The 112,431-nt window shown below is 71.4% G+C and carries 107 protein-coding genes, 2 pseudogenes and 1 riboswitch (1 of these 110 running past the window's edge); of the genes and pseudogenes, 81 read left to right on the top strand and 28 right to left on the bottom strand.

Annotated features, from left to right (window positions below; translation table 11 throughout):
- Window positions 1-2,151: the 3' portion of a peptidoglycan recognition protein gene (locus ACFYOP_RS24105; RefSeq protein WP_356898602.1), read on the top strand. Its footprint begins 477 nt before the window's first position; 2,151 of the gene's 2,628 nt are visible here — the last part of the coding sequence; its start codon lies beyond the left edge, outside the window; the stop codon is at window positions 2,149-2,151.
- A gap of 124 nt (window positions 2,152-2,275) precedes the next feature.
- Here the strand turns inward: ACFYOP_RS24105 and ACFYOP_RS24100 are convergent, their stop codons facing one another.
- The 6 genes and pseudogenes from ACFYOP_RS24100 to ACFYOP_RS24075 form a co-directional block, all read right to left on the bottom strand.
- Window positions 2,276-4,480, bottom strand: coding sequence for a PIG-L family deacetylase (locus ACFYOP_RS24100; RefSeq protein WP_388452707.1), 2,205 nt, complete (start codon window positions 4,478-4,480; stop codon window positions 2,276-2,278).
- A gap of 400 nt (window positions 4,481-4,880) precedes the next feature.
- On the bottom strand, window positions 4,881-5,597 hold the full coding sequence (locus ACFYOP_RS24095) for a trypsin-like serine protease (protein WP_356898601.1): 717 nt from the start codon (window positions 5,595-5,597) through the stop codon (window positions 4,881-4,883).
- 339 nt (window positions 5,598-5,936) lie between these two features.
- Window positions 5,937-6,500 (bottom strand): annotated as a pseudogene (locus ACFYOP_RS24090) (RNA ligase family protein); the annotation flags it as partial.
- 151 nt (window positions 6,501-6,651) lie between these two features.
- Window positions 6,652-6,984, bottom strand: a complete 333-nt coding sequence (locus tag ACFYOP_RS24085; protein ID WP_356898600.1) for a hypothetical protein — start codon at window positions 6,982-6,984, stop codon at window positions 6,652-6,654.
- A gap of 9 nt (window positions 6,985-6,993) precedes the next feature.
- Window positions 6,994-7,191 carry a hypothetical protein gene (locus tag ACFYOP_RS24080; RefSeq protein WP_356898599.1) on the bottom strand — a complete coding sequence of 66 codons (198 nt, stop codon included), beginning with the start codon at window positions 7,189-7,191 and terminating at the stop codon, window positions 6,994-6,996.
- Window positions 7,188-7,685, bottom strand: a complete 498-nt coding sequence (locus tag ACFYOP_RS24075) for an ATP-binding protein (protein ID WP_356898598.1) — start codon at window positions 7,683-7,685, stop codon at window positions 7,188-7,190. Before ACFYOP_RS24075 ends, ACFYOP_RS24080 begins: the two co-directional genes overlap by 4 nt.
- Before the next feature lie 163 nt (window positions 7,686-7,848).
- Between ACFYOP_RS24075 and ACFYOP_RS24070 the strand changes: the two genes are divergently transcribed.
- The 34 genes from ACFYOP_RS24070 to truA all read left to right on the top strand — a co-directional run bounded on the left by ACFYOP_RS24070 (window position 7,849) and on the right by truA (window position 28,723).
- Entirely contained in the window at window positions 7,849-8,712 is an 864-nt protein-coding gene (locus ACFYOP_RS24070) for a helix-turn-helix transcriptional regulator (RefSeq protein WP_356898640.1), read from the top strand.
- Window positions 8,709-8,918, top strand: coding sequence for a DUF397 domain-containing protein (locus tag ACFYOP_RS24065; protein ID WP_356898597.1), 210 nt, complete (start codon window positions 8,709-8,711; stop codon window positions 8,916-8,918). Before ACFYOP_RS24070 ends, ACFYOP_RS24065 begins: the two co-directional genes overlap by 4 nt.
- A gap of 148 nt (window positions 8,919-9,066) precedes the next feature.
- Window positions 9,067-10,254: a hypothetical protein gene (locus tag ACFYOP_RS24060; RefSeq protein WP_356898596.1), complete on the top strand. Its 1,188-nt coding sequence runs from the start codon at window positions 9,067-9,069 to the stop codon at window positions 10,252-10,254.
- A 441-nt stretch (window positions 10,255-10,695) separates the two neighbouring features.
- Window positions 10,696-11,004, top strand: coding sequence for a 30S ribosomal protein S10 (gene rpsJ, locus ACFYOP_RS24055; protein WP_003948644.1), 309 nt, complete (start codon window positions 10,696-10,698; stop codon window positions 11,002-11,004).
- A gap of 14 nt (window positions 11,005-11,018) precedes the next feature.
- Window positions 11,019-11,663 carry a 50S ribosomal protein L3 gene (gene rplC, locus ACFYOP_RS24050; protein WP_356898595.1) on the top strand — a complete coding sequence of 215 codons (645 nt, stop codon included), beginning with the start codon at window positions 11,019-11,021 and terminating at the stop codon, window positions 11,661-11,663.
- 5 nt (window positions 11,664-11,668) lie between these two features.
- Window positions 11,669-12,322: a 50S ribosomal protein L4 gene (rplD, locus tag ACFYOP_RS24045; protein WP_356898594.1), complete on the top strand. Its 654-nt coding sequence runs from the start codon at window positions 11,669-11,671 to the stop codon at window positions 12,320-12,322.
- A complete protein-coding gene (gene rplW, locus ACFYOP_RS24040) occupies window positions 12,322-12,645 on the top strand; it encodes a 50S ribosomal protein L23 (protein ID WP_356898593.1) in 324 nt (107 codons plus the stop codon). The genes rplD and rplW overlap by 1 nt, the downstream gene beginning before the upstream one ends.
- Window positions 12,646-12,697: 52 nt before the next feature.
- Window positions 12,698-13,534 (top strand): 50S ribosomal protein L2, encoded by an 837-nt coding sequence (gene rplB / locus ACFYOP_RS24035; RefSeq protein WP_356898592.1) that lies wholly within the window; start codon window positions 12,698-12,700, stop codon window positions 13,532-13,534.
- A 12-nt stretch (window positions 13,535-13,546) separates the two neighbouring features.
- Complete coding sequence (gene rpsS / locus ACFYOP_RS24030) at window positions 13,547-13,828, top strand: 30S ribosomal protein S19 (RefSeq protein WP_356898591.1); 282 nt, start codon at window positions 13,547-13,549, stop codon at window positions 13,826-13,828.
- A gap of 42 nt (window positions 13,829-13,870) precedes the next feature.
- Window positions 13,871-14,218 (top strand): 50S ribosomal protein L22, encoded by a 348-nt coding sequence (gene rplV, locus ACFYOP_RS24025; protein ID WP_004571827.1) that lies wholly within the window; start codon window positions 13,871-13,873, stop codon window positions 14,216-14,218.
- The gene (gene rpsC, locus ACFYOP_RS24020; RefSeq protein WP_356898590.1) at window positions 14,218-15,060 is read left to right on the top strand and encodes a 30S ribosomal protein S3; all 843 of its coding nucleotides are present in this window, start codon (window positions 14,218-14,220) and stop codon (window positions 15,058-15,060) included. The genes rplV and rpsC overlap by 1 nt, the downstream gene beginning before the upstream one ends.
- A 5-nt stretch (window positions 15,061-15,065) precedes the next feature.
- Entirely contained in the window at window positions 15,066-15,485 is a 420-nt protein-coding gene (gene rplP / locus ACFYOP_RS24015) for a 50S ribosomal protein L16 (protein WP_005313579.1), read from the top strand.
- A complete protein-coding gene (gene rpmC, locus ACFYOP_RS24010) occupies window positions 15,485-15,709 on the top strand; it encodes a 50S ribosomal protein L29 (protein WP_142214203.1) in 225 nt (74 codons plus the stop codon). Before rplP ends, rpmC begins: the two co-directional genes overlap by 1 nt.
- A complete protein-coding gene (rpsQ, locus tag ACFYOP_RS24005; protein ID WP_005313575.1) occupies window positions 15,709-15,993 on the top strand; it encodes a 30S ribosomal protein S17 in 285 nt (94 codons plus the stop codon). The genes rpmC and rpsQ overlap by 1 nt, the downstream gene beginning before the upstream one ends.
- 109 nt (window positions 15,994-16,102) lie before the next feature.
- Window positions 16,103-16,471: a 50S ribosomal protein L14 gene (rplN, locus tag ACFYOP_RS24000; protein WP_003956455.1), complete on the top strand. Its 369-nt coding sequence runs from the start codon at window positions 16,103-16,105 to the stop codon at window positions 16,469-16,471.
- 2 nt (window positions 16,472-16,473) lie between these two features.
- Window positions 16,474-16,797 carry a 50S ribosomal protein L24 gene (rplX, locus tag ACFYOP_RS23995; RefSeq protein WP_159688581.1) on the top strand — a complete coding sequence of 108 codons (324 nt, stop codon included), beginning with the start codon at window positions 16,474-16,476 and terminating at the stop codon, window positions 16,795-16,797.
- Window positions 16,797-17,354 (top strand): 50S ribosomal protein L5, encoded by a 558-nt coding sequence (gene rplE, locus ACFYOP_RS23990; protein WP_356898589.1) that lies wholly within the window; start codon window positions 16,797-16,799, stop codon window positions 17,352-17,354. The genes rplX and rplE overlap by 1 nt, the downstream gene beginning before the upstream one ends.
- A gap of 5 nt (window positions 17,355-17,359) precedes the next feature.
- Entirely contained in the window at window positions 17,360-17,545 is a 186-nt protein-coding gene (locus tag ACFYOP_RS23985; protein WP_003956452.1) for a type Z 30S ribosomal protein S14, read from the top strand.
- A 220-nt stretch (window positions 17,546-17,765) separates the two neighbouring features.
- Window positions 17,766-18,164 (top strand): 30S ribosomal protein S8, encoded by a 399-nt coding sequence (rpsH, locus tag ACFYOP_RS23980; protein WP_005313538.1) that lies wholly within the window; start codon window positions 17,766-17,768, stop codon window positions 18,162-18,164.
- A gap of 21 nt (window positions 18,165-18,185) precedes the next feature.
- Complete coding sequence (gene rplF / locus ACFYOP_RS23975) at window positions 18,186-18,725, top strand: 50S ribosomal protein L6 (protein ID WP_356898588.1); 540 nt, start codon at window positions 18,186-18,188, stop codon at window positions 18,723-18,725.
- Between the two features lie 3 nt (window positions 18,726-18,728).
- A complete protein-coding gene (rplR, locus tag ACFYOP_RS23970; RefSeq protein ID WP_100108608.1) occupies window positions 18,729-19,112 on the top strand; it encodes a 50S ribosomal protein L18 in 384 nt (127 codons plus the stop codon).
- Window positions 19,113-19,158: 46 nt separating this feature from the next.
- On the top strand, window positions 19,159-19,764 hold the full coding sequence (gene rpsE, locus ACFYOP_RS23965; protein WP_030914151.1) for a 30S ribosomal protein S5: 606 nt from the start codon (window positions 19,159-19,161) through the stop codon (window positions 19,762-19,764).
- A complete protein-coding gene (gene rpmD, locus ACFYOP_RS23960; RefSeq protein ID WP_005313525.1) occupies window positions 19,764-19,946 on the top strand; it encodes a 50S ribosomal protein L30 in 183 nt (60 codons plus the stop codon). The genes rpsE and rpmD overlap by 1 nt, the downstream gene beginning before the upstream one ends.
- A 1-nt stretch (window position 19,947) precedes the next feature.
- Entirely contained in the window at window positions 19,948-20,403 is a 456-nt protein-coding gene (rplO, locus tag ACFYOP_RS23955) for a 50S ribosomal protein L15 (RefSeq protein ID WP_356898587.1), read from the top strand.
- 1,057 nt (window positions 20,404-21,460) lie between these two features.
- On the top strand, window positions 21,461-22,777 hold the full coding sequence (gene secY / locus ACFYOP_RS23950; protein WP_356898586.1) for a preprotein translocase subunit SecY: 1,317 nt from the start codon (window positions 21,461-21,463) through the stop codon (window positions 22,775-22,777).
- Complete coding sequence (locus ACFYOP_RS23945) at window positions 22,777-23,427, top strand: adenylate kinase (protein ID WP_356898585.1); 651 nt, start codon at window positions 22,777-22,779, stop codon at window positions 23,425-23,427. Before secY ends, ACFYOP_RS23945 begins: the two co-directional genes overlap by 1 nt.
- 109 nt (window positions 23,428-23,536) lie before the next feature.
- Complete coding sequence (gene map, locus ACFYOP_RS23940; RefSeq protein WP_356898584.1) at window positions 23,537-24,373, top strand: type I methionyl aminopeptidase; 837 nt, start codon at window positions 23,537-23,539, stop codon at window positions 24,371-24,373.
- A 150-nt stretch (window positions 24,374-24,523) separates the two neighbouring features.
- Window positions 24,524-24,745: a translation initiation factor IF-1 gene (gene infA, locus ACFYOP_RS23935; RefSeq protein WP_003956442.1), complete on the top strand. Its 222-nt coding sequence runs from the start codon at window positions 24,524-24,526 to the stop codon at window positions 24,743-24,745.
- Window positions 24,746-24,800: 55 nt separating this feature from the next.
- Window positions 24,801-24,914: a 50S ribosomal protein L36 gene (gene rpmJ, locus ACFYOP_RS23930; RefSeq protein WP_003956441.1), complete on the top strand. Its 114-nt coding sequence runs from the start codon at window positions 24,801-24,803 to the stop codon at window positions 24,912-24,914.
- A 193-nt stretch (window positions 24,915-25,107) separates the two neighbouring features.
- Window positions 25,108-25,488: a 30S ribosomal protein S13 gene (gene rpsM, locus ACFYOP_RS23925; RefSeq protein WP_356898583.1), complete on the top strand. Its 381-nt coding sequence runs from the start codon at window positions 25,108-25,110 to the stop codon at window positions 25,486-25,488.
- Window positions 25,489-25,588: 100 nt separating this feature from the next.
- Window positions 25,589-25,993 (top strand): 30S ribosomal protein S11, encoded by a 405-nt coding sequence (gene rpsK, locus ACFYOP_RS23920; protein WP_003948617.1) that lies wholly within the window; start codon window positions 25,589-25,591, stop codon window positions 25,991-25,993.
- Between the two features lie 123 nt (window positions 25,994-26,116).
- The gene (locus ACFYOP_RS23915; RefSeq protein ID WP_003956430.1) at window positions 26,117-27,139 is read left to right on the top strand and encodes a DNA-directed RNA polymerase subunit alpha; all 1,023 of its coding nucleotides are present in this window, start codon (window positions 26,117-26,119) and stop codon (window positions 27,137-27,139) included.
- 107 nt (window positions 27,140-27,246) lie between these two features.
- Window positions 27,247-27,759 carry a 50S ribosomal protein L17 gene (gene rplQ / locus ACFYOP_RS23910; protein ID WP_356898582.1) on the top strand — a complete coding sequence of 171 codons (513 nt, stop codon included), beginning with the start codon at window positions 27,247-27,249 and terminating at the stop codon, window positions 27,757-27,759.
- Window positions 27,760-27,838: 79 nt separating this feature from the next.
- Complete coding sequence (truA, locus tag ACFYOP_RS23905) at window positions 27,839-28,723, top strand: tRNA pseudouridine(38-40) synthase TruA (RefSeq protein ID WP_356898581.1); 885 nt, start codon at window positions 27,839-27,841, stop codon at window positions 28,721-28,723.
- On the opposite strand, the gene ACFYOP_RS23900 is transcribed toward truA, so the two are convergent.
- Entirely contained in the window at window positions 28,694-29,677 is a 984-nt protein-coding gene (locus tag ACFYOP_RS23900) for a hypothetical protein (protein WP_356898580.1), read from the bottom strand. The two genes, truA and ACFYOP_RS23900, sit on opposite strands and share 30 nt — an antisense overlap.
- Window positions 29,678-29,733: 56 nt before the next feature.
- Here ACFYOP_RS23900 and ACFYOP_RS23895 point away from each other — a divergent pair, with 56 nt between their 5' ends.
- The 4 genes from ACFYOP_RS23895 (at window position 29,734) to glmM (ending at window position 34,386) form a co-directional block, all read left to right on the top strand.
- Window positions 29,734-31,353, top strand: a complete 1,620-nt coding sequence (locus ACFYOP_RS23895) for an ATP-binding cassette domain-containing protein (protein WP_356898579.1) — start codon at window positions 29,734-29,736, stop codon at window positions 31,351-31,353.
- A 542-nt stretch (window positions 31,354-31,895) separates the two neighbouring features.
- Complete coding sequence (gene rplM, locus ACFYOP_RS23890) at window positions 31,896-32,339, top strand: 50S ribosomal protein L13 (RefSeq protein WP_356898578.1); 444 nt, start codon at window positions 31,896-31,898, stop codon at window positions 32,337-32,339.
- A 41-nt stretch (window positions 32,340-32,380) separates the two neighbouring features.
- A complete protein-coding gene (gene rpsI, locus ACFYOP_RS23885; RefSeq protein ID WP_356898577.1) occupies window positions 32,381-32,893 on the top strand; it encodes a 30S ribosomal protein S9 in 513 nt (170 codons plus the stop codon).
- A gap of 134 nt (window positions 32,894-33,027) precedes the next feature.
- Window positions 33,028-34,386, top strand: a complete 1,359-nt coding sequence (glmM, locus tag ACFYOP_RS23880) for a phosphoglucosamine mutase (RefSeq protein WP_356898576.1) — start codon at window positions 33,028-33,030, stop codon at window positions 34,384-34,386.
- A gap of 90 nt (window positions 34,387-34,476) precedes the next feature.
- Here glmM and coaA read toward each other — a convergent pair whose 3' ends face one another.
- Entirely contained in the window at window positions 34,477-35,472 is a 996-nt protein-coding gene (gene coaA / locus ACFYOP_RS23875; protein WP_356898575.1) for a type I pantothenate kinase, read from the bottom strand.
- Window positions 35,473-35,632: 160 nt separating this feature from the next.
- On the opposite strand from coaA, the gene ACFYOP_RS23870 reads away from it, so the two are divergent.
- From ACFYOP_RS23870 to ACFYOP_RS23830, 9 genes are all read left to right on the top strand, one after another.
- Window positions 35,633-36,685 carry an ATP-binding cassette domain-containing protein gene (locus ACFYOP_RS23870; RefSeq protein WP_356898574.1) on the top strand — a complete coding sequence of 351 codons (1,053 nt, stop codon included), beginning with the start codon at window positions 35,633-35,635 and terminating at the stop codon, window positions 36,683-36,685.
- Entirely contained in the window at window positions 36,682-37,491 is an 810-nt protein-coding gene (locus ACFYOP_RS23865) for an ABC transporter permease (RefSeq protein ID WP_356898573.1), read from the top strand. The genes ACFYOP_RS23870 and ACFYOP_RS23865 overlap by 4 nt, the downstream gene beginning before the upstream one ends.
- 391 nt (window positions 37,492-37,882) lie before the next feature.
- Window positions 37,883-39,730, top strand: coding sequence for a glutamine--fructose-6-phosphate transaminase (isomerizing) (gene glmS, locus ACFYOP_RS23860; protein ID WP_356898572.1), 1,848 nt, complete (start codon window positions 37,883-37,885; stop codon window positions 39,728-39,730).
- Between the two features lie 6 nt (window positions 39,731-39,736).
- Window positions 39,737-40,105, top strand: a complete 369-nt coding sequence (locus ACFYOP_RS23855) for a holo-ACP synthase (RefSeq protein ID WP_356898571.1) — start codon at window positions 39,737-39,739, stop codon at window positions 40,103-40,105.
- Window positions 40,106-40,536: 431 nt separating this feature from the next.
- The gene (locus tag ACFYOP_RS23850; protein WP_356895239.1) at window positions 40,537-41,979 is read left to right on the top strand and encodes an NAD(P)H-hydrate dehydratase; all 1,443 of its coding nucleotides are present in this window, start codon (window positions 40,537-40,539) and stop codon (window positions 41,977-41,979) included.
- A 93-nt stretch (window positions 41,980-42,072) separates the two neighbouring features.
- A complete protein-coding gene (gene alr / locus ACFYOP_RS23845) occupies window positions 42,073-43,284 on the top strand; it encodes an alanine racemase (RefSeq protein WP_356895241.1) in 1,212 nt (403 codons plus the stop codon).
- Between the two features lie 12 nt (window positions 43,285-43,296).
- Window positions 43,297-44,541, top strand: coding sequence for an alpha/beta hydrolase (locus ACFYOP_RS23840; protein WP_356895243.1), 1,245 nt, complete (start codon window positions 43,297-43,299; stop codon window positions 44,539-44,541).
- Entirely contained in the window at window positions 44,513-45,067 is a 555-nt protein-coding gene (tsaE, locus tag ACFYOP_RS23835) for a tRNA (adenosine(37)-N6)-threonylcarbamoyltransferase complex ATPase subunit type 1 TsaE (RefSeq protein ID WP_356895246.1), read from the top strand. The genes ACFYOP_RS23840 and tsaE overlap by 29 nt, the downstream gene beginning before the upstream one ends.
- A gap of 629 nt (window positions 45,068-45,696) precedes the next feature.
- A complete protein-coding gene (locus ACFYOP_RS23830) occupies window positions 45,697-45,888 on the top strand; it encodes a hypothetical protein (RefSeq protein ID WP_356895248.1) in 192 nt (63 codons plus the stop codon).
- A 46-nt stretch (window positions 45,889-45,934) separates the two neighbouring features.
- On the opposite strand, the gene ACFYOP_RS23825 is transcribed toward ACFYOP_RS23830, so the two are convergent.
- Window positions 45,935-46,474 carry a hypothetical protein gene (locus ACFYOP_RS23825; RefSeq protein WP_356895509.1) on the bottom strand — a complete coding sequence of 180 codons (540 nt, stop codon included), beginning with the start codon at window positions 46,472-46,474 and terminating at the stop codon, window positions 45,935-45,937.
- Between the two features lie 134 nt (window positions 46,475-46,608).
- Here ACFYOP_RS23825 and tsaB point away from each other — a divergent pair, with 134 nt between their 5' ends.
- The 7 genes from tsaB (at window position 46,609) to ACFYOP_RS23790 (ending at window position 51,495) form a co-directional block, all read left to right on the top strand.
- Window positions 46,609-47,262, top strand: coding sequence for a tRNA (adenosine(37)-N6)-threonylcarbamoyltransferase complex dimerization subunit type 1 TsaB (gene tsaB, locus ACFYOP_RS23820; protein WP_356895250.1), 654 nt, complete (start codon window positions 46,609-46,611; stop codon window positions 47,260-47,262).
- 26 nt (window positions 47,263-47,288) lie between these two features.
- Window positions 47,289-47,747, top strand: a complete 459-nt coding sequence (rimI, locus tag ACFYOP_RS23815) for a ribosomal protein S18-alanine N-acetyltransferase (RefSeq protein WP_356895511.1) — start codon at window positions 47,289-47,291, stop codon at window positions 47,745-47,747.
- Window positions 47,747-48,841: a tRNA (adenosine(37)-N6)-threonylcarbamoyltransferase complex transferase subunit TsaD gene (gene tsaD, locus ACFYOP_RS23810; protein ID WP_356895252.1), complete on the top strand. Its 1,095-nt coding sequence runs from the start codon at window positions 47,747-47,749 to the stop codon at window positions 48,839-48,841. Before rimI ends, tsaD begins: the two co-directional genes overlap by 1 nt.
- Window positions 48,838-49,095, top strand: coding sequence for a hypothetical protein (locus ACFYOP_RS23805; RefSeq protein ID WP_356895254.1), 258 nt, complete (start codon window positions 48,838-48,840; stop codon window positions 49,093-49,095). Before tsaD ends, ACFYOP_RS23805 begins: the two co-directional genes overlap by 4 nt.
- A 106-nt stretch (window positions 49,096-49,201) precedes the next feature.
- On the top strand, window positions 49,202-49,558 hold the full coding sequence (locus ACFYOP_RS23800) for a YciI family protein (protein WP_356895256.1): 357 nt from the start codon (window positions 49,202-49,204) through the stop codon (window positions 49,556-49,558).
- A 40-nt stretch (window positions 49,559-49,598) separates the two neighbouring features.
- Window positions 49,599-50,834, top strand: a complete 1,236-nt coding sequence (locus ACFYOP_RS23795; protein ID WP_356895258.1) for an RNA polymerase sigma factor — start codon at window positions 49,599-49,601, stop codon at window positions 50,832-50,834.
- Between the two features lie 10 nt (window positions 50,835-50,844).
- Window positions 50,845-51,495, top strand: coding sequence for a hypothetical protein (locus tag ACFYOP_RS23790; RefSeq protein WP_356895260.1), 651 nt, complete (start codon window positions 50,845-50,847; stop codon window positions 51,493-51,495).
- 7 nt (window positions 51,496-51,502) lie between these two features.
- On the opposite strand, the gene ACFYOP_RS23785 is transcribed toward ACFYOP_RS23790, so the two are convergent.
- Window positions 51,503-52,792, bottom strand: a complete 1,290-nt coding sequence (locus ACFYOP_RS23785) for a methyltransferase domain-containing protein (RefSeq protein WP_388452741.1) — start codon at window positions 52,790-52,792, stop codon at window positions 51,503-51,505.
- On the opposite strand from ACFYOP_RS23785, the gene ACFYOP_RS23780 reads away from it, so the two are divergent.
- The 3 genes from ACFYOP_RS23780 (at window position 52,787) to groL (ending at window position 56,098) form a co-directional block, all read left to right on the top strand.
- The gene (locus ACFYOP_RS23780) at window positions 52,787-53,779 is read left to right on the top strand and encodes a polysaccharide deacetylase family protein (RefSeq protein ID WP_356895262.1); all 993 of its coding nucleotides are present in this window, start codon (window positions 52,787-52,789) and stop codon (window positions 53,777-53,779) included. The two genes, ACFYOP_RS23785 and ACFYOP_RS23780, sit on opposite strands and share 6 nt — an antisense overlap.
- A gap of 266 nt (window positions 53,780-54,045) precedes the next feature.
- Window positions 54,046-54,354 carry a co-chaperone GroES gene (gene groES / locus ACFYOP_RS23775; protein WP_005313390.1) on the top strand — a complete coding sequence of 103 codons (309 nt, stop codon included), beginning with the start codon at window positions 54,046-54,048 and terminating at the stop codon, window positions 54,352-54,354.
- Between the two features lie 115 nt (window positions 54,355-54,469).
- Window positions 54,470-56,098 (top strand): chaperonin GroEL, encoded by a 1,629-nt coding sequence (groL, locus tag ACFYOP_RS23770; RefSeq protein WP_356895264.1) that lies wholly within the window; start codon window positions 54,470-54,472, stop codon window positions 56,096-56,098.
- Window positions 56,099-56,238: 140 nt separating this feature from the next.
- Here the strand turns inward: groL and ACFYOP_RS23765 are convergent, their stop codons facing one another.
- The 4 genes from ACFYOP_RS23765 to ACFYOP_RS23750 all read right to left on the bottom strand — a co-directional run bounded on the left by ACFYOP_RS23765 (window position 56,239) and on the right by ACFYOP_RS23750 (window position 60,144).
- Window positions 56,239-56,931, bottom strand: a complete 693-nt coding sequence (locus ACFYOP_RS23765; protein ID WP_356895266.1) for an ester cyclase — start codon at window positions 56,929-56,931, stop codon at window positions 56,239-56,241.
- Between the two features lie 91 nt (window positions 56,932-57,022).
- Window positions 57,023-57,796: an SDR family oxidoreductase gene (locus tag ACFYOP_RS23760; protein WP_356895268.1), complete on the bottom strand. Its 774-nt coding sequence runs from the start codon at window positions 57,794-57,796 to the stop codon at window positions 57,023-57,025.
- Window positions 57,797-57,805: 9 nt separating this feature from the next.
- Window positions 57,806-59,317, bottom strand: coding sequence for a multicopper oxidase domain-containing protein (locus ACFYOP_RS23755; RefSeq protein WP_356895270.1), 1,512 nt, complete (start codon window positions 59,315-59,317; stop codon window positions 57,806-57,808).
- A 122-nt stretch (window positions 59,318-59,439) separates the two neighbouring features.
- Window positions 59,440-60,144 (bottom strand): MOSC domain-containing protein, encoded by a 705-nt coding sequence (locus ACFYOP_RS23750; protein ID WP_356895272.1) that lies wholly within the window; start codon window positions 60,142-60,144, stop codon window positions 59,440-59,442.
- Window positions 60,145-60,225: 81 nt separating this feature from the next.
- Here ACFYOP_RS23750 and ACFYOP_RS23745 point away from each other — a divergent pair, with 81 nt between their 5' ends.
- Entirely contained in the window at window positions 60,226-61,143 is a 918-nt protein-coding gene (locus ACFYOP_RS23745; RefSeq protein ID WP_356895274.1) for a LysR family transcriptional regulator, read from the top strand.
- Window positions 61,144-61,799: 656 nt separating this feature from the next.
- On the opposite strand, the gene ACFYOP_RS23740 is transcribed toward ACFYOP_RS23745, so the two are convergent.
- Window positions 61,800-62,114, bottom strand: a complete 315-nt coding sequence (locus ACFYOP_RS23740) for a WhiB family transcriptional regulator (protein ID WP_356895276.1) — start codon at window positions 62,112-62,114, stop codon at window positions 61,800-61,802.
- A 504-nt stretch (window positions 62,115-62,618) separates the two neighbouring features.
- Between ACFYOP_RS23740 and ACFYOP_RS23735 the strand changes: the two genes are divergently transcribed.
- From ACFYOP_RS23735 to ACFYOP_RS23720, 4 genes are all read left to right on the top strand, one after another.
- Window positions 62,619-63,230 (top strand): response regulator transcription factor, encoded by a 612-nt coding sequence (locus ACFYOP_RS23735; protein ID WP_003948568.1) that lies wholly within the window; start codon window positions 62,619-62,621, stop codon window positions 63,228-63,230.
- 221 nt (window positions 63,231-63,451) lie between these two features.
- Window positions 63,452-64,039 (top strand): sigma-70 family RNA polymerase sigma factor, encoded by a 588-nt coding sequence (locus ACFYOP_RS23730; RefSeq protein ID WP_100108644.1) that lies wholly within the window; start codon window positions 63,452-63,454, stop codon window positions 64,037-64,039.
- Window positions 64,040-64,189: 150 nt separating this feature from the next.
- Window positions 64,190-65,689, top strand: a complete 1,500-nt coding sequence (gene guaB / locus ACFYOP_RS23725) for an IMP dehydrogenase (protein WP_356895279.1) — start codon at window positions 64,190-64,192, stop codon at window positions 65,687-65,689.
- Between the two features lie 109 nt (window positions 65,690-65,798).
- A complete protein-coding gene (locus ACFYOP_RS23720; RefSeq protein WP_356895281.1) occupies window positions 65,799-66,923 on the top strand; it encodes a GuaB3 family IMP dehydrogenase-related protein in 1,125 nt (374 codons plus the stop codon).
- Between the two features lie 328 nt (window positions 66,924-67,251).
- Here ACFYOP_RS23720 and ACFYOP_RS23715 read toward each other — a convergent pair whose 3' ends face one another.
- Window positions 67,252-67,770 carry a hypothetical protein gene (locus ACFYOP_RS23715; protein WP_356895283.1) on the bottom strand — a complete coding sequence of 173 codons (519 nt, stop codon included), beginning with the start codon at window positions 67,768-67,770 and terminating at the stop codon, window positions 67,252-67,254.
- 134 nt (window positions 67,771-67,904) lie between these two features.
- Window positions 67,905-69,128, bottom strand: a complete 1,224-nt coding sequence (locus tag ACFYOP_RS23710) for a nucleotide sugar dehydrogenase (protein WP_356895285.1) — start codon at window positions 69,126-69,128, stop codon at window positions 67,905-67,907.
- Between the two features lie 242 nt (window positions 69,129-69,370).
- Between ACFYOP_RS23710 and ACFYOP_RS23705 the strand changes: the two genes are divergently transcribed.
- The 6 genes from ACFYOP_RS23705 (at window position 69,371) to ACFYOP_RS23680 (ending at window position 82,634) form a co-directional block, all read left to right on the top strand.
- Window positions 69,371-71,077, top strand: a complete 1,707-nt coding sequence (locus tag ACFYOP_RS23705) for a glycerol-3-phosphate dehydrogenase/oxidase (RefSeq protein ID WP_356895287.1) — start codon at window positions 69,371-69,373, stop codon at window positions 71,075-71,077.
- A gap of 1,261 nt (window positions 71,078-72,338) precedes the next feature.
- Complete coding sequence (locus ACFYOP_RS23700) at window positions 72,339-74,117, top strand: serine/threonine-protein kinase (RefSeq protein ID WP_388452738.1); 1,779 nt, start codon at window positions 72,339-72,341, stop codon at window positions 74,115-74,117.
- Between the two features lie 128 nt (window positions 74,118-74,245).
- Window positions 74,246-77,233, top strand: coding sequence for a protein kinase (locus tag ACFYOP_RS23695; protein WP_356895291.1), 2,988 nt, complete (start codon window positions 74,246-74,248; stop codon window positions 77,231-77,233).
- A gap of 113 nt (window positions 77,234-77,346) precedes the next feature.
- Complete coding sequence (locus ACFYOP_RS23690; protein ID WP_356895293.1) at window positions 77,347-79,026, top strand: protein kinase; 1,680 nt, start codon at window positions 77,347-77,349, stop codon at window positions 79,024-79,026.
- 114 nt (window positions 79,027-79,140) lie between these two features.
- Window positions 79,141-80,757: a succinic semialdehyde dehydrogenase gene (locus tag ACFYOP_RS23685; RefSeq protein ID WP_356895295.1), complete on the top strand. Its 1,617-nt coding sequence runs from the start codon at window positions 79,141-79,143 to the stop codon at window positions 80,755-80,757.
- A 65-nt stretch (window positions 80,758-80,822) separates the two neighbouring features.
- Window positions 80,823-82,634, top strand: coding sequence for a GMC family oxidoreductase (locus ACFYOP_RS23680; RefSeq protein ID WP_356895297.1), 1,812 nt, complete (start codon window positions 80,823-80,825; stop codon window positions 82,632-82,634).
- Between the two features lie 130 nt (window positions 82,635-82,764).
- Here the strand turns inward: ACFYOP_RS23680 and ACFYOP_RS23675 are convergent, their stop codons facing one another.
- Window positions 82,765-83,874, bottom strand: a complete 1,110-nt coding sequence (locus ACFYOP_RS23675; RefSeq protein WP_356895299.1) for an LAETG motif-containing sortase-dependent surface protein — start codon at window positions 83,872-83,874, stop codon at window positions 82,765-82,767.
- A gap of 363 nt (window positions 83,875-84,237) precedes the next feature.
- Here ACFYOP_RS23675 and ACFYOP_RS23670 point away from each other — a divergent pair, with 363 nt between their 5' ends.
- Window positions 84,238-85,887 (top strand): hypothetical protein, encoded by a 1,650-nt coding sequence (locus ACFYOP_RS23670; RefSeq protein WP_356895301.1) that lies wholly within the window; start codon window positions 84,238-84,240, stop codon window positions 85,885-85,887.
- Between the two features lie 562 nt (window positions 85,888-86,449).
- Here ACFYOP_RS23670 and ACFYOP_RS23665 read toward each other — a convergent pair.
- The gene (locus ACFYOP_RS23665; protein ID WP_356895515.1) at window positions 86,450-86,788 is read right to left on the bottom strand and encodes a chorismate mutase; all 339 of its coding nucleotides are present in this window, start codon (window positions 86,786-86,788) and stop codon (window positions 86,450-86,452) included.
- A gap of 257 nt (window positions 86,789-87,045) precedes the next feature.
- Between ACFYOP_RS23665 and guaA the strand changes: the two genes are divergently transcribed.
- The 3 genes and pseudogenes from guaA to ACFYOP_RS23650 all read left to right on the top strand — a co-directional run bounded on the left by guaA (window position 87,046) and on the right by ACFYOP_RS23650 (window position 89,943).
- Window positions 87,046-88,626: a glutamine-hydrolyzing GMP synthase gene (guaA, locus tag ACFYOP_RS23660; RefSeq protein ID WP_356895303.1), complete on the top strand. Its 1,581-nt coding sequence runs from the start codon at window positions 87,046-87,048 to the stop codon at window positions 88,624-88,626.
- 99 nt (window positions 88,627-88,725) lie between these two features.
- A pseudogene (locus ACFYOP_RS23655) lies at window positions 88,726-89,314 on the top strand (Uma2 family endonuclease).
- 104 nt (window positions 89,315-89,418) lie between these two features.
- Window positions 89,419-89,943 carry a DoxX family membrane protein gene (locus ACFYOP_RS23650; RefSeq protein ID WP_356895305.1) on the top strand — a complete coding sequence of 175 codons (525 nt, stop codon included), beginning with the start codon at window positions 89,419-89,421 and terminating at the stop codon, window positions 89,941-89,943.
- Here ACFYOP_RS23650 and ACFYOP_RS23645 read toward each other — a convergent pair.
- Both ACFYOP_RS23645 and ACFYOP_RS23640 read right to left on the bottom strand, forming a co-directional pair.
- On the bottom strand, window positions 89,850-90,149 hold the full coding sequence (locus tag ACFYOP_RS23645; protein ID WP_356895307.1) for a hypothetical protein: 300 nt from the start codon (window positions 90,147-90,149) through the stop codon (window positions 89,850-89,852). The genes ACFYOP_RS23650 and ACFYOP_RS23645 overlap by 94 nt on opposite strands.
- A complete protein-coding gene (locus ACFYOP_RS23640) occupies window positions 90,136-91,413 on the bottom strand; it encodes a PspC domain-containing protein (RefSeq protein WP_356895309.1) in 1,278 nt (425 codons plus the stop codon). Before ACFYOP_RS23640 ends, ACFYOP_RS23645 begins: the two co-directional genes overlap by 14 nt.
- 162 nt (window positions 91,414-91,575) lie before the next feature.
- Between ACFYOP_RS23640 and ACFYOP_RS23635 the strand changes: the two genes are divergently transcribed.
- Window positions 91,576-92,865, top strand: a complete 1,290-nt coding sequence (locus tag ACFYOP_RS23635; RefSeq protein ID WP_356895311.1) for a PspC domain-containing protein — start codon at window positions 91,576-91,578, stop codon at window positions 92,863-92,865.
- Window positions 92,862-93,551 (top strand): response regulator transcription factor, encoded by a 690-nt coding sequence (locus tag ACFYOP_RS23630; RefSeq protein ID WP_356895313.1) that lies wholly within the window; start codon window positions 92,862-92,864, stop codon window positions 93,549-93,551. The genes ACFYOP_RS23635 and ACFYOP_RS23630 overlap by 4 nt, the downstream gene beginning before the upstream one ends.
- A gap of 16 nt (window positions 93,552-93,567) precedes the next feature.
- On the opposite strand, the gene ACFYOP_RS23625 is transcribed toward ACFYOP_RS23630, so the two are convergent.
- Both ACFYOP_RS23625 and ACFYOP_RS23620 read right to left on the bottom strand, forming a co-directional pair.
- Window positions 93,568-94,323, bottom strand: coding sequence for a GNAT family N-acetyltransferase (locus tag ACFYOP_RS23625; protein ID WP_356895314.1), 756 nt, complete (start codon window positions 94,321-94,323; stop codon window positions 93,568-93,570).
- A gap of 108 nt (window positions 94,324-94,431) precedes the next feature.
- Complete coding sequence (locus tag ACFYOP_RS23620) at window positions 94,432-95,481, bottom strand: NlpC/P60 family protein (RefSeq protein ID WP_356895316.1); 1,050 nt, start codon at window positions 95,479-95,481, stop codon at window positions 94,432-94,434.
- 344 nt (window positions 95,482-95,825) lie between these two features.
- On the opposite strand from ACFYOP_RS23620, the gene ACFYOP_RS23615 reads away from it, so the two are divergent.
- A complete protein-coding gene (locus ACFYOP_RS23615; protein WP_356895318.1) occupies window positions 95,826-96,179 on the top strand; it encodes a hypothetical protein in 354 nt (117 codons plus the stop codon).
- A gap of 61 nt (window positions 96,180-96,240) precedes the next feature.
- Here ACFYOP_RS23615 and ACFYOP_RS23610 read toward each other — a convergent pair whose 3' ends face one another.
- A complete protein-coding gene (locus ACFYOP_RS23610) occupies window positions 96,241-97,419 on the bottom strand; it encodes an NlpC/P60 family protein (protein WP_356895320.1) in 1,179 nt (392 codons plus the stop codon).
- A 1-nt stretch (window position 97,420) separates the two neighbouring features.
- Window positions 97,421-97,613: riboswitch (cyclic di-AMP (ydaO/yuaA leader) on the bottom strand.
- Window positions 97,614-97,866: 253 nt separating this feature from the next.
- Between ACFYOP_RS23610 and pcrA the strand changes: the two genes are divergently transcribed.
- Complete coding sequence (pcrA, locus tag ACFYOP_RS23605; protein ID WP_356895322.1) at window positions 97,867-100,329, top strand: DNA helicase PcrA; 2,463 nt, start codon at window positions 97,867-97,869, stop codon at window positions 100,327-100,329.
- A gap of 82 nt (window positions 100,330-100,411) precedes the next feature.
- Here the strand turns inward: pcrA and ACFYOP_RS23600 are convergent, their stop codons facing one another.
- Entirely contained in the window at window positions 100,412-102,025 is a 1,614-nt protein-coding gene (locus tag ACFYOP_RS23600; RefSeq protein ID WP_356895324.1) for a M23 family metallopeptidase, read from the bottom strand.
- Between the two features lie 234 nt (window positions 102,026-102,259).
- Window positions 102,260-103,072 carry an alpha/beta fold hydrolase gene (locus ACFYOP_RS23595; RefSeq protein WP_356895326.1) on the bottom strand — a complete coding sequence of 271 codons (813 nt, stop codon included), beginning with the start codon at window positions 103,070-103,072 and terminating at the stop codon, window positions 102,260-102,262.
- A 373-nt stretch (window positions 103,073-103,445) separates the two neighbouring features.
- Between ACFYOP_RS23595 and ACFYOP_RS23590 the strand changes: the two genes are divergently transcribed.
- Entirely contained in the window at window positions 103,446-103,853 is a 408-nt protein-coding gene (locus tag ACFYOP_RS23590) for a cobalamin B12-binding domain-containing protein (protein WP_356895328.1), read from the top strand.
- Window positions 103,854-104,265: 412 nt separating this feature from the next.
- On the opposite strand, the gene ACFYOP_RS23585 is transcribed toward ACFYOP_RS23590, so the two are convergent.
- Window positions 104,266-105,879 (bottom strand): DUF5691 domain-containing protein, encoded by a 1,614-nt coding sequence (locus ACFYOP_RS23585; protein ID WP_356895330.1) that lies wholly within the window; start codon window positions 105,877-105,879, stop codon window positions 104,266-104,268.
- Window positions 105,880-105,904: 25 nt separating this feature from the next.
- The gene (locus ACFYOP_RS23580; protein ID WP_356895332.1) at window positions 105,905-107,287 is read right to left on the bottom strand and encodes an SWIM zinc finger family protein; all 1,383 of its coding nucleotides are present in this window, start codon (window positions 107,285-107,287) and stop codon (window positions 105,905-105,907) included.
- 256 nt (window positions 107,288-107,543) lie between these two features.
- Here ACFYOP_RS23580 and ACFYOP_RS23575 point away from each other — a divergent pair, with 256 nt between their 5' ends.
- From ACFYOP_RS23575 to ACFYOP_RS23565, 3 genes are read left to right on the top strand one after another with little or no spacing between them, the layout of a single operon-like run.
- Window positions 107,544-108,656, top strand: coding sequence for an AAA family ATPase (locus tag ACFYOP_RS23575; RefSeq protein ID WP_356895334.1), 1,113 nt, complete (start codon window positions 107,544-107,546; stop codon window positions 108,654-108,656).
- Window positions 108,653-111,052 carry a DUF5682 family protein gene (locus tag ACFYOP_RS23570; protein ID WP_356895336.1) on the top strand — a complete coding sequence of 800 codons (2,400 nt, stop codon included), beginning with the start codon at window positions 108,653-108,655 and terminating at the stop codon, window positions 111,050-111,052. Before ACFYOP_RS23575 ends, ACFYOP_RS23570 begins: the two co-directional genes overlap by 4 nt.
- Entirely contained in the window at window positions 111,049-112,284 is a 1,236-nt protein-coding gene (locus ACFYOP_RS23565; protein ID WP_388452654.1) for a VWA domain-containing protein, read from the top strand. Before ACFYOP_RS23570 ends, ACFYOP_RS23565 begins: the two co-directional genes overlap by 4 nt.
- The last annotated feature ends 147 nt before the right edge of the window (window positions 112,285-112,431 follow it).

The following is a 112,431-nucleotide window of genomic DNA, read 5'->3' as shown; positions in this document are numbered from 1 at the left end:
GGCCTCCGTCTCGACATGGTCGACCCGATCGCCGAGGACGGCGCGGAGCAGTCCGGCGGCGATCTGAACGCCGAGCCGGCCGCCTTCGCGGCTTCCGCGGTCGAGCCGGGCCCGCCGTCCACGGTTCCGCAGCCGCCGGTGGTCACTCGCGCCGAATGGGGCGCGGACGAGACCATGAACGACGAGGGCCCCATCTATCTGGCGGACGGCCGGATCAAGGCCGTCTTCGTGCACCACACCGCGAGCGGTGCGTACGACTGCACCGAGTCGGCGGCCGTCGTCCGGTCGCTGCACGTCTACCACGTGCAGACCAACGGCTGGCGCGACCTCGGCTACAACTTCCTCGTCGACAAGTGCGGCACCATCTTCGAGGGCCGGCAGGGCGGCATCGACCAGCCCGTCCAGGGCGCGCACACCTACGGCTTCAACGCGGAGTCGACAAGCGTCTCGGTCATCGGCGACTACACGGACGTCGGCGCGAGCAGCGCCGCGCAGACCGCGGTGGCGCGGATGTCCGCCTACAAGCTGGGCCAGTACGGGGGCGACCCCGCGGGCAAGACCACGCTGGTCGCCGGCGCCACGCAGACGAACTACCACGGCACCCGGTTCACCGCAGGGCAGTCGTACACGTTCGACCAGATCTCCGGTCACCGGGACGGCTTCAACACCCAGTGCCCGGGCATGAAGCTCTACCCGCAGCTGCCCGGCATCCGCACGCTGGCCGCCGGCCCCGTGCAGAACCTGAAGGTCACCGACGTCGGTGGCGGAGCGGTTCCCGGCGGCAGCGGCTACGAGAGCCCCGGGCCGGTCACCGTGAAGTGGTCCACCACCACGCCCAGTTCGCTCATCTCCCGGTTCGAGCTGCTCGCCGACGGCACGCCCGTGGCGACCGTCGAGGGGAACCGGCGTTCGGCCACGGCGACACTGCCGCCCGGCACGCACCGGCTTCTCGTCAAGGGCGTGCACCAGTCCGGCAAGGCGGTCTCCGCCACCGCCGCGACGGTGACGGTGCCCGAGGCGAAGAGCTACTTCCCGGTGACGCCGAAGCGGCTCATGGACACCCGTACCGGTCTGGGCGTGCCGCAGGCTCCGGTCGGTGACGGCGGTGTCGTCACTCTCCAGGTGACGGGCGTCCAGGGCATCCCGGCCACCGGGGTCGGTGCCGTCGTGCTGAACGTGACGGCGACCAAGCCCACCGCTCCGCACAGCTATGTGTCGGTCTACCCGGACGGCACGACGCGCACCAGCGCGTCCAGCCTCAACTTCGTCCAGGGCCAGACCAAGCCGAACCTGGTCATCGTGCCGGTGGTCAACGGCAAGGTGAACTTCTACAACTGGGACGGCACGGTCCATCTGATCGCGGACGTCACCGGCTACTACATGAGCGGCGACGCCGCCGCCCAGGGGTCGACGCACTACCCGGTGACCCCGAAGCGGCTCATGGACACCCGTACCGGTCTGGGCGTGCCCCAGGCTCCGGTCGGTGACGGCGGTGTCGTCACCCTCCAGGTCGCGGGCGTCGAGGACGTGCCGGCCGGGGTCAGCGCGGTCGTGCTGAACGTGACGGCGACCAAGCCGACGGCTCCGCACAGCTATGTGTCGGTCTACCCGGACGGTACGACGCGCACCAGTGCGTCGAGTCTCAACTTCGTCCAGGGCCAGACGACGCCGAACCTGGTGATCGTGCCGGTGGTCAACGGCAAGGTGAACTTCTACAACTGGGACGGCACGGTCCATCTGATCGCCGACGTCACCGGGTACTTCATGGCGGGCGGTGAGGGCGCGTCGCACTACAACGTCACGCCGAAGCGCCTGATGGACACCCGTACCGGTCTCGGTGTGCCGCAGGCTCCGGTCGGTGACGGCGGTGTCGTCACCCTCCAGGTCTCCGGCGTCCAGGGCGTTCCGGCGACCGGTGTGACCGCGGTCGTGCTGAACGTGACGGCGACCAAGCCGACGGCTCCGCACAGTTACGCGGCGGTCTACCCGGACGGCACGACGCGCACCAGCGCGTCGAGCCTGAACTATGTGCAGGGGGAGACCGTCCCCAACCTGGTCATCGTGCCGGTGGTCAACGGCAAGGTGAACTTCTACAACTGGGACGGCACGGTCCACCTGATCGCGGACATCACGGGCTACTTCAGCGAGTGATGTGACGCGGGGGCTGTGCACGGCACAGCCGGATGAACACAGCGGGATGGTCCGGGGTCCGCCCCGGGCCATCCCGCTCGTCGTTTCCGCCCCGCGTGCGGCGGCCTCGCCGGGCCAGCCGGGTCTAGCCCGTCGTGGCCGCCGCCCCCTCGCGGGGCGACCAGATCCACGGGTGGGCGTCCGGTCCCATGCCCACCAGCGTCGGCCCGGCGGGTGTGACGGCCGGCGCGGGCGTGTCCAGCGGCACGGGGCCGGTGGTGCGGGTCAGCAGCCGGCCGTCGTGGTGCATCTGGACCCGGCCGTGCAGATCCCGGCCCACGAGCACCTGGCCGTACGACCCGCCGCGCCCGTCCGGCGTACCGGCCTCCCGTTCCGTGCCGGGCCGGCCGGGTGCCGCGGTGAGCGGTCCGTACCCGTCGAAGCGGAAGCCTGCGGACAGCCGTTGGCCTTCCGCCGTGAACAGGGCCGCCCGTGGGGACGCGCTGCCGCGCGAGTCCGCCGGCGACGTGCGCCGCCACGGCGCCTCGGTCCGGTAGAGCAGCCGTACGGAGCCGTCCGGCCCGGGGCCCGTCAGCACGGCCGGCTGGTCCACGGCGGCCGGGAGCCGGCCGGCGGGCCGGTGGCGCAGCGGCTCGCCGGGTGCGTCCTGGGCCCAGTGGTGGACCGTGTCGCGGCCCGTGCCGAAGAGGTGGACCCGGCCGGCGCCGTCCACCGCGGCGGTCAGACCGTCCTGGACCTCGGCGTCCCCGTCCAGCGCCCGCCAGTCGCTCCAGCCGCCGTCGGCGTCACGGACCCGGGTGCTCACGCCCTTGTCGGCGTCGCGTACGAACAGATGGACCCGCCCGTCGGGCGCGGCGACCGCCACCGGCACACCGATGCGCCGCCCGCGGCTGTCGGAGCGCTCCGGGTTCCCCAGCCCCCGCCAGGCGTGGAACTCCCCGCCCGGGGCGCGCTGCTCCAGCAGCACGATCTCGCGGGAGTTGCCCCCTCGGTGCCCGCTGATCTCCGCGAACCGCAGCGCGAAGACCAGCCGGCGGCCGTCCGCGAGGGCCGCCGTCCCCAGTACGGGAGCGAGCGGGCCGCCGCCGAGGTCGTCCGGCTCGTCCCAGTTCCCGCTGCCCGGCAGGGTCTCCCGCCAGCGCACGGCCCGCAACCCGAGCACACCGTAGGCGACGAGCCGGCCGTCCGGGTCGGTGGCGACGGCCGCTCGTGCGCCGGGATAGCGGCGATGGGTCGAGCGCACCCAGCCCTTGGTGTTGGTCAGCGGGCGCCGGCCGCCGACGCCGTAGTCGCCGCAGCCCCCGCTGTTGCCGCACTCCCAGTCGGGGTCACCGCCGTACGGGACCAGGTGCGACGCCTTCCGTTCGAGGACCGGCAGCGGCAGGTTCTTCGGCCAGTGGCGGTTGTAGTAGCCGCGGAACGAGGTGGCGACGAAGGCCGGTATCCCGCCGCCGTCCCTGGTGCTCTCGGCGACCCAGCGCACCATGGCCGCCCAGCTGAAGGACGCGACGGCGGTGTGGTCGGCGTGGTCCGAGTAGCCGGGCTGCTCGCTGTCCCGCTTACGGGTCGCCTCGTCGCTGAACTGGATGTCCGGATCCGGGTCGAGGGTGTGGATCACGGTCGGCCGGTACCGCTCCATCAGGCCCACGAGGACGTCGATGAGCTCGTCGTAGTCGTAGCTGTCGGCGCGGCGGACGGGGGAGTCGTCGGCGATCGCCGTCCGTACGCTCAGCGCGCGGTCGTGCCAGAGGCTGGGCAGCGCCGTCCAGCGGCGCGGGCTGTGCATGGAGAGATTGAGGAAGATCAGCTCCACGCGGCGGTTGCCGTCGGCGAGCGTGTTGATCTCCGCCCGCCGGTCGCCGCGGAGCGTCGCGACGCCCTTGTGCCAGTCCGTGAACTTGTCCAGGCCGAGCAGGGTCGCGTAGGCCTGGCGCAGGCCCTGGTGCCGGGCGGACGAGTAGGCGCCCTTGTCGGCGGGAGCGGCGGCCCGCCCGGGTATCCGGTTGATGCCGTTGTGCTCGCCGGCCGTGACGTAGACGCAGACCAGCGGGACCCCCGAGTCCAGCATGAGCCGGGCGTCCGGGTTCATGAAGTACAGGTCGTCGTCCGGGTGCGCCAGTATCTGCATCAGCTGTGCCCGCCGCGAGGTGGTGATGGGCATACCGGGCGCGGGATCGGCGACGGGCCCGGTGCGCCGCGGCGCCGGCACGGAACACGAGACGAGCGCGGCGGAGGCGGCCGCCGCGAGGGCGGAGGCGGCCGCGACGACACTGCGCCGCCGGGGCCGGTTCGGGGCAGGGGCCGGCCCTGACACAGCTCTGTCGTCCACGCGTCGTGCTCCGTCCGCTTCCCCCGCAGCGGCCGGGCGTCGCCCCCGTCTGCGTACCGTGCTCTCCCCAGGTCGGCGGGCCGGCTGGTCGAGACCGGCGCACCGCGATCAACTAGACGGGGGACGGACGCCGGAGGTTGCCTGCCAGTTCGGTTCCTGTTCGAGCGGAGCGGGGTCCCGCCGGGCCCGCCCCCGCCCCCGCCCCGGGTGAGTAGCGGCGGCGGTCAGGCGTCGTAGCGACCGGGCTTGCGCCCGGAGCGAGCCGGGGACTCCGGCGCCGGGGCCCCGCGGGAGGACACCGACCGCACCGGTCCACAGATCACAGTGCCCCGCCCGGGCGGGCGGGGCACTGTGACGTCGGAGTGACCTCAGCGGCCGTGGGTCGGACCCGGCAGTGGGGTCAGACGCCCGCGACGGACTGGATCCAGGAGCGGTACGCCGTCACGTTCGTGTACGCCGTCGTGGTCTGGCGGTCGCTGGTGGAGGCGACGCCGACCTGGACGCCGCCGGCCATCATCGGGCCGCCGGAGTCGCCGCCGGCGGTGATGCCGTCGCCGCGGCGGGCGCAGATCGCCGAGCCGCCGTAGGCGTCACGGCAGCCACCGGTGACGGTCACGTTGGCGACCTTCAGGTACTGGGACTGGCAGTTGGCCTCCGAGCCGCACCGGGAAGTCGCGCCCCAGCCGTAGACCTGTACGTTCTGGCCGACGTACACCGAGCCCGGCTGCCCGAGCCGGGCGTAGCTCGCGGACACGGAGCGGTCGAGGCGGACCAGCGCGAGGTCGGAGCCGTGGGTGATCGTCTGCGTCCCGTACGCGACGGTGCCGCCGCTGTGCTGGTCGAGGCTGCCGATACGGAAGGCGAGCCCGCCGCCGCTGACGCAGTGCTTGGCGGTCAGGATCCAGGTCGGCGCGATGATCGACGCCGAACAGGTCTCTCTGCCGTTCGAGAAGAGGCGTGCCGCCCACGGGGCGTTCTGTGCGTAGCCGCCGCCGATGATCGGCTGCGGGCCGCTGGGCACGGGCGCCGGGGACGTGGCGGCCGTGGCGGTGGGCGCGATGGTCAGGGCGGCCAGCAGGGCAGCCGCAAGTGCCGTGAACAACCTGGCTATTCGCAAGGCTCCTCATTTCCGAAGACACGCGCGGGGACGCGTGTGGGGGTGTCCAGGAGCCATCAGGATCGCCAGGGGACGGCGGAGTTGGGTAATAGCGTTCTGCCATAACACGGTGTTATGCCGAGGGCGGCAGCGCTTGTCCGCCCGCTCAGCGCAGGGTCGGGACCTCGCCGCCGGGTGCGTACGTCACCGTCGTCCGCGCCAGTCCCCGCAGCCACGGGGCCGCGCGTTCCGCGAGCCGGGCCGCGTCCGGCGGGGTCGGGCCGAGGCGGATGGCGTAGCGGGTGGGGGAGTGCGCGAAGGGGCGGGCCAGGAGTGGACGCCCGGTTCGGGGAGTGCCGACACATGCCCGGCCCGTACCCACTTGGCGACCCGCCGCCCGAACTCCTCGGCCGCGAAGCCGTCGGTGGTGCGGACGACGTACCCCTCTTGGCGCACGGGGTCCGACTCCAGCGCTCGCAGCGCCCTTTCGTCGAGCGTGCCGCGCCACAGCACACGCGGCACGGGAATCCCGAGCCGCCGCAGAAACGGAACGGTGCGGCACCAGTCCAGGCACCGGCCGCGCTCGTCCCACACGGAGAAGCCGTAGAAGTAGCTGTCCAGGTCGTCGTACGCGATCGAGCGCCGGGCAAACATGTTCTCCCCGCACCCGCGCCAGCCCTCGGGGACGTGGTGCCCGATCCGGCCCTGCAGCGCCTTCACCCACGCCCGGGACGGATGATGCGGCGAGTCGAGCGACCGCGCGTGCAGCCCGTTCCGGTAGAGGGTGGTGTTCTCCCCGTCCAGCTTCTCCGTGACGACGACCTCCCGGCCGCGCAGCCCGTCCAGACCGCCGACCCGGACATCATCCGCCGTCGCCCTGGGCGACCACGGCAGATGCCGGGTCCGCGGGTGGTGCGTACGCATGGTGACCGAGCCCCCGTGTCGATGACGTGCCCGTCGCTGTGGGAGACGCGGGTCATGGCCATCGCCCGAATTTCCGGTGGTGGTGACCGCACGTGTCGTAGGGGGGTGGCTCAATGCGGAGGCGTACGGCGCCCGGATCGGGAGCGGGTGATCAGGTGAGCCCCATGTCCCGATTCATTGCCGTCGACTCATCGGCGGGATCACGACGCGGCTGTTCGTCGCGGTGTCCCTCATCGGTGAAGATCTCCTGAATCGTGGTGGCGGTCACAGCGCGCCCGAGCCATTCGAGCAGGAGGTCGGGGTCGGTACAGCCGGTGATCCGTTCGCGGGCGTTGTCCGGTACGGGGATGCCACGCCGCTCCAGCACGAGGAAGAGGCTCCGCGCTTCGCCTTCGGCCCGGCCCTCCGCCCGGCCCTCCGCCCGGCCTTCCTCCCGGATCTCCTGCGAGATGGGTGACTTGTAGAAAGAAAGGTCCACGGCCACCAGTTTCCTTCATAGTTCTGCGGCCGGCAGTGTGCCCAGGCCCTGTGAGACAAATTCGATCAACGGGTACCGGATGTCGTCCCGAGCATCCCGCAACGCGCCGGTCAACGCCTTCAGTATGGTCCCGGCTTCCGAACCCGCGCCGTGTGTGATCGCGGCCAGGGTGGCGAGCGCCAGATCCTTGCGGGCCTCGGCTGTGGTCGTCATCCGGGGCATGTTGCGCAGGAGTGGGTCAGTCCTGCGCGGGTCCGCGGAGTGGCTGCCGGGGGCGCGAGCTGCAGCTCGGCCCACACCGTCTTGCGCGGGACCGGTCCCCTCACCACGCCCCACCGGTCGGCCAGCGCCTCGACCAGCAGCAGACCTCGGCCGGACTCCTCGTCGGCGGCCGGAGGGCGGGGCGCCGGAGCGGGAAGCCGGTCGCCGCGGGTGTCGGTCACCTCGATGCGGAGTGCTTGGTCGCCCGCGGTGGTGAACAGCGCGAGGAGGAAGTCCCGGCCGCGCAGCCGGCCGTGGGTCGAGGCGTTCGCGGCAAGCTCGGCGACGACGTGCTGGGCGGCCTCCGTGACCACGGACGGCATACCCCAGCTGCGCAGTTGAGCGACGGTGAGCAACCGGGCGAGACGCGCCCCTCGAGGCGTGGGGGACAGGATCACCGTGAAGTGATGAGTGGGGGCGATGAGTCGGGTGGTCTTCTCGTTCACGTCACTCAGCGTGGCGGGCCGCGCCTACGCTGAACAGTGACGAACCGCGTACGTACGGTCACTGTCCGGGGCTTGTCCGACGCTGTCGGGCCTGTCCGGCGGGGCGGTACGGGTAAGGGGGCGTCCAGGTACGGCAGTACGTCGGAGGTGGGTGCGGGTGTCGATGGAAACGGGCGGGGCCAACGCGGATGCGGACGAGCCGGGTTGGGAGGTCGACCCGGACGACGAGTCGGGTGCGGCCGTCGTCGCGGCGGTGGGCCGCCAGCTGCGGCTGCGCCGCGAGGCGGCGGGCATGCGGGCGGGCGAGTTCGGGACGGCGATCGGCTACGGCGAGGATCTGGTCTACAAGGTCGAGGCCGGCAAGCGGATCCCGCGCCCGGAGTACCTGGACAAGGCGGACGAGGTGTTGGGGGCGGGCGGTCTGATCGCCGCGATGAAGAAGGACGTCGCGGAGGTCCGCTACCCGAAGAAGGTCCGGGATCTGGCGCGCATGGAGGCGAAGACGATCGAGTTGCTGGCTTACGGGAGCCACGATCTGCACGGGCTGCTGCAGACCGAGGAGTACGCCCGCGCGCTCTTCGGGATGCGCCAGCCCCCGTACCAGGACGACGAGATCGAGCGCGCGGTGGCCGGGCGCATGGCCCGGCGGTCCGTCTTCGACCGGCGCCCTGCCCCGGTGCTGAGCTTCGTCCTGGAGGAGGCGAGGCTGCGGCGCCCGCTCGGAGGCAGGGCTGTGCTGCGGCGACAACTCGAACGGCTCCTGGAAGTAGGCCGATTGCGCAACGTCACCCTTCAGGTGATGCTGAACGAGTGCGAGACGCACGCCGGAGTGGACGGCGGAATCGAGGTCCTGAAGTTCGGCGATGGCACGGCGGTCGGTCGCTCCGAAGGAGCCTTCAACGGTCGTCCGGTTTCCGACCCGAAACAGCTCCAGATCCTCGAACTGAGGTATGGCATCATCCGGTCGCAGGCTCTCAATCCACGGGAGTCACTGGCCTTCGTCGAGCAAGTGCTGGGAGAGACATGATCCGCAAGACGTCTGCCGGGGGCGGCTTCGATCTGGCGTGGCACAAGAGCAGTTACAGCGGCAATGGCAGTGAAGCCGACTGCGTCGAGGTCGGGACGACCCCCGACGCCGTCCACGTCCGTGACTCCAAGAACGTCCCCGGCCCCCGCCTCGCCGTCACGTCCGCCGCGTGGGCGGCATTCGTGGCGTACGCGTCGGAGCGCTGACGCCGGGGCCCGCCACCTCCGCTCGCCCGCCCCACCCGCGGCATCGGGGGCGTTACGCGATCATCACGGTACGGAACCGGCCCTTGCCGCCCAGCTGATCGCCTCCGTGGAATGTGCACGACAGCACCACATCGGCGAGGCGGGCACAGTGAGCAAGAGTGAGCCGGAGAACCAGTCCGGCGACGGACCGGGCGTCTCCGAAGACGAGTGGGCGGCGTTTCTCCGTGACGCGGAAGCCGGGGCCGGCGCTCCGAAGGAGCCCTCCGCCCGGGCCCGGATGGTGACGGAGCGGCTGCGGGCCCAGGATGCAGAGGCCGCCCGGCAGGGCGGGCGCCGCTGGGGCCGGAAGCCGAGGCCGGCCGTCGCGCAGCCGCCGGGCTGGCGGACCGGGCCGGCCTGGCAGGAGATGAACGGGACGACGGCGCCGCGCAAGCGCGTGACGTCCGCGGTCGCCGTGCTCGCGCTGCTCGGGCTCGCCGTCGTCGCGACCAAGCCCGAGCTGGTCACCGACCATCTCCCGGACGGTGGCGAGAGCGACGTCGCCGCCGCGCCGCTCGCCCCCGAGATGGCCCGGCCGACGACCGCGCCGCCCGAGGACGCGTTCCCCGACAGCCCGACCCTGAGGGAACCGTTCCGCGGGTCGCCCGCCGCGCGCTGGGCGGACGGCGCCGACGGCATCGTGATGCCGGAGGCGAAGGCGGTGGGCGGCATGAGCAGGAAGCAGGTCGCGCACGCGCTCGAGAGCGTCAAGAGCTTCCTCGTCGCGGCCAACCTGGACCCGGCCACGCTCAGCGGCGAGCATCCGAAGGCCGCGCTCGGGATGCTCGACCCGCTCCAGAAGGACGGGCGGGGACATCTGGAGCAGGCGCTGGCCGAGCCGGACGAGCAGGACGACCCCACTCTCGTCTTCAGTCGCTTCGACCCCGACCACGTGCGTCTGGTCGGCGACGTGGTGAAGACCCGGGGCCGGATGACGTTCAGGGCGGATGGCGACAAGGGGGTGCTGGTCAGCATCGACCACTCCTTCGTCTACCCGGTGGCGAAGGCGGAGCCCGGTGCGACCGAGGTGACGCGGACCATCGTGCGGCGCGCCATGACCTTTGCCCTCTACGACCCCGCCAAGGTGATCACGACGCGCGGAAAGCTCGTCGTCACCCAGTGGGCGGCGGACGTGGGGAATGACGCGTGCGGCGAGCGGGAGGGGTTCTTCCGGCCGCAGTTCCCGTCAGATCTCATCGGGGAGCCGACCCCCTCGGGGCCCGCGGTGGACCCGTACGACCGGAGCAGGGAGGCCGTCGGCGTCGAGGACGAGTGCGGCACGGTGACCCGTACCTGATGATCGTCCGGAGAGTGGGCGCGCGTGCCGCAGTTTGACGATCAACCCTTGCGGGGTACTCTTCTGGGCTCGATTGGCCAGGGCGAGGAACCGTGTGGCAGACTGTCCGGGTTGCTCGGTTGCGTGCCGATGCTGCGCGCCTCCCGCCGGGAGGACCGGAAGCGAGTCCCACAGTACTCGTCGCTCCACGCCTCTCCAGATGGAGAGACCGGGGCGGACGTACGGGAATCTTCCGGGAAGTGTCAGCGGGGTACCGGCCAGGCACTCGGCGGGAGCTCTTCCCCCGATACGCGGCCGATGGCCGCACCCCCTTGGTTGGGAAATCCTTCGGGAGATCTGCGTAGAGGGAGTGCGACACGCCCGACCGCGTGGGTCGGATGAAGAGAGCAAGACCCTCCGGGTTCCAGAGCGTTTCACTAGACAAAGGACTACTGAGTAGCCATGGCGGGACAGAAGATCCGCATCCGGCTCAAGGCCTACGACCACGAGGTCATCGATTCCTCGGCGAAGAAGATCGTCGAGACGGTGACCCGCACTGGTGCGTCGGTCGCAGGCCCGGTGCCGCTGCCCACTGAGAAGAACGTGTACTGCGTCATCAAGTCGCCGCACAAGTACAAGGACTCGCGCGAGCACTTCGAGATGCGCACGCACAAGCGCCTGATCGACATCCTCGACCCGACGCCCAAGACCGTTGACTCGTTGATGCGCCTGGACCTTCCGGCCGGCGTCGACATCGAGATCAAGCTCTGAGAGGCGCGGAAGAGATGGCTAAGCAGATCAAGGGCGTCCTGGGCGAGAAGCTCGGCATGACCCAGGTCTGGGACGACAACAACCGTGTCGTCCCGGTGACCGTAGTCAAGGCCGGGCCCTGCGTCGTCACCCAGGTCCGTACGAACGACATCGACGGCTACGAGTCGGTCCAGATCGCCTTCGGCGAGATCGACCCTCGCAAGGTGAACAAGCCCCTCAAGGGCCACTTCGCCAAGGCCGACGTGACCCCCCGCCGTCACCTGGTGGAGCTCCGCACCCCTGACGCCAGCGAGTACACGCTGGGCCAGGAGATCACTGCCGAGGTGTTCGAGTCCGGCGTCAAGGTCGACGTCACGGGCAAGAGCAAGGGCAAGGGCTTCGCCGGTGTCATGAAGCGTCACAACTTCAAGGGCCTCGGCGCCGGTCACGGCACCCAGCGCAAGCACCGCTCTCCCGGCTCCATCGGTGGCTGTGCCACCCCGGGCCGTGTGTTCAAGGGCCTCCGCATGGCGGGGCGTATGGGCAACGAGCGGGTCACCACCCAGAACCTGACCGTTCACGCCGTTGACGCGGAGAAGGGTCTGCTCCTCATCAAGGGCGCAGTTCCCGGTCCGAACGGCGGCCTGGTCCTGGTCCGCACTGCGGCCAAGGGGGCCTGAGGACTATGAGCACCATTGACATTCTGTCGCCCGCAGGCGACAAGTCCGGGACCGTTGAGCTCCCGGCCGAGATCTTCGACGCCAAGATCAGCATCCCGCTGATCCACCAGGTCGTCGTCGCGCAGCTGGCCGCTGCCCGTCAGGGCACGCACAAGGTCAAGCGCCGTGGCGAGGTCCGTGGTGGTGGCAAGAAGCCGTACCGCCAGAAGGGCACCGGCCGCGCCCGCCAGGGTTCGACCCGTGCGCCGCAGTTCGCCGGCGGTGGCGTCGTCCACGGCCCCGTGCCGCGTGACTACTCGCAGCGGACCCCGAAGAAGATGAAGGCCGCCGCCCTGCGCGGTGCCCTCACCGACCGGGCCCGCAACTCCCGCATCCACGTCGTCACCGGCGTGGTCGAGGGCGAGGTCTCCACCAAGGCCGCGAAGACCCTGCTCGGCAGGATCAGCGAGCGCAAGCACGTGCTCCTGGTCGTCGAGCGGGCCGACGAGGCCGCGTGGCTGTCCGCCCGCAACCTGCCCCAGGTGCACCTCCTGGAGCCGGGCCAGCTGAACACGTACGACGTGCTCGTCTCCGACGACGTGGTCTTCACCCAGGCCGCCTTCGAGACCTTCGTGTCCGGCCCCAAGGCCGCCAACGACACCGAAGGGAGCGAGGCCTGATGTCCGAGGCCACGATCACCAGCAAGACCTTCACGGACCCGCGTGACATTCTCGTCAAGCCCGTGGTCTCCGAGAAGAGCTACGCCCTGCTCGACGAGAACAAGTACACGTTCATCGTCGCGCCCGGCTCCAACAAGACCCAGATCAAGCAGGCCGTCGAGGCGGTCTTCTCGGTCAAGGTCACCGGGGTCAACACGATCAACCGTCAGGGCAAGCGCAAGCGCACCCGCACCGGTTTCGGCAAGCGCGCTGACACCAAGCGCGCCATCGTGACCCTTGCCGAGGGCGACCGTATCGACATCTTCGGCGGTCCGACCGCCTGACGGCGGTCGTGATCGTCCAGATTTCGGAATAGTTTCCGAGGACTGAGAGACAATGGGTATCCGCAAGTACAAGCCGACGACTCCGGGCCGTCGTGGTTCCAGCGTCGCCGACTTCGTCGAGATCACGCGGTCCACGCCGGAGAAGTCGCTGGTCCGCCCGCTGCACAGCAAGGGCGGCCGTAACAACACCGGTCGTGTGACCGTCCGTCACCAGGGCGGTGGCCACAAGCGCGCCTACCGGGTGATCGACTTCCGTCGTCACGACAAGGACGGCGTCCCGGCGAAGGTCGCGCACATCGAGTACGACCCCAACCGCACCGCGCGCATCGCGCTCCTGCACTACGCGGACGGCGAGAAGCGCTACATCATCGCCCCGCGTGGCCTGAGCCAGGGCGACCGGATTGAGAACGGCCCCGGCGCCGACATCAAGCCCGGCAACAACCTGGCGCTGCGCAACATCCCGGTCGGTACGACCATCCACGCCATCGAGCTGCGGCCCGGCGGCGGTGCGAAGTTCGCCCGCTCCGCGGGTGCCTCCGTGCAGCTGTTGGCGAAGGAGGGCCAGATGGCCCACCTGCGTATGCCGTCCGGCGAGATTCGCCTGGTCGACATCCGCTGCCGCGCCACGGTCGGCGAGGTCGGCAACGCCGAGCAGTCGAACATCAACTGGGGCAAGGCCGGCCGTCTGCGCTGGAAGGGCGTCCGCCCGACCGTCCGCGGTGTCGCGATGAACCCGGTCGACCACCCGCACGGTGGTGGTGAGGGCAAGACCTCCGGTGGTCGCCACCCGGTCTCCCCGTGGGGTCAGAAGGAAGGGCGTACTCGCTCTCCCAAGAAGGCGAGCAGCAAGTACATCGTCCGCCGCCGCAAGACGAACAAGAAGCGCTAGGAGCGGGTTTAGATGCCGCGCAGTCTCAAGAAGGGGCCCTTCGTCGACGACCACCTGATCAAGAAGGTGGACACGCAGAACGAAGCAGGCACCAAGAACGTCATCAAGACCTGGTCCCGTCGCTCGATGATCGTCCCGGCCATGCTGGGCCACACGATCGCGGTGCACAACGGCAAGATCCACGTCCCGGTGTTCGTCACCGAGTCGATGGTCGGCCACAAGCTCGGCGAGTTCTCGCCGACTCGCACCTTCCGCGGCCACGTCAAGGACGACCGGAAGTCGAAGCGCCGCTAGCGCGGGGTGGAACGACTCATGACTTACACCGAAGGGACAACCATGGAAGCCAGGGCCCAGGCGCGGTACATCCGCGTCACGCCCATGAAGGCCCGCCGAGTGGTGGACCTCATCCGTGGCATGGATGCCACGGAGGCTCAGGCGGTCCTGCGTTTCGCCCCGCAGGCCGCGAGCGTGCCGGTCGGCAAGGTGCTTGACAGCGCCATTGCCAACGCCGCGCACAACTACGACCACACCGACGCCTCTTCGCTGGTCATCAGCGAGGCGTACGTGGACGAGGGTCCGACCCTGAAGCGGTTCCGTCCGCGTGCTCAGGGCCGGGCCTACCGGATCCGTAAGCGGACCAGCCACATCACCGTGGTCGTCAGCAGCAAGGAAGGAACCCGGTAATGGGCCAGAAGGTAAACCCGCACGGGTTCCGGCTCGGTATCACCACGGACTTCAAGTCCCGCTGGTACGCCGACAAGCTGTACAAGGACTACGTCAAGGAAGACGTCGCCATCCGTCGGATGATGACGTCCGGCATGGAGCGCGCCGGCATCTCGAAGGTTGAGATCGAGCGCACCCGTGACCGCGTGCGGGTGGACATCCACACCGCGCGTCCCGGCATCGTCATCGGCCGCCGTGGCGCCGAGGCCGACCGCATCCGCGGCGACCTCGAGAAGCTCACGGGCAAGCAGGTCCAGCTGAACATCCTCGAGGTCAAGAACCCCGAGGTAGACGCTCAGCTGGTCGCGCAGGCCGTCGCGGAGCAGCTGTCCTCCCGCGTCTCCTTCCGTCGCGCCATGCGTAAGAGCATGCAGTCGACGATGAAGGCCGGCGCCAAGGGCATCAAGATCCAGTGTGGCGGTCGTCTCGGCGGCGCCGAGATGTCCCGGTCGGAGTTCTACCGCGAGGGTCGTGTGCCGCTGCACACGCTGCGCGCGAACGTCGACTACGGCTTCTTCGAGGCCAAGACGACCTTCGGCCGTATCGGCGTGAAGGTCTGGATCTACAAGGGCGACGTCAAGAACATCGCCGAGGTCCGCGCCGAGAACGCCGCTGCCCGTGCCGGCAACCGCCCGGCCCGTGGTGGCGCTGACCGCCCGGCCGGCCGTGGTGGCCGCGGTGGCGGCGAGCGTGGCGGTCGCGGTCGCAAGCCGCAGCAGCAGTCCGCGCCGGCAGCCGAGGCCCCCAAGGCCGACGCTCCCGCCGCCGCTCCGGCTGCTGAGAGCACCGGAACGGAGGCCTGACCGAAATGCTGATCCCCCGTAGGGTCAAGCACCGCAAGCAGCACCACCCGAAGCGCCGCGGTATGGCCAAGGGTGGTACGACGGTTGCGTTCGGCGAGTACGGCATCCAGGCCATGACTCCGGCGTACGTGACCAACCGCCAGATCGAGGCGGCTCGTATCGCGATGACCCGCCACATCAAGCGTGGCGGCAAGGTCTGGATCAACATCTACCCGGACCGCCCGCTGACCAAGAAGCCCGCCGAGACTCGCATGGGTTCCGGTAAGGGTTCCCCCGAGTGGTGGGTCGCGAACGTGCACCCGGGCAGGGTCATGTTCGAGCTGTCCTACCCGAACGAAAAAATTGCACGTGAGGCTCTGACTCGCGCGGCCCACAAGCTGCCGATGAAGTGCCGGATCGTCAAGCGCGAGGCAGGTGAAGCGTGATGTCGACCGGTACCAAGGCATCCGAGCTGCGTGAGCTGGGCAACGAGGAGCTTGTTGCCAAGCTCCGCGAGGCCAAGGAAGAGCTGTTCAACCTCCGCTTCCAGGCGGCGACCGGTCAGCTCGAGAACCACGGCCGGCTGAAGGCCGTCCGCAAGGACATCGCCCGGATCTACACCCTGATGCGTGAGCGCGAGCTGGGCATCGAGACGGTGGAGAGCGCCTGATGAGCGAGAGCAACGTGACTGAAGACAAGACCGCCCGCGGTTTCCGCAAGACCCGTGAGGGTCTGGTCGTCAGCGACAAGATGGACAAGACCGTCGTCGTCGCCGTCGAGGACCGCGTGAAGCACGCGCTGTACGGCAAGGTCATCCGCCGTACCAACAAGCTCAAGGCGCACGACGAGCAGAACGCTGCCGGCGTCGGCGACCGCGTCCTCATCATGGAGACGCGTCCGCTGTCGGCGACCAAGCGCTGGCGCATCGTCGAGATCCTCGAGAAGGCCAAGTAATTGCTTGAAGGGGTAACCCTTCGAGTTCGTTCCGCCAGGCTCGGTGGGGGCCCGTCCTCATAAAGAGGACGGCCCCCGCCGGGAACCGGCAGACAATCAGGAGATAGACGTGATCCAGCAGGAGTCGCGACTGCGCGTCGCCGACAACACTGGTGCCAAGGAGATCCTTTGCATCCGTGTTCTCGGTGGCTCCGGTCGCCGCTACGCGGGCATCGGTGACGTCATCGTCGCCACCGTCAAGGACGCGATCCCCGGTGGCAACGTGAAGAAGGGTGACGTCGTCAAGGCGGTCATCGTTCGCACCGTCAAGGAGCGTCGTCGTCAGGACGGCTCGTACATCCGCTTCGACGAGAACGCCGCCGTCATTCTGAAGAACGACGGCGACCCTCGCGGCACCCGTATCTTCGGCCCCGTGGGTCGTGAGCTGCGCGAGAAGAAGTTCATGAAGATCATCTCGCTCGCGCCGGAGGTGCTGTAAGCATGAAGATCAAGAAGGGCGACCTGGTACAGGTCATCACCGGTAAGGACAAGGGCAAGCAGGGCAAGGTCATTCAGGCCTTCCCCCGCGAGGACCGCGTCCTGGTCGAGGGTGTCAACCGGGTCAAGAAGCACACCAAGGCCGGCCAGACCGCTCGTGGTTCGCAGACCGGTGGCATTGTCACGACCGAGGCCCCCATCCACGTGAGCAATGTTCAGCTCGTCGTGGAGAAGGACGGCAAGAAGGTCGTGACCCGCGTCGGGTTCCGCTTCGACGACGAGGGCAACAAGATCCGCGTTGCCAAGCGGACGGGTGAGGACATCTGATGGCTACCACCACCACTCCGCGTCTGAAGACGAAGTACCGCGAGGAGATCGCGGGCAAGCTGCGTGAGGAGTTCTCCTACGAGAACGTCATGCAGGTTCCCGGCCTCGTCAAGATCGTGGTCAACATGGGTGTGGGCGACGCCGCCCGCGACTCCAAGCTGATCGACGGCGCGATTCGCGACCTCACCACGATCACCGGTCAGAAGCCGGCCGTCACCAAGGCCCGCAAGTCCATCGCGCAGTTCAAGCTGCGCGAGGGTCAGCCGATCGGCTGCCACGTCACCCTCCGCGGTGACCGCATGTGGGAGTTCCTGGACCGCACTCTGTCGCTCGCGCTGCCGCGCATCCGCGACTTCCGCGGTCTGTCGCCGAAGCAGTTCGACGGCCGTGGCAACTACACCTTCGGTCTCACGGAGCAGGTCATGTTCCACGAGATCGACCAGGACAAGATCGACCGCGTCCGGGGTATGGACATCACCGTGGTCACCACGGCGACCAACGACGCTGAGGGCCGCGCGCTCCTTCGTCACCTCGGCTTCCCGTTCAAGGAGGCGTAAGCGAGATGGCGAAGAAGGCTCTCATTGCCAAGGCTGCTCGTAAGCCCAAGTTCGGTGTGCGTGCGTACACCCGCTGCCAGCGCTGCGGCCGTCCGCACTCCGTCTACCGCAAGTTCGGCCTGTGCCGCGTGTGCCTTCGTGAGATGGCTCACCGTGGCGAGCTGCCGGGCGTGACCAAGAGCTCCTGGTAGTCCCTCCGTCCTTTGGACGTAAGGGATGACCGGAGTCTCTCGGTAAGCAGAGGGTTGGCAGGGGCCCTTCTCTCCATGGCTTAGGCTAGGAGGGTTGGGCGTCTGCCGCCCGTACGACTTACTACGCCGTAGGTCCCCGTGCCGCACCCGTCCCGCCTCTGTGCGGGGAGAGGGATGGCGCATACAGGAAACCCCGGCGAGAGAGGCCGAAGGCCAATTCATGACCATGACTGATCCCATCGCAGACATGCTGACGCGTCTGCGTAACGCGAACTCGGCGTACCACGACTCCGTGGTGATGCCGCACAGCAAGATCAAGTCGCACATCGCAGAGATCCTCCAGCAGGAGGGTTTCATCACCGGCTGGAAGGTCGAGGACGCCGAAGTCGGCAAGAACCTCGTCCTGGAGCTGAAGTTCGGCCCGAACCGTGAGCGTTCGATCGCCGGCATCAAGCGCATCTCCAAGCCGGGTCTGCGTGTTTACGCGAAGTCCACCAATCTGCCGAAGGTTCTCGGCGGCCTGGGCGTGGCGATCATCTCCACGTCCCACGGTCTCCTGACCGGCCAGCAGGCACAGAAGAAGGGCGTGGGTGGGGAAGTCCTCGCCTACGTCTGGTAGTCGGGAACGGAGGAAAAGCTAATGTCGCGAATCGGCAAGCTCCCCATCCAGGTTCCCGCCGGTGTGGACGTCACCATCGATGGCCGCACGGTCGCGGTGAAGGGTCCGAAGGGCTCCCTCACGCACACCGTCGCAGCGCCCATCGAGATTGTTACGGGCGAGGAGGGCGTGCTCAACGTCACCCGTCCCAACGACGAGCGTCAGAACAAGGCCCTGCACGGCCTGTCCCGCACGCTGGTGGCGAACATGATCACCGGTGTGACCCAGGGATACACCAAGGCGCTCGAGATCAGCGGTGTCGGTTACCGCGTGGCCGCGAAGGGCTCCAACCTGGAGTTCCAGCTCGGTTACAGCCACCCGATCCTGGTGGAGGCGCCCGAGGGCATCTCCTTCAAGGTCGAGTCGCCGACCAAGTTCTCGGTCGAGGGCATCGACAAGCAGAAGGTCGGCGAGGTCGCCGCGAACATCCGCAAGCTGCGCAAGCCCGACCCGTACAAGGCCAAGGGCGTGAAGTATGCGGGCGAGGTCATCCGCCGCAAGGTCGGAAAGGCGGGTAAGTAAGCCATGGCATACGGTGTGAAGATTGCCAAGGGCGACGCGTACAAGCGCGCCGCCATCAAGCGCCGCCACATCCGCGTCCGCAAGCACGTCTCCGGTACGCCGGAGCGTCCGCGCCTGGTCGTGACGCGTTCCAACCGCCACATCGTGGCTCAGGTCATCGACGACATCGCGGGCCACACGCTCGCGTCGGCGTCGACCCTGGACACCTCGATCCGTGGTGGCGAGGGCGACAAGAGCGCCCAGGCCAAGCAGGTCGGTTCCCTGGTCGCCGAGCGTGCCAAGGCCGCCGGCGTCGAGGCCGTCGTGTTCGACCGTGGTGGCAACAGGTACGCCGGGCGCATTGCCGCTCTGGCTGACGCCGCCCGCGAGGCCGGGCTGAAGTTCTGAGCCCCGGTTCCGGGACTAACGGACGTAACAGAGAGAGGTAATTCCAATGGCTGGACCCCAGCGCCGCGGAAGCGGTGCCGGTGGCGGCGAGCGGCGGGACCGGAAGGGTCGCGACGGTGGCGCAGCTGCCGCCGAGAAGACCGCGTACGTTGAGCGCGTTGTCGCGATCAACCGCGTCGCCAAGGTTGTCAAGGGTGGTCGTCGCTTCAGCTTCACCGCGCTCGTCGTGGTGGGTGACGGTGACGGCACCGTAGGCGTCGGTTACGGCAAGGCCAAGGAGGTGCCGGCCGCCATCGCCAAGGGTGTTGAGGAGGCGAAGAAGAACTTCTTCAAGGTCCCCCGCATCCAGGGCACCATCCCTCACCCGATCCAGGGTGAGAAGGCTGCCGGCGTCGTCCTGCTCAAGCCGGCTTCCCCCGGTACCGGTGTTATCGCCGGTGGCCCGGTGCGCGCCGTGCTCGAGTGCGCGGGCGTGCACGACATCCTGTCGAAGTCGCTCGGCTCGGACAACGCGATCAACATCGTGCACGCGACCGTGGCGGCCCTCAAGGGCCTGCAGCGTCCCGAGGAGATCGCGGCTCGCCGTGGTCTGCCCCTCGAGGACGTCGCCCCCGCGGCTCTGCTGCGTGCGCGTGCGGGAGCGGGTGCGTAATGGCTCGCCTCAAGATCACGCAGACGAAGTCGTACATCGGCAGCAAGCAGAACCACCGCGACACCCTGCGTTCGCTCGGGCTCAAGCGCCTGAACGACGTGGTCGTCAAGGAGGACCGCCCCGAGTTCCGCGGAATGGTGCACACCGTCCGCCACCTCGTGACGGTCGAGGAGGTCGACTGACATGGCGGAGAACAAGCCGCTGAAGGTCCACAACCTCCGTCCCGCCCCGGGCGCCAAGACCGCCAAGACCCGTGTCGGTCGTGGTGAGGCGTCGAAGGGTAAGACGGCCGGTCGTGGCACCAAGGGCACGAAGGCCCGCTACCAGGTTCCGGAGCGCTTCGAGGGTGGGCAGATGCCCCTCCACATGCGTCTCCCGAAGCTCAAGGGCTTCAAGAACCCGTTCCGCACCGAGTACCAGGTCGTGAACCTGGACAAGCTCGCGGCCCTCTACCCCGAGGGTGGCGAGGTGACCGTTGCCGACCTGGTCGACAAGGGCGCCGTGCGCAAGAACAGCCTCGTCAAGGTCCTCGGCCAGGGCGAGATCTCCGTGGCGCTGCAGGTGACGGTCGACGCCGTCTCCGGCTCCGCCAAGGAGAAGATCGCCGCCGCGGGCGGCACCGTCACCGAGCTCGTCTGAGCCCCGGTCCGACGGATCAAACCTGGCCGGCTCCCCTCACGGGGCGCCGGCCAGGTTTTTGTGCGTCCGGGCCGCTGAGCCCTTCCGTCATTTCCCACGGGACACAGGTGAATTCCGCGAGGACGACGGAAAGGGCGGGGTCGCGGTCCTCTGGGCCGGCTTCTGAAGGAAGCCGGCGCAGCACGATGACGTCCGGTGCGGTGCAGGTCGCGGCGGCGCAGAGCCTTGATTCGGTGCTCGTCCCGACCGACGCCGAGGCCCACGGGACAGCAGTGCCGGAGCTGAGTGGTATTTCAGGTTCCGCTTCCCGTGCCGGTGCCGACAAAGGCCGTCCCTTTTCCGCTCTCCGGCGGGTGCGGTGATAAGGATCGGCCTTCTTTTCCCGATGCTGGGGCGTATTCAGGGCGGCCCCGGTGTCCTGGCTCGTGGAGCCGGCAGATCCGTCCTGTCCGTGACTCCGACGATCCTTATTCCGTGGCTGATTCCCACCGGGTCACGCCCCCCGGCCGACCTGACGCCGGGGCGGGGAGCGGGCCTCTCCGTTCCGTACGGTGAGGGAGCGTCGTTCCCCCGAGGCCCTCGGCCCCGCTTCCCGCCCCGGCCCCGCTTCCCGCCCCTGCGCCGGTGTCCGCACGGCTGCCGGTCAACGCCGGCGGTGACGACCGCGGCCGTCAGCGGCGTGGTTGACCCCGGCGCGGCGGCCGCCGATCCCACCGCGGCGCAGTCCGTCGTCGCGACGGTCAGGGACTCAGGGACCTTCCTCCACGGGGCGTCCGGGAACCGCTCGACGCGGCCCCTGGGAGGCGCCCGTCGGGCCGTCGCGTTCCTCGGTCGGCGGCGCGGCCGACCAAAGTCGGCCAGTGCGAGCGGCCGTCGCCCGCGGCGACCCTGCCCCCGGGGTCACGGCGACGTTTCACGCTCGCCGTGGGGCCGGGTATGGTAGCCGCTGTTAGAGTCCCGGCAGTCTGCGCTCGTGGCGCGGGCTGCCGTGTTCGGTATCTACTCACTTACCAAACCGTTACCTCTCGCGCGCAACGCGGGGGTCGCAGGAGGCACCGTGCTCACCGCGTTCGCCCGGGCGTTCAAGACGCCCGACCTGCGCAAGAAACTGCTCTTCACCCTCGCCATGATCGCGGTGTACCGGCTCGGCGCTGCCGTGCCGATTCCAGGTGTCGACTACCAGAACGTACAGATCTGTGTCGATCAGACCGCGAAGGGCAACAACCTTCTCGGCCTGGCCAATCTGTTCAGTGGTGGCGCCCTGCTGCAGATCACGGTGTTCGCGCTCGGCATCATGCCGTACATCACCGCGAGCATCATTCTGCAGCTGCTGACGGTGGTCATCCCCCGGCTGGAAGCCCTGAAGAAGGAAGGGCAGTCGGGTACGGCGAAGATCACGCAGTACACGCGCTATCTCACGGTCGCCCTCGCGGTGCTCCAGGGCACCGGTCTTGTCGCCACGGCCCGGAGCGGTGCGCTGTTCACAGGCTGTCCGGTCGCCGGTGAGATCGTCCCGGACAAGTCGATCTTCGTGATCGCCACCATGGTGATCACGATGACGGCGGGCACGGCGGCCGTCATGTGGCTCGGTGAGCTCATCACGGACCGCGGCATCGGCAACGGCATGTCCATCCTGATGTTCGTCTCGATCGCGGCCGGATTCCCCGGCGCCATCTGGGCCATCAAGCAGCAGGGCAAGCTCGCCGGCGGCTGGATCGAGTTCGCCGTGGTCATGGCGGTCGGCTTCGTGATGGTCGGCCTGGTCGTCTTCGTGGAGCAGGCACAGCGCAGGATTCCGGTCCAGTACGCGAAGCGGATGATCGGCCGCAGGTCCTACGGCGGCACGTCGACCTACATTCCGCTGAAGGTCAACCAGGCGGGCGTCATCCCTGTGATCTTCGCCTCGTCGCTGCTCTACATCCCGATGCTCGTGGTCCAATTCAGTGCGGGTGGAAGTACTTCCGCCTGGGGGACGTGGATCCAGCAGCACTTCATCGACGGCAAGCCCCTCTATGTCGCCACGTACTTCCTGTTGATCGTGTTCTTCGCCTTCTTCTATGTGGCGATCTCGTTCAACTCCGATGAAGTCGCTGACAATATGAAGAAGTATGGTGGCTTCATCCCGGGTATCCGGGCGGGCCGTCCTACTGCCGAGTACCTCAGTTACGTGCTCAACCGGATCACGTGGCCGGGCTCGCTGTATCTGGGCCTGATCGCTCTTGTCCCGACGATGGCGTTGGCGGGCTTCGGCGCGAACCAGAACTTCCCGTTCGGCGGGACGAGCATCCTCATCATCGTGGGTGTGGGTCTGGAGACCGTGAAGCAGATCGAGAGCCAGCTCCAGCAGCGCAATTACGAAGGGTTCCTCCGCTGATGCGAATCGTCCTCGTCGGACCGCCCGGTGCCGGCAAGGGAACGCAGGCCGCGTTCCTTGCCAGGAACCTGTCGATCCCGCACATCTCCACGGGCGACCTCTTCCGCGCCAACATTTCCCAGGGCACCGAGCTGGGGAAGCAGGCGAAGGCCTACATGGACGCCGGCAACCTGGTCCCGGACGAGGTCACCATCGGGATGGCCAAGGACCGCATGTCCCAGCCGGACGCGGTGGGCGGCTTCCTGCTGGACGGTTTCCCGCGGAACGTGGGGCAGGCGCAGGCGCTGGACGGAATGCTCTCCGACGAGGGCGTCAAGCTGGACGCGGTCCTCGACCTCGAGGTCCCCGAGGACGAGGTCGTCAAGCGGATCGCCGGCCGGCGTGTGTGCCGCAACAACAGCGCGCACGTCTTCCACGTGACGTACACCCCGCCCAAGACCGAGGGCGTCTGCGACGAGTGCGGCGGCGAGCTGTACCAGCGCGACGACGACTCGGAGGAGACCGTGCGCAAGCGGCTCGAGGTCTACCACACGCAGACCGAGCCGATCATCGACTACTACCGGGCCCAGAACCTGGTGGTCACGATCTCCGCGCTCGGCAAGGTCAACGATGTGACCGACCGCGCCATGGAGGCGCTGAAGCGGGCCTGAGCCCCGCCCGCACACAGTCTGTGAGAATACGGCCGCGGTGTCCTTCGGACGCCGCGGCCGTATCGTTGACTGACCCAGAACCCGTAGTTGAGAAAGGCGCGAGCCGCACATGGTGCAGATCAAGACCCCCGAGCAGATCGCGAAGATGCGCGAGGCGGGACTGGTCGTCGCCGCCATCCACGAGGCGACCCGCAAGGCCGCGGTGCCCGGCGCCACGACCAAGGACCTCGACGAGGTCGCCCGCAAGGTGCTCGCCGACCACGGGGCCAAGTCGAACTTCCTCGGTTACGGCGGCTTCCCCGCGACCATCTGCACCTCTGTCAACGAGGTCGTCGTCCACGGCATCCCGGACGACAAGACCGTCCTCAAGGACGGCGACATCATCTCCATCGACTGCGGCGCGATCATCGACGGCTGGCACGGCGACGCCGCGTACACCGCCTTCGTGGGCACCGGTCACGCTCCCGAGCTCCTCGAGCTGTCCAGGGTGACCGAGGAATCGATGTGGGCCGGCATCGCCGCCATGAGATCCGGCAACCGGCTCATCGACATCTCCCGCGCCATCGAGAGCTACATCCGCCGGCAGCCGCGCCCCGCGAGCGGCAAGTACGGAATCATCGAGGACTACGGCGGCCACGGCATCGGCACCGAGATGCACATGGACCCGCACCTGCTGAACTACGTCTCCCGCAAGCGCGGCCGCGGCCCGAAGCTGGTGCCCGGTTTCTGCCTCGCCATCGAGCCGATGGTCTCCCTCGGCACGGCGCACACCGAGGTGCTCGCCGACGACTGGACCGTCATCACCACCGACGGCACCTGGTCCTCCCACTGGGAGCACTCGATCGCGCTGACGGAGGAGGGGCCGCTGGTCCTGACGGCCCGCGACGGGGGCAGGGCGAAGCTGGCGGAGCTGGGCATCACCGCGGCGCCCGACCCCCTGGCCTGACCACCGCTTAACGATCTCCTGCGTGGGGCAGACTTGACGGATTCGTCTTTTCGATACGCCTGACGTAGACTGATGCGTCGGCTCTCGTGCATCCGTGTGTCCGCACCCGGAACGAGAGTCGATCAAGGTAGCCGATTCGAAAGGCGAAGCGTGGCCAAGAAGCAAGGTGCCATCGAAATCGAGGGCACCGTGATCGAGTCTCTCCCGAACGCCATGTTCAAGGTGGAGCTCCAGAACGGTCACAAGGTCCTCGCGCACATCTCCGGCAAGATGCGGATGCACTACATCCGTATCCTCCCGGACGACCGGGTCGTCGTGGAGCTCTCTCCGTACGACCTGACGCGTGGCCGGATCGTCTACCGGTACAAGTAGATCTTGTCGACCCCTTCGCGGGGTGTCGGCACTGACCCGGAGAACCTCACATCCCATGAAGGTCAAGCCGAGCGTCAAGAAGATCTGCGACAAGTGCAAGGTGATCCGCCGTCACGGCCGGGTCATGGTCATCTGCGACAACCTGCGCCACAAGCAGCGCCAGGGCTGACGCACGACCACCTGCACTCGCAGTTCATCGCGCGACGCAAGTAAGCACGTACATACGCAGAGCCCGCCTGACCACGGTCGGCGACACCTCCGGTGGAGGCCGGGGACCTGGTCCGTACCTCCCTCTCCTGTTCAAGGGGCGGCGGCCACGGAACGGCTCTGCGGAAGACCTCCGACTACATCAGGAGCCATGAATGGCACGCCTTGAAGGCGTTGACCTCCCGCGCGACAAGCGTATTGAGGTCGCCCTTACCTACGTTTTCGGCATCGGGCGCACCCGGTCCCAGGAGACCCTCGCCGCCACCGGTGTCGACCCGAACGTCCGCGTTCGTGACCTGGCCGAAGAGGATCTGGTCAAGATCCGCGAGTACGTGGACGCCAACTTCCAGACGGAGGGTGACCTCCGCCGCGACGTCCAGGCCAACATCCGCCGCAAGGTCGAGATCGGCTGCTACCAGGGTCTGCGTCACCGCCGCGGCCTGCCGGTCCACGGTCAGCGCACCAGCACGAACGCCCGTACCCGCAAGGGCCCGCGTCGCGCCATCGCCGGCAAGAAGAAGCCGGGCAAGAAGTAGTCCACAGCGGACACGGCGGCCTTCGGGGGGCGACCCCCAAAGCCCCCGCATTTCCCACGGTCTTCGCTGTAGGACCGACCACCTCCCGTAGGAGTTATAGATGCCCCCCAAGGGTCGTCAGGGCGCTGCCAAGAAGGTGCGCCGCAAGGAAAAGAAGAACGTCGCTCACGGCCACGCGCACATCAAGAGCACGTTCAACAACACGATCGTGTCCATCACGGACCCGACCGGCAACGTGATCTCCTGGGCCTCCGCCGGCCACGTCGGCTTCAAGGGCTCGCGCAAGTCCACCCCCTTCGCCGCGCAGATGGCCGCCGAGTCGGCCGCCCGCCGCGCGCAGGAGCACGGCATGCGCAAGGTCGACGTCTTCGTCAAGGGTCCCGGCTCCGGCCGTGAGACCGCGATCCGCTCCCTCCAGGCCACCGGCCTCGAGGTCGGCTCGATCCAGGACGTCACCCCCACGCCGCACAACGGCTGCCGTCCCCCCAAGCGCCGCCGCGTCTGACGCACGGCTGCTTGACTGCTTGACCAGGTGTTCCGGGCGGTACGACCCGAAAGGGACGTACCGCCCGTACCCTGTATCAGAGGACGTCAAATAGCGGGCGTCCACGACTGAAGGAAAAACACCATGCTTATCGCTCAGCGCCCCTCGCTGACCGAAGAGGTTGTCGACGAATACCGCTCGCGGTTCGTCATCGAGCCGCTGGAGCCCGGCTTCGGCTACACGCTCGGCAACTCCCTTCGCCGTACGCTCCTCTCCTCGATCCCGGGTGCGGCCGTCACGTCCATCCGCATCGACGGTGTCCTGCACGAGTTCACCACCGTGCCGGGCGTCAAGGAGGACGTCACCGACCTCATCCTCAACATCAAGCAGCTGGTCGTCTCCTCGGAGCACGACGAGCCCGTCGTGATGTACCTGCGCAAGCAGGGCCCCGGCCTGGTCACCGCCGCGGACATCGCCCCGCCGGCCGGTGTCGAGGTGCACAACCCCGACCTGGTGCTCGCCACGCTGAACGGCAAGGGCAAGCTCGAGATGGAGCTGACCGTCGAGCGCGGTCGCGGCTACGTCTCCGCCGTGCAGAACAAGCAGGTGGGCCAGGAGATCGGCCGGATCCCGGTCGACTCCATCTACTCCCCGGTCCTCAAGGTCACCTACAAGGTCGAGGCGACCCGAGTCGAGCAGCGCACCGACTTCGACAAGCTGATCGTCGACGTCGAGACCAAGCAGGCCATGCGCCCGCGTGACGCCATGGCGTCCGCCGGCAAGACCCTGGTCGAGCTGTTCGGTCTGGCCCGCGAGCTCAACATCGACGCCGAGGGCATCGACATGGGCCCGTCCCCCACGGACGCCGCCCTCGCCGCCGATCTGGCGCTGCCGATCGAGGAGCTCGAGCTCACCGTCCGCTCGTACAACTGCCTCAAGCGTGAGGGCATCCACTCCGTGGGTGAGCTCGTGGCGCGCTCCGAGGCCGACCTGCTCGACATCCGCAACTTCGGTGCGAAGTCGATCGACGAGGTCAAGGCGAAGCTGGCCGGCATGGGCCTGGCGCTCAAGGACAGCCCGCCCGGATTCGACCCGACCGCCGCCGCCGACGCCTTCGGCGCCGACGACGACGCGGACGCGGGCTTCGTCGAGACCGAGCAGTACTGAGAAGGCTTGCGGGGGGCCTCGGCCCCCCGCACACCCTCCGGCGACCGCCAGGAGGGCACTGACACCGGTACCTGACACGGCCGGTGCAGATCACAAGGAGAAACCCCATGCCGCGTCCCACCAAGGGAGCCCGTTTCGGTGGCAGCGCCGCTCACGAGAAGCTTCTTCTCGCGAACCTGGCGAAGTCGCTGTTCGAGCACGGCCGCATCACCACGACCGAGGCCAAGGCCCGCCGCCTGCGTCCGGTCGCCGAGCGCCTGATCACCAAGGCGAAGAAGGGCGACATCCACAACCGTCGCCTGGTGCTGCAGACGATCACGGACAAGGGCATCGTGCACACGCTCTTCACCGAGATCGCTCCGCGTTACGCCGAGCGTCCGGGTGGCTACACCCGTATCACCAAGATCGGCAACCGTCGTGGCGACAACGCCCCGATGGCCGTGATCGAGCTCGTCGAGGGCGAGATCGCGAAGAAGGCGACCGTGGACGAGGCCGAGGCCGCCACGAAGCGCGCGGTCAAGGAAGACGCCCTCAAGAAGGACGCGGCCGCCGAGGCCAAGTCCGACGAGGCCGCCGAGCCCGCCGCGGAAGCGGCTGGTGACAGCGCGAAGGACGCCTGAGCCTGATCCCAGGTTCGTCGAGCGGGCCCGTCCCTTCCGGGGGCGGGCCCGTTCCGCGTGAGTTGAGAGGATGGGTCGCGTGAGCGACGAGGTGGAGCCCGGGCACGTCCGGCTGCGGCTGGATCTTTCGTACGACGGCAAGGACTTCTCCGGCTGGGCCAAGCAGGCCGGCGGCCGGCGGACCGTCCAGGGCGAGATCGAGGACGCGCTGCGCACCGTGACGCGCTCCCGCACGACGTACGAGCTGACCGTCGCCGGGCGCACGGACGCCGGGGTGCACGCACGCGGGCAGGTGGCGCACGTGGACCTGCCGGAGGAGGTCTGGGCCGAGCACCGGGACAAGCTGCTGAAACGGCTCGCCGGGCGGCTCTCGCGCGATGTGCGGATCTGGAAGGTGGCCGAGGCGCCCGCCGGGTTCAACGCGCGCTTCTCCGCGATCTGGCGGCGGTACGCGTACCGCGTGACCGACGCACCCGGCGGCGTCGACCCGCTGCTGCGCGGCCATGTGCTGTGGCACGACTGGCCGTTGGACGTCGAGGCCATGAACGAGGCCGCGGCAGGTCTGGTCGGGGAGCACGACTTCGCCGCGTACTGCAAGAAGCGCGACGGGGCGACGACCATCCGCACCCTGCAGCAGCTGTCGTGGGAGCGGGACGCGTCCGGGGTCATCACCGCGACCGTGAAGGCCGACGCCTTCTGCCACAACATGGTGCGTTCGCTCGTCGGCGCCCTGCTGTTCGTGGGCGACGGGCACCGGCCGGCCGCGTGGCCCGTACAGGTCCTGGCCGCCGGCGTACGGGATTCGGCCGTCCACGTCGTACGGCCGCACGGGCTGACGCTGGAGGAAGTCGGCTACCCGGCCGATGCGTTGCTGGCCGCGCGCAACAAGGAGGCCCGCAACCGGCGTTCGCTGCCCGTGGCGCCGCCGGTGCCGCTACTGGGCGGCTGCGGAGGCTGCGGCTGAGGCCTGCGCCTCGCCCCGGCGCACGATCTGACGGAACGTGAACTCGCCTAGGTCGTCGCCGGTCTGGAAGGCCTTGGTGTCGCCCTTGGTGACGGACTTGGTCCCGGTGTAGCCGGTGGTCGTGAAGTAGGCGTAGCGGCCGTAGGCGTTGAAGGTGGAGCGGCAGACCGGCCCGCCCGTGCAGAAGGTGGACACGCCCGCGCCCGGCAGCGGCACGACGCTGCCCGACGCCTGCTGCAGCGCCTTCTTCGCCTTGGCCGCGTTCTCGAAGGTGGCCACGGCGACCGTGACGGCGATGCCGTCCTTGCTGTAGGTGGCGCGGAAGACCTGCTCGCAGCCGTTGTTCTCCAGCGCGCCGGTGAGGCCGCCCTTGACCGCGGAGGCGCAGTTGCCGGTGCGGGACAGGGCGCCCTTGTCGTAGACCCGGTCGCCCATCGTCAGCTTCTTGCCCGGGAAGAGGGTCTCGGCGCTCAGCGGCAGCGTGTCCTTCTTCCGGTCCGATATGAACTCCTTCGGGTCCGGCGGCGGCAGCGGGGCCACGGAGGAGAACGAGGGCTCCGGCGCGGTGGTGTTCTGCGGCAGGTCGGGCGGCGCGGGAAGCTGACTGCTGCTCTTGTCGGAGGCGTTGGTGTCGCTGTCCTTGTTGGACGAGACGATCGCGGTCGCCACGGCGCCGGCGATCAGCGCGGTCGCCAGCGCGCCGCCGCCGACCATGAGCCAGCGCCTGCGGCGGGTCCGGGCGGCGGAGGCTTCGGCGAGCGCGGCCCAGTCGGGCGTGCCGGCGTCACTGTCCGACCGGCTGCCGAACGGGTCGGCGGAGTCCCGGCCGTACGGCTGCTGCCCGTACGGCGACTGGCCGTGGCCGTGCTGATCCTGTCCGTACTGGCCCTGGTTGTACGGGTTCTGGTGCTGTCCGCCGGAACCCCACTGAGGCCCCCCCTGCCCAAAGCTCATGCCGCGCATCCTAAACCTGTTGGGCGGGGGCGGGCTCTGCCCTCACAATCGGGCCCATGGGACATGTAGAGGCCGGGCATCTCGAGTACTACCTGCCGGACGGCCGTCCGCTCCTCGCGGACGTCTCGTTCCGGGTGGGCGAGGGCGCGGTCGCGGCGCTGGTGGGGGCCAACGGCGCGGGCAAGACCACACTGCTGCGGCTGATCGCGGGCGAGATCCAGCCGCACGGCGGATCCGTGCAGGTCAGCGGCGGGCTGGGGGTGATGCGGCAGTTCGTCGGGGCGGTGCGTGACGAGCGGACCGTGCGGGACCTGCTGGTCTCGGTCGCCCAGCCCCGGATCAGGGAGGCGGCGGCCGCCGTCGACGCCGCCGAACACGCGATCATGACCGTGGACGACGAGGCCGCGCAGATGCGGTACGCGCAGGCGCTGAGCGACTGGGCGGAGGCCCGCGGGTACGAGGCGGAGACCCTGTGGGACATGTGCACCATGGCGGCGCTCGGAGTGCCGTACGAGAAGGCGCAGTGGCGGCAGGTGCGGACGCTGTCCGGCGGTGAGCAGAAGCGGCTGGTGCTGGAGGCGCTGCTGCGCGGCCCCGACGAGGTGTTGCTGCTCGACGAGCCGGACAACTATCTCGACGTGCCGGGCAAGCGGTGGCTCGAGGACCGGCTGAAGGAGACCCGCAAGACGGTCCTGTTCGTCTCCCACGACCGGGAGCTGCTGGCCCGGGCCGCGGAGCGGATCGTGGCGGTGGAGCCGGGGCCCGCCGGGTCGGACGTGTGGGTGCACGGCGGGGGCTTCGCCACGTTCCACGAGGCGCGGCGGGAGCGGTTCGCCCGCTTCGAGGAGCTCAAGCGCCGCTGGGACGAGGAGCACGCCAGGCTGAGGGCGCTGGTGCTGCGGCTGCGGCAGCAGGCGGCGAACAGCCCCGACATGGCGTCGCGGTACCGGGCGATGCAGACCCGCTTCAAGAAGTTCGAGGAGGCCGGCCCGCCGCCGGAGCCGCCGCGGGAGCAGGACATCAGGATGCGGCTGCGCGGCGGGCGGACCGGTGTGCGTGCGCTCACCTGCACCGGGCTGGAGCTCACCGGGCTGATGAAGCCCTTCTCCCTGGAGGTCTACTACGGGGAGCGGGTGGCGGTCCTGGGCTCCAACGGCTCGGGCAAGTCCCACTTCCTGCGGCTGCTGGCGGGGGACGAGGTCTCCCACACGGGGCAGTGGAAGCTGGGCGCGCGGGTCGTCCCCGGCCACTTCGCCCAGACCCACGCCCACCCGGAGCTGCTGGGCCGCACGCTCGTCGACATCCTGTGGACGGAACACGCCAAGGACCGGGGCGGGGCGATGTCGGTCCTGCGGCGGTACGAGCTGGAGCGCCAGGGGGACCAGCCGTTCGAGAAGCTCTCGGGCGGGCAGCAGGCCCGTTTCCAGATCCTGCTCCTGGAGCTGGCCGGCACCACGGCGCTGCTCCTGGACGAGCCGACGGACAACCTGGACCTGGAGTCGGCGGAGGCGCTGCAGGAGGGGCTGGAGGCGTACGACGGCACGGTCCTCGCGGTCACGCACGACCGATGGTTCGCGCGCTCCTTCGACCGGTACCTGGTCTTCGGCTCGGACGGGGTGGTCCGGGAGACGCCGGAGCCGGTGTGGGACGAGCGCCGCGTGGTCCGCGCGCGGTAGCGCGTGCGGTGCGGCGCCTGCGGCGGGCCTGTCCCACCCCGCCCCCTTCATGACCGGGGGCGCTGCCCCCTGACTCCCGCGCCTCAAACGCCGGCGAGGCTGATGTCGCGGAGCGGAATCCAGCCCGGCCCGGGGGTGCCCCCCTGCGCCTGGCGGCGTGGGAGGTGCCCCCGCCCACGGCCGCCAGGCCGCAGGGGGCCGCAGGGGGAGAGTGAGGCCACCGCGCGAAGCGCGGTACCGGGGGCCGGGGCCTGTCCCGGCCATGGGAAGGGGGCGGAGAGGGGAAACGCTCCGCGCAGCGGTCGCGCCGGCGGCCGCCCGGCGGACCCGTTTTGACCCGCCAGGGGGACCACGGGTATTCTGCTGGTTCGTTATGCGTATTGGCTTGCTCTATCTCACGTGAGGGGCCCTTACGCCGGTCCACCGGGCCGATGACCAGCGGCAGGTATACGGGTTGCGTCCCCGTGTGCCTCCAGGGCTGTCGTGATCGTCCGGGTGGCCTTGTCAGGACCACACTCACTGAAGAAGCGAAGGCTACGACCGTGCGTACGTACAGCCCCAAGCCCGGCGATGTGACGCGTCAGTGGCACATCATCGACGCGCAGGACATCGTCCTGGGCCGTCTGGCGACCACCGCCGCTACCCTTCTCCGGGGCAAGCACAAGCCGATCTACGCGCCGCACGTTGACGCTGGTGACTTCGTCATCATCATCAACGCCGAGAAGGTGCACCTGTCCGGCAACAAGCGGACCCAGAAGATGGCGTACCGCCACTCCGGATACCCGGGTGGTCTGCGTTCCGTCCGCTACGACGAGCTGCTCGCGAAGAGCCCCGAGAAGGCCGTGGAAAAGGCCATCAAGGGCATGCTCCCGAAGAACACCCTGGGCCGTCAGATGCTCTCGAAGCTGAAGGTCTACGCGGGCGAGAACCACCCGCACGCTGCGCAGCAGCCGGTCCCGTTCGAGATCACCCAGGTCGCGCAGTAAGTCCGGCCACCCCCTAAGACGAAAAGAATCTGAGGAGAATCGTGGCTGAGACCACCGCCGAGACCCCGCTCGAAGAGGTTGACGTCGAGCAGTACACCACCGAGACCGAGGTTCCGGTCGAGGGTGAGTACACCTCCGAGTCCGTGGCGTCCCGCTTCGGCGAGCCGCAGCCGGCCGCCGGCCTGGGCCGCCGCAAGAACGCCATCGCCCGTGTCCGGATCGTTCCGGGCACCGGCAAGTGGAAGATCAACGGTCGCACCCTCGAGGACTACTTCCCGAACAAGGTGCACCAGCAGGAAGTCAACGAGCCCTTCAAGGTGCTCGAGCTCGACAACCGCTACGACGTCATCGCCCGCATCTCGGGTGGCGGCGTCTCCGGCCAGGCCGGCGCCCTGCGCCTCGGTGTGGCCCGCGCGCTGAACGAGGCGGACGCGGACAACAACCGCGGCGCGCTCAAGAAGGCCGGCTTCCTCTCCCGCGACGACCGTGCGGTCGAGCGCAAGAAGGCCGGTCTCAAGAAGGCCCGTAAGGCCCCGCAGTACAGCAAGCGCTAAGCGCAAGCCGGCCTGCAGACACCTGTACGGCTTCTCGTTCGCCCCGGCGGCACTCCGTGCTGCCGGGGCGTTCGTCTATCGCCCGACCCGGGCGTACTACGGTTTCGAGCAATCAGCACTCTCGGAGGACAACAGTGGGACGACTCTTCGGTACGGACGGTGTACGCGGCGTCGCCAACGCGGATCTGACGGCGGAGCTCGCGCTCGGCCTGTCCGTCGCAGCGGCGCATGTGCTCGCGGAAGCGGGCACGTTCGCGGGCCATCGCCCGACCGCGGTGGTCGGCCGCGACCCCCGCGCATCCGGAGAGTTCCTGGAGTCGGCCGTCGTGGCGGGCCTGGCGAGCGCGGGCGTCGACGTACTGCGCGTCGGCGTGCTGCCGACCCCGGCGGTGGCCTACCTGACCGGCGCGCTCGGCGCCGATCTCGGCGTGATGCTCTCCGCCAGTCACAACGCCATGCCGGACAACGGCATCAAGTTCTTCGCCCGCGGCGGCCACAAGCTGGCCGACGAGCTCGAGGACCGTATCGAGCACATCTACGAGCAGCACCGGACCGGCGAGCCGTGGGACCGGCCGACGGGCGCCGGCGTGGGCCGCGTGACGGACTACGACGAGGGCTTCGACAAGTACGTCGCCCACCTCATCGCCGTACTCCCGCACCGCCTCGACGGTCTCAAGGTCGTCCTCGACGAGGCGCACGGCGCCGCTTCCCGCGTCTCGCCGGAGGCGTTCGCACGCGCCGGGGCCGAGGTCGTGACGATCGGCGCGGACCCGGACGGCCTCAACATCAACGACGGCTGCGGCTCGACCCACCTGGACCTGCTGAAGGCCGCCGTCGTCGAGCACGGCGCCGACCTCGGCATCGCGCACGACGGCGACGCGGACCGCTGCCTCGCGGTCGACGCGAGGGGCGCCGAGGTCGATGGCGACCAGATCCTCGCCGTGCTGGCGCTCGCCATGCGCGAGGCGGGCACGCTGCGCGGCAACACCGTCGTCGCCACGGTCATGTCCAACCTGGGCTTCAAGCTGGCCATGGAGCGCGAGGGCGTCGAGCTGGTGCAGACGGCGGTCGGCGACCGTTACGTGCTGGAGGCCATGAAGGAGCACGGCCTCGGCCTCGGCGGCGAGCAGTCCGGCCATGTGATCGTGCTCGACCACGCCACGACCGGCGACGGCACGCTGACCGGCCTGATGCTGGCGTCCCGGCTCGCGTCGACCGGCCGCTCGCTGGCCGACCTGGCCGCGGTGATGCAGCGGCTGCCGCAGGTGCTCATCAATGTGCCGGACGTCGACAAGTCCCGGGTGCGGACCTCGGCGGAGCTGTCGCAGGCGGTCGGCGAGGCGGAGCGCGAGCTCGGCTCCACCGGCCGGGTGCTGCTGCGTCCCTCGGGGACGGAACCCCTGGTGCGGGTCATGGTCGAGGCCGCGGACATCGAGCAGGCGCGCACGGTCGCCGGGCGGCTGGCCGACGTGGTGAAGTCCACACTGGGCTGAGAACCCTGCACGGCAACACCCGCGCCCGGACCGCGATTTCACGTCGCGGGCCGGGCGCGGTGCTGTGCGGGACGGCGGTCCCGAGGAGACCTAGAGCTTGCGCAACGACAGCCGCTGCACCTTGTGGTCGGGCCCTTTGCGCAGCACCAGCGCCGCCCGGCCGCGCGTGGGCGCCACATTCTCCAGCAGGTTGGGCTTGTTGATGGTCCGCCACATCGTGCGGGCGTAGTCGAGCGCCTCCTCCTCGGACACCTGCGTGTACTTCCGGAAGTAGGAGGAAGGATTCTGGAACGCCGTCTCCCGCAGCTTGCGGAACCGGTTCAGATACCAGGTCTCGATGTCTTCGGGCCGGGCGTCCACGTACACGCTGAAGTCGAAGTAGTCGGCGAGACCGACCCTGGTCCGGCCGTCCTTGCCGGGCAGCGCCGGCTGGAGGACGTTGAGCCCTTCGACGATCAGGATGTCCGGGCGGCGCACGGTCAGGCGCTCGTCCGGGACGATGTCGTAGATCAGGTGCGAGTAGACGGGGGCGGTGACCTCGTCCTTGCCGGCCTTGATGTCGGCGACGAAACGGGTCAGCGCCCGGCGGTCGTACGACTCGGGGAAGCCCTTGCGTGACGTCAGCCCCCGGGCCTGCAATTCCTTCATGGGCAGCAGGAATCCGTCGGTGGTCACCAGCTCGACCCGCGGGTGCTCGGGCCAGCGGGCGAGCAGTGCCTGGAGGAGCCGGGCGACGGTCGACTTGCCGACCGCGACGGAGCCGGCGACCCCTATGACGAAGGGCGTGCCGCGCTGCTCGCCGTGGCCGTTGCCCGCGTCGCCGAGGAACGTGTTGAGGGCGCCGCGCAGCCCGGCGGTGGCCTGGACGTAGAGGTTCAGCAGCCGGGAGAGCGGCAGATAGACGTCGCGGACCTCGTCGAGGTCGATGACGTCGCCGAGCCCGCGGAGCCGCTCGACCTCCTCGGCGCTGAGGGGCAGCGGTGTTTTCTCGCGCAGGGCGCTCCACTCCGCGCGGGTGAGGTCGACGTAGGGGGTCGACGCGTGCTCGGCCCGGCGGTGGGTGCTCCGTGGCGGCGAAGTGATCACACGGCCATTGTCGTGCGTACGGCACCGTTGTGGGTCGTGTGCTCGGTCACGCGGGGAGGGCCGGCCGACCGGTTCCGGCCGGAATGTCAGTGGCGTACGTCACAGTTGTGGATGAGGTGGGCGACGACCCGCGACGTCCGAAATCCCCGAGGGGTGTCTTATGACGTACGCGATCCAGGCAGAAGGTCTGGCCAAACGTTTCAAGGAGACCGAAGCGCTGGCAGGTGTCGACCTGGCGGCCCGCACCGGCTCGGTGCTCGGCCTGCTCGGGCCGAACGGGGCGGGCAAGACGACGGCCGTTCGGATCTTCGCCACGCTGCTCACCCCCGACGCGGGCCGGGCCACCGTGGCGGGCCATGACGTCGTCCGCGAGGCCGGTGCGGTGCGCTCCCTCATCGGCCTCACCGGGCAGTACGCGGCGGTCGACGAGAATCTGACCGGCACGGAGAATCTGCTGCTCATCGGCCGGCTGCTCGGACTGCCGAGACGGGAGGCCCGGGCGCGGGCCGCCGAGCTGCTGGAGCGGTTCGGGCTCAGCGACGCGGCAGGGCGGGCCGTGAAGACGTACTCCGGCGGCATGCGGCGTCGGCTGGACCTCGCGGCGAGCCTGGTCGGCCGGCCGAGCATCCTCTTCCTGGACGAGCCGACCACGGGTCTGGACCCGCACAGCCGCGGCGAACTGTGGGACATGCTGCGCGCCCTGATCGCCGACGGCGCGACCGCGCTGCTGACCACCCAGTATCTGAACGAGGCGGACCAGCTCGCCGACGACATCGTGGTCATCGACAAGGGCCGGGTCATCGCCCAGGGCACCCCGGACGCCCTCAAGTCCGAGGTCGGGGGCCAGGTGCTCCAGGTCAGGCCGGTCGCCGCCGGCGACCTGGCGCGCACGCGGGCGCTGGTGGCGGAGACGGCGGGGCAGCAGACGCAGACCGAGGGCGAGTCGGTCACCGTGCCCGTCAAGGACGCGGAGCTGATGCCGGCGGTGGTGCGCAGGCTCGACCGCGAGGGGATAGCCGTGGGCGAGCTGACGCTGCGCCGGTCGTCGCTGGACGAGGTGTTCCTGGCGCTGACCGGTCACCGGGCCGAGCCCGAGCAGGAGTCGGAGCAGCCCGACGAGTCCGCCCGCGAGGCGGCCGAGGCCGGGCGCACGGACGCGGAGCAGGTGAAGGACGCGGAGCGGGCGAGGGAGAAGGCGGTGAGCTCGACATGACCGCGACGACGATGCCGGCGGCGCCCGGCCGGTCCGGCAGGGTGAAGCCGCTCGACGGGCTGCGGCAGACGTTCACGATGGCCTGGCGCAGTCTGGTGGCGGTCAAGCACAATCCGCTGGAGCTGGTGGACTACAGCATCACGCCGATCATGTTCGTCTTCCTGTTCACCTATGTACTGGGCGGGCAGATGGCCGGGTCTCCGGAGGCGTATCTGAAGTACGCGCTCCCCGGGATCATCGTGCAGAACACCCTCTTCATGACGATCTACACGGCCATGGCGCTGAACACCGACCTGACCAAAGGCGTCTTCGACCGGCTGCGCAGCCTGCCGATCACGCGCTCCGCCCCGCTCGTCGGGCGGATAGCCGCCGACCTCACCAAGCATGTGTGGGCCATGCTGCTGATGATCGGCCTCGGCCTGCTGCTCGGCTTCCGCGTGACCGGCGGCTTCGGGGGCTTCCTGCTGGGCGGGCTGCTGCTGGTGGTCTTCGCGGCGGCCGTCTCGTGGACCGCGGTGCTCATCGGGATGCTGGCGGGCGACGCGGAGAAGGTGCAGGCGTTCGGCTTCACGCTCGTCTTCCCGATCACGTTCACCAGCAGCGCCTTCGTCGTCGTCGACACGATGCCGGGCTGGCTGCAGGCCTTCAGCGACGTGAACCCGGTGACCCATCTGTCCGACGCGGTCCGCGGCCTGCTCCTCGGCGGCCCCGTGGCCGGACCGGTGATGTGGTCGCTGGTGTGGGCGGCCGGCATCACGCTGGTCTTCTGTCCGCTGGCGATGCGGGCGTACCGGGCGAAGGTGTGACGGGCCGGAGCAGCGGCCCGGACGGTGCCCGAACACCGGGTTGGGGTACGGCTCACCAGCAGCGATACGAGGTCGGCCAGGCGTGGGCCGCCGCCTCGGGAGGGGGCGCTGCGATCAGGGCGAGGAAGTCGTGCCATGCGAAGCACTGCTGTACGCCGTCGGGCAAGGAGTCCGCTGCCGCGGAGCCGGCGGCCCAGGCGCTGACCGGGGCGGAGCCGGATACAACGTTGCGGTCGTGCGCCGGGGCGGCACGCTGGCCTCCTTCTCCGCGGTCGACGTGGCGGAGCTGCCGGAGGGGAAGAAGTCCACGCTGCCGACCGCCGTCATCGACGCGCAGGTGGCCAAGCTCGGCTGACCTGCCCGCGCGGGCCCGGAACCGTAGGCTGCCGACATGTGCGGAATCGTGGGTTACGTCGGCGGACAGTCGGCGCTCGATGTGGTCATCGCCGGGTTGAAGCGGCTCGAGTACCGCGGCTACGACTCGGCCGGAGTCGCGGTACTCGCCGACGGGGGGCTCGCCGCGGCGAAGAAGGCGGGCAAGCTCGTCAATCTGGAGAAGGAACTGGTCGAACGGCCGCTGCCGAGCGGATACACCGGCATCGGCCATACCCGCTGGGCCACCCACGGCGGCCCGACGGACGTCAACGCGCATCCGCACCTGGACAACGCGGGCCGCGTCGCCGTCGTCCACAACGGCATCATCGAGAACTTCGCCGCCCTGCGCGCGGAACTCGCCGAGCGCGGCAACGACCTGCGGTCGGAGACCGACACCGAGGTCGTCGCCCATCTCCTCGCCGAGTCCTTCTCCTCCACCGGGGACCTCACGGACTCGATGCGGACCGTGTGCAAACAGCTGGAGGGCGCGTTCACGCTGGTCGCCGTCCACGCGGACGAGCCGGACGTGGTGGTGGGCGCCCGGCGGAACTCACCGCTGGTGGTGGGCGTCGGCGAGGGGGAATCGTTCCTCGCGTCGGACGTGGCCGCGTTCATCGCCCACACCCGTTCCGCGATCGAACTGGGCCAGGACCAGGTGGTGGAGCTCCGCCGCGACGGAGTGACGGTCACCGGCTTCGACGGGGAGCCCGCGGAGGTCCGTTCGTACCACGTCGACTGGGACGCCTCAGCCGCCGAGAAGGGCGGCTACGACTACTTCATGCTCAAGGAGATCGCCGACCAGCCCAAGGCGGTCGCCGACACGCTCCTCGGCCGCATCGACGTGTCCGGGGCGCTGACCCTCGACGAGGTGCGCATCCCGCAGTCCGTGCTGCGCGAGGCGGACAAGATCGTCATCGTCGCCTGCGGGACGGCGTTCCACGCGGGGCTCATCGCCAAGTACGCCATCGAGCACTGGGCCCGTATCCCGTGCGAGGTCGAGCTGGCGAGCGAGTTCCGCTACCGGGACCCGATCCTCGACCAGCGGACGCTGGTGGTCGCCATCTCGCAGTCCGGCGAGACCATGGACACGCTGATGGCGCTGCGCCACGCGCGTGAACAGGGCGCCAGGGTCCTCGCCATCTGCAACACCAACGGGTCGACGATCCCGCGGGAGTCCGACGCCGTGCTCTACACGCACGCCGGACCCGAGGTCGCCGTCGCGTCCACGAAGGCGTTCCTGACCCAGCTCGTCGCCTGCTATCTGGTGGCGCTCTATCTGGGCCAGGTCCGCGGCACCAAATGGGCGGACGAGATCCGGGCCGTCGTCCGCGACCTGGCGCAGATCTCCGGCCAGGTCGAACGGGTCCTGGAGACGATGGAGCCGGTACGGGAGCTGGCCCGTTCCCTGGCGCACAAGAAGACGGTGCTGTTCCTCGGGCGCCACGTGGGCTATCCCGTGGCGCTGGAGGGCGCGCTGAAGCTCAAGGAGCTGGCCTACATGCACGCGGAGGGATTCGCGGCGGGCGAGCTCAAGCACGGACCGATCGCGTTGATCGACGCGGACCTGCCGGTGGTGGTCGTCGTCCCCTCGCCTCGGGGCCGTTCCGTGCTGCACGACAAGATCGTGTCCAATATCCAGGAGATCCGGGCCCGTGGCGCCCGGACCATCGTGATCGCGGAGGAGGGGGACGAGGCGGTGGTGCCGTACGCCGACCATCTGGTCCGGATCCCGGCGACGCCGACCCTGCTCCAGCCGATGGTCGCGACGGTGCCGCTGCAGGTCTTCGCCTGCGAGCTGGCGACGGCCCGCGGCAACGAGGTGGACCAGCCACGGAACCTGGCGAAATCCGTGACGGTGGAGTGAGGTCGGATGATCATCGGGGTGGGGATCGACGTGGCGGAGATCGACCGTTTCGCCGCGGCCATGAAGCGGACGCCGGGCATGGCGGACCGGCTCTTCCTGAAACAGGAACTGCTGCTCCCGAGCGGGGAACAGCGGGGGTACGCCTCCCTCGCGGCGCGGTTCGCCGCGAAGGAGGCCCTGGCGAAGGCGCTCGGCGCGCCGGGGGGGTTGCTGTGGACGGATGCCGAGGTGTGCGTCGAGGACTCGGGGCGCCCGCTGCTCCGCGTCCACGGCACGGTCGCGGCGCGGGCGGCGGCACTGGGCGTGCGGTCGTGGCACGTGTCGCTCAGCCATGACGCGGGGATCGCGTCGGCGGTGGTGATCGCGGAGGGGTAGCCGGGGGCGGTGGCGCCTGCGGCGGGCGGGGTTCCCCTCACCGCCCCTTCCCGCTGTACCGGATGTGCGGCTCCGCCGCGTGGCGGGGCAGGCCCCGGAGCGCGCACCGCCCTCCGGGCGGCGGCCCGGGCTTCGCCCGGGCCCGGTACCGCGCTACGCGCGGTGGCCTCAATTCCCCCTACGCCTGGCGGCCGTGGGTGGGGCCCCTCCCACGCCGCCAGGCGTAGGGGGGAAGCCCCCGGGCCGGGCTGGATTTCGCTCCGCGACATCAGCCTCGCCGACGATTGGGGCGCGGGGGTCCGGGTGCGGAGCCCCGACGGGACCGGCAAGTTCCAGCCCCGCCGGCGATTGAGGCGCGGGGGCGAGGGGGCGGCGCCCCCGGACCCCCGCGCGGAGCGCGGCGGCGAGGGGGCGTGCGGCAGACTCGGGGCATGCGTACTGCGTACAGCGTGGAGACCGTGAGGCACGCCGAGGCACAGTTGATGGCCCGCCTGCCGGAGGGCGCGCTCATGCAGCGCGCCGCCGCAGGGCTGGCCGCGGCCTGTGCCGGACTGCTGGGCAGGGTGTACGGCGCGCGGATCGTGCTGCTCGTCGGCAGCGGCGACAACGGCGGCGACGCCCTGTACGCCGGCGCCCGGCTGGCCCGACGCGGCGCGGGCGTCGTCGCCGTGCCGCTCGCGCGCGACCGTGTCCACCCCGGTGGCCTGACGGCGCTGCTCGCCGCCGGGGGGCACGTCGCCGAGGACCCGTTCGAGGTGCTGGCCTCCGCCGACCTGGTGCTGGACGGGATCACCGGCATCGGCGGCCGCGGCGGTCTGCGCGCGGAGGCCGTGCCCGTGGCCCGGGCCGCCCGCGGCTCCGACGCCGTGGTCGTCGCCGTCGACCTGCCCAGCGGGATCGAGGCGGACACCGGACGGGTACGGGGCGAGGCGCTGCGCGCGGACGCGACCGTCACGTTCGGGACGTACAAGCCGGGGCTGCTCGTCGATCCGGGCAAGGAGTACGCGGGCACCGTACGGCTCGTGGGCATCGGCCTGGAGGACCATCTGCCGTCCCTGCCGGAGCTTGAGGCCCTCCAACACGCCGACGTGGGCCGGATGCTGCCGGTGCCGGCTGCCGAGAGCGACAAGTACCGGCGCGGTGTCGTCGGCGTCGTCGCCGGGTCCGCGCGCTATCCGGGCGCGGCCGTGCTGTCGGTCGCGGGCGCGCTGCGCGGCGGTGCGGGGGCCGTGCGGTACGTCGGACCGGCGGCGGACGCGGTGATCGCCCGCTTCCCCGAGACGCTGGTGCACGCGGGCCCCCCGCACAAGGCGGGCCGCGTCCAGGCGTGGGTCGTCGGCCCGGGCCTCGGCGACGACGCGGACGCGGTACGGGACGTACTCGCCTCCGACGTGCCGGTGCTCGTCGACGCGGACGGGCTGCGCCTGCTGGACGCCGCGGCCGTACAGGGCCGGCGGGCCCCCACCCTGCTGACCCCGCACGCGGGCGAGGCGGCGGCGCTGCTGGGGGTGGGGCGGGAGGCGGTGGAGGCCGCGCGGCTGGACTCCGTACGCGAACTCGCCGCGCGCTTCGGGGCCACGGTGCTGCTCAAGGGGTCGACGACCCTGGTCGCCGCGCCCGACCGGGAGCGTTCACCGGTCCGGGTCAATCCGATGGGCACGCCGTGGCTGGCCACCGCCGGCAGCGGGGACGTGCTGTCAGGGCTGGCGGGCTCGCTGCTCGCCGCCGGGCTCGACGCGCGGGACGCGGGCTCGGCCGCCGCGTATCTGCACGGCCTGGCGGCCCGTCACGCGGCGACGCCCGGCGCGCCGATCACGGCGATGGAGGTGGCGGCGGCGCTCCCGGCGGCGTGGCGCGACGTGCGCGCCGACTGACGGCGCCGGGGCCGCCCGCCAGCAGCCCCGCCGTGACGCACGCGACCGCCCACCGTACGGATCCGGCCGCACGGCTCTGAGACACTGAGCGCGATGAGTCACACAGCACCGCCCCGCCGAACCGCATCCCCGCGCGCACGGGCCGAGATCGACCTCGCGGCCCTGCGCGCCAACGTGCGCGCCCTACGCGCCCGCGCCCCGCGGTCCGCGCTGATGGCCGTGGTGAAGTCGGACGCGTACGGCCACGGCATGGTGCCCTGCGCCCGTGCGGCGCTCGCGGCGGGCGCGACCTGGCTCGGCACGGCCACGCCCCACGAGGCGCTCACTCTGCGCGACGCCGGTGTGCCGGGCCGGATCATGTGCTGGCTGTGGACGCCCGGCGGCCCCTGGCGCGAGGGCATCGAAGCCGGCCTCGACATGTCGGTGAGCGGCATGTGGGCCCTCGAAGAGGTGACCGCGGCGGCCAGGGAGGCGGGCCGCCCCGCCCGTGTCCAGCTCAAGGCCGACACCGGCCTCGGGCGCAACGGCTGCCAGCCCGCCGACTGGCCCGAGCTGGTCGCCGCCGCCCGCGCCGCCGAGGAGGACGGTCTCGTCGACGTCACCGGCCTGTGGTCCCACTTCGCGTGCGCCGACGAGCCGGGCCACCCCTCGATCGCGGCCCAGCTGGGCGTCTTCCACGACCTGCTCGACCACGCGGAGAAGGCCGGCATCGAGCCCGAGGTGCGGCACATGGCCAACTCCCCGGCGACGCTGACGATCCCGGAGGCCCACTTCGACCTCGTACGGACCGGCATCGCGATGTACGGCGTCTCGCCCAGCCCCGAGCTGGGCACGCCCGCCGACTTCGGGCTGCGCCCCGTGATGACGCTCGCCGCCTCCGTCGCGCTCGTCAAGCAGGTGCCCGCCGGCCATGGAGTCAGCTACGGCCACCACTACGTCACCGAGGGCGAGACCACCCTCGGCCTGATCCCCGTCGGCTACGCGGACGGCATCCCGCGCCACGCCTCGGGCCGCGGACCGGTCCTGGTCGCGGGCGAGTGGCGGCGGGTCGCCGGGCGGGTCGCGATGGACCAGTTCGTCGTGGACCTCGGCGGGCAGCGGATCCCGGAGGGCTCCGAGGCCGTGCTGTTCGGCCCGGGCGACCGGGGAGAGCCGACCGCGGAGGACTGGGCCCGGGCCGCGGACACCATCGCGTACGAGATCGTCACCCGCATCGGCACCCGGGTCCCGCGCGTCTACCTGAACGAGGACTCCGAGCCTTCGGAGCATCCAGAGAAGCACCCCGAGAAGCACCCCGACGAGTAGGAGAGCTGCACGGTGAGCGAGACCGGTACGGGGGACGCGGCCGAGGCCGCCGTCGACGCCGCTGCCGCGGCGGCAGCGGCGGCCTCTGGCAACTGGCGGCGCGCCGGGTTCGCCGGTGCGGCGATAGGCGTGGTCGCGGCGGGCGCCGCCGCCGGTGTCGCGCTCGAACGGCTCACCGTCGGTCGCGGGATGCGCAGGAAGGCCCGTCTCGCGCTCGACGCGGCAGGCCCGTACGGCGCTCTGCGCGGCACGCCGGGGACGGCGTCGGCCGACGACGGCACGGCGCTGTACTACGAGGTCGACGAGGTCGATCCGGAGGCCGCCGCACCGCGACGCCGCAGGCTGTTCGGGCGCAAGACGCCGGCCCCCGTGACGGTCGTGTTCAGCCACGGCTACTGCCTGAACCAGGACTCGTGGCACTTCCAGCGCGCCGCGCTGTACGGCCTGGTCCGTACGGTCCACTGGGACCAGCGCAGCCACGGCCGCTCGGCGCGGGGCACGTCGCAGGCCGGTTCCGACGGCCGGCCGGTCACCATCGACCAGCTCGGCCGGGACCTGAAGGCCGTCATCGACGCGGCGGCGCCCGAAGGACCCCTGGTCCTGGTCGGCCACTCCATGGGCGGCATGACGATGATGGCCCTCGCGGCCCACCACCCCGACCTGGTGCGGGAACGCGTGGTCGGCGCGGCGTTCGTCGGCACCTCCTCCGGGAAGCTCGGCGAGGTCAGTTACGGCCTGCCGGTGGCCGGGGTGAACGCGGTCCGGCGCGTGCTGCCGGGCGTCCTGCGGGCCCTCGGCACCCAGGCCGAGCTCGTCGAACGGGGCCGCCGGGCCACCGCCGACCTGTTCGCCGGGCTCATCAAGCGGTACTCGTTCTCCTCGAAGGACGTCGACCCCGCGGTGGCCAGGTTCGCGGAACGGATGATCGAGTCCACGCCGATCGACGTGGTCGCCGAGTTCTTCCCGGCCTTCGCCGAGCACGACAAGGCCGAAGCGCTCGACGTCTTCCAGGAGCTGCCGGTGCTCGTCCTCGCGGGTGACAGGGATCTGGTCACGCCCAGCACGCACAGCGAGGCCATCGGCGACGTGCTGCGCGGCGCCGAGCTGGTCATAGTGCCGGACGCCGGGCACCTGGTGATGCTGGAGCACCCGGAGGCGGTCACCGACCGGCTCGCGGACCTTCTCGTACGGGTCGGGGCGGTGTCGGCAGCGGCTACCGTTGGTCGGTATGGAAGCACCGCACAGCCCGGCGGCTGAGACCGCCGCCGTCTCCTCCGTACGTCTCTCGGTGGACTCCCCGGAACGGATGCAGGACCTGGGGCGCAGCCTCGCCAAGCTGCTGCGCCCCGGCGACCTGGTGATGCTCACGGGTGAGCTGGGCGCCGGCAAGACGACGCTCACCCGCGGCCTCGGCGAGGGCCTCGGGGTGCGCGGCGCCGTCACGTCCCCGACGTTCGTCATCGCCCGCGTCCACCCGTCGCTCACGGGCGGCCCTGCGCTGGTGCACGTCGACGCGTACCGGCTGGGCTCGGGGTCCCCCCGGGCCGAAGGTTCCGGGGGAGGCCTCGACGAGATGGAGGACCTCGATCTCGACGTGTCGCTGCCGGAGTCCGTGGTCGTCGTGGAGTGGGGCGACGGCAAGGTCGAGGACCTCTCGGAGGACCGCCTGCACGTGATCATCGACCGGGTGGTGGGGGACACGGACGACGACCGCCGCGTGGTGACTCTCGTCGGGTACGGGACCCGCTGGTCGGACGCGGACCTCTCGACGGCCTCGGCGTAGCCCTCCGGGCGGGCGGGCCGGGGGTGCGGGGCCGCTGCGCGGGACGTGTTCCCCTGCCTGCCCCTCCCCGCTGTACCGGACGTGCGGCTCCGCCGCGTGAGTGCTCCGCCCGGGCCCGCGCCTCAATCTCCCCCTACGGCCTGGCGGCCGTGGGAGCCCAGGCAGGGCTGGAACTTTCCGGTCTCGTCGGGGCTTCCGTCCCGAGCCCCGCGCCTCAATCGCCGGCGAGGTTTGATGTGGCCGGTTCCGTGCCGGGTGGGGCGCCTTGAGCGCGCGGGGCTGGGCCGGCCGGTCTCGTCGGGGCTTCCGTCCCGAGCCCCGCGCCTCAATCTCCCCCTACGGCGTGGCGGCCGTGGGAGGTGCGCCCAGACGAGGCTGACAAAGTCAGCCCGGCCGGCGATTGAGGCCACCGCGCGGAGCGCGGCCCGCCGCTCTGGGGGCGGCAGGGGGCCGGGCACAGGCCGCGGAGCCGCACATCCGGGACAAGCCCGCGCAGCGCCGCACCCGGAGACGTTCCCGACATGACGTCGGGAAAGTGTTGCGCCCACCGCGCCACCCGTGATGACATGGGACCGAGACCGGGTTAGGTCTACCTAACCTCGCCCGCCCCCGAGCCCCAGGAGGCGTCCATGCCGGCATCGGAGCACGCAGCGGAGCCCAGCGCCGAGCGTGAAGCGCGGTCAGGCCGGACGCGGCCGGTGCCGGTCGCGCCGGCCGTGTCGATGAGGGATCTGCTGGCGTCGTGCGCCGCGGCCACCGCCGTGTCGACCCCGCCGCGCACCAGCACCGCCGCCGGCGACGCGCACCGCGACGCCGCCTGATCCGTACGCGGTCGTACGCCCTCACCCGTACGGGTGAGTCGCCGGCCTACGGGACCACGACCACCTTCGAGTCGATCGTCGCGAACACCCACAGCGCGTCCCCGTCGGCCGGCTTCATCCGCACGCCGCCCGTCTTCTTCGTCGGGTCCGGGCTGGCCATCGAGCCGTCGACGGCCGCGCTGAAGCCGATGGTCACGCCGTCCACGCTCGCGAAGCGCACCACGTGCTCGATCGGCACGCCGTCGGAGCCGGGGACGTTGCCGGAGCGCGAGGTGACCGTGTACGAGCCGGGCTTCGGGCTGACGGTCGAGGGCATGACCTCGAAGGTGCGCTTCACCTTCTCGTTCGCGTCGACGAGCCACACCCGCCGGTCGCCGAGCGCGTACACGACCCGCACGCCCGTGCCCGAGCCTGCCGGGACGGCCAGCGGGTCCTTCGCCTTCGCCGAGGCCGAGGGGCCGGGGGCCGTGGCCGACGGTCCGGCGCTCGGCGGCTTCGAGGCGCCGAGGTCGTCGGGGACGTTCGCCGACGCCTGGTAGGCGAGGAAACCGACGACCGCCAACGCTGCCGCAGTGAGCCCGGCCACGAGTCCCGAGCTGCTCCGTGCCACCCTGCTCACCTCTCGGATCCCCGAATGTGTGTACTCGGGGTGACGGTAGCACCGTGGTTCCGTTCGACGGTGCCGCCATGGCTCCCTCGCCGGAGCCGTAGGCTGTTTGCGTGCTCTTGCTCGCCATGGATACCGCCACGCCCGCCGTCACCGCCGCCCTCCACGACGGCACTTCCGTCGTCGCCGCGTCGAGCCGTGTGGACGCGCGCCGGCACGGGGAACTGCTGCTGCCCGCCGTCGACAAGGTGCTCGCGGAGGCCGGGGTGAAGCTCGACGCCGTCACCGGTGTCGTGGTCGGCGTCGGCCCGGGACCGTACACGGGTCTGCGGGTCGGACTGGTCACGGCCGCGACCTTCGCCTCGGCGCTCGGCCTGCCCGTGCACGGGGTGTGCACCCTGGACGGCCTGGCGTACGAGGCCGGGTTCGACGAGCCCTTCGTGGTGGCGACCGACGCGCGGCGCAAGGAGGTCTACTGGGCGCGGTACGAGAACGCCCGCACCCGCACTTCCGACGCCGCCGTGGACCGCCCCGCCGAGATCGCGGAGCAGGTCGCCGGGCTGCCCGCGGTCGGCGCGGGCGCGCTGCTGTACCCGGAGACGTTCCCGGACGCCCGCGGCCCCGAGCAGGTGAGCGCCGCCGCGCTGGCGGCGCTGGCGGCCGAGAAGCTGGCGGCCGGGGAGGAGTTCCTGCCGCCGCGGCCGCTGTACCTGCGCCGCCCCGACGCGCAGGTGCCGAAGAACTACAAGGTGGTCACCCCGAAGTGAGCGCCGCCCTTCCCGAGCTGCGCGAGATGCGCTGGTGGGACCTGGAGCCGGTGCTGGAGCTCGAACACGAACTGTTCCCCGAGGACGCCTGGTCGCCCGGCATGTTCTGGTCCGAACTCGCGCACTCCCGCGGCCCGCGGGCCACCCGCCGCTATGTGGTGGCGGAGGACGCGGACGGCACGGTCGTCGGTTACGCGGGCCTCGCGGCGGCCGGCGGCCTCGGGGACGTGCAGACCATCGCCGTCGCCAGGAGTCAGTGGGGCACCGGCCTCGGTTCCCGGCTGCTGACCGACCTGCTGCAGCACGCCACCGCCTTCGAGTGCGACGAGGTGCTGCTCGAAGTGCGGGTGGACAACACCAGGGCCCAGAAGCTGTACGAGCGTTTCGGCTTCGAGCCCATCGGATTCCGCCGCGGCTACTACCAGCCCGGCAACATCGACGCCCTCGTCATGCGACTGACCGTACAAGGAACAGAGACCAACTGATGGCTGACGAACCGCTCGTACTCGGCATCGAGACCTCCTGCGACGAGACCGGCGTCGGCATCGTCCGCGGCACGACACTGCTCGCCGACGAGGTCGCCTCGAGTGTCGACACCCACGCCCGCTTCGGCGGCGTCGTGCCGGAGATCGCCTCGCGCGCGCATCTGGAGGCGATGGTTCCGACCATCGAGCGCGCCCTGAAGACGGCCGGCGTCGGCGCGCGCGACCTCGACGGCATCGCGGTCACGGCGGGCCCCGGTCTCGCCGGCGCGCTGCTGGTGGGCGTCTCGGCGGCGAAGGCGTACGCGTACGCCCTGGGCAAGCCGCTGTACGGGGTGAACCACCTGGCCTCGCACATCTGCGTCGACCAGCTGGAGCACGGCCCGCTGCCCGAGCCGACGATGGCGCTGCTGGTCTCCGGCGGGCACTCCTCGCTGCTGCTGGCGCCCGACATCACCAGCGACGTACGGCCCATGGGCGCGACGATCGACGACGCGGCCGGCGAGGCCTTCGACAAGATCGCGCGGGTGCTGGACCTGGGCTTCCCCGGCGGTCCGGTGATCGACCGGCTGGCCAAGGAGGGCGACCCCGAGGCGATCGCGTTCCCGCGCGGACTGAGCGGCTCCAGGGACCCGGCGTACGACTTCTCCTTCTCCGGTCTGAAGACGGCCGTGGCGCGCTGGATCGAGGCCAGGCGGGCGGCGGGCGAGGAGGTGCCGGTGCGGGACGTGGCGGCCTCCTTCCAGGAGGCGGTCGTCGACGTGCTGACCCGTAAGGCGGTGCGCGCCTGCCGGGACCAGGGCGTCGACCATCTGATGATCGGCGGCGGCGTGGCGGCCAACTCCCGGCTGCGGGCCCTCGCGGAGGAGCGGTGCGAGCGGGCCGGGATCAGGCTGCGGGTGCCGCGGCCGAAGCTGTGCACGGACAACGGGGCGATGGTGGCGGCGCTGGGCGCCGAGATGGTCGCCCGGAACCGGCCCGCCTCCGACTGGGAGCTGTCGGCCGACTCCTCACTGCCGGTGACGGAGCCCCATGTGCCCGGCGCGCACGGCCACGACCATGTGCACGAGGTCAGCAAGGACAACCTGTACTCATGACCGTCGTCGCCCTGATGTGGGAGGCCCGCGCCGTGCCGGAGCGGGGCGCGGAGCTGCTGGAGTGGGCCCGCGCCCAGGAGCTCGCGCGGGAGCCCCTGCGCCGCGACACGCTGCGGGCGGGGCAGGACCGGGTCCTGGTCATCACCTGGTGGGAGGCCGCCGACATGGCCGCCGACCTGCCGGAACTTCCCGAACCGGCCGACGATTTGGTCACCCGCCCGGTGCACCGCTGGCGCTTCGAATCGCTCCCCTGAAGATTTCTCGGAAAAACTTCGGCGACGGTGTCGATCGGGCGGTGCCCCGTTCGACGCATGGGTGAGAGGCGGGGAACGGCCCCGCCTCACGGACCGAGGAGTCACCGTGCCCCGCTTCCTTTCGATGATCCGCATCGACGAGAACCAGATCCCCGAGGACGGTTTCCCCGAGGGCTTCGACGAGCGCATGAGCGCTCTGCTGGAAGAGATCACCAAGGCCGGGGTCATGCTGGACACCGCCGGTCTCACCCCGACGGCCCAGGGCACCCGGGTCACGTGGTCCGACGGCAAGGTGTCCTGCACCGACGGCCCCTTCACCGAGACCAAGGAAGTCGTCGGCGGCTACGCGATGATGCAGTGCAAGGACAAGGCCGAGGCCCTCGAATGGGCGAAGCGTTTCCTGGAGGTCCACCCCAAGGAGTGGACGATCACCTGCGAGGTCCGCCAGATCGACGAGGGCTGAGCTTGCCGGTGCTCCGTGCCGGCTGCTCTGATGGGTGGCCGTGACGGCAGCAGGCGCAGTGGAAGCGGTATTCAGGATCGAGTCGGCGCGGATCATCGCCGGTGTCGCCCGCACAGTGCGGGACGTGGGCATCGCCGAGGAGATCGCGCAGGACGCTCTGGTCGCCGCGCTGGAGCAGTGGCCGGAGTCGGGCGTCCCGGAGCGGCCGGGAGCCTGGCTCATGGCCACCGCCAAGCACCGCGCCATCGATCTCGTACGCCGCAAGGAGACGTACGCCCGCAAGCTCGCGGAGGTCGGCCGCGCGCTGGAGGACGTCGGGCCGCCCGTCGAGCCGTCGGACCCCGAGGACATCGACGACGACCTGCTGCGGCTGATCTTCACCGCCTGCCATCCGGTGCTGTCGACCGACGCGCGGATCGCTCTCACGCTGAAACTCCTCGGCGGTCTGACCACCGAGGAGATCGCCCGCGCCTTCCTGGCCGCGGAGCCGACCGTCGCCCAGCGCATCGTCCGGGCGAAGCGGTCGCTGGCGAAGGCGGGCGTGCCCTTCGAGGTGCCGTACGGAGCTGACCGTGCGGCCCGGCTCGGCTCGGTGCTCGACGTCATCTACCTGATCTTCAACGAGGGTTACTCGGCGACCGCCGGTGACGACCTCGTGCGCCCCGCGCTGTGCGAGGACGCGCTGCGGCTGGCCCGCGTACTGGCCGGGCTGATGCCGGACGAGCCGGAAGTGCACGGCCTGGCGGCGCTGCTGGAGATCCAGGCGTCCCGCATCCCGGCCCGGACCGGCCCGTCGGGAGAGCCGGTGCTGCTCGCCGACCAGAACCGCGCCAAGTGGAACCGGCTGCTGATCCGCCGCGGTGTCGAGGCGCTGCACCGGGCGGGCGGCGGCCCGTACGGCCCGTACGCCGTCCAGGCCGCGATCGCCGCGTGCCACGCGCAGGCCGCGCGGTACGAGGACACCGACTGGGCGATGATCGCCGCCCTGTACGGGCAGTTGGCGGCCCTGAAGCCGTCCCCGGTGGTCGAACTGAACCGGGCGGTGGCCGTCTCCATGGCGGAGGGCCCCGAGGCCGGCCTGGCGCTGGCCGACGCCCTCACCGATGAACCGGCGCTCAAGGACTACCACTTGCTGCCGAGCGTCCGCGGCGACCTGCTGACCCGGCTCGGCCGGCGGGAGGAGGCGCGGGCGGAGTTCGAGCGTGCGGCGTCGCTGACCCGCAACGCCCGTGAGCGGGAACTGCTGTTGGCCAGGGCCGCCGATTGCGCCCGGTAGCCTCGTCGCCATGCCGCGCCGTGTCCTGCCTCCTCCTCCGCCGCCTGCCGACATACGCTGCTGGCCCGATCGGGAGGCGCTGCTCGCCGACCGGCGGCGGGCGATGGGCGAACTGTTCCGGCTGAGCATCGACCCGAAGCGGCTGCTGCTGCTGTGGCTGGTGGTGGCCGGGTTCGCGGCCGGGTGGGCGATCTTCGGCGCGGCACTGCAGACGTTCGAGCAGGAGCAGGACGTGTTCAGCCACTTCTTCGCCGCGGTCCTCGGCTTCGTCGGACTCGCCTGCATGATCCCGACGGGCGTGGTCGCCGGCTTCGGCATCGCGCACGAGATGGAGCTGTGGGAGCGGCTGCGGCAGTGGAGCGCGCTGGCCCATGACGCGGCCGGCGACGCCCGCTACGGCGCACCGGCCCTGAGCCTGTGCTGGTTCCTGCCGTCGTTCCTGCTGTGCGCGTACGGCCTGTGGCTGTCCTTCACGGCCCCGGCGTACGCACGGCCGGGCGACACCCTGGCCGGGGTCGTCCTGCTGATGGGCCTGGGTCTGATCCTCTGGCTCACCGGCCTGCTCGGCGTCGTCAAGGCGGTGAGCCACTACCGCTGGGCGCTCCGGCTGGTCGAGCCCGCGGCGCTGCCGTCCGCGGCGCGGGGCGGCGCGCACCGCTGACGGGCCTTCAGGGGCCTGCCTCCTGCGCCGGGCGGCCGATCAGCATCGTCGGGGCGCCCGCGACCCGGGTCAGGAAGACCGTTGCCGCGTTCCGGCCCTGGGGCTTGACCTTGCGGCGGACCTCCTCGGGTTCGACGGCGGAGCCGCGCTTCTTCACGGTGAGGTTGCCGACCTCGCGCTCCCGCAGCAGCGCCTTCAGCTTCTTCATGTTGAAGGGCAGTTCGTCGCTGATCTCGTACGCCGTGGCGTACGGGGTCGGGCGCAGTTCGTCCGAGGTGATGTACGCGATCGTCTCGTCGACGAGGCCGCCCGACACGTCCTCCGCGACCTCCGCGACCAGGTGGGCGCGGATCGCCGCGCCGTCCGGCTCGTACAGGTAGCGGCCGACCGGCCGGACCGGCGGGTTCGGCAGGCCGCGGCCGGTGAGGGTGTGCGGGCCCGGGAGGAGGGTGGCACGGACCGCCGACGGGGCGGTGCCGAACCAGAGCACCGCCTCCTTCACGTCGCCGCCGTCCGAGATCCACTCCGCCTCCGCGCCCTCGGGAACCGCCTCGTGGGGGATGCCCGGCGCCACCTTCAGCGCGGCGTGAGGGCGGGCGCGGGCCGCGCCGACGGCCCAGGACAGGGGCGGGGAGTACGCCTCCGGGTCGAAGATCCGGCCACGGCCGCCCCGGCGGGCGGGGTCCGCGAACACCGCGTCGTACGAGGAGGTGTCGACGTCGGTGACGTCCGCGCAGCGGACCTCGATCAGGTTGGACAGGCCCAGCGCCTCGGCGTTCGCGCGTGCGGCCTCGGCCGTGAGCGGGTCGCGGTCGACGGCGAGGACCGCGATGCCGGCCCGGGCCAGCGCGATCGCGTCCCCGCCGATGCCGCTGCACAGATCGGCCACGCTGCGGACGCCGAGCGCGGCGAAGCGGGCGGCGCGGTGCTCGGCGACCGAGCGGCGGGTGGACTGCTCGACGCCGTTCGGGGTGAAGAACATCCGGTGGGCGTCGTCCTGGCCGAACTTGGCCACCGCACGCTGTCTCAGCCGCGCCTGCCCGAGAGCCGCGGAGACCAGCGCCGCCGGATGGTCGCGGCGCAGGCGCGTCGCGACGGAGAGCTCCTGGGCCGGGTCGTAGGAGGCGAGCGAGGCCAGCAGCGCTCCGCCCTCCCCGGTGCGCAGTGCGGCGAAGGCGGCGAGCGGGTCGAGGTCGTTCACCGGGCCATTGTGGGCCAGGCGGGGGATGGTGCGCGCCCGCCGGAGGTGTCGGGCGGGTGAGCGGGCGGGGCGCTGACAGGATGCGTCGCCATGCAGCTAGTACGACAAAAGGGAAAGTTGGGAGCGTATCGGGCCCGTGCGGCTCTCGCCGCTCTCGTGGTCGCCGCTCTCGGCTCGGGCTGTGCGGCCGAGAACGCCGCGCAGGCGCCGCGCCCCGCCGGCTCCGCCGCCGGGCAGTCGGCGCAGCAGGGCCCGGAGGTGAAGAAGCCGGACGCCCGGAAGCCGGAGGCGAAGAAGCCGGACGCGCAGGAGGCGGTCGGCCCCGCCGGGGCGCTCTCCGCGTACGTGGAGAAGACCAGGCGCACCCAGAAGGCCCGCGCCGCCGCCGCGAAGAAGTGGGGGCTGGCGGGGACCCCGCTCGCGGCGCCCCCGCCGCCCGCCGTGAAACCGGAGATCACCACCCGCAAGGGCTTCGAGGTGGAGGGCGGCGAGGGCCTGCCGCCGGTGTTCACCACCGTGCCGACCAAGGAGAAGATCGTCTTCCTGACGATCGACGACGGCGCGGAGAAGGACCCGGAGCTGCTGCGGATGATGTCCGAACTGCGGATCCCCTACAGCGCCTTCCTCAGCGACTACGTGATCAACGACGACTACGGCTACTTCGAGAAGATGCGCGACCGCGGGGTGGCGCTGCACAACCACACGCTCACCCACCCGTATCTGCCCGGGCTCTCGTACAGCCGGCAGAAGCACGAGATCTGCGGCCAGCAGGACAAGCTGGAGAAGCGGTACGGCACCCGCCCCCGGCTGATGCGCCCGCCGTACGGGAACTACAACAAGGACACCCTGCGCGCCGCCAAGAAGTGCGGGATCGAGGCCGTGCCGCTGTGGGCCTCGGAGGCGTTCCCGGACCACATGGAGTGGCGTGAGTGGGACAGGGACCTGCACCCGGGCGACATCATCCTCACCCACTTCCGCGGCAAGGAGGAGTGGAAGGGCACCATGCCCGACATGATCCGGCGCGTGATGAAGACCGTGACGTCCAAGGGATACGCGGTGGCCAGACTGGAGGACTACGTCTGACGGGGGTGGCCCGGGAGCGGCGCCGGCGGCCCGGAACCGGGGGCGCGGCCCGGGCGTTGTCCGTACCGGGATTTCGACGGCGCGCGGCGCCACATTGGCACTCCGCTTGACCGAGTGCTAATCACAGTCATAGTCTCGGCTCTGGCACTCACCCAGTGAGAGTGCCAACACAGCGACGGGCAGGTCCGGCACCCGCGACGACGGATCCACCTGGTCGCCACCTCAGATCAGTTAACCCCGTGATCTCCGAAGGGGGAGGTCGGATCGTGACGACCGCCAGCTCCAAGGTTGCCATCAAGCCGCTCGAGGACCGCATTGTGGTCCAGCCGCTCGACGCCGAGCAGACCACGGCCTCTGGCCTGGTCATTCCGGACACTGCGAAGGAGAAGCCCCAGGAGGGCGTCGTCCTGGCAGTGGGCCCGGGCCGCTTCGAGAACGGCGAGCGCCTGCCGCTCGACGTGAAGACCGGCGACATCGTGCTGTACAGCAAGTACGGCGGCACCGAAGTGAAGTACAGCGGCGAGGAGTACCTCGTCCTCTCGGCCCGCGACGTGCTCGCGATCGTCGAGAAGTAAGCACCGGCTTCACCTGCATTGCTTTGAGCTGCGCCCCTGGTCACCCCGCGGATTGCCGGGCGGCGAGGGGCGCGGTTCTTTGAACACGACTTTCCGAGAGGGCTGAACCGCTCCCATGGCGAAGATCCTGAAGTTCGACGAGGACGCCCGTCGCGCCCTCGAGCGCGGCGTCAACAAGCTTGCCGACACGGTCAAGGTGACGATCGGCCCTCGCGGCCGCAACGTCGTCATCGACAAGAAGTTCGGCGCTCCCACCATCACCAACGACGGTGTCACCATCGCCCGCGAGGTCGAGATCGAGGACCCGTACGAGAACCTGGGCGCCCAGCTGGTGAAGGAGGTGGCGACCAAGACCAACGACATCGCGGGTGACGGTACGACCACCGCCACCGTGCTGGCCCAGGCGCTGGTCCGCGAGGGACTGCGCAACGTCGCCGCCGGCGCCTCCCCGGCCGCCCTGAAGAAGGGCATCGACGCCGCGGTCAAGGCCGTCTCCGACGAGCTGCTCGCGACCGCCCGTCCGATCGAGGACAAGGCCGACATCGCCGCCGTGGCCGCGCTCTCCGCGCAGGACCAGCAGGTCGGCGAGCTCATCGCCGAGGCGATGGACAAGGTCGGCAAGGACGGTGTCATCACCGTCGAGGAGTCCAACACCTTCGGTCTGGAGCTGGACTTCACCGAGGGCATGGCCTTCGACAAGGGCTACCTGTCCCCGTACATGGTGACCGACCAGGAGCGTATGGAGGCCGTCCTCGACGACCCGTACATCCTGATCCACCAGGGCAAGATCGCCTCCATCCAGGACATGCTGCCGCTGCTGGAGAAGGTCATCCAGGCCGGTGGCTCCAAGCCGCTGCTGATCGTCGCCGAGGACGTCGAGGGCGAGGCCCTGTCGACCCTGGTCGTCAACAAGATCCGCGGCACTTTCAACGCGGTGGCCGTCAAGGCCCCCGGCTTCGGCGACCGCCGCAAGGCGATGCTCGGCGACATGGCCACCCTCACCGGTGCCACCGTCATCGCCGAGGAGGTCGGCCTCAAGCTCGACCAGGCCGGTCTGGACGTGCTGGGCACCGCCCGCCGCGTGACCATCACCAAGGACGACACCACCATCGTCGACGGTGGCGGCAAGTCCGAGGACGTGGCCGGCCGCGTCAACCAGATCAAGGCCGAGATCGAGTCCACCGACTCCGACTGGGACCGCGAGAAGCTCCAGGAGCGCCTCGCGAAGCTGGCCGGCGGCGTGTGCGTGATCAAGGTCGGCGCCGCCACCGAGGTGGAGCTGAAGGAGAAGAAGCACCGCCTCGAGGACGCCATCTCCGCGACCCGCGCCGCGGTCGAGGAGGGCATCGTCTCCGGTGGCGGCTCCGCGCTCGTCCACGCCGTGAAGGTGCTCGAGGGCAACCTGGGCAAGGAGGGCGACGAGGCCACCGGTGTCGCCGTCGTCCGCCGCGCCGCCGTCGAGCCGCTGCGCTGGATCGCCGAGAACGCCGGCCTCGAGGGCTACGTGATCACCGCCAAGGTGGCCGAGCTCGAGGCGGGCAACGGCTTCAACGCCGCGACCGGCGAGTACGGCGACCTGGTCAAGGCCGGCGTCATCGACCCGGTCAAGGTCACGCGCTCCGCTCTGGAGAACGCCGCCTCCATCGCCTCCCTGCTGCTCACGACCGAGACCCTGGTCGTCGAGAAGCCGGCCGAGGACGAGGGCGACGCGGGCCACGGCCACGGTCACGGCCACAGCCACTGACGCACCCGCGGTCGACCGACCCGGCACGCGCCGAAAGAAGGCCCCCGTCCCGCCGAGCGCGGGACGGGGGCCTTCCTTCGCGGCGGCGTTCACCCGGCCTTTTGCGGCGGGCCGTTCACCTGGCCCCCCGCGGCTGTGGTTCACATGGCGCCGAGCTGCCGCATCAGGCGCAGCAGGTCCATGTGCCACCAGCCTTCCTTGATCTTCGCGTCCTCGAAGCGGAAGATCGTCGTCCCGGTCATGGTGCACTGCTCGCCGGTGGCGGGGATGCCCTGGAAGTCGCCCTTGTGCCGGCCGTTCCAGGTCCACAGCGTCACGACGTCGTCCCCTTCGGTGATCTGCCGGTCGAGCTCGAAGGTGAAGTCGAAGGCGTCGCGCCACATGGTGAGGTCCCGGCTGATGACGTCCATGCCGGTCTCGGCGTCTTCCTCGTTGGCGATGTCGTGGTCGGTGTAGTCCGCCGCGAACACCTCAGGGATGGCCTCCAGATTGCCGCCGGAGGCGATCTCGTGGAAGAAGCGGCGGGCGGTCGCCGAGTTGAGCTGCTCCTCACGGACCACGTCGAGGTCGGTGAAGGACGGCATGCCGTCGCAGAGCGCCACCATCTCCTTGAACATCTTGTCCGTCTCCGGCAGCCGGGAGTTCCTCATCGCCTCTTCGTACGAGGGGAACTCCACGATCTCGACGTAGTGGTTGCTCTCGGTGCGGTCCTTTCCGGTGACGGCGTGGGCGGTGGTCCGCTTCCCCTTGGTCTGCTCGACCCACTGGTCCATGACCGCGCTCATGTCGTCGAACCTGGCGGTCTTGTAGTCGATGATCTGCACGAACTTCATGGCGCCTCCCGGGCGGCTGCGGCCCCCGATGGGATACGTCCATCCTAGTGACGCGCGTCACATCCTGTGGTCCGGGAGCCGCCGCGCGGGACTACTGGGGCCCGTACTTCCGGCCCGTCCTCGACGTGACCCCGCCCAGCAGTCCGCGCGGCGTCAGCTTCACCACGCCCATCAGCGCCTTGTACCGCGGATCGGGGACGGAGAGCGACTTCCCCTTCGCCAGGTCCGCCAGGGCCGCGGCCACCAGCTTGTCCGCGTCCAGCCACATCCAGCCGGGAATGTTGTCCGTGCCCATCCCGGCTCGCTGATGGAACTCGGTCCGTACGAAACCGGGGCACAGCGCCATCAGCCGCACCCCCGTGCCGGCCAGGTCCCTGGCCGCGCCCTGGGTGAACTGCACGACCCACGCCTTCGACGCGCCGTAGGTGCCGCGGGGCACGAACGCGGCGACCGACGCCACGTTCACCACGCCGCCCCGGCCGCGCTCCCGCATCGGCTCCGCCGCGGCGGCCGTCAGACGCAGCACCGCCTCGCAGTGCACCTTCAGCATCGTCAGCTCGTCGGCCATCGACACGTCCAGGAAACGGCCCTTGTTCCCGAAACCCGCGTTGTTGACCAGCAGGTCGACGGGGTGGGTGCGGTCCGCCAGACGGCGCTCGACCGCGGTGATCCCGTCCTCCGCCGACAGGTCCGCCGTCAGCACCTCCGCCTCGATGCCGTGGCCGTCGTGCAGCTCGGTGGCCTGTGCCTGCAGCCGCTCGGTGTCCCGGGCCACCAGCACCAGGTTGTGCCCGTCGGCCGCCAGCCGCCGCGCGAAGGCGGCGCCGATGCCCGCGGTCGCGCCCGTGATCAGTGCAGTCGTCATACGGGCACGTTAATGCCCCGCGTGCGAGTGCGGCGTACCCGGCTTCCCCGCCCGCTGCCCCTTCTCCACGACCACGAACTGCCCCATCATGCCGCCGTCCTCGTGGTACAGCAGATGGCAGTGGTACATGTACGGAGCGTCCGGATCGGCGGGCCCGGTGAACCGCATCGCGAGCCTCACGGTCCTTCCGCCGGGCACGAAGACGGTGTCCTTGGCCCCGCGCAGCTCCGGCGGCGGCCGCCTGCCGTCCACCTCCAGCACTCTGAACTGCACGTCGTGCACATGGAAGTTGTGCGGGGCGCCGTCCTGGTTGCGTACGGTCCACGTCTCCGACGTGCCGCGGGTGACCGCCGCGTCGATCCGGTCCATGTCCATGGCCCTGCCGTTGATCCCGGACGTCCGCAGCGCGAAGGAGCGCTCGCGCACGGAGTCGGAGCCGTCCGGGAGCCTCAGCTCGCCCAGTTCCGCGGGGAGTTCGGGGGAGGGGCGCAGGGTGTCCGCGGCCCGCAGCTCGAGGACGTCGAAGGTGTCGTCGCCGCCGTTGAAGCGGGTCTGCCAGAAGTCGCCGTAGTCCTGCCGCGGGAAGCTGCGCAGCACGGCACGCTCACCCGGTGCCATCCGCACCACGATCTCGGCCCGCTCGCCGGGCGAGAGCTGGACGCGGTCCATGGCGGCCGGCCGCTCCAGCAGTCCGCCGTCCGTGCCGACGAGGGAGAACCGCCGGTCGTCGGTGAACCCGAAGTCGTAGATCCGGGCGGTGGAGGCGTTGAGCAGCCGCAGCCTCACCAGCTCGTCCCGGACCACCTTGTACGGCTCGAGTGTGCCGTTGACCATGGTCCGGTCGCCGAGGAACCCGCTGCCCGCCATCAGCCTGTGGCCGTGGTCGAACTCCGCGCCGTCGAACCGTACGTCCTGCACCACGACCGGCAGGTCGTCGACGCCGTACCGCTTCGGCAGCGGCAGCCTCGCCGACCTCTCGTCGTCCAGCAGGAACATCCCGGCCAGTCCCCGCTGCACATGCTGCTCGGTCCGCCCGTGCGGATGCGGGTGGTACCAGAGGGTCGCGGCCGGCTGGTCGACCGTCCAGTGCGGCGACCAGGAGGCGCCGGGCGCCACCATCTGGTGCGGGCCGCCGTCCATCCGCGCGGGCAGATGCATTCCGTGCCAGTGGACGGTGGACTGCTCGTCCAGCGTGTTCCTGACCCGCACCTGGACCTTCTCGCCGCGCTTCGCGCGCAGGGTCGGGCCGAGGTGGTCACCGTTGAAGCCCCAGGTGGGCGTCTTGGACCCGGCCCTGAACTCCTTGTGCCCCGCCCGCATCGTCAGGTCGAAGACCCGCGTGCCGTCGGCGCGCACCGTCGACGGCGCGAGGGGCGGCACGGCCATCTCGCGGGTGAACTCCGTACCGGCGGTGGACACATCGGCGTCCGAGTAGAGCCAGAGCCCTCCGCCGCCGAGAGCGAGGACGAGGGCGACGGCGGCCGAGCAGAGGACCACCAGGACGCGTTTCACAGGGGACATGCCCTCAGCGTCACGGCCGCCCGTGACCCGCGGCATCGGGGGACGCCCCCAGCCGTCCCCCATCCGTCGCGCCGGCCCCCTCGGGGATGTCCCCCATGCGCGGGCCGGCGCGTGCCGTGCCGTCAGGCGGTACCGGTGGGGGCCGCTTCGTCCTCGGGCGCCGGGCCGTACGTGGCGACGTACTCGCGGGCGTTCTTCAGCAGTTCCGCGTGGAGGGCCTCACCGGCGGCGAGCACCCGGGGCAGCAGCGACCGCTCGGTCGTCTGAGCCCTGAACGCCATCGCCACCGTGACGTCGTGCGCCGGCCGGTGCACGATCTCGACGGGGTCGCCCGAGCGGATCTCGCCCGGCACGATCACCCGCAGATACGCCCCGGAGGCGCCGTTGCCGGTGAAGCGCCTGACCCACCCCTTCTCACCGAGCCGGCCCGCGAACGTACGGCACGGGATACGGCCCGAAGTGACCTCCAGCACCAGCGAGTCGCCGACGCGCCAGCGCTCGCCGATCCTCGCGCCGGTGACGTCCACACCGCTGGTGGTGAGGTTCTCACCGAACACGCCGTTGGCGAGGGCGCGCCCCAACTCCCGTTCCCAGGCGTCGAGATCCTCCCGGGCGAAGGCGTAGACGGCCTGGTCGGACCCGCCGTGGTGGCGCAGATCGCAGACCGCGTCGCCCGCCAGGCCGCTCCCGCCCTGTCCCTTGGGACCCGGGTCCGCCACCCGGACGGGCCCGTCGGCCGGGCGCTTGTCGATCCCGGTCGTGCCGCCCGGCGCATCGGAGTAGTCGACGGCCTTGGGCCGCCCGAGGTTCACGGTCAAGAGCTTCATGTCCGGCACGCTAATCGACCGCGCCTCAAAGTTTCCTCGGGATTATCGGACCTTCCTCCAAGAGTCGCTTATGCTGGGTGGGTGATCGAAGCCCGCCACCTCCGTGTCCTGCGCGCCGTCGCCGCCACCGGCTCGTTCTCCGCGGCCGCCCGCGAACTGGGCTGCACGCAGCCCGCGGTCAGCCAGCAGATGAAGGCGCTCGAGAGCTCCGTGGGCACCCCGCTGCTGATCCGGACCGGCCGCGAGATGCGCCTCACCCAGGCCGGTGAAGCCCTCGTCCGGCACGCGTCCGGCATCCTCGCCGGGCTCACCGCCGCGGAGGAGGAGGTCGCGGCGATCGCCGGCCTCCGGGCCGGCCGGGTGCGCCTCGTCTCGTTCCCCAGCGGCAGCTCCACCCTGGTCCCCACCGCGCTCGCCGCCCTGCGCGCGGCCCACCCCGGCACGCGCGTCTCCCTCGTCGACGCCGAGCCGCCGCGCTCCGTCGAGATGCTGCGCGACGGCGACTGCGACGTGGCGCTCGCCTTCCGGTACGGGGCGGCGTCCGGCGCGGCCGGGGCGTCCGGTGCGGAGTCGGAGTGGGCAGACCTGGAGGTGCGGCCCCTGCTCACCGACCGGCTCGTCGGCCTGGTGCCCGAGGGTCACCGCCTCGCCGGAGCGGCCTCCGTCGCCATCGCCGACCTCGCCGAGGAGTCGTGGATCGCCGGCTGCCCGCGTTGCCGCCGGCAGCTCGTGGACGCCTGCGAGGAGGCGGGCTTCACCCCGCGCATCGACTTCGCCACCGACGACTATCCCGCGGTGATCGGCCTGGTCGGCGCGGGGCTGGGTGTCGCCGTACTGCCGGAGCTGGCGCTGGAGTCGGTACGGCCCAAGGGCGCCCGGCTGGTGACGGTCGAACCGGCCGTCGACCGCGAGATCGTGGCGCTGACCCTGCCGGACCTGGCCCATGTCCCCGCGGTCTCCGCGACGCTGACGGAACTGGCGCGGGCGGCGTCGCGCTGAGGTCTGCGTCTTCCGGGCGCGGCCCGGTGGGTCCGGGTTCAGGGTTTCCGGGCGTGGCCCGGTGGGTCGGGGTTCCGGGCGTGGCCAGGCCGGTCCGGGTTCACGTTTCCGGGCGGGACCAGGTCGGTCCGGGCTGCGGCGTCGGTCTCCTGGTCCGGGTCCGGGTCCGTGTCGTTCGGTGTCCGGGTGCCGGGTGCCGGGTGCCGGGTGCCGGGTGCCGGGTGCCGCGGGTCCGGGCGCGGCCGGGTGGGTCGGGGGTCGTGCGTGGATCTGCCCCGGTCCGGGTGGACGTGGTGTCCGGGCGCTGCTCCGAGGGCATGTCCGGGACTGCATTCCCGTACCTGCCCCGCCCGGGGCTTGTGACGCCTTACGTCCCGAACACGCCCTCTGCGCGTCCCCCTGCCCCGGGGCGGCGGATTCGGCCCCGCCGGTGGGCAGCTGCGGGGCGGAGGCCGGTACCACGAGCGCCGGGCGCATCCAGCCCGCTGGGCCTCAGGGGGAGGGTGAGGCGCGGAGTCGCCGCGAAGCGGCCCCCGGTCTGGGGAGGCCGGGGGCCGAGTGGTCGGGGCGGTCGGGGCGGTCGGGGCAGATCGCCGGCCGCGCGGGCACGCGGTGATGCAGGAACGTTTCTCCCATTGGGGCGTACGGCGACCGCGTCAGCCGTGCCCCGCGCTTGTCGCGGGAACCAGCCGGTGGCGTGCCCGTCCCATGAGTTCCTCGCGCTCGTCCTCCGTCAGTCCGCCCCAGACGCCGTAGGGCTCGCGTACGGCCAGCGCATGCGCCGCGCACTCGGCCCGTACCGGGCACCTCATGCAGACCTCCTTCGCCGAGTTCTCGCGCGCGCTGCGCGCCGCGCCTCGCTCGCCCTCCGGGTGGAAGAAGAGCGAGCTGTCGACCCCACGGCATGCCGCGAGGAGCTGCCAGTCCCACAGATCGGCGTTGGGTCCGGGAAGGCGAGAGAAATCTGCCATGGCGCATGTCCCCTTGAAACCGTGCTGGGTGGATACAGGACCAGGTCGGAAACGGGCGGGACGCCGACCGGACGTGCGCCGGATCCGGCACCAGCACCGTGCCAACGACCGTACATCTGCTGTGTAAGTAGATGTAAATATGACTCATTGCGAATCTAGCCATAGACACCGGAAAAAGGGAAGAAAAGCCGCTGAATGGGGCAGGGCCCGCATCCGCCGGTGCACGGGTGCTCCGCCCGTGCGGTGTGAAACCTCGGTGGAGTCCCGTCGGGCCCTCGCGGCCCGGTGGAACCGGCGATCACGCCCGCCGGTCGGCCCCTCACGCAGCGTGCGGAAGTGCTGCGTACGACCCGTAACTCTTTCGAGTGACCGTCGTTGAGAGTGCGGAGGCGGTTGAAGGAACAAGCGCTCGGGCACATGTCCGAGAGCGTTCAACCGCACAGGTGAAGAAACGTACCCAGCCTGGAGGCTCAAGGTGACGCGCATCAGCTGCGGAGGGCGGCCATGACATCCGTCCTCGTCTGCGACGACTCCCCGCTTGCCCGAGAGGCGCTCCGCCGCGCGGTCGCGACCGTGCCCGGCGTCGAGCGCGTGACGACCGCGGCCAACGGCGAGGAAGTCCTCCGCCGCTGGGGCGCCGATCGTTCGGACCTGATTCTGATGGACGTACGCATGCCCGGACTGGGCGGCGTCGAGACGGTGCGCCGGCTGCTCTCCGCCGACCCGGGCGCCCGGATCATCATGCTGACCGTCGCGGAGGACCTCGACGGTGTCGCACTCGCGGTCGCCGCCGGCGCCCGCGGCTATCTGCACAAGGACGCGTCGCGCGCCGAGCTGCGCGCGACCGTCACCCAGGCGCTCGCCGATCCCACGTGGCGGCTTGCGCCGCGCCGGCTCCGGTCGGCCGAGATGGGCGCCGCGCCCACGCTCACCGCGCGTGAGATCCAGGTCCTCGAGGGCATGAGCCACGGCCGCTCCAACGCGGAGATCGGGCGCGAGCTCTTCCTCTCGGAGGACACGGTGAAGACGCACGCCAGGCGGCTGTTCAAGAAGCTCGGCGCCTCGGACCGGGCGCACGCCGTGGCGCTCGGATTCCGCTGGGGCCTGGTGCGCTGAGGGCCGCAGGAACGGGACGGCGCGGGATGACGGATGCCCGAGGGCATCCGTTTCCCGCGTGATGCCGCATCCTTGAGGGTGTGGAGTTCCTCGGGGACGAGTCGGTCGAGCGGGAGGGGAGGGCGCAGGAGATGAGTTCCGGCGCACCTGCTCATAACGCTTCGGTGCACAACACGGGACGCGGTGCCGCGGACGATCGCGGTCCAGGGCACCATGGACCGATGCGCGACGACGAGGCGGTGACCGCCCAGGGGGCCATCGGGGCACTCGTGCACCGTGCCGTCGACGGCGACGAACAGGCGACGCACGACCTGCTGGCCCATGTGCATCCGCTCGCGCTGCGTTTCTGCCGCTCGCGCCTGAGCCGGCTGCCGGGTGACGCGCGGCACTTCGTCGAGGATCTCGCCCAGGAGGTCTGCGTCGCGGTGCTGATGGCGCTGCCGCGCTACAAGGACACCGGGCGGCCCTTCGAGGCCTTCGTCTTCGCCATCGCGTCCCACAAGGTCGCCGATCTGCAGCGGGCGGCGATGCGCCATCCGGGGTCGACGGCCGTGCCGTCCGACGAGATGCCGGAGCGGCCGGACGACTCGCTCGGTCCGGAGGAGCGGGCGCTGCTCAGCGACGACGCCGAGTGGGCCAAGAGGCTGCTCGCCAATCTGCCGGAGAACCAGCGCGAGCTGCTGGTGCTCAGGGTCGCCGTCGGGCTGACCGCGGAGGAGACGGGTCAGATGCTGGGGATGTCGCCCGGCGCCGTCCGGGTCGCACAGCACCGTGCGCTCAGCCGGCTGCGGGCGCTGGCCGAGCAGTGAACGGGTCGCCGGCGTCCTCCGTATGACTCCCGTGACGACTGTCGTGCGAACGTCCAAAGCTTTTCATCGATCTTGGTCGTGGAATGAGACGGCGTCTCGGGCCGTTAGCATGGACATCCGCAGGGATCAAGGCCATTTGGGGAAGGTGTCATGACCAACGTCGACGGAGTGCCCGAGAAATTCGCGACACTCGGGCTGACCTACGACGATGTGCTTCTGCTGCCGGGTGCGTCGGAAGTGCTGCCCAACGCGGTCGACACCTCGTCCCGTGTCTCGCGGAACGTCCGGGTGAACATCCCGCTGCTCTCGGCGGCGATGGACAAGGTCACCGAGTCCCGCATGGCGATCGCGATGGCGCGCCAGGGCGGCGTGGGCGTGCTGCACCGCAATCTGTCCATCGAGGACCAGGTGAACCAGGTCGACCTGGTCAAGCGTTCCGAGTCCGGCATGGTCACCGATCCGATCACGGTGCACCCCGATGCCACGCTCGCCGAGGCCGACGCCCTGTGCGCCAAGTTCCGCATCAGCGGAGTGCCGGTCACGGACGCCGCGGGCAAGCTGCTGGGCATCGTGACCAACCGCGACATGGCCTTCGAGACGGTCCGTACGCGCCAGGTGCGCGAGGTCATGACCCCGATGCCGCTGGTCACCGGCAAGGTCGGCATCTCCGGCGTGGACGCCATGGAGCTGCTGCGTCGTCACAAGATCGAGAAGCTTCCGCTGGTCGACGACGCGGGCATCCTCAAGGGCCTGATCACGGTCAAGGACTTCGTCAAGGCCGAGCAGTACCCGAACGCGGCGAAGGACGCCGAGGGCCGGCTGCTCGTCGGCGCGGCCGTCGGCGCCAGCCCGGAGGCCCTGGAGCGGGCCCAGGCGCTGGCCGGCGCGGGCGTCGACTTCCTGATCGTCGACACCTCGCACGGGCACAACAGCAACGCCCTCGACTGGATGGCGAAGATCAAGTCGAGCGTCGGCGTCGACGTCATCGGCGGCAACGTGGCCACCCGTGACGGCGCCCAGGCCCTGATCGACGCGGGCGTGGACGGCGTCAAGGTCGGTGTCGGACCCGGGTCCATCTGCACCACCCGCGTGGTCGCCGGCATCGGCGTCCCGCAGGTCACCGCGATCTACGAGGCGGCGCTGGCCGCCCGGGCGGCGGGCGTCCCGGTCATCGGCGACGGCGGCCTGCAGTACTCCGGCGACATCGGCAAGGCCCTCGCGGCCGGCGCCGACACGGTCATGCTGGGCAGCCTCCTCGCCGGCTGCGAGGAGTCCCCCGGCGAGCTGCTCTTCATCAACGGCAAGCAGTTCAAGTCGTACCGGGGCATGGGTTCGCTCGGCGCCATGCAGTCGCGCGGCCAGGGCCGCTCGTACTCCAAGGACCGCTACTTCCAGGCGGAGGTGGCCTCCGACGACAAGCTCGTCCCCGAGGGCATCGAGGGCCAGGTGCCCTACCGCGGTCCGCTCTCCGCGGTGCTCCACCAGCTGGTCGGCGGTCTGCGGCAGACGATGGGCTACGTCGGGGCGGCCTCCGTCGACGAGATGGAGAGCAAGGGCCGGTTCGTGCGGATCACCTCGGCGGGTCTCAAGGAGAGCCACCCGCACGACATCCAGATGACGGTCGAGGCGCCGAACTACAGCAGGAAGTAGTCCGATACGTGCCAGGGGCGGTCCCGGGGGTTGCCGGGGCCGCCCCTCACGTGTGCGTCGGGGATACTGGTAGCGCACTGGCGCAGATGCAGAAGGAAAGGCCACACACGTGACTGAGATCGAGATCGGGCGCGGCAAGCGCGGCCGCCGGGCGTACGCGTTCGACGACATCGCCGTCGTACCGAGCCGGCGTACGCGGGACCCGAAGGAGGTCTCGATCGCCTGGCAGATCGACGCCTACCGCTTCGAGCTGCCCTTCCTGGCCGCTCCGATGGACTCCGTGGTCTCCCCGCAGACCGCCATCCGGATCGGCGAGATGGGCGGCCTGGGCGTACTGAACCTCGAGGGCCTGTGGACCCGGTACGAGAACCCGCAGCCGCTGCTCGACGAGATCGCCGAGATGGACGAGGCGAACGCCACCCGCAGGCTGCAGGAGATCTACGCGGCTCCCATCAAGGAGGAGCTGATCGGGCAGCGCATCAAGGAGGTGCGTGACTCCGGTGTCGTCACCGCCGCCGCGCTCTCCCCGCAGCGCACCGCGCAGTTCTCGAAGGCCGTCGTCGACGCGGGCGTCGACATCTTCGTCATCCGCGGCACGACTGTCTCCGCCGAGCACGTCTCCGGCGCCGCCGAGCCGCTGAACCTGAAGCAGTTCATCTACGAGCTCGACGTCCCGGTCATCGTCGGCGGCTGCGCCACGTACACCGCGGCGCTGCACCTGATGCGCACCGGCGCGGCGGGTGTCCTGGTGGGCTTCGGCGGCGGCGCCGCGCACACCACCCGCAACGTGCTGGGCATCCAGGTCCCGATGGCGACCGCCGTCGCCGACGTGGCCGCGGCCCGCCGCGACTACATGGACGAGTCCGGCGGCCGGTACGTGCACGTCATCGCGGACGGCGGCGTCGGCTGGTCCGGCGACCTGCCGAAGGCGATCGCCTGCGGCGCCGACGCGGTCATGATCGGCTCGCCGCTGGCCCGCGCCACGGACGCGCCGGGCAAGGGCCACCACTGGGGCATGGAGGCCGTCCACGAGGACGTGCCGCGCGGCAAGCTGGTGGACCTGGGCATCGAGGGCACCACGGAGGAGATCCTCACCGGTCCCTCGCACACCCCGGACGGCTCGATGAACTTCTTCGGCGCCCTGCGCCGCGCGATGGCGACGACGGGCTACAGCGAGCTCAAGGAGTTCCAGCGCGTCGAGGTCACGGTGGCGGACTCGCAGCACAGCCGCTGACGCCGTGGGCAGTCAAGGGGCCTGACGCACCGGCAGGTGCGTCGGGCCCCTTCGTCATGCTCTGGTTGCTGCCACCTCCCCCCGCCCTGGGGAGCGGGAGGCTCAGATCTTGATCAAAGCGGATTGCCGGGCCGCCAGCAGGTAGTTACCGACGAGTAGGGTCCTTCGCGTACGGAGAGTCGACCCGGGGGAACGGGATCAGCGGCCGTACGAGTCCGCCTGCCACCGGCGGCGGACGACTGAAACGAGGGGAATAGACGAGGAGGGCAGGACGCGCACGCGTGGGGCCCGGCATCGTCCGATGCCGGGCCCCACTCGGTTCGCAGGGTCAGCCCGCGACCTTCTTGGTGATGGTGTAGCCCGCGACACCCGAGATGCCCAGGAAGAGATAGGTCATGGCCTCCGCCTCTTCCTTCCAGGCTTCGATCAGGTCGCCGAGGTTCGACGTCAGGATCTCGGTGACGGTCAGCGGGTCGGGCGTGGCCTCCGACCACCAGCTGATCATCAGGGCGAAGCCGAAGAGCTGGCCGCAGAAGACGGCGACCAGCGCCAGCGGGACTCCGATCAGCGGCAGGATCGGGTTCCGGCCGCCGACCTTGCCGAGCGCGAAGCCGACGAGCGCGCCGACGGCGAGGGCGGCGTAGCCGATCTCCGTGTAGCTGCCGTCCTCGTTCGCCAGCGCGCGCATCACGCCGCCGTAGACGAGGGTGCCGACGACGGCGGCCGCGAGGCCGGCTGCGAGGCCGAGGCCGAGGTTGTTGCGGACCGGGGCCGGCGGCGGGGCGGGCGCGAACTGGTCGCCACCGGCGAACGGGTTGCCGGACGGCGGCGGGACGGGCTGGCTCATGGTGGAACTCCCCCTGGGATGAACGCGTCGCACGATCGTGCGAGCGGCGGTCCCGGAGACTAGCAGCCCGGTCCGACGGAACGACATTCGGTTATGTGACCGTTGTGAGGGCGGCGTCGGGTCCCGAAAGGGCGTCAGAGGCGGTGCGCCGCGCCCGCCGGAGTCGCCCCCCTTGTGTCCAGCAGGAGTTGGGCCTTCACGGCGAGGCCCTGGAGGTCGTAGGTGCGGTGGTGTTGCACCAGGACCGTCAGATCGGCGGCGGCGGCCGCCTCGTACAGCGAGTCGGCGCGGGGGACGGGGAGTTCGCCGACGCGCCAGTCCGGGACGTAGGGGTCGTGGTAGCTGACGGACGCGCCCAGGTCCATCAGGCGGCGGGCGATCTCGGTGGCCGGGGAGCTCTGGAGGTCGGCGAGGTCCGGCTTGTAGGTGACGCCGAGGAGCAGGACGCGGGCGCCGCGGGCCGACTTGCCGTGTTCGTTGAGGAGCGTGGCGCAGCGGCGGACGACGTACTGCGGCATCCGGGTGTTGATCTCCTGGGCGAGGCCGACCATGCGCAGGGCGCGGCCCGGGGCGTGACCGGGGTCGAGGGGGACGCCGTGGCCGCCGACGCCGGGGCCCGGGCGGAAGGCCTGGAAGCCGAAGGGCTTGGTCTCGGCGCAGCGGATGACGTCCCAGAGGTCGACGCCGAGATCGTGGCAGAGCACCGCCATCTCGTTGACCAGCGCGATGTTGACGTGCCGGAAGTTGGTCTCGAGGACCTTGACGGTCTCTGCCTCGCGCAGGCCGCGGGCGCGGACCACCTTGTCGGTCAGCCGGGCGTAGAACGCGGCCGCGGACTCCGTGCAGGCGGGGGTCAGTCCGCCGATGACCTTCGGGGTGTTGGCGTAGCCGTGGGTCCGGCGGCCGGGGTCGGTGCGGCCGGGGGAGTAGGCCAGGTGGAAGTCCCGGCCCGCGCGCAGTCCGGAGCCCTCTTCGAGCAGGGGCCGCAGGAAGTCCTCCGTGGTGCCGGGCTCGACGGCCGACTCCAGCAGGACCGTGGTGTGCGGCCGTAGCCGGGACGCGAGCGCCCGTGCGGCGTCGGCGAGCGGCGTCAGGTCCAGCGCGCCGTCCGCGCCCAAGGGTGTGGGGGAGCAGATGACGGCGGTGCGTACGCGGCCGAGTTCGGCCGGGTCGGTGACGTTGCGGAACCCGCCGGAGAGCATGCGCCGGATGTCGGCGGCCGTCACTCCGGCGGTGGGTTCCGTGAGCCGGCGTGGGTCGGGGTCGTAGCCGATGGTTTCGATGCCTGCGGCCACGGCGGCCTGGGCGAGCGGCAGACCGAGGTGGCCGAGTCCGATGACGGCGAGATCGGCGGGCATGGCTGTAGCCGTCCTTCCCGTAGCCGATGGGGACAGTGAGCGCAAGCCCTGTGGGCAGAACAGGCAGGCGCAATGTCAGACTAGGCGTAAATATGACCGTTCTGTCGGATTGTGGGCTCGTGGCCGTCCGAGTGTTATCCACAGGCGGTGGCTGAAGTCGGCGACTGCGGACAGAATCGACGTGTGAGTGCGACGTTGTGAGACCGACCGCAGGACACGCACGGGGGCGACGGGAGGCAGCAGTGAGGACAGCGACACTGGGACCCGCGGAGCGCGCGGAAGCGCTGGCCGGGATGGCCGAGCGGGAACTGGACGTGCTGGTGGTGGGCGCCGGCGTGGTCGGTGCCGGCATCGCGCTCGATTCCGCGACGCGAGGACTTCTCACCGGTCTGGTGGAGGCGCGCGACTGGGCGTCGGGCACCTCCAGCAGGTCGAGCAAGCTGATCCACGGTGGCCTGCGCTATCTGGAAATGCTCGACTTCGCCCTGGTCAGAGAGGCGCTCAAGGAGCGCGGTCTGCTGCTGGAGCGGCTGGCCCCGCACCTGGTCAAGCCGGTGCCGTTCCTCTATCCGCTCCAGCACAAGGGCTGGGAGCGGCTGTACGCGGGCTCGGGCGTCGCGCTGTACGACGCGATGTCGGTGTCGTCGGGCCACGGGCGGGGGCTGCCCGTCCACCGCCACCTCTCCCGACGGCGCGCCCTGCGCGTCGCGCCCGCCCTGAAGAAGGACGCGCTGGTCGGCGCCCTGCAGTACTACGACGCCCAGATGGACGACGCCCGTTTCGTCACGACCCTGGTGCGTACCGCCGCGAGTTACGGGGCGCAGGTCGCCAGCCGCGCCAGGGTGGTCGGCTTCCTGCGGGAGGGCGAGCGGGTCGTCGGGGCCCGGGTGCGCGACGTCGAGGCCGGGGGGGAGTACGAGATCCGGGCCCGGCAGATCGTGAACGCCACCGGCGTGTGGACCGACGACACGCAGGCGCTGATCGGGGAGCGCGGGCAGTTCCATGTGAAGGCGTCCAAGGGCATCCATCTGGTCGTGCCCAAGGACCGGATCCACTCCACGACCGGGCTGATCCTGCGGACCGAGAAGTCCGTGCTGTTCGTCATCCCGTGGGGACGGCACTGGATCGTCGGCACCACCGACACCGGCTGGGACCTCGACAAGGCGCATCCGGCCGCCTCCAGCGCCGACATCGACTATCTGCTGGAGCACGTCAACGAGGTGCTGGCCGTGCCGCTCACCCGGGACGACGTCGAAGGGGTGTACGCGGGGCTGCGGCCGCTGCTCGCCGGCGAGTCGGACGCGACGAGCAAGCTGTCGCGCGAGCACACGGTGGCGCACCCCGTGCCGGGCCTCGTGGTCGTGGCCGGCGGCAAGTACACGACATACCGGGTGATGGCGAAGGACGCCGTGGACGCGGCGGTGCACGGCCTCGACCAGCGGGTGGCCGAGTGCGTCACCGAGGACACGCCCCTGCTGGGCGCCGAGGGGTACCGCGCCCTGTGGAACGCGCGGGCGAGGATCGCCGCGCGGACCGGCCTCCATGTGGTGCGTGTGGAGCACTTGCTGAACCGCTACGGCGCACTGGCCGAGGAACTGCTCGCCCTCGTCGCCGAGGACCCGACGCTCGGCGATCCGATCACCGGAGCGGACGACTATCTGCGGGCCGAGGTCGTCTACGCCGCCTCGCACGAGGGGGCCCGGCACCTGGACGACGTGCTGACGCGGCGTACGCGCATCTCGATCGAGACGTTCGACCGGGGGACGCGCAGCGCCCGTGAGTGCGCCGAGTTGATGGCTCCGGTCCTCGGCTGGGAGAAGGCGCAGATCGAGAAGGAGGTCGAGCACTACGAGAAGCGGGTGGAGGCGGAACGGGAGTCGCAGCGGCAGCCGGACGACCTGACGGCGGACGCGGCCCGGCTGGGGGCGCCGGAGATCGTGCCGCTCTGACGTGGTCCGTTGACGCCGGGGCCATGGGGACCCCGGCAGGGTCCCGGTGTCCCGCGCGGGCGGCCGGGCACGGTCTCCGCCGACCCTGATACGGCGTAAATCGACCCGGTGCGGGGCCTGTTGGGCGAACGGGGCAGAGCCCCGACCAGTACCGGGGTGGATTTCACGCCGAGTGACGACCTGGTGGGCGGCTCACCCGTGCGTGTCCCGGGTGCCACTGGGTGGACCCGGACGACGTACCGGTCCCGGAGTGAGAGACAATGGGCGCTCTTCCAGGGCGGGTTACCGCATCGCGCGGAGAGCGGCAGGCGCGGGCGAAGATCAGGGATCGCAGAGGGGACGCATGTCGGAGGCTGAGCAGTCGCGGGAGCCCCAGCGGGGGGCCGGCTTCGCCGGCGGGGATGCGGGTTCTGCCGCGGGCGCGGAAGCCGGCCCGGCCGGTGGGGGCGCCGGTTCCGGCTCGGGTGGGGCAGCCTCGGGTACGGCCGTCTCCGCCTCGGCCCCGAAGGCGGTGCGCGAGGACGTTGTGGCCGGTGCGCCGGCCGCTGGAGACGAAGGCACGGACCGCACGGAGGAATCGGGCCCGGACGCCGGTGCGGCTGCGGACACGGGCCTGGGCGCCTCCTCGGACAAGGAAGCCTCGGAGCTTGGCGCGTCGGACGCGGAGGGCAGCGACGACGGGGCCGAGGACGGTTCTGCCGAAGGGAGCGTGACGGAGGCTCAGGACGCCGCCGAGGCGCCAGCGGCGTCGGCGCGCAAGGCGCCGGCCACGCGCGCCTCGGCCGCCTCCGACGAGACGCCGGATGCCGTGGCATCGCTGGGCAAGGACACGACCCCGGCGGACGGCGCGGCGGTGCCCGGCGTACAGCCTTCCGCAGCGGCCGACGAGGAGCCGGAGGACGCGAAGCCGGCCTCGCGGCAGGCTGCGGACGAGCCTGCTGCCGAGAAGCCGCAGGACGCGAAGCCCGCGTCCCAGCAGGCTTCCGACGTGAAGCCGGTCGACGTGAAGCCGGTCGGCCCGATGTCGGCCTCCCCGAAGTCGGTCGGCCAGGCGCCGGAGGACGCCGAGCCTGCCGCACCCGCGCCGCAGGACGCGAAGCCTGCCCCGGTGAAGGCGGCTGCGGCGGAGCCGCCCGCCCGTACCGGGCGCGCGTCCACGGCCGCTGCCGCGAGCGGTGGCAAGGGGCGCGGGGCCACCGGGAGCGACGGGCGGCTGCTCGCCGGGCGTTACCGGCTCGGCGGCGTCCTCGGGCGCGGCGGCATGGGCACGGTGTGGCGGGCGGTCGACGAGACCCTCGGCCGCACGGTCGCCGTCAAGGAGCTGCGCTTCCCCAACAGCATCGACGACGACGAGAAGCGCCGGCTCATCACGCGCACCCTGCGCGAGGCGAAGGCGATCGCCCGTATCCGCAACAACAGTGCCGTGACCGTCTACGACGTCGTCGACGAGGACGACCGCCCGTGGATCGTCATGGAGCTCGTCGAGGGCAAGTCCCTCGCCGAGGTCGTACGGGAGGACGGCGTCCTCACGCCGCGCCGGGCCGCCGAGGTCGGCCTGGCGATACTCGACGTGCTGCGCTCCGCGCACCGCGAGGGCATCCTGCACCGCGACGTGAAGCCGTCCAACGTGCTCATCGGACGCGACGGCCGTGTCGTGCTCACCGACTTCGGCATCGCCCAGGTCGAGGGCGACCCGTCGATCACCTCGACGGGCATGCTCGTCGGCGCCCCGTCGTACATCTCGCCCGAGCGGGCCCGCGGCCACAAGCCCGGCCCGGCGGCGGACCTGTGGTCGCTCGGCGGCCTCCTCTACGCGAGCGTCGAGGGCACCCCGCCGTACGACAAGGGCTCGGCGATCGCGACGCTGACCGCCGTGATGACCGAGCCGCTCGACCCGCCCAAGAACGCGGGCCCGCTGGAGGAGGTCATCTACGGCCTGCTCGCCAAGGACCCCGCCCTGCGGCTGGACGACGCCGGCGCCCGCGCTCTGCTGACCCAGGTGGTGAACGCGCCGGAGCCGCCCGCGGCGCCCGAGCCGTCGCCCGAGGCGACGCGCGTCGTACCGCTGCCGCCCCCGCCCCCCGAACCGCCCGCGGCGGCCCCCGCTGTTCCGAAGGACCCGGCCGCCGACCGGCTGCGGGGCGCGCTCCGTTCCGTACGCAACGCGGCCGCCGCCGTGAAGACGGAGTCGAAGCAGGAGGCCGCGCCTGCCCCGGTCGGCAGGCCCGCGCCGGCGCGCGCTCCGCTCACCGACGTCGTGCCGCGCCGCACGCTGGTGATCATCGCGGTCGTCGCCGTGCTCGCCGTGCTGTCCACGGTGCTGGTCTTCACCCTCGGCGGTGACGACGACCCGGCCAACCAGGGCAAGGGCAAGGACGACACGGCCGCGTCCGCCGGCTCCAGTGCCGGCGGCGGGGAGGACAAGGCCACCGCGGGTACGGGCGGCGACGCGAGCCCCGGCGGCGACGACGACACCGGCAAGGGCGACGACGCGGGCAAGGACGACACGGACGGCGGCACCGGTTCGCCCGACGGCACGCCCTCCGGCAAGCCCAAGGGCGACGACACGGTCGGCGGCACCCTGCCGGCCGGCTATGTGATGGTCTCCAACGACCGCTGGCACTTCACGATGGCCATGCCCAAGAACTTCAAGCTCACGGGCGTGGCGGGCCAGAACTCGGGCGGCAAGTTCAGCGTCGACGGCGGGACGCCGCGGGTCCAGGTGGACTTCAACAACAGTCCGAAGGACGACGCCGCCGCCGCATGGTCGGCCGCGGTCGCCGGTGTGAGCGCCACCAGCAACGGTTACAAGCACCTCGGCATAGGCCCGGTCGAGTACAAGGGCTATCCGACCGTCGCTGACTGGAAGTTCGAGCGCAACGAGAACGGCCTGCGGGTACGTATCCTCAACAGGGGCTTCAAGGTCGACGCGAGGCGCGGCTACTCGATCATGGTCACGTGCAAGGCGAGCGAGTGGGACGGCAAGGCGTGCAGGACGCTGCGTGAGACGGCGTTCGCCACGTTCAGCCCCAAGGATTGACCAAGGGCACGTATCGTGAGAGGTCGCGGACGGTACGCAGCCACAAGGGGCCGCTGAGCGACCGGAATTGACGGCTTTCGTGCGTGGTTCCGGTTCCGACCGGGACAGCGCGCTGGTGGGGAGGCGTCGTGGACGACTATGCGGGCAGGGTGCTGGCCGACCGCTACCGCCTGCCGTTGCCGCCCTCCGACGCGTACGAGTTCGCGGAGACCCGTGCGTTCGACACCTACAGCGGCCATGAAGTCCTGGTGCGGCAGGTCCCGCTGCCCGAGGTCGTGGACGCGGAGGTGCTCGACGGGGACGGCCTCGCCGGGACCGCCGTGCCCCGGCAGGCCCGGGGCGGCGGCAGGGGCGGCACGACGCGGCGGCCCACGGACCCGGCGGTGCTGCGGGCCGTCGAGGCGGCGCAGGCGGCCGCGCAGATCCCCGACCACCCCCGGCTGGACCAGGTCTTCGACGTCTTCGCCGAGGACGGCTCGCTGTGGATCGTGAGCGAGCGGGTCTCGGCCCGGCCGCTGGCCGCACTGCTCGCGGAGAAGCCCCTCACCCCGTACCGGGCGGCCGAGGTCGCCTCCGACGTGCTGACCGCGCTGCGTGTCCTGCACGCGCACGGCTGGACCCACCGCAACATCACCGTGCGCACCGTGCTCGTCTGCGACGACGGACGCGTCGTGCTGACCGGACTGGCGTCCGGCGCGGCGGAGGAGGCGCTCTGCGGGTACTCGCCCGTGCCGGAGCCGGAGCCGGAGCCGGAAGGGGAGCCGGAACCGGAGCCGGAACCGCAGCCGGAGCACGACCCGGAGCCGGAGCTGGACTTCGAGGACGCCGGCGACGTTGTGGCTCAGCCCGACGGCGGCCCGGCGCCCGGGGGTTCCGGGCACCTGGAGCTGCCCCAGCAGGGCGGACCGCAGGCCGGGGTGCCGGACGTGCGTGCGGCTCGGGCCGGCGCGATCGCGGCGTACCGCGCCGGAGCGCGGGCCGGGGCGCGTACGGGGGAGGGCCGGCGCCACACACAGGACCCGGACGCGGCACGCCGCGACGCCCTGGAGCAGGACGGCCTCGACCCCGACTGGTGGGCGCGCCGGCCCGACGAGGGGCGCCGCGGCCTGCTCGGGCTCGGGGCTGCGGACGAGGACGACGACGCGGAGTTCGAGGAGCCGGACTTCGGCGTCCCGCGTCGGACCGACCTGGACCACGACCGGTACGACCCCGACGACCTGTACCGCCACGACGGCCGGCCGTCCCGCGACCCCGGCGCCGACCGCCGCGACGACCCGGACGGGCAAGGCCCCGGGCCCGCCCGGCTCGCGGGCACCTGGCACGACGCGCCCTTCCCCGGCCGCGAGGGCCCCGGCTCCCTGCCCGTCGGGGGCGGCGGCGGCCCCCGTGGCATCGCCGCCCGGCCCGCCCTGCCGGCTGCGCGCGACCACGACGCGTACCACGACGCGTACCGAGACGACCCGTACGGCGTGCGCCGGGCGGGCGGCGAGCGCGGCGGTGTGCGGCCCGCGTTGCCCGTCGCCCGTACCGACAGCGGTCCCGGCGGGGGCGGCAACAGGCACTCGGGCGGACCGCGGCCCGCTCTCCCCCCGGCGCGTACGGAGAGCGCCGCCGGCGGCAGCTGGCACGGCAGCGGTGACGCCATGCGCGCCGACGCGCAGCGCCGTCCCGCGGCCGGCGGCGCGGCGCCCTCCGGTCACTGGGACGGTGCCGTCGCCGGCGACGGCCCGCCCGCGTACAGCGGCCCCTCCACCCCGCTGGCCGCCGAGCGCGCCCGTCAGGCGCGGATCACCGTCGTCGGCGCCGTCACCGAGCGGTGGGCGCCCGAGCAGGCCGGGCCGGTGCACGAGAACTGGCAGCTGGCCGCGCCGGTCGGTCCGGCCACCGACCTGTGGGCGCTGGGGGCGCTGCTGTACCGGGCCGTACAGGGCCACGCGCCCTATCCGGAGGAGAACGCGGCCGAGCTGGTCCAGCTGGTGTGCGCGGAGCCGCCCGCCTTCGCCGAGGAGTGCGGTCCACTGCGGCCGGTCGTCGAATCGCTGCTGCGTCAGGACCCCACGGAACGCCCCGACTTCGAGGAGCTGCGCGGCTGGCTGCGTTCGCTGGTGCGGTCGGCCCCGGAGCCGGAGGCGGGGATGGACGTCGTGCCGCTGCCGGCCGGCGCGGTCGACGGATCACGGCTGCCGATCGTGCGCCGGCGGGGCGAGCTCGTCCGCAGACGCCGGTCCGGCAGGGCGGACACGGCGCACGGCCGCCACCGCCACAAGAAGCCCAAGGGTGGTCGCGAGCGTGGCCGCGTCCAGGGCGCGGCCCGCGCCGAAGTCGCCCCGCCCGCACGGGCGTACGAGGAGCCGTACGAGGTGCCGCCGCGCGACACGTCGTACCGGGAGCCGTACGGGAATCCGGGACGGAGGCCGCGGGCCCTCGGCCGGACGCTCCTGCTGCTGATCCTGCTCGCCCTGGTGGCCGCGGTCGCCTACGCGGTGCTGTTCATGCCGAAGTCCGGCGAGGAACAGCAGCCGCAGGGGCAGAACACGGGCGGGCAGCCGTCGCAGGCCGGTCCGAGCCCCGGTCGTACGGGCGGCGAGGACAGTCCTGGGCCCACTCCCAGCGGCACCCCCGGGTCGCAGCAGCCCCAGACGTCCGCCCCGGCCGGCGACCTCCCCGACGGGTATGTGCTCCGCGACGACCCGGAGGGCTTCAGGATCGCCGTCGACAAGACCTGGCAGCGCCGGCCGATCAACGACGCCGGCCAAGTCCGCTACGCCGGCGGCGACTTCACCCTCATCGTGGTCCCCGGCAGGGACACCGTGCAGGGGAACGGCGACGACCCGCTGGCCTACCAGCGGGACAAGGAGCCGGAGCTCCAGCCCTTCCGCGACTCGTCGTGGGCCAGTGCGAGCGGGCTGCGCCGCATCGAGGTGGGCGGACGGACCATGGCGGAGGGGCAGTTCACCTGGCAGGACAGCAACGGCCGCGAGGTGTACGTGCGCAACTTCGCGTTCGCCGTCGACGGCGCGTACCACGTGGTCCAGGTGATCGGACCGGACGCGGAGCGTGACAAAGTGACCGAGATCTTCGAGCAGGCCACCGGCAGTTACCGCCCCGGCCCCTGAGTGCGCGACCGCGCACACAACGCGCATCACAGTGCGGTCACTTGAGGCGTCCGAGGTTCCGTGGCCGTACTCCCCGTCCGTAATCTGGCATTCCAAGGAACAGGGCGGGGTACGTGGAACACACTCGAAGTTCAGGCACCGGTCTGCTGCTCGCCGGGCGCTACCGGCTGGGCGAGACCCTCGGACGCGGCGGGATGGGCAAGGTCTGGCGCGCTCATGACGAGGTGTTGCACAGAGTGGTCGCCGTCAAGGAGCTGACGGCGGGTCTGTACGTGTCCGAGGCCGACCGGGCCGTCATGCACGCCCGGACCCAGAAGGAGGCACGGGCGGCGGCGCGCATCAGCCACCCGGGGGTCGTCACCGTCCATGACGTGCTCGAACACGACGCGCGGCCCTGGATCGTCATGCAGTACGTGGACGGGCCCTCGCTCGCGGACGCCGCCAAGGAGCCGGGGCGGGTCGACGAGCGGGAGGCGGCGCGGATCGGTCTCGACGTCCTGCGGGCGCTGGGCGCCGCGCACGCCGCCGGGGTGCTGCACCGGGACATCAAGCCCGCCAACGTACTGCTGGCCAAGGACGGCCGCGCGCTCATCACGGACTTCGGGATCGCGGCCATCGAGGGCGACTCGACGATCACCAGGACGGGCGAGATCGTCGGGTCGATCGACTATCTCGCGCCCGAGCGGGTGCGGGGCCACGACCCGGGGCCGGCCTCCGATCTGTGGTCGCTGGGTGCGACGTTGTTCACCGCGGTGGAGGGGACGTCGCCGTTCCGGCGTTCGTCGCCGCTGGCGACGATGCAGGCCGTGGTGGACGAGGAGCCGCCGGCGCCCGGGCGCGCGGGGCGGCTCGGGCCGGTGATCACGGCGCTGCTGCGCAAGGACCCGGCCGCGCGGCCTTCCGCGGCGGAGGCCGAGCGGATGCTGACCGAGGCCATGGAGGGGCGGGCGTCTGACGCCACGGAGGGGGCGCGCCATCCGGTGCGGGTGCCGACGCAGCGGATGGCGCAGCCGGCTCCGCCGCCACAGTCGGTGACGGCACCGGAGTTCGGTGCGCCGCAGTCGGGCACGGCACCGGAGTTCGGTGCGCCGCAGTTCCGCACGGAGCCGGTGGGCGGGCCCGGCCCCGGCCGTCGCGGCGGCCGGATACGCACGGCGCTGATCGTCGTGGTCCTGGCGGCCGTGGTCGGCGGCGGCGCGGGCCTGGCGATGCAGTACGCGGGCAAGGGCGCCGGGGACGGCGGCAACCGGTCGGCGGACAAGCCCGCCGACGACAGGCCCTCGGCGGGCAAACCTTCCGAGAAGCCCGAGCAGAGCCCGGGCACGGACGCGTCGGGACTGCCGGAGGGCTGGCAGCGCGTCGACGACCCGGAGGGCTTCGTCCTCTGGGTGCCCGACGGCTGGCGGCGCCAGATGGACGGCAACCAGATCGACTACACGCCGGACAACGGCCGGCACCGCATCCGCATCAGCATCGATCCGGCGCCCGACCACGAGAACCCGTACATGCACATGCTCGACATGGAGAAGAGTCTGGAGAAGCGGCTGCCGGACTACGGGCGGGTGCTGCTGCACCCCAACACCTTCCGGGACCAGCCGCTCTCCGCGCTCTGGGAGTTCACCTGGACGGAGGGCACCGAGCATCCCGGCCCGCGGCGGGCGATCGACCAGATGTACTACGAGGACGACGGCACGGAGTACGCCCTCTACATGTCCGGCCCCGCGACGGACTGGACGACGACACGTGAGCAGTTCGACATCATGTTGCGCGGATGGCGGCCTCCGAGTACCTGATAGGCCCTGATCAGGGCTTATGTGCCAGTGATCGCTGGCGCGGTCGTGCACACCTGGTGAAAAGGTGTTACCGACGGGTACCCAAAGTGCTTCGCTACGCCTACTCTCGCCCCCATGACGGACTCGCAGGCCACCGCCACCGCCCTGGGCACCAACCCGACCGCCGCCGCCCCGGCCGGCGCGCGCACCGCCGCCGACGTGGTGACCCCGGAAGTGGTCGCCCGGCTCACCAAGGGCGTCACCGGCTCCGGCCGCACCGCCAACCACACGCCGTTCACCGGCGAACGACTGGCCGAGCTCCCCGAGTCGACGCCCGAGGACGTGGCCGCGGCCTTCGCACGCGCCCGCGCCGCGCAGACCGCGTGGGCCGCCACCCCGGTCCGGGCCCGTGCGGCCGTCCTGCTGCGCTTCCACGACCTGGTCCTCGCCCGCCAGGCGGAGGTCCTCGACCTGATCCAGCTCGAGACCGGCAAGGCCCGGCTGCACGCGCACGAGGAGGTGCTGGCCGTCGCCGTGGCCGCCCGCCACTACGGGCGCAAGGCCCCCTCGTACCTGAAGCCCAAGCGGCACACCGGCGTGGTCCCGGTGCTCACCAGGACGACCGAACTGCGTCACCCGCGCGGCGTGGTGGGGCAGATCGCACCCTGGAACTATCCGCTGGAGCTGTCCGTGGGCGACGCGCTGCCCGCGTTCGTCAGCGGCAACGCCGTCGTCATGAAGCCCGACACCGAGACCGCGCTCACCGCCCTGTGGGCGCGTGACCTGCTGATCGAGGCCGGTCTGCCCGCGGAGGTGTTCCAGGTCGTCCTCGGCGAAGGCCCGGCCGTCGGACCCGAGGTCGTGAAGCACGCCGACTACGTCTCCTTCACCGGCTCCACCCGCACCGGCCGCGAGGTGGCGCAGGGCGCGGCCGCCCGCCTGGTGGGCGTCTCTCTCGAGCTCGGCGGCAAGAACGCCATGCTGGTGCTCCACGACGCCGACGTGGAGAAGGCCGCCGCCGGCGCCGTACGCGCCTGCTTCTCCTCCGCCGGCCAGCTCTGCATCTCCATCGAGCGGCTGTACGTGCACGAGTCGATCGCCGACGACTTCGTCGAGCGGTTCGCCGCCCGTACCAAGGCCATGCGGCTCGGCAACTCCCTCGCCTACGGCGCCGACATGGGCTGCCTCGTGGGCGAGCGCCAGCTCGAGACCGTGACCCGCCACGTCGAGGAGGCCGTCGCCAAGGGCGCCAGGCTCGTCGCGGGCGGAGTCGCCCGGCCCGACATCGGCCCGCTGTTCTACGAGCCCACCATCCTCGACGGCGTCGAGGCGCCGATGGCCGTGTGCACGGAGGAGACCTTCGGACCGGTCGTCTCCGTCTACCGCTTCACCGACGAGGACGACGTTATCGAGCGGGCCAACGCCACCCCGTACGGCCTCAACTCCAGCGTCTGGACCAAGGACGGCCGGCGCGGTCACGCCGTCGCCGCCCGGCTGCGCTCCGGCACCGTCAACATCAACGAGGGCTACGCACCGGCGTACGGCAGCGTCCAGTCCCCGATGGGCGGCATGAAGGACTCCGGCCTCGGCCGGCGCCACGGCTCCGAGGGCATCCTCAAGTACACGGAGGCGCAGACCGTGGCCCAGCAGCGGCTCATGCCGCTCGCCCCGTCGTTCGGCATGGACGACGAGAAGTACGCCGCGTTCATGAGCACCAGCCTCAGGGCGATGAAGGCCCTGCGCCTGCGCTGACAGGCCCCACCTGCGAACCCGCCGCCCCCCGTCCCCTGACGCCCGCACATTTCACGAGGAGAGCCATGTCAGAGGTACCCCCTGCCCGGAACGAGGACGCGGGCGCCGGCGAAGCGTACGACTACGACGTGCTCGTCGTGGGCTCCGGCTTCGGCGGCTCCGTCTCGGCGCTGCGCCTCACCGAGAAGGGCTACCGGGTCGGCGTGCTCGAGGCCGGCCGGCGCTTCACCCGCGAGTCCCTGCCGAAGAACTCCTGGGACCTGCGCAACTACCTCTGGGCCCCTGCCCTCGGCCTGTTCGGCATCCAGCGCATCCATCTGCTCGGCAAGGTGATGGTGCTGGCCGGAGCGGGCGTCGGCGGCGGTTCGCTCAACTACGCCAACACCCTCTACGTCCCGCCAGCGCCGTTCTTCGACGACCCGCAGTGGAAGGACATCACCGACTGGCAGGACGAGCTCCAGCCGTACTACGACCAGGCACGCCGGATGCTCGGCGTGCGGCTCAACCCGACGACGACGCCCTCCGACGTCCACCTGAAGGCGACCGCGGAGGCGATGGGCGTCGGCGACAGCTTCCACATGGCCCCCGTCGGCGTGTTCTTCGGCGACGGCGAGGACGCCGACGGCACGGTGAAGGCCAGGCCCGGCGAGGAGGTCGCCGACCCGTACTTCGGCGGCGCGGGCCCCTCCCGCAAGGCGTGCAGCGAGTGCGGCGAGTGCATGACGGGCTGCCGTCACGGCGCGAAGAACACCCTCAACGAGAACTATCTGTACCTCGCGGAGAAGGCGGGCGCCGTCGTCCACCCGATGACGTCCGTCGTCGCCGTCACCGAGGACTCCCGTGGCGGCTTCGCGGTCCGGACCCTGCCGAGCGACAACCGGCGCAAGGGCAAGGGCCGTACGTTCACCGCCCGCCGGGTCGTCATCGCCGCCGGCACGTACGGCACGCAGACGCTGCTGCACCGGATGAAGGACGGCGGACTGCTGCCGCATCTGTCGGCGCGGCTCGGCGAGCTGACCCGCACCAACTCCGAGGCACTGGTGGGCGCGCAGACCGACAACCGGCGCTACCGCAAGCGCCACGGCGCGGACAGGGTCGACTTCACCCGCGGCGTGGCCATCACCTCGTCCATCCACCCCGACGAGAACACCCACATCGAGCCCGTCCGCTACGGCAGGGGCTCGAACGCGATGGGCGGCATGACCGTCCTCCAGGTCCCCTACCGGGTCAAGGGCCGGGTCGCCGGCTGGCTCGGCAACATGGCGAGGCACCCCTGGCTCGCGATGCGCGCGCTCTCCAACCGGCGCTGGTCGGAGCGGACCATCATCGGTCTGGTCATGCAGTCCCTCGACAACTCGCTGACCACATACCGCAAGCCGAAGGGCCTCGGCAAGGGCCTGCTCACCGCCCGCCAGGGCCACGGCGCGCCGAACCCGACGCAGATCCCCGAGGCGACGCGGGCGGCCTCGCTGCTCGCCGAGGAGATCAACGGCTTCGCCGGCTCGAACATCGGCGAACTGATGGGCACCCCGCTCACCGCGCACTTCCTGGGCGGCTGCCCGATCGGCGACTCCCCGCGGACCGGCGTGATCGACCCGTACCACCGGCTGTACGGGCACCCCGGCATCTCGGTCGTCGACGGCGCCGCGGTCTCGGTGAACCTGGGCGTCAACCCGTCGCTGACCATCACCGCCCAGGCGGAGCGGGCGATGTCCTTCTGGCCCAACAACGGCGACGAGGACCCGCGGCCGGCGCAGGACGCGCAGTACCGGCGGCTGTCCCCGGTCGCACCGAAGTCCCCGGCCGTTCCGGACGAGGCGTTCGGCGCGCTGAAGCTTCCGTTCCTCGGCATGCCGGCGGTCCCGCCGAAGAAGTGACCCCGCTCCGGGCGCGCTTCGGATGCGGTTCGGCCGCGCTTCGGACGCACGAAGGCCGCTGCACCCCCCTCCGAGTGCAGCGGCCTTTGTGGCTTCGGGGGCCTGAACGCCAGGCGTCAGGCGTCAGCCGTTACGCGGTGGCGTCACCACGGCGGCGCTTCATGGCGAAGACCACACCGGCGCCGGCGAGGACGGCGATGCCGCCGATCGCGCCGATCACGGGCAGGCTCGAGTCGGAACCGGTCTCGGCGAGGTTGCCGGTGACCGGGAGTTCCTTGACGCCGCCCTGCGGCTTCGGGTCCGGGCCCTTGTCGTCCGGCTTGCCCTTGCCCGGCTTGGCCTCGCCCGGGGTCTCGTTCGGGGTGCCCGGCTTCAGGACGGTGAAGTCGGCCCAGGCGCCCGCGTTCTCGGCGATGCACTCCTGGCCCTCGACGTCACCGAGGTAGCCGCCGGAACCGATGGCGTAGCTGTCGCCGGCAGGCGCGTCCTTCGCGATGCTGACACGGAGGTCGATCTTCACGAAGTCCTGGGACTTCATGGTCTCGACGCCCCAGAAGTAGTCACCCGCGTACGACTCGTCGCCGATCCGCTCCCACTTGTCGGTGCCGGGGAGGCGGAACTGCAGCTCGACGTGCTTGCTGAGCCACTTGTCCTCGTCGACCTCGTAGTTCTCGACCTCGGCGTAGAAGGCGACCTCCTTGAGGTCGGCCTTCGAGTCGTTGGTGATGGTGAGGTTGAAGTCCTCCCAGCCGCTGCCGGCGACGATCTTGGCAGGCAGCCCGGAGAGCTTGAGGCCGAGCGCCTTCTCCTCGAAGTTCTCGTCCAGCTCCTCGCAGTACGGCGGGAACTCCTCGTCGGGGTTCTCCTCGTCCTCCGGGGTCTTCCCCTCCTCCGGGGTCTTCCCGTCGGTTCCCTCGCCCGGGGTCTTCTCTTCCAGGGTTCCCTCGCCGGGGGTGCCGGCCTCGGGCTTGTCCTCTGTCTTCGTCTCACCGGCAGTGCCGGCGTCCGGAGTGGTTCCGTCCGGCGTCTGCTCGCCGGAGGTGTCCGGCGTCGTGGTGTCCGGCGTCTGCGTGCCGGTGGTGTCGTCGGCCGGGTCTTCGGTGCCCGGGGTGTCGGAGCCCGTCTCGGTGGAGACCGGGGGCGTGCTGGTCGTCGCGTACGCAGCCGGCGCCGCCAGGAAGGTGGCGGGTGCGATGACGGCCGTCGCGGCAGCGAGGGCCATGGCGCGGCGAAGCTTCATTGAGACCTCAGTGAAGTCTGGGTACCGCGGGAGGCGGCACGAAGGCTGATTCGGAACCTCCCGGGCACCACCTGGGTGCGAACACGTGAGGTCGTTGTTACGCATGCATGACCTGCGACGAGGGGGATTGGTTGCACGCAGACTCACGGGATCTTTATGTGACCTGCGCCACGGCCTGCCTTCATGGCTCGAACGAGATGAATCCGTGATCGCCCGCCGTGCAACGTTCCGCGCGGGCGCGCGGTCACATGATCGAGGTGTCACCCCAAGTGGCTCCCGCTGTACCGGAGGAAGAGAGTGGACATCAGACGCGTATCCGTACGTTCTTCGTGGCGCCGGACGGCACTTGCCGGCCTGGCTGCCATGGCGGTCGCCGCCGTGGGGGTCACGGGAACCGCGCACGCCGAGGAAGCCCCGGTGCCGGTCACCATCAAGGGGACCGACAAACTCGACCTGTCGCTGAGCGGCGGCAACGTCGATCCGACCGAGCACAACGTCGAGATCAGGGTCGAGGGCCCGGGAGGGTACGACCCGGACGTCGAGCCGAACCCGGCGCCGATCCCGTCGGAGGGCTACTCGATCACCATCGACGCCACCGAACTCGCGGGCTTCGCCGACGTCGAGCTGCCCTGTGAGGCGGACGGGCTGATCGCGGTCTGCACGTCCGACACCCTCTACCCCGGTGACGTGCTCAACCCGAACTACGACCTCCGGGTCGAGGTCACGGACGAGAGCAAGGCGGGCGACTTCGGCAAGATCAGGGTGACCGGCCAGGGCAACGGCCTCACCTTCGACGAGCACACCGTCGACGTGCTCGTCGGCGGCCCCGAGCTCCGGATGAAGCAGCTGCCGGCCGAACCCGCGGGCTTCGCCGCGGGCGACACGTACACGGCGCCGCTCGGCTTCCGCAACGTCGGCAGCATGGCGGCCGACGGCGTGGTGCTCCGCTTCTCGGGCAGCCGCGGACTGTCGTTCCCCGCCACGTACGAGAACTGCGAGTACGCCGAGGAGAACAAGGACGACCTGGTCCACTACCGCAAGGTCGTCCTCTGCTCCTTCGAAGGCACTTTTGGGCCCGGTGAGAGCTGGCAGCTCAGCGAGCCGGTGAAGGTGAGGACCGCGGCCTTCGCGCTGCGCGACATCTTCTCCTACCGCTTCACGGCCGTCTCCCCGAAGCAGGCGGAGCAGCTGCGCGCGGGCCTCGTTTTCCGCGCCGGTACCGGTGCCGCGCTCACTCTGAAGCCGGCGCAGGAGGCCAGGTCCGGTGAGTACGTGCGGTACGCCGAGCGCGACTTCCCCACGAAGAACACCTATGACCTCGACCTGTCCGGCGGCCGCGCCGACGGCGCCAAGGGCGAGACGGTCAAGGTCGACGTCCGGCTGAGCAACCACGGTCCGGCGTGGATCGGTGCGCTGCGCTCGGGCGGGGAGCCGTTCAGCTTCACGGTCAACGTGCCCGAGGGCGCGAAGGTCACCAAGAGCCCCGCTTCCTGCCGGGCGATGAACACCGCGAACGGCGAGGACGAGTCCCAGTACCTGTGCTGGGCCGGCACGCCGATCATGGAGACCGAGCAGCGCGACTATCCGTTCGAGTTCCGTATCGACAAGGTCGTCGCGGGCGCCAAGGGCCGTATCCATTTCCCGGAGTTCCCCGGGAAGGAGGACGACCCCGCGGAGGGGAAGCCCGCCAACGACGACGGCTGGATCGTGCTGAACGGCACCGGTGACGAGGAGACCCCGGGCGACACCGGTGGCTCGACCGGCGGTTCTGGCTCGACCGGCGGCTCCACGGGCGGTACCACCGGTGGCTCGACCGGTGGTTCGACCGGCGGCTCCGGTGACGATGGCGGCACCACCGGCGGCTCGTCCGCCGGCACCACCGGTGGCGACTCCGCACAGGGCGGCCTGGCCTCCACCGGCTCCACCGCCCTGCTGGCCGCGGGCGGCGCCGCTGTGGCGCTCGCCGCGGGCGGGGTGCTCTTCGTGGCGGCCCGTCGCCGCCGCTCCGTCTGACCCCGCGCCGACGTCGCGAAGGGCCCCGTGGACATCGCGTCCGCGGGGCCCTTCCGGTCGGCACCGGCGTCAGGGCGGTGCCGGTGCCGGGGGCGCGGCGCCGGGGGGTGTGCGCCGCGTGGGGAGAGGCCGCCGGTCCGGCGCGCGGCGGCGCGCACGGGCGGCTGTCGCCTTCGTGAAAGGTGGTCGGGCGGAGGGGGACCATGCTCGGCTCGTGTCTGCTGGACGGGCTGCGGCGGGCGCAACCGTGGGACCGGATGCGGTCGGTGCCGGGCGTCCCCGGCGCCGACCGCTCTGTGGTGACCGGGCTGCTGTCCCCTGCCGACCGGTCACGCGCGCTGTGGCGAGGTCCCACGACGCACCTTCGGTACGTCACACGCCCCAGCGGAGCCACGCGTGGTTTCCTTCAAGGCCGCCCCTGGCTGGCACGGACAACGGGACCAACGAAGACCGGCGGGGTGCGTCACGCGCCGTACGGGTGAGGATGCGCCCGAACGCAGATACGCAGGCGTACGCGGACCGGCCGGACGCCTGCCGGGACTGCTGCCTGCCCGCGCGCCGGTCAGACCCTGCCCCGGCACAGCTCCAGCAGCGTCATCGCGATCGAGGTGCCCGGCCTGCCGAGCGCGTCCCGGTAGTGGGCCAGCACCTCCATCTCGCGCGCCAGGTTCACCCGGCGGCCGCCGGAGGCGATCCGGGCGTCCTGGATGACGGCGGAGACCGCCATCCGTTCCTGGATCAGGCCGATGATCCTGTCGTCGAGCGTGTCGATCCGCTCACGCGCGCCGCTGATCACGGCGGCGGCCCGGTCGGTGCGGGCGCCGGTCTTCTCGGTCTCGGTCACGGACATCTGGGGGCTCCTCGGTGAAGTGGTGGCCCCGGCCCGGCACGGCCCGGAAATGCCGAAGCGCCCCGGGCCTTGTCGGCCCGGGGCGCCTGGGAAGTCGCTGTTCAGCTGATCAAGCAGCGCGACCATGGCAGCCGGACGGGCCGGTGCCATAGGTAAAGACGAAGGTCAGCTGCTTGTGCATGGCGCCAGTATGGACCGCTTCCGGCCGCGGAGGCCAAAACCGGTTCGGATGGTGAGACGAAAAGTGTGCTCGGCGCGCCGGTAGAATCGACAAAGCAGACCCTTTTCCCCGCCGGAAGGCAGCCCCCGTGCCCGCAGCACCCTCCGCCGCCCCCGACGTCGTGCTCGTTGTCGACTTCGGTGCGCAGTACGCCCAGCTCATCGCCCGCCGTGTCCGTGAGGCCCGGGTCTACAGCGAGATCGTCCCCTCGACCATGCCGGTGGCCGAGATGCTGGCCAAGAACCCGAGGGCGATCATCCTCTCCGGCGGACCCTCGTCGGTGTACGCGGAGGGCGCCCCGCGCCTGGACCGTGCGCTCTTCGAGGCGGGTGTCCCCGTCTTCGGCATGTGCTACGGCTTCCAGCTGATGGCGACGACGCTCGGCGGCACCGTCGACAACACCGGCGCGCGCGAGTACGGCCGTACGCCGCTCCACGTCTCCAAGAGCGGCTCGACGCTCTTCGAGGGCACCCCGGACGAGCAGTCGGTGTGGATGTCGCACGGCGACGCCTGCTCCGCCGCCCCCGAGGGCTTCACCGTCACCGCCTCCACGGACGTCGTGCCGGTCGCCGCCTTCGAGAACGACGAGAAGAAGCTGTACGGCGTGCAGCACCACCCCGAGGTGATGCACTCCACCTACGGGCAGCAGGTGCTCGAGCACTTCCTCTACCGCGGCGCCGGCATCGAGCCGAACTGGACCACGGGCAACGTCATCGAGGAGCAGGTCGAGGCGATCCGCGCCCAGGTCGGCACCAAGCGCGCCATCTGCGGGCTGTCCGGCGGCGTGGACTCCGCGGTCGCCGCGGCCCTCGTGCAGAAGGCCATCGGCTCCCAGCTGACCTGCGTGTACGTCGACCACGGTCTGATGCGCAAGGGCGAGACCGAGCAGGTCGAGAAGGACTTCGTCGCGGCCACGGGCGTACAGCTCAAGGTCGTCGACGCGCAGGAACGGTTCCTGAAGGCGCTCGCCGGGGTGTCCGACCCCGAGGAGAAGCGGAAGATCATCGGCCGCGAGTTCATCCGGGTCTTCGAGCAGGCCCAGGCCGACATCGTGGCCGAGGCCGAGCACGGCGAGGACGTCGCCTTCCTCGTCCAGGGCACGCTCTACCCGGACGTCGTCGAGTCCGGCGGCGGCACCGGTACCGCCAACATCAAGTCGCACCACAACGTGGGCGGCCTGCCCGAGGACCTCGAGTTCGAACTCGTGGAGCCGCTGCGCCAGCTGTTCAAGGACGAGGTCCGCATGGTCGGCCAGGAGCTCGGCCTGCCGGACGAGATCGTCCAGCGCCAGCCGTTCCCCGGCCCCGGCCTCGGCATCCGGATCGTCGGCGAGGTCACCCGCGAGCGGCTCGACCTGCTCCGCGAGGCGGACGCGATCGCCCGCGAGGAGCTCACGGCGGCCGGCCTGGACCGCGACATCTGGCAGTGCCCGGTCGTGCTGCTCGCCGACGTCCGCAGCGTCGGCGTCCAGGGCGACGGCCGCACCTACGGCCACCCGATCGTGCTGCGCCCGGTCTCGTCCGAGGACGCGATGACGGCCGACTGGACGCGGATGCCGTACGACGTGCTGGCGAAGATCTCGACCCGGATCACCAACGAGGTCGCCGACGTGAACCGCGTCGTCCTCGACGTGACCAGCAAGCCGCCGGGCACCATCGAGTGGGAGTGACCGTTCCCGCAGGTCAACGCCGACGCCGTCGCTCATTCGTTTGAGCGGCGGCGTCGGCATTTGCCGTGGGTAGGCTGATCGTACGGAGGAATCCCGTCCATGGGAGGAACCATGATCGCTGAGGTCACGAACACCTGGACGGTGCCGCCGCAGGACGGATACACCGTGGACGACCTGCTGACGCTGCCCGACCTCCCGCCGCACAGCGAGCTGATCGACGGGCGTTTGGTCTTCGTGAGTCCGCAGCGAGTCTTCCACGCTGGTGATCGACCTTCTGGTAGCAGGGCTACGGCCGACTGTGCCATCCGAGTCGCGCGTCAACCGGGAGATGACCGTCGTAGTCGACAAGCGCAACGGGCCCGAGCCAGATGTCTCCATCGTCCGGGCCGAGTCCCTGAGCGGCCGTAAACAGACTTACTTCATGGCCGCGGACGTCCAGCTCGCAGTGGAGGTTGTCTCCCCGGACTCCGAGGCCCGCGACCGCAGTCGCAAGCCGCCGCTGTACGCGGAAGCGGGCATCCCGCACTTCTGGCTGGTCGAGATGGGCGGCGTCGAAGACCACCCCGTCGTCCACGTCTTCGAGTTCTCGCACGTCACGCAGTCGTACGCGCTCACCGGCATCCACCACGACCGCCTGAAGCTCTCCGTCCCGTTCGACATCGACCTGGCGGACATCGACAACCTCTGACGACGTCCCCGCTGTGTCACAGACTCCGTCGCCGACCTGGTGAGCGGCGTGGCCGCGGCGTACGTATGGTCGATCGACGGATCGGCTGAAGACGGGGACGACCAATGACGCACACGCAGCGCGCGACCACATGGGGCCACGGGACGACCGACGACGGGCCGCGGGGGCTGCGGGAGCAGGCCGGCCGGTATGCCCTGCTGCCGTTGCGGGTCTTTCTCGGCGTGACGTTCGTCTACGCGGGCCTCGACAAACTCACCGACAGTGCCTTCATGTCGGCCACCGGCACCGGCTCCATCGGGGAGCTGATGGCCGGCGTGCGCGACACGTCAGCGATCCCCGCCCTCGTCGACCTGGCGCTGAAGAACCCGGAGGGCTTCGGCTACGCCATCGCCTTCGGGGAGCTCGCCGTCGGCATCGGCACGCTCCTCGGCCTGCTGGCCCGGCTCGCCGCTCTCGGCGGGGCGTTGATCTCGCTGAGCCTGTGGCTGACCGTCAGCTGGCAGACGGACCCGTACTACTACGGCAACGACCTCGCCTATCTGATGGCCTGGCTGCCGTTGGTGCTCGCCGGCGCGTCGCTGTTCTCCGTCGACGCCCTGATCGCGGCACGGCGGCGTCGCACCCCGTAGTGCAGCGCGGCCACCGCGCCCGCCAGCCAGAGGCCGCCGAACACGATCGGGAACGCCACCCACCAGGGCGTGTGCCAGGCGCCGCCGGCGTCGCCGCCGTAGAGCAGGGCCGCGGTCAGTACGCTCAGGCCGGCGATCACGCCGGCCGGGCGGAAGCCGTGCAGATACACGCGGCGGGGTTCCGGTGCGGACTCATGACGTGGCACGGGTCACCTCCACATGTCCGAGGCCCACTTCGAGCTCCAGCTCCAGCGTGCCCGCCGGTTTCGCCCCCGCCGGCGGGGCCAGCGTGCGCCGGCGGTCCTGACTCGGGCCGACGTCGATGTCCTGCGCCGTCTCGTCGGGGAGCCGGATGTCGCCGACGCCGACCTGGGCGTCGATCTTCACGGTGGCGTCCTTCGGCAGGACGATCCTGAGCTGGCCCGCCCCGATCTCGGCCCGGGTCGACAGCGTCGTGCCGGCGGGAACGGCCAGGGTGGACAGGTCGAGCGTGCCGGCTCCGGTGCCCAGCTCGTAGAACGGTTCGACGGCCGTGACCGACGCGGGCCGCCAGGTCCGCTCGCCCCAGCTCGTGCTGATGTCCTTCGGCAGCGCGGAGGCCCCCGCGAGCAGCACGGCCGTGACCATCGTCAGCAGGACGGTGCCGAAGCCGGTGCGCCCGAGGACCGAGCCGACGAGCAGGCCGAGCCCGAACACCGCCAGCGCGGCCACCAGGCCGATCTGCAGGGCCGTGCCCAGGGGCTGGCCCTCCCAGCTCAGCCCGGTGCCGAGGCCGCCCGCCAGCAGCGCCATGAGGAAGACCGGTCCGCCGATGCCCCGCGGACCCCGGTTCTGCCGGGGCACGGGGCCGTGCCCGGTGCGGGCCCGCGGCGCGGCGGCCTCCGCGACCGCCGACTCCGGGCCCCACAGATAGCCGGTCGGGACCGGCCCGGTCGTGCCGTCCTTGACGATCGGGTCGCGCCACCAGGAGGGGCTTTCCGGCACGGGCGGCGCCTTGGTCTCCGGCGGGGCCTCCGCGACCGCGTGGGCCGTCGCCGTGTCCCCCGGCGCGCCGTCGTGCACCGCCAGCCGGCGGCGCTGGGACCACACGCCCGCGCCGGCGACCGCCAGTGACAGCATTGCCGCGAAGAAGAGGGCTCCGCCGTTGCCCAGCATGGAGAGGAAGAGCCCGCAGCCGATCAGTGCGAGGAGCACGGCTGTCAGCGACGCGCCGTCGACCCGGCCGGTCAGCAGCCGGCGGAACTCGTTCTCCTCGTCGTCCTCCGACGGGAGCAGCAGCCAGGCGAAGCCGTAGAAGATCAGCCCGATGCCGCCGGTCACGGAGAGCACGCCCACCGCGATCCGGAAGATCACCGGGTCCACGTCGCAGTACCGGCCCAGCCCGCCGCACACACCGGCCACCACCTTGTGGCGTGGGGAGCGGCGCAGCTGCGGTGTCTCGGGGGGCGGGACGGTCGGCTGCTCTGTCATGAGTCCATGGTGACGGCCCGGGCAGGGCGACGGGAGCCCGGACGACCCTGGCCCTTCCCTGATATCGGGCCCTGAGACGGCCACGGGATTTCGGGGCCGGTCAGGGACGGTTCAGGGGCGACCCTGATACCGCGCCGGGGCCCCGCGTGTGACGATCGGAGCATGCCAGTCGCCTCTCCGGGAACCACCGGCTCCTCCCACGCACCCGTGCCGGAGGAGCCCGGGCTGCGCAGGCTGTACCGCAGCGCCGACGGACGGATGCTCGGCGGAGTGGCCCGCGGTCTGGCGGGCCATCTGGGGCTTCCCGTCGTCTGGGTGCGGCTGGTCTTCCTCGGACTGTTCCTGGCCGACGGACTCGGCGCCGTCCTCTACGCGGTGTTCTGGATCGTCGTGCCCCTCGGGGTCGGCGGCCGGACCCACGAGCCGCGCTCGGTGTTCGAGACCACCCCCGACGGGCGCCGCAGGCTGCGCAAGCCCGACAAGGGGCAGCTCTTCGCGATGCTCGCGCTCCTGTTCGGCGCCGCGGTCTTCATCGGCAACGTCGACATGCGCGGCAGCAACCGCTACGTGTGGCCGACGCTGCTCATCGGCGCCGGCGTCGTCCTGGTCTGGCGGCAGGCGGACAACGCCCGCCGCGCCCGCTGGACCGACGTCGGCCGTCGCCGGCGGCTGCTCCAGCTGGCCCGGGCGCTGGCCGGTGTCGCGCTCGTCGGCATGGGCCTGACCGTCTTCATGGTGGTCCGCGGCTCCGCCGCCCAACTGGGCAACGTGCTGACCGCCGCGGTCGCCGTCATCGCCGGTGTCGCGCTGCTCGCGGGGCCCTGGCTGGTGCGGATGACGCAGGACCTCTCCGAGGAACGAACGATGCGCATCCGTGCCCAGGAGCGGGCCGAGGTCGCCGCGCACGTCCACGACTCCGTGCTGCACACCCTCACCCTGATCCAGCGGAACGCCGACGACGGCGGGGAGGTCCGCCGACTCGCCCGCGCCCAGGAGCGGGAGCTGCGAAACTGGCTCTACCGGCCGGAGGGCACCGGCAAGGAAGAGGACGAGGAGCCCGGCACCCTCGCGGAGGCGGTCAAGAGGACGGCCGCCGAGGTCGAGGACAAGCACGGCGTCCCGCTCGAGGTCGTCGTCGTCGGCGACTGCCCCCTCGACGAGAAGCTGGCGGCACAGATGCAGGCCGCGCGCGAGGCGATGGTCAACGCCGCCAAGTACGGTGGCGCGGGAGGGGCGGTGCAGGTGTTCGCGGAGGTCGAGGGCCGTACGGTCTTCGTGTCCGTACGGGACCGGGGGCCCGGCTTCGACCTGGACGCCGTGCCGGAGGACCGGATGGGCGTCAGAGAATCGATCATCGGCCGTATGCAGCGCAACGGCGGGACGGCGCGGCTGCGCTCCGTGCCCGGGGACGGTACGGAAGTGGAGCTCGAGATGGAGAGGGCGGACGGATGACCGAGGCCGCAGAACAGACCGAGGAGCGACGGGTACGGGTCGTGCTCGTCGACGACCACCGGATGTTCCGCACCGGTGTGCAGGCCGAGATCGGGGAGACCGAGCGGACGGGCGTCGAGGTCGTCGGTGAGGCAGCCGACGTCGACCAGGCGGTCACCGTGATCACGGCGACCCGGCCGGAGGTCGTCCTGCTCGACGTGCATCTGCCCGGCGGCGGCGGGGTCGAGGTGCTGCGCCGCTGCGCCCCGCTGATGGGCGCCGCTCAGGACCCGGTGCGCTTCCTGGCGCTGTCGGTGTCCGACGCCGCGGAGGACGTGATCGGCGTGATCCGGGGCGGCGCCCGCGGCTATGTCACCAAGACCATCACCGGCACGGACCTGGTCGACTCGGTCTTCCGGGTGCAGGACGGCGACGCGGTGTTCTCGCCGCGGCTGGCCGGCTTCGTGCTGGACGCGTTCGCCTCCACGGACGCGCCGCCGGTCGACGAGGACCTGGACCGGCTGACGCAGCGGGAGCGGGAGGTGCTGCGGCTGATCGCGCGCGGGTACGCGTACAAGGAGATCGCCAAGCAACTGTTCATCTCGGTGAAGACGGTCGAGTCGCATGTCTCCGCCGTGCTGCGCAAGCTCCAGCTCTCCAACCGGCACGAGCTGACCCGGTGGGCGACGGCCCGCCGCCTGGTGTGACGGGCCGCCGGCCGGTTCAGCTCAGCGACATGTCGGTCTTGTCGCCGACCCGGGTGTAGCCGACGGCGGCGTAGACGCGTTCGACGTCCGCGTCGCCGGGCTCCAGCCAGACCGTGCGGCAGCCCCGCTCGAAGGCCCGGGCCGTCAGATAGGCGGACAGGGCGGCGCCGATGCCCCTGCGGCGGTGCGAGGCGGCGACCGCGAGGCCGGTCAGTTCGCTGAGGCCGCCGACGGGGATCGAGCAGCTGCCCGCGGCGACCGGGGCGCCGTCCGTGTCGTCCATGGCCAGCGCCGCGACGCCGCCGCCCTCCGTGACGCGCCGCAGGGCCGCGATCTCGCCCTCCGTCACCTCGCCGTCCATGCCGTAGCCCGCGTGCTGCACGGCGGCCGCGGCGCGGTGGCCGGCCTCGTCGGTCAGCACCGTGCGGGTGATGCCGGGCACCGGCGGCGGCGTCACCAGTGCCTCGGGGGAGCAGGCGAGCAGCGGGGCGCGCCGCTCGACGGTGAACCCGGCGGCCAGCAGCGCCGGTTCGAGGGCGGGTGCGCAGGACGGCAGGAACTCCAGGCGCGGCAGCCGGTCCCGTTCGCGGAAGGCCTCGACCAGTGCCTTGATGTCGCCGGGCGTGGGGTTCGCGCCGTGGTCGGGGACGGCGTAATTGACGGGCGGGATGGGCCAGTCGGCGTCGTAGCGGACCGTGAAGGGGCCGACACGCATGTGGCCGGGCGAGCGGCGTGCGAGGGTGCGCACATAGTTCTGGACGTCGACGTCCACGTGGTCTCCTGCCGGTCGGGCGACGGGGGCGGGGCCCCAGGATGGTGCCACCCGGACCGGGGCTCCCGCCAACGGATTACCGGCACGGACGGCACGGCGACACTGCCGTCACGCGGGACGGGCCGCCCCCGCGAACGGCATCTCGTCGATCGGCGCGATCCGCACCGGGGCGCCGGGCCGTGGCGCGTGGATCATCCTGCCGCCGCCGATGTAGAGCCCGACGTGCGAGACGCCCGAGTAGAAGAACACCAGGTCGCCCGGGGCGAGTCGGGAGCGGGGAACGCGTTCGCCGGCGTTGATCTGCGTGTACGTGGTGCGCGGCAGCGACACCCCGGCGGCGCGCCAGGCGGCCTGGGTGAGGCCCGAGCAGTCGTAGGAGCCGGGCCCCGTCGCGCCCCACACGTACGGCTTGCCGAGCGCCCCGTACGCGTACGCGACGGCCTGGGCGGCCCGGCTGTTCGGGGCCCGCAGCGGGCCACGGGGGGCGTCGGCGCGGTCGGCGCGGGCGGGCGCCCGGGTGGAGCCGCCGTCGTTGTACGCGGCGCGCTGCTCGGCGGTGAGCCTGGCCAGCAGCCGTTCGGCGGCCGCGAGTTTGCCGCGGACCGTGGCCTTGTGACGGGCCAGTTCCTTGCGGCGGGCCTCCAGCGTGGCGATCTTCTCCGCGGCCTGCTCCTGGAGGTCCGCCAGTTCTCTCAACTGCCGCCGGACCCCGGCGATCGTGGCGGCCTGCCGGGCGCCGACCCGTTCGGCGCGGGCGGCGCGCTCCAGATAGTCCTGTGGGTCGGAGGTGAGGGCGAGGCGCAGTCCGGGGTCCATGCCGCCGTCGCGGTACTGGGCGGTGGCGATCGAACCGAGGGCGTTGCGGGAGGCGTTGAGCCGCTCGGTCCTGCGCGCGGCCTCGTCGCGCAGCGCGTCGAGCGACCTGCGGGCGCTCGCCGTCTGCTCCTTGGCGCCGTTGTACTTCTCGGTGGCGGCCTCTGCCTCCCGGTACAGCCTGTCGACCCGGCTCTTGACCTGAGCGGGGGTGAGGCGGGGCTCGGCCTGGACCGTGCCCTCGAATGCGGTGCCGGTCGCCACGCCGGCGAGGGCGAGGGTGACCGCGGTACGGGCGGCCGGCCCGCTGAACAGGCGCGGCCTTGGTTTCCGGTGGGCTGCCACGAGGGCTTCCACGTCCTTCCGTCGATCGCTGCCCGCCGTTCGCGTCCGGCGGCGGGCCGCACAGGGGAGCGGCCCGCCGCCGGACATCCCGGCGGTGGCGGCCGAGTGCCGTCCGGCTGTACGACGGCTGGCGGGGAGTCGGCCACCTGGGGCAGGACGCTAGACGCCGCGGTCACGGGGACGGGACGGAAGGACCGCAAAGTATCGAAGATGGACACTTGGGACCGGTTGCCGACCGTCCCGGGGGCGTCGCGGTTCCGCATTGCCGTGGCCTGCCGACCGATGCGGCGGAGCGGGCACACCTGCCCGACGGGCGGTGGTATGGGGAGGGTTAGGCTCCGGCCATGGACGTACTCATCAATGTCTTCGTCGCCCTGCACATCATCGGTATCGCCTCGCTGCTGGGCGGATTCCTGACCCAGATGAAGGCGATGGGGGAGGGCACGGCCCGCTTCAACCCGGCGATGCTGCACGGCGCGCTGACCATGCTGGTCACGGGCGTGGCGCTGGTGGGTCTGAACCAGGCGGACGACCAGACGGTGAACAACCTCAAGATCGGCGTCAAGCTGGCGGTCCTGGTGGTGATCCTCGGCCTCGTCTACGTCAAGCGGGACGAGGAGAAGGTCGACAAGGCGCTGTTCGGCGCGGTCGGCGGCCTGACCATGGTCAACGTCTTCATCGCCACCCTCTGGACCTGATCCGGGCGGGACATGCCGGCGCCCGGGCGGCTCGACCGCCCGGGCACTCGTGCGAACGCGGTCAGGCGGGGCGGACGCTGCCGTAGATCGGCATGTAGAAGATGGACTCCTCGCGCACGTTCGTGCCCGGCTTGGGGGCGTGGATCATCTTGCCGTCGCCGATGTAGATCCCGACGTGGCTGATGTCGTCGTAGAAGAAGACCAGGTCGCCGGGGAGCAGATCCGCCGTCGCGACGCGGGTGCCGACCTTCACCTGGTCCCAGGTGGTGCGCGGCAGGTCCACCCCGGCCGCCTTCCAGGCGGCCGCGGTGAGGCCGGAGCAGTCGTACGAGCTCGGGCCCGTCGCTCCCCACACGTACGGCTTGCCGATCTGGGCGCGGGCGAAGGCCAGCACCTTGTCGGCCTTCGCCGCGTAGGTGCCGTCGTCCGTGCCGGTGCCCGTACCGGTGTCCGTTCCCGGGTCGGTCGTGCCGGGGTCCGTGCTCGGGGCCGTCTCGCGCTCCCGGGCCTGCCGCTCGGCCTCCGCCCTGGCGGCGGCCTCGGCCGCGGCCTTCGCCTCGGCCTTGCGGCGGGCCTCCTCCTCCTTCTTCCGCTCGATCGCGGCGAGCCGTGCCTTCTCCTCCGCCGTCAGCGTCGACAGCAGGGTGCGCGCCTCCGCGAGCTTGGTCTGCACCGTCTGCTTGCTGGTGCGCAGCGCCTCCTGGGAGTCCGTGAGGGACTCGAGACGCTTCGTCGCCGCCGTGCGCTGCTTGGCCGCCGCGGCCCGCTCGGTCTCGTACTCGGTGACCGCGGTGCGCTGCTGGGCCGTCATCCGGTCCATCAGCTGCGTCTGGTCGAAGTACGCCTGCGGGCTGTCCGCGAACATCAGCGCGGCGGTGGGCGTGACGGAACCGGTGCGGTACTGCGCGGCCGCGTAGTTGCCGAGCTCGCGGCGGGACTCGTTCAGCTTCTCGGTGCGCTTGGCCGCCTCGTCGAGGAGCCGGTCCACCTCTTGGCGCTTGTCCGCGGTGGCTTCCTTCGCCTTGTTGTACTCCTGCGTGGCGCTGCTGGCCTGCCGGTACAGGTCGTCGACCTTCTTCTGCACCTCTTCGATGCTGGGCTTCGGCTCGGCGGGCGCGGCGGTCGCGCTCTGCGTGGAGAGCAGGGTCACACCCGCGAGGGCTGCCGTGGTGAATCCGACGGCGGAGGACGGTTTGGTGCTTCGGCTGCGGGGCTTGCGATGCGACGCCAAGGCCGGCATCTCCTTCTTCCGTGGACCGCCTACCGGGTTAGCTGTCGGGTTCGGGCGAACGGAAGGTGCCCTACGGACCGAGTGGCGCGCGGTCCGATTCACCCCGGTGGTACTGGGTCCTCCCGCGTCGAGGACGGTGTCGGGAGGGTGGGTCCCCGGTTCCGAACTCCGTTGCCGGAGGCCGGATTCGGCGCAGGCCGCCCGTTCGGCGTGGTTCGCCGGGAGGGGTGCGGGCCGCCTGGTCGAGCACGCTAGCCAACTCGTGCAGCCGCTGTGAAGGTTGATGTTCGATATGTCCGATACATTTTCGTGACCTTTTTCGGCGCATGATCCCGTGCCAGCTCCCGGAGGCGGCTTCGTCGCCTGGCGGAATCGCGCCGTCACCCACCGTCGCCCGCTGCCGGTGTTCGGCGTGCGGCCACGGTTGTCGGTGGGGCAGCCTAGACTCGTTAAGCGATGAGCAGCCTCTTTGACGACAGCTTCCTGGCGGACCTCCAGCCCCAAGCGGACGAGCATCCGCCGCCGCCCGAGGACTCGGCTCCGGAGCAGATCCCGGACGACCTCTTCCAGGGCGCCTTCGACGTGCCCCCGGCCCGCGACGGGTACTACCGCGACGGCGCGCCGCGCCCTGTCGTGGACCCCGCCGCGCTCCTCGACGGGCTGAACGAACAGCAGCGCGCCGCTGTCGTGCACACAGGGTCACCCCTGCTCATCGTGGCCGGCGCCGGCTCCGGCAAGACGCGGGTGCTCACGCACCGCATCGCGCATCTGCTCGGGACCCGCCATGTGCACCCCGGCCAGATACTGGCGATCACCTTCACCAACAAGGCCGCCGGCGAGATGAAGGAGCGCGTCGAGCAGCTGGTGGGCCCGCGTGCCAACGCCATGTGGGTCATGACCTTCCACAGCGCGTGCGTGCGCATCCTGCGCCGCGAGTCCAAGAAGCTGGGCTTCACCTCGTCGTTCTCGATCTACGACGCCGCCGACTCGAAGCGGCTGATGTCGCTCGTCTGCCGCGATCTGGACCTCGACCCGAAGAAGTTCCCGCCGAAGTCCTTCAGCGCCAAGATCTCGAACCTGAAGAACGAGCTGATCGACGAGGAGACCTTCGCCGACCAGGCTCAGGACGGCTTCGAGAAGACGCTCGCAGAGGCGTACCGGATGTATCAGGCGCGGCTGCGCGAGGCCAACGCCCTGGACTTCGACGACATCATCATGACGACGGTCCATCTCCTCCAGGCGTTCCCGGACGTCGCCGAGCACTACCGCCGCCGCTTCCGGCACGTCCTCGTCGACGAGTACCAGGACACCAACCACGCGCAGTACACGCTCGTGCGCGAGCTGGTGGGGACCGGTTACGAGGACCTGGACCCGGCCGAGCTCTGCGTCGTCGGCGACGCCGACCAGTCGATCTACGCCTTCCGCGGCGCGACCATCCGCAACATCCTCCAGTTCGAGGAGGACTACCCGGACGCGACGACGATCCTGCTGGAGCAGAACTACCGCTCCACCCAGACGATCCTGTCCGCCGCCAACGCCGTCATCGAGCGCAACGAGTCCCGCCGGCCCAAGAACCTGTGGACCAACGCGGGCGAGGGCGCCCAGATCACCGGCTACGTCGCGGACACCGAGCACGACGAGGCCCAGTTCGTCGCCGACGAGATCGACCGGCTCACCGACCAGGGCGAGGCGCAGGCCGGCGACGTCGCCGTCTTCTACCGCACGAACGCCCAGTCGCGTGTCTTCGAGGAGATCTTCATCCGCGTCGGCCTGCCCTACAAGGTCGTCGGCGGGGTGCGCTTCTACGAGCGCAAGGAGGTCCGCGACGTGCTGGCCTATCTGCGCGTCCTCGCCAACCCCGAGGACAACGTCCCGCTGCGCCGCATCCTGAACGTGCCGAAGCGCGGCATCGGCGAGCGCGCGGAGGCGATGGTCGACGCCCTCGCGCTCCGGGAGAAGATCACCTTCCCGCAGGCCCTCAAGCGGGTCGACGAGGCGTACGGCATGGCGGCCCGCTCGGCCAACGCGGTCAAGCGGTTCAACGTGCTCATGGAGGAGCTGCGGACCATCGTCGACTCGGGCGCCGGCCCGGCCGTCGTGCTGGAGGCCGTGCTCGAGCGGACCGGCTATCTCGCCGAACTGCAGGCGTCCACGGACCCGCAGGACGAGACCCGTGTCGAGAACCTCCAGGAACTGGCGGCCGTGGCGCTCGAGTTCGAGCAGGAGCGCGGCGAGGGGGAAGGGGCCGGCACGCTCGCCGAGTTCCTCGAGAAGGTGGCACTCGTCGCCGACTCCGACCAGATCCCCGACGCACCTGCTGAATCTGCTGCTGACGCAGCGGGTTCCGAGGACACCGGCGTCATCACGCTGATGACGCTGCACACCGCCAAGGGCCTCGAGTTCCCCGTCGTGTTCCTGACCGGCATGGAGGACGGGGTCTTCCCGCACATGCGGGCGCTGGGGCAGACGAAGGAGCTCGAGGAGGAGCGGCGCCTGGCATACGTGGGCATCACCCGCGCCCGCGAGCGGCTCTATCTGACCCGCTCGTCGATGCGCAGCGCCTGGGGTCAGCCCTCGTACAACCCGCCCTCGCGGTTCCTCGAGGAGATCCCCGTCCAGCATCTGACGTGGAAGCGGACGGGCCCGATGGCCGCGCCCGCCGGGCCCACGTCCGGTATCGCGTCCTCGCTGTCGTCGTCGCGTTCCCGCGGCGGCGCGTCGGGCTTCGCCACGCGGCGTACGAGCGACAAGCCGGTGATCTCACTGGTGGTGGGCGACCGGGTCACGCACGACCAGTTCGGGCTGGGGACCGTGGTCGAGGTGAAGGGCGCGGGCTCGGAGGCGCAGGCGACGATCGACTTCGGGGACGAGAAGCCGAAGCGGCTGCTGCTGCGGTACGCGCCGGTCGAGAAGCTCTGACGCGCCGGGGGCGCCGAGAAGGGTCCCGCCGACGACGAAGCCGGCCCCCTCGGGGGCCGGCTTCGGTGGTGCGTGGGGCCGGTCAGCCCTGGGTGGGGTCGATGCCGTTGCTGCGCATCCACGGCAGCGGGTCGATGGCCGCGCCGCCGCCGGGCCTGACCTCGAAGTGCAGATGCGGGCCCGTGGAGTTGCCGGAGTTGCCGGAGTAGGCGATGACGTCACCGGCCTTGACCCAGCCGCTGCGGATCTTGGTGCTGCTCAGATGGCAGTACCAGGTCTCCGTGCCGTCCGCCGCCGTCACGATGGCCATGTTGCCGTAGGCGCTGTTCCACTGGGTGCGGACGCTGCCGTCCGTGGCGGCCATGACCGGAGTCCCGTACTGGACGGGGAAGTCGATACCGGTGTGCAGCGACATCCAGTTGACGCCGGACTGCCCGTAGTACGCGCTGAGCTGGTGCAGCTTCACCGGCAGCATGAACTTGGGGCGCAGCGCCTCGCGGCGTGCGGCCTCCTCCTCGCGCTTCTTCTTCTCCGCCGCCTGGCGTTCCTTGAGGTCGATGCGCTCCTGGGTGCGGGAGGCGCGGTCGCCGAAGTCACGGGCGTCGGCGCTGAGCGCGGCGAGCTGGGTGTCCATGGCGTTGTTGGCGGCGACCGGCTCGACGGAACCGGGGTCGGGGGCCGCCACGTTGCTCTTGTCGTCCTTCGTCTCACCGCCGAGGCCGCTCACGGACGCGGCGGCGACACCGGCCACGCCCATCACGCAGGCGGACGGCACGGCGACGCTGAGGAGCGCCGAGCGCTTCGCGGGCGTGCGGCGGCGGCCGCGGCTGCCACCGGAACGGCGCACCGGGCGGGGTTCGACGGGGGCGGCCGGCACGACGGGCACGGAGGCCATCGTCTGGGTCATCGCGTTGTGGTCCGAGCCGTCCTCGGCCCCGGCTTCGGCGCGTTGGGGCTCGGCGTGCTCGGCGCCGTCCGCCGGCTCGTACTCGGCCTGTTCGTACTCGGCCGGCTGGTACTCCGCCGCGGGCGCCGGTTCGTACTCCGTCGCGTAGTCGGCCTCCGGGCCGGTCCCGTGCTCGGACGCGGACTCCGTCTCGAAGGGGACGGACTCGTACCCGTTGTCGCCGTACGCGTCCGGTGTCTCGTAGGCGGCGTACGCGTCGTGCGCGGTGTACGTGTCCTGCGTCGCGTACTCGGCGGGCTGGGCGAACCCCTGGTCCGGAACGAACTGTTGGGGGACCAGGCCGTCCGGCGTGGCGGTCGCGGAGTTCCACGCGGTGGCGTCGTAGCTGCCGGTCTCGAAGGCGCCGGGGGTCCACTGGCCGGTCGCGTCGTGGGCGAAGGTCGCCGCGGCCGTCTCGTACTGGCCGGTGCCGCCCGCCTCGTTCCAGGCGTTCGCGTCCCACTGGCCGGTCGACTCGTACTGGCCGGCGGTGGCGTCGTACTGGCCGGTCGTGTCGTACTGCGCGTACTGCTGCTGCTCGTAACCCTGTTCCTGCTGCGGCTGTTGGGCCTGGAGCGTCATGTCGCCGTAGGACTGGTGCCCGCCGGCGCCGGCGTCCCACTGGGACGCGTCGTACTGGCCGCTGTGGCCCGCCTCGTAACCGCCCGGCAGGGCCCCGAAGAGCGGATCCGAGTCGAAGCTGCCGGTGGCGTTGCCGCCGTACCCGGCGTGGGCGTGCTGGTCGTTCACCAACTTCTCTCTCGCCTCGACAGCAGGAACTGTTTTCCGGAACCGCCTGTTTGCACGGGGGGTCCCAGGGGGAAGCAGTGGCGCGACTGTACCCGGCGGTACGCGACGGCGACAATCTTCGGCGGCATCTACGCAATCAGGAAACGGGCATTCGGTCGCGTTTCGGCGGTCCATGGCCGGAGCCTTGGCCCTACGTTCGAGAACTGTTCGATCGATCGATGCCGGTCGGTCGGTTCAGGCGACGGATGCGGGCGCGGACGCGGAACCGGGGGAAGCGGAACGGGAACCGTCCATGTCCGACACGCCCGACTCGAGCGCCTCGCGGACACTGTCGGCGACCGCGGGGTGAACCGGCAGTGCGAGATGGCCGATTCCGCTCACTCGCACGTTCTGTACGAGAAGGTCGGGATGGTCGACCCGGGCCGTCTCGACGGGCGCCATGATCCGGTCGAGATCGCTCCAGAAACTGACGAACCGGGTCCGGCAGCCCGGCGCGGGCAGCCGCAGCTCCTCGATCACCGGCGAACCCGGCCGCATCTGCCGCACGATCGGATGCGCGCTCGCGAGCGGTGCCACGGTGGTGCCCGAGTGCGGGGTACCGAGCGTGACCAGGGTGCGGACGCGCCGGTCACCGCCGAGGCGCTGCACGTAGTAGCGCGCGATCAGACCGCCGAGGCTGTGTCCGACGATGTCGACCTCGTGGTGTCCGGTGCGCGCGCAGATCTCCTCGACATGCCGGCCGAGCAGATCCGCGGCGGCCCGGATGTCGCAGGTGAGGGGCGAGTAGTTGAGGCATTCGACCGGGTGGGGACCGCGCCGGGCGAGCGCCCGGCGCAGCAGCACGAACACCGAGCGGTTGTCGGCGAAGCCGTGCAGCAGCACGGTCGGCACGGCGGCGGGCGACCTCGGCAGCGCGGGCGCCGGGCGGGTGCGGCGGCGGCGCTCCGGAGTGAGGCCGGTGGGGTAGAGGAGCAGATGTCCGGCGAGGATCACCAGCTCCAGTGCGGTGGCCCGCAGCAGCGCGGCGGGCAGACGTGGGGTCCTCACGACGACCTCCCGTACGGCACGGCGGGGGCGGCTCTCCCCCGCGTGCCCTCATGGGAAGCGCGCACGACCGTCCGGGGCGCGGTGCGGTCGGCTCCGCGCCTCGGCGTCGCCGTACCACCGTGCCGTGCGGCTCTCGGCACGGTGGTACGGCGACCTGTGGTGGACCTGCGGCGGCTTCCCGTGCGACCGTGCCTGCGGGGCCGCGCCTGGGGCGTGCGCGGGGTCCGAAGCAGATACGACGCTCGGCGAAAATGTCCCACGTGTGATTTCCCCCTCCCCGCGCGCCGCGAAACGGCCCCGTGCGGGATGCTGGAGATAACGTTCGTTCACTTCCCCGTGTCCCGGTACGGCCGCGGGGAGCCAGGAGGCAGTGATGGGTGTGACTGGTCCGATCCGCGTGGTGGTGGCCAAGCCGGGTCTCGACGGCCACGACCGCGGCGCCAAAGTGATCGCGCGAGCGCTGCGCGACGCCGGTATGGAGGTCATCTACACCGGGCTCCACCAGACGCCCGAGCAGATCGTCGACACGGCGATCCAGGAGGACGCCGACGCGATCGGTCTCTCGATCCTCTCCGGTGCGCACAACACGCTCTTCGCGAAGGTCATCGCGCTGCTGAAGGAGCGCGACGCGGCGGACATCAAGGTCTTCGGCGGCGGGATCATCCCCGAGGCGGACATCGCTCCGCTGAAGGAGCAGGGCGTGGCGGAGATCTTCACGCCGGGTGCGACGACGGCGTCGATCGTGGACTGGGTCAACGCGAACGTCCGCGTCCCGGCGTAGCCCGGATGGGGGTGCCTCCCATGCCCGAAGGACTGTGGGGAAGGGCGGCGGACCGGGCCTCACGCTTCCGGGCGTGTCCCGGCCCGGGTACGCCCCCGGGTGTGTCCCGGTCCCGGTTGGGTTGCCGGGCGGAACCCGGTCCTTTGTGCTGGTCACCGGGCGGGGCCCGGTCCTGTGCGCTTGCGTCCGGGTGCGGCTCGGGGGGCATGCCCGAGAAAGCAGTCCGGGACCCTTTCCGGAGGCCCCGGCCCCCGCACCACCCACCGGAGAGGGCAGGCCGCCCGCTCCGGGGACGCCGCGCCCCCACCGGACAGCCGGCCCACCCCGCCGACCGGGCCCGCCCAGGGGACGCCGCGCCCCCCACCGCGCCCCGTCGCGGAGGACGCCACGCCCTGCACCGGGCAGGGCCTCGCTAAGCGGCCAGTTCTCGGGACATCGTCGCGCGGAGGCGCAGCGTGGAGACGAGGCGTTGGAACGCCTCGGACCAGTAGCTGCCCGCCCCCGGGGACGCGTTCTCCTGGTCGTCCGGAGTGGCCGTGAGGATCTCCAGGCGGGTGGCCTCGTCGGGGGACAGGCAGCGTTCCGCCAGGCCCATCACGCCGCTGAAGCTCCAGGGATAGCTGCCCGCGTCCCGGGCGATCTCGAGGGCGTCGACGACTGCCTGTCCCAGCGGCTCAGCCCACGGCACCGCGCACACGCCGAGGAGTTGGAACGCTTCCGGCAGGCCGTGCGCGGCGATGAACCGGGCCACCCAGGCGGCGCGTTCGTCGTCGGGGAGCGCGGCGAGGAGCTTCGAGCGTTCGGCCGGGGACGTCGTGCCGGGCCCGGTCGACGGCGACGTGGCGGGGGAGCCGAGCAGAGCGCGGGACCAGTCGGCGTCGCGCTGCCGGGCCGCCGCCCGGCACCACGCGGCGTGCAGTTCGTCCGCCCAGCCGTCGGAGACGGGCAGCGCCACGATCTCCTCGGGGGAGCGCCCGCCGAGCCGGCCCGGCCAGACGGAGAGCGGGGCGGCCTCGACCAGCTGACCGAGCCACCAGGACCGTTCACCGCGGCCGGACGGCGGGGTCGGGACGATGCCGTCCCGCTGCATGTCGGCGTCGCATTCGTGGGGCGCCTCCACGGTGATGGCTCCCGAGGTGTCACCGCTGCGGTCGATCGCGACGCTGGACGCGGAACGGGCGGCCATGCGGCCGGCGAGGGCGGAGCGGGGCAGCGCGGAGAGGAGTTCCGCGGCCGTGGAGCGGACGTTGCGGCTGCGGTCGGACAACGCCCGCTCCAGGAACGGCTCGTCCGCGTCGGACAGCCCGGCCCGCAGGGAGTCGAGGAACATCAGCCGGTCCTCGGCGCGCTCGGTGGACCAGGTCGTGCCGAGCAGTGCCCGGGCGGCGTCGGCGTCATGGGCCCGTACCGCGGCGAGCAGCGCGACCCGTTCGGCGAACAGGCCCTCCTCCCACAGCGTCCGTACGGCCTCGGTGTCGTCGACGGCGGGCAGGGCGGAGCCCGCGGATCCGCCGCGCAGCGCGTACTTCCACTCCGGGTTGAGCCGGGCGAGCCACAGCCCGCGCGGGCCGGCGAACTCGAGCGCCTGCGGGCGCAGGTCCGTTCGGCCCCGGGCGGCGTCGAGCAGCGCGGGGAGGACGGACGCGGGCGCGCGGTAGCCGTGATCGTTGGCGGCGGCGAGCCATTGGGGCAGGAGTTCGGTGAGGTCGGGGGCGGTGCCGCGCCGGCCGCCGGCGCCGGAGGGCCCGGCACGGTCGGCCAGCAGCTGGACGAGCCGCCGCCGCGCCGGCCCGGGCAGGGCGGGGCGGGCGTCGTGCGGCGCGGGGTCGGGTGCGCTGCCGGCCGGCACCGCGGGGCACAGCCCCGCCCGGCGCCGTACGGTGTGCAGCGCGGCGGCGTCGAGCAGGGCGACGGGCGCCTCCTTGCCGACGGGTGTCAGGCCGGCCGGCGGCGTCCGGCGGTCGGTGCCGAGCAGCGCCGAGGTGACGATCTCTTCCCACGGTGACGTACTGGCCGTGCGGGTCATGGGTTTCCCTCCCGTTCCTGGGCGTTCAGATCAGCGGGACCGTCTCCGACATGTCCGCGGGCCACGCGGTCAGCGGCACGAAACCCTGGTGGCCGAACTCGCCGAAGACGGTGACCGGCCGGCCGCCGGCGAGCGCGACGAGCTTCCACAGCCCGGGGCGGGCGAGCGCGGCGGGCGCGACGGGCAGCGCGTCCCCGCCGTCGGCGTCGACGAGCTGCCATCCCTCCCCGCCGGGTAGGGGCACGGGTATGACGCCGGTGAGGGTGACCGGCCAGGAGCCCAGCCACGGGTCCTCGCGCAGGGCCTGTCCGTACGCGTCGACCGCATCGGCGCACGGTCCGCCCGGCGGCGGTGCGTCGATGGCGACGGGCAGCGTGAACTGCTCGCCCAGTTCGGCCCTCGGGCCGCTGCCGGTGTGCGGAGTGACCTCGGCGTCGATCATCAGCCCCACGGGCAGCGCGAGTTGTGGCGCACGGCCCCCCGCGCCGAAGGACAGCAGCAGCGCGGCCCGCCGGGAGGCGCGCCCGTACAGCCAGATGCGGCGGGTGGTGAGCTTGCCGTCGAAGGAGTCGTACTGGGCGAGGATCAGCCAGCGGTCCCGGACGGCCGACCCCTCGGCGGCGGAGGAGAGCCCGACCCTGGTGCGGACCGTCGCGGCCAGCGGTTCCGGCAGGGCCTCGCGCCCCAGCCAGGCGGAGTCCAGCAGATGGATCAGGGAGCACTCCTCCAGGAGCCGTACCGGCCAGCCGGGGCCCGAGCCCGGTATCGCCCCCAAGTCCCTTACTCGTGCGGCGAGTCCGGGGGCCTGGGCGTCGACCATGCGGGCGGCGGTCTCCTCCCAGAGCCCGTACCCGGACCGCTCGGCCGCCGCGAGGCCGCCGCGCAACAGATCGGCGAGGCGCTGTTCCAGCTCGGTGGCGCCCGCGGTGATCCGTTCGGCGCGGCGCCCGGCCCGCCGCCGGGCGGCCTCCGGGTCGGCGCTCTTCGCGCCCGCGCCGGCGTCCGGCTGTTCCTTGCCGGCGGCGCGTTCCCTGCGCGCCGACAGCCATTCCTCCGCCCAGTCGGGCGCGGAGCCGGAGCCCGGCACGGCCTGTTCGTCGCAGGCCCAGAGCAGCAGCAGTCCCAGCGCGTGCTTGCACGGGAACTTGCGGCTCGGGCAACCGCACTTGTACGCGGGACCGGTGGTGTCCACGACGGTCTGGTACGGCCTGCTGCCGCTGCCCTTGCACAGACCCCATACGGCCCCCGCCGCGTCGCAGCCCGCGGCGGACCAGGGCCCGGCCGCGCCCAGCTTGCTCCCCGCCTTGCGTGACGCGTCGTCAGGAGCCAGTGACAGCACCTGCTCGGTCGCCCAGCGGGCGCCCTGAGCCATGGCCTGCGACGACGTTTCCCCGTTTGTCAGAAGCATGGGAACGACGCTACGGCCGACCACTGACAATCGCCCCGGACACCGGATCGCCCCGCCCCGCACGCCGGCGACGCGGTGCGCCGGCCCAGGCCGGCCCGGCCGCTCGGACCGGTCGCCGGGTCGGGTGACGAGAACCCTCCGAACTTTCGCCGAAAGCGCATCTGACCTGCGGTCATGTCGCAGCGGCGGGGCGGCTGTCAGTGGCATGGTGCACGGTTGTTCTCACATCGGGTCGAACGATCTGGAGGGGGATTCCATGACCGTGTCAGAAACCGCCGGGACCACCGGAGCCGAAGCCCTGCGGCCGCACGCGGAGGACGCTTTCGCCGACGAACTGCGGGCGCTGGCCGCGCTCGACGACCGGCCGCGACCGGTGAACTGGCGCATGTCGCCGTGGGCCGTCGCCACGTATCTGCTCGGCGGCACACTCACCGACGGCACCGTGATCACGCCGAAGTACGTGGGGCCCCGCCGGATCGTCGAGGTCGCCGTCACCACACTCGCCACCGACCGCGCCCTGCTGCTCCTCGGCGTGCCGGGCACCGCGAAGACCTGGGTGTCGGAGCATCTGGCCGCGGCCGTCAGCGGCGACTCCACCCTTCTGGTGCAGGGCACGGCAGGCACCCCCGAGGAGGCCATCCGCTACGGCTGGAACTACGCCCAGCTGCTGGCGCACGGCCCCAGCCGCGACGCGCTGGTGCCCAGTCCGGTCATGCGCGCCATGTCCGAGGGCATGACCGCGCGGGTCGAGGAGCTGACCCGCATCCCGGCCGACGTGCAGGACACGCTCATCACGATCCTGTCGGAGAAGACCCTGCCCGTGCCCGAGCTGGGGCAGGAGGTGCAGGCGGTCCGCGGCTTCAACCTCATCGCCACCGCCAACGACCGCGACCGCGGGGTCAACGACCTCTCCAGCGCCCTGCGCCGGCGGTTCAACACCGTCGTGCTGCCGCTGCCGGAGACGGCCGAGGCGGAGGTGGTCATCGTCTCGCGGCGCGTCGACCAGATAGGGCGATCGCTGGACCTGCCTGCCGCGCCGGAGGGCCTGGAGGAGATCCGCCGCGTGGTCACGGTCTTCCGCGAGCTGCGCGACGGCGTGTCCACCGACGGCCGCACGAAGATCAAGTCGCCGTCCGGCACGCTGTCGACGGCCGAGGCGATCTCCGTCGTCACCGGCGGCCTCGCGCTGGCGGCGCATTTCGGTGACGGCGTGCTCCGGCCGGGGGACGTGGCGGCCGGCATCCTCGGCGCGGTCGTGCGCGACCCGGCCGCCGACCGGGTCGTCTGGCAGGAGTACCTGGAGACCGTGGTCCGCGAGCGGGACGGCTGGAAGGACTTCTACCGCGCCTGCCGCGAGGTGAGCGCATGACCGGCCCGCTCCTGCTCGGAGTCCGCCACCACGGACCGGGCTCGGCCCGGGCGGTGCGGGCCGCGTTGGAGGCGGCCGCGCCCGCGGCCGTACTGATCGAGGGCCCGCCGGAGGGCGACGCCCTGCTGCCGCTGGCCGCCGACGAGCAGATGCGTCCGCCGGTCGCCCTGCTCGCCCACGCCACGGACGACCCGGGCAGGGCCGCCTTCTGGCCGCTGGCCGAGTTCTCCCCGGAGTGGGTGGCGATCCGGTGGGCGCTGGCCAACGGCGCCGCGGTGCGCTTCATCGACCTGCCCGCCGCGCATTCGCTCGCGATGACCGACGAGTTCCGCGACGAGCGGGAGGCGCCGGCGGCGCGGAAGGAGGAGGGGGCCGGGGAGCCGGCGGATGTGCGGATCGACCCGATCGCGGTACTCGCCGCCACCACCGGGTACGACGACCCGGAACGGTGGTGGGAGGACGTCGTCGAACTGCGCGGCGGCCACGGCACGCAGGCGTCAGCGGCCTCCCCGGACGCCACGGGCGGCGCCGCCTCCCCGGACGCCGCGGACGCCACGGGCGGCGCCGGCGGGGCGGCCGATCCGTTCGCGCCGTTCGCCGCGCTCGGGGAGGCCATGACCGCCCTCCGGGAGACGTACGGCCACGGCGGGCACGACAGGGACCTCGTCCGCGAGGCGTACATGCGGCTCCAGCTCCGCGCGGCCAGGAAGGAGTTCGGGGACGGCGCGGTCGCCGTCGTCTGCGGCGCCTGGCACGTCCCGGCGCTGGAGACGAAGGCGACGGTCACCGCCGACAAGGCGCTCCTCAAGGGACTCCCCAAGATCAGGACCGAGATGACCTGGGTGCCCTGGACCCACCGCAGGCTGGCCCGCCGCTCCGGGTACGGCGCGGGCATCGACTCGCCCGGCTGGTACGGCCATCTCTTCGGCGCGCCCGACCGGCCCGTCGAGCGCTGGATGACGAAGATCGCCAGGCTGCTGCGGGACGAGGACCGCATGGTGTCGTCGGCGCACGTCATCGAGGCCGTCCGGCTCGCCGGGACGCTGGCCGTCATGCGGGGCCGGCCGCTCGCCGGGCTGACCGAGACGGTCGACGCCGTCCGGGCCGTGATGTGCGAGGGCTCCGACGTGCCGCTCGACCTCGTCAGGGACCGGCTCATCGTCGGGGACGTCCTCGGCGAGGTGCCCGACACGGCGCCCGCCGTGCCGCTCCAGCGGGACCTGACCAGGCAGCAGCGCAGCCTGCGGCTCAAGCCGGAGGCGCTCGAACGCGAGCTGGACCTCGACCTGCGCAAGGAGATCGACGCCGCCAGGAGCCGCCTGCTGCACCGGCTGCGGCTGCTCGCGGTCGGCTGGGGCGAGCCGGTCACGGGCCGCGGGAGCACCGGCACGTTCCGGGAGAGCTGGCGGCTGCGCTGGGAGCCCGAGCTGTCGGTGAAGGTCGCGGAGGCCGGCGTCTGGGGCACCACGGTGCTCGCCGCCGCCACCGCCAAGGCCGAGGCGCGGGCCGTCTCGGCGACGGCGCTCGCCGAGGTCACCGCACTGGCCGAGCAGTGCCTCCTCGCGGAACTGCCCGACGCGCTCCCCGTGGTGATGAAGGCACTCGCCGACCGGGCCGCTCTCGACGCCGACGTCGGCCACCTCGCCCAGGCGCTGCCCGCACTGGCCCGCTCGCTGCGGTACGGCGACGTACGGAGCACCGGCACGGCCGCGCTCGGCGAGGTCGCCGCGGGGCTCGCCGAACGGATCTGCGTCGGCCTGCCGCCCGCCTGCACCGGCCTCGACGCGGACGGGGCGGCCCAGATGCGCGAGCACCTCGACGGCGTGCACACCGCCGTCGCCCTGCTTCCGGACGCCGGCGGCGGCATGGGCGAGCGCTGGCGGTCCGTGCTGAACAAGCTCGCCGCCCGCGACACCGTCCCCGGAGTGATCCGCGGCCGCGCGGCCCGGCTGCTGCTGGACGAGGGGCGGCTCGAGGAGGACGAGGCCGCGCGCCTGATGGCGCTCGCGCTCTCTCCGGGCACCGAGCCGGCCGAAGCGGCGGCCTGGATCGAGGGGTTCGTCGGCGGCGCGTCCGGGGGAGGGCTGCTGCTGGTGCACGACGAGCGCCTGCTCGGCCTCGTAGACGCGTGGCTGTCCGGCGTGCCGGCCGGCGCGTTCACCGATGTGCTGCCGCTGCTGCGGCGCACCTTCTCCGCGTACGAACCGGGGGTGCGCCGCACGCTCGGCGAGCTCGTCCGGCGTGGACCGGGGCCGGCGGCCGGACCGGCGCGGACGGACGCCGGCGCACCCGGCTTCGGGCCCGGCCTCGACACGGCGCGCGCGGACGCGGTGACTCCCGTGCTGCGGATGCTGCTCGGAATCGACGACAACGACCTGGCGGGGGTGGCCCGATGACGGTGAGCACCGGCTTGAACACGGGTGAGGCGACCGCCGAGGACCGCGGCGCGAGCGCGGACGACGAGCGGCTGCGGCGGTGGCGGCTGGTGCTGGGCGGCGAGTCCGGCGCGGACGGCACGGGCCGCGCACTGACCGGCACGGACGCCGCGATGGACGGGGCGCTCGCCTCCCTGTACGGAAACGGCGCGGGCACCGGTCCCGGCAGCGGACGCGGGAACCGCGGCGGCGCCAGGTCGGCGGGGCTGGGCGCGTCCGCGCCGTCCGTCGCCCGGTGGCTGGGCGACATCCGCACCTACTTCCCCAGCTCGGTCGTCCAGGTCATGCAGCGCGACGCGATCGACCGGCTCGGGCTGTCCACCCTGCTGCTGGAGCCGGAGATGCTCGAGGCCGTCGAGGCGGACGTGCATCTCGTCGGCACCCTGCTCTCGCTCAACAAGGCCATGCCGGAGACGACGAAGGAGACCGCCCGTGCCGTCGTGCGCAAGGTCGTCGACCAGTTGGAGAAGAAGCTCGCCACCCGCACCCGGTCGACGCTGACCGGTGCGCTCGACCGCTCGGCGAGGATCAACCGGCCGCGCCACCGCGACATCGACTGGGACCGCACGATCCGGGCGAACCTGAAGAACTACCTGCCGGAGTTCAACACCGTCGTCCCCGAGCGGCTCGTCGGCTACGGCCGCGCGTCCCAGTCGGTGAAGAAGGAGGTCGTGCTCTGCATCGACCAGTCGGGCTCGATGGCGGCGTCCGTCGTCTACGCGTCGGTGTTCGGTGCGGTGCTGGCCTCGATGCGCTCCATCGCGACCCGGCTCGTCGTCTTCGACACGGCGGTCGTCGACCTCACCGACCAGCTCGACGACCCGGTGGACGTCCTGTTCGGCACCCAGCTGGGCGGCGGGACCGACATCAACCGGGCGCTCGCGTACTGCCAGTCGCAGATCACCCGCCCCGCCGACACCGTCGTCGTACTGATCAGCGACCTGTACGAGGGCGGAATCCGCGACGAGATGCTGAAGAGGGTCGCGGCGATGAAGGCGTCCGGAGTGCAGTTCGTCGCTCTGCTGGCGCTCTCCGACGAAGGTGCGCCGGCCTACGACCGGGAGCACGCCGCAGCCCTCGCGGCCCTCGGAGCACCGGCGTTCGCCTGCACGCCGGACCTTTTTCCGGACGTCATGGCGGCGGCCATCGAGAAACGGCCGCTCCCCATACCGGACATGGTGGCTCATCAATGACAGTAGGGGACATGACGTGTCATCGGTAACGAGGGACTTGCGTCGCCCCGGGAGCCTCGTGCGGGCATCGCGTGCGTCCCGGCTGAAGCCGACCCGAGAGTGAGCCCCTCCACCGTGACTGCCGCAGTGCTCCGCCCCGCTGCCGTC

It is taken from the genome of Streptomyces sp. NPDC006294 (assembly GCF_042870895.1).
Taxonomy (GTDB): domain Bacteria; phylum Actinomycetota; class Actinomycetes; order Streptomycetales; family Streptomycetaceae; genus Streptomyces.
Note: the sequence above shows the minus strand (reverse complement) of the source record. Positions and strands in the feature narration are given on the sequence as shown.

Excerpts from the sequence above, each read along its gene's own strand:
- ACFYOP_RS24080 (WP_356898599.1), bottom strand. The coding sequence starts at position 7,191 with ATGACGACCACAGCCGAGGCCCGCAAGGATCTGGCGCTCGCCACCCTG.
- ACFYOP_RS24070 (WP_356898640.1), top strand. The coding sequence starts at position 7,849 with ATGGAAACGGGCGGGGCCAACGCGGATGCGGACGAGCCGGGTTGGGAG.
- ACFYOP_RS24065 (WP_356898597.1), top strand. The coding sequence starts at position 8,709 with ATGATCCGCAAGACGTCTGCCGGGGGCGGCTTCGATCTGGCGTGGCAC.
- rpsJ (WP_003948644.1), top strand. The coding sequence starts at position 10,696 with ATGGCGGGACAGAAGATCCGCATCCGGCTCAAGGCCTACGACCACGAG.
- rplC (WP_356898595.1), top strand. The coding sequence starts at position 11,019 with ATGGCTAAGCAGATCAAGGGCGTCCTGGGCGAGAAGCTCGGCATGACC.
- rplD (WP_356898594.1), top strand. The coding sequence starts at position 11,669 with ATGAGCACCATTGACATTCTGTCGCCCGCAGGCGACAAGTCCGGGACC.
- rplW (WP_356898593.1), top strand. The coding sequence starts at position 12,322 with ATGTCCGAGGCCACGATCACCAGCAAGACCTTCACGGACCCGCGTGAC.
- rplB (WP_356898592.1), top strand. The coding sequence starts at position 12,698 with ATGGGTATCCGCAAGTACAAGCCGACGACTCCGGGCCGTCGTGGTTCC.
- rpsS (WP_356898591.1), top strand. The coding sequence starts at position 13,547 with ATGCCGCGCAGTCTCAAGAAGGGGCCCTTCGTCGACGACCACCTGATC.
- rplV (WP_004571827.1), top strand. The coding sequence starts at position 13,871 with ATGGAAGCCAGGGCCCAGGCGCGGTACATCCGCGTCACGCCCATGAAG.
- rpsC (WP_356898590.1), top strand. The coding sequence starts at position 14,218 with ATGGGCCAGAAGGTAAACCCGCACGGGTTCCGGCTCGGTATCACCACG.
- rplP (WP_005313579.1), top strand. The coding sequence starts at position 15,066 with ATGCTGATCCCCCGTAGGGTCAAGCACCGCAAGCAGCACCACCCGAAG.
- rpmC (WP_142214203.1), top strand. The coding sequence starts at position 15,485 with ATGTCGACCGGTACCAAGGCATCCGAGCTGCGTGAGCTGGGCAACGAG.
- rpsQ (WP_005313575.1), top strand. The coding sequence starts at position 15,709 with ATGAGCGAGAGCAACGTGACTGAAGACAAGACCGCCCGCGGTTTCCGC.
- rplX (WP_159688581.1), top strand. The coding sequence starts at position 16,474 with ATGAAGATCAAGAAGGGCGACCTGGTACAGGTCATCACCGGTAAGGAC.
- rplE (WP_356898589.1), top strand. The coding sequence starts at position 16,797 with ATGGCTACCACCACCACTCCGCGTCTGAAGACGAAGTACCGCGAGGAG.
- ACFYOP_RS23985 (WP_003956452.1), top strand. The coding sequence starts at position 17,360 with ATGGCGAAGAAGGCTCTCATTGCCAAGGCTGCTCGTAAGCCCAAGTTC.
- rpsH (WP_005313538.1), top strand. The coding sequence starts at position 17,766 with ATGACCATGACTGATCCCATCGCAGACATGCTGACGCGTCTGCGTAAC.
- rplF (WP_356898588.1), top strand. The coding sequence starts at position 18,186 with ATGTCGCGAATCGGCAAGCTCCCCATCCAGGTTCCCGCCGGTGTGGAC.
- rplR (WP_100108608.1), top strand. The coding sequence starts at position 18,729 with ATGGCATACGGTGTGAAGATTGCCAAGGGCGACGCGTACAAGCGCGCC.
- rpsE (WP_030914151.1), top strand. The coding sequence starts at position 19,159 with ATGGCTGGACCCCAGCGCCGCGGAAGCGGTGCCGGTGGCGGCGAGCGG.
- rpmD (WP_005313525.1), top strand. The coding sequence starts at position 19,764 with ATGGCTCGCCTCAAGATCACGCAGACGAAGTCGTACATCGGCAGCAAG.
- rplO (WP_356898587.1), top strand. The coding sequence starts at position 19,948 with ATGGCGGAGAACAAGCCGCTGAAGGTCCACAACCTCCGTCCCGCCCCG.
- ACFYOP_RS23945 (WP_356898585.1), top strand. The coding sequence starts at position 22,777 with ATGCGAATCGTCCTCGTCGGACCGCCCGGTGCCGGCAAGGGAACGCAG.
- map (WP_356898584.1), top strand. The coding sequence starts at position 23,537 with ATGGTGCAGATCAAGACCCCCGAGCAGATCGCGAAGATGCGCGAGGCG.
- rpmJ (WP_003956441.1), top strand. The coding sequence starts at position 24,801 with ATGAAGGTCAAGCCGAGCGTCAAGAAGATCTGCGACAAGTGCAAGGTG.
- rpsM (WP_356898583.1), top strand. The coding sequence starts at position 25,108 with ATGGCACGCCTTGAAGGCGTTGACCTCCCGCGCGACAAGCGTATTGAG.
- rpsK (WP_003948617.1), top strand. The coding sequence starts at position 25,589 with ATGCCCCCCAAGGGTCGTCAGGGCGCTGCCAAGAAGGTGCGCCGCAAG.
- ACFYOP_RS23915 (WP_003956430.1), top strand. The coding sequence starts at position 26,117 with ATGCTTATCGCTCAGCGCCCCTCGCTGACCGAAGAGGTTGTCGACGAA.
- rplQ (WP_356898582.1), top strand. The coding sequence starts at position 27,247 with ATGCCGCGTCCCACCAAGGGAGCCCGTTTCGGTGGCAGCGCCGCTCAC.
- ACFYOP_RS23900 (WP_356898580.1), bottom strand. The coding sequence starts at position 29,677 with ATGAGCTTTGGGCAGGGGGGGCCTCAGTGGGGTTCCGGCGGACAGCAC.
- ACFYOP_RS23895 (WP_356898579.1), top strand. The coding sequence starts at position 29,734 with ATGGGACATGTAGAGGCCGGGCATCTCGAGTACTACCTGCCGGACGGC.
- ACFYOP_RS23870 (WP_356898574.1), top strand. The coding sequence starts at position 35,633 with ATGACGTACGCGATCCAGGCAGAAGGTCTGGCCAAACGTTTCAAGGAG.
- ACFYOP_RS23865 (WP_356898573.1), top strand. The coding sequence starts at position 36,682 with ATGACCGCGACGACGATGCCGGCGGCGCCCGGCCGGTCCGGCAGGGTG.
- glmS (WP_356898572.1), top strand. The coding sequence starts at position 37,883 with ATGTGCGGAATCGTGGGTTACGTCGGCGGACAGTCGGCGCTCGATGTG.
- ACFYOP_RS23855 (WP_356898571.1), top strand. The coding sequence starts at position 39,737 with ATGATCATCGGGGTGGGGATCGACGTGGCGGAGATCGACCGTTTCGCC.
- ACFYOP_RS23850 (WP_356895239.1), top strand. The coding sequence starts at position 40,537 with ATGCGTACTGCGTACAGCGTGGAGACCGTGAGGCACGCCGAGGCACAG.
- alr (WP_356895241.1), top strand. The coding sequence starts at position 42,073 with ATGAGTCACACAGCACCGCCCCGCCGAACCGCATCCCCGCGCGCACGG.
- tsaE (WP_356895246.1), top strand. The coding sequence starts at position 44,513 with ATGGAAGCACCGCACAGCCCGGCGGCTGAGACCGCCGCCGTCTCCTCC.
- ACFYOP_RS23830 (WP_356895248.1), top strand. The coding sequence starts at position 45,697 with ATGCCGGCATCGGAGCACGCAGCGGAGCCCAGCGCCGAGCGTGAAGCG.
- rimI (WP_356895511.1), top strand. The coding sequence starts at position 47,289 with ATGCGCTGGTGGGACCTGGAGCCGGTGCTGGAGCTCGAACACGAACTG.
- tsaD (WP_356895252.1), top strand. The coding sequence starts at position 47,747 with ATGGCTGACGAACCGCTCGTACTCGGCATCGAGACCTCCTGCGACGAG.
- ACFYOP_RS23805 (WP_356895254.1), top strand. The coding sequence starts at position 48,838 with ATGACCGTCGTCGCCCTGATGTGGGAGGCCCGCGCCGTGCCGGAGCGG.
- ACFYOP_RS23790 (WP_356895260.1), top strand. The coding sequence starts at position 50,845 with ATGCCGCGCCGTGTCCTGCCTCCTCCTCCGCCGCCTGCCGACATACGC.
- ACFYOP_RS23780 (WP_356895262.1), top strand. The coding sequence starts at position 52,787 with ATGCAGCTAGTACGACAAAAGGGAAAGTTGGGAGCGTATCGGGCCCGT.
- groL (WP_356895264.1), top strand. The coding sequence starts at position 54,470 with ATGGCGAAGATCCTGAAGTTCGACGAGGACGCCCGTCGCGCCCTCGAG.
- ACFYOP_RS23765 (WP_356895266.1), bottom strand. The coding sequence starts at position 56,931 with ATGAAGTTCGTGCAGATCATCGACTACAAGACCGCCAGGTTCGACGAC.
- ACFYOP_RS23760 (WP_356895268.1), bottom strand. The coding sequence starts at position 57,796 with ATGACGACTGCACTGATCACGGGCGCGACCGCGGGCATCGGCGCCGCC.
- ACFYOP_RS23755 (WP_356895270.1), bottom strand. The coding sequence starts at position 59,317 with ATGTCCCCTGTGAAACGCGTCCTGGTGGTCCTCTGCTCGGCCGCCGTC.
- ACFYOP_RS23750 (WP_356895272.1), bottom strand. The coding sequence starts at position 60,144 with ATGAAGCTCTTGACCGTGAACCTCGGGCGGCCCAAGGCCGTCGACTAC.
- ACFYOP_RS23740 (WP_356895276.1), bottom strand. The coding sequence starts at position 62,114 with ATGGCAGATTTCTCTCGCCTTCCCGGACCCAACGCCGATCTGTGGGAC.
- ACFYOP_RS23735 (WP_003948568.1), top strand. The coding sequence starts at position 62,619 with ATGACATCCGTCCTCGTCTGCGACGACTCCCCGCTTGCCCGAGAGGCG.
- ACFYOP_RS23730 (WP_100108644.1), top strand. The coding sequence starts at position 63,452 with ATGCGCGACGACGAGGCGGTGACCGCCCAGGGGGCCATCGGGGCACTC.
- guaB (WP_356895279.1), top strand. The coding sequence starts at position 64,190 with ATGACCAACGTCGACGGAGTGCCCGAGAAATTCGCGACACTCGGGCTG.
- ACFYOP_RS23715 (WP_356895283.1), bottom strand. The coding sequence starts at position 67,770 with ATGAGCCAGCCCGTCCCGCCGCCGTCCGGCAACCCGTTCGCCGGTGGC.
- ACFYOP_RS23710 (WP_356895285.1), bottom strand. The coding sequence starts at position 69,128 with ATGCCCGCCGATCTCGCCGTCATCGGACTCGGCCACCTCGGTCTGCCG.
- ACFYOP_RS23700 (WP_388452738.1), top strand. The coding sequence starts at position 72,339 with ATGGGCACGGTGTGGCGGGCGGTCGACGAGACCCTCGGCCGCACGGTC.
- ACFYOP_RS23685 (WP_356895295.1), top strand. The coding sequence starts at position 79,141 with ATGACGGACTCGCAGGCCACCGCCACCGCCCTGGGCACCAACCCGACC.
- ACFYOP_RS23680 (WP_356895297.1), top strand. The coding sequence starts at position 80,823 with ATGTCAGAGGTACCCCCTGCCCGGAACGAGGACGCGGGCGCCGGCGAA.
- ACFYOP_RS23675 (WP_356895299.1), bottom strand. The coding sequence starts at position 83,874 with ATGAAGCTTCGCCGCGCCATGGCCCTCGCTGCCGCGACGGCCGTCATC.
- ACFYOP_RS23670 (WP_356895301.1), top strand. The coding sequence starts at position 84,238 with ATGGCGGTCGCCGCCGTGGGGGTCACGGGAACCGCGCACGCCGAGGAA.
- ACFYOP_RS23650 (WP_356895305.1), top strand. The coding sequence starts at position 89,419 with ATGACGCACACGCAGCGCGCGACCACATGGGGCCACGGGACGACCGAC.
- ACFYOP_RS23640 (WP_356895309.1), bottom strand. The coding sequence starts at position 91,413 with ATGACAGAGCAGCCGACCGTCCCGCCCCCCGAGACACCGCAGCTGCGC.
- ACFYOP_RS23635 (WP_356895311.1), top strand. The coding sequence starts at position 91,576 with ATGCCAGTCGCCTCTCCGGGAACCACCGGCTCCTCCCACGCACCCGTG.
- ACFYOP_RS23630 (WP_356895313.1), top strand. The coding sequence starts at position 92,862 with ATGACCGAGGCCGCAGAACAGACCGAGGAGCGACGGGTACGGGTCGTG.
- ACFYOP_RS23615 (WP_356895318.1), top strand. The coding sequence starts at position 95,826 with ATGGACGTACTCATCAATGTCTTCGTCGCCCTGCACATCATCGGTATC.
- ACFYOP_RS23610 (WP_356895320.1), bottom strand. The coding sequence starts at position 97,419 with ATGCCGGCCTTGGCGTCGCATCGCAAGCCCCGCAGCCGAAGCACCAAA.
- pcrA (WP_356895322.1), top strand. The coding sequence starts at position 97,867 with ATGAGCAGCCTCTTTGACGACAGCTTCCTGGCGGACCTCCAGCCCCAA.
- ACFYOP_RS23590 (WP_356895328.1), top strand. The coding sequence starts at position 103,446 with ATGGGTGTGACTGGTCCGATCCGCGTGGTGGTGGCCAAGCCGGGTCTC.
- ACFYOP_RS23585 (WP_356895330.1), bottom strand. The coding sequence starts at position 105,879 with ATGACCCGCACGGCCAGTACGTCACCGTGGGAAGAGATCGTCACCTCG.
- ACFYOP_RS23580 (WP_356895332.1), bottom strand. The coding sequence starts at position 107,287 with ATGCTTCTGACAAACGGGGAAACGTCGTCGCAGGCCATGGCTCAGGGC.
- ACFYOP_RS23575 (WP_356895334.1), top strand. The coding sequence starts at position 107,544 with ATGACCGTGTCAGAAACCGCCGGGACCACCGGAGCCGAAGCCCTGCGG.
- ACFYOP_RS23570 (WP_356895336.1), top strand. The coding sequence starts at position 108,653 with ATGACCGGCCCGCTCCTGCTCGGAGTCCGCCACCACGGACCGGGCTCG.
- ACFYOP_RS23565 (WP_388452654.1), top strand. The coding sequence starts at position 111,049 with ATGACGGTGAGCACCGGCTTGAACACGGGTGAGGCGACCGCCGAGGAC.